Source organism: Bradyrhizobium sp. SYSU BS000235 (assembly GCF_049747295.1).
Taxonomy (GTDB): Bacteria; Pseudomonadota; Alphaproteobacteria; order Rhizobiales; family Xanthobacteraceae; genus Afipia.
In genome coordinates, this window is sequence record NZ_JBMHJM010000001.1 from 3,464,406 (window position 1) to 3,576,289 (window position 111,884).

General features: G+C 58.2%; 112 protein-coding genes and 2 pseudogenes (1 of these 114 only partly in view). 75 read left to right on the forward strand and 39 right to left on the reverse strand.

All coding sequences use genetic code 11. The annotated features are described in order from the left end of the window. The 9 genes and pseudogenes from ACP0KA_RS16115 to ACP0KA_RS16155 all read left to right on the forward strand — a co-directional run. Positions 1 to 83: the 3' end of a CaiB/BaiF CoA transferase family protein gene (locus tag ACP0KA_RS16115; RefSeq protein WP_424631626.1), read on the forward strand. It extends 1,024 nt beyond the left edge of the window; 83 of the gene's 1,107 nt are visible here — the last part of the coding sequence; its start codon lies beyond the left edge, outside the window; the stop codon is at positions 81 to 83. Between the two features lie 166 nt (positions 84 to 249). Further along, complete coding sequence (locus ACP0KA_RS16120) at positions 250 to 705, forward strand: MaoC family dehydratase N-terminal domain-containing protein (protein ID WP_424629747.1); 456 nt, start codon at positions 250 to 252, stop codon at positions 703 to 705. After that, the gene (locus ACP0KA_RS16125) at positions 702 to 1,157 is read left to right on the forward strand and encodes a MaoC/PaaZ C-terminal domain-containing protein (protein ID WP_424629748.1); all 456 of its coding nucleotides are present in this window, start codon (positions 702 to 704) and stop codon (positions 1,155 to 1,157) included. Before ACP0KA_RS16120 ends, ACP0KA_RS16125 begins: the two co-directional genes overlap by 4 nt. Before the next feature lie 106 nt (positions 1,158 to 1,263). Beyond that, a complete protein-coding gene (locus ACP0KA_RS16130; protein WP_424629749.1) occupies positions 1,264 to 1,692 on the forward strand; it encodes a nuclear transport factor 2 family protein in 429 nt (142 codons plus the stop codon). A gap of 153 nt (positions 1,693 to 1,845) precedes the next feature. Then, positions 1,846 to 2,121 carry a hypothetical protein gene (locus tag ACP0KA_RS16135; protein ID WP_424629750.1) on the forward strand — a complete coding sequence of 92 codons (276 nt, stop codon included), beginning with the start codon at positions 1,846 to 1,848 and terminating at the stop codon, positions 2,119 to 2,121. Between the two features lie 12 nt (positions 2,122 to 2,133). Next, on the forward strand, positions 2,134 to 3,315 hold the full coding sequence (locus ACP0KA_RS16140; protein ID WP_424629751.1) for an acyl-CoA dehydrogenase family protein: 1,182 nt from the start codon (positions 2,134 to 2,136) through the stop codon (positions 3,313 to 3,315). 21 nt (positions 3,316 to 3,336) lie between these two features. Then, the gene (locus ACP0KA_RS16145) at positions 3,337 to 4,467 is read left to right on the forward strand and encodes an acyl-CoA dehydrogenase family protein (RefSeq protein ID WP_424629752.1); all 1,131 of its coding nucleotides are present in this window, start codon (positions 3,337 to 3,339) and stop codon (positions 4,465 to 4,467) included. Between the two features lie 51 nt (positions 4,468 to 4,518). Then, positions 4,519 to 4,637: pseudogene (locus ACP0KA_RS16150) on the forward strand (acetyl-CoA acetyltransferase); the annotation flags it as partial. 285 nt (positions 4,638 to 4,922) lie between these two features. Then, on the forward strand, positions 4,923 to 5,930 hold the full coding sequence (locus ACP0KA_RS16155; RefSeq protein WP_424629753.1) for an NAD(P)H-dependent flavin oxidoreductase: 1,008 nt from the start codon (positions 4,923 to 4,925) through the stop codon (positions 5,928 to 5,930). A gap of 218 nt (positions 5,931 to 6,148) precedes the next feature. Here ACP0KA_RS16155 and ACP0KA_RS16160 read toward each other — a convergent pair whose 3' ends face one another. Further along, a complete protein-coding gene (locus ACP0KA_RS16160) occupies positions 6,149 to 6,442 on the reverse strand; it encodes a ParB N-terminal domain-containing protein (RefSeq protein ID WP_424629754.1) in 294 nt (97 codons plus the stop codon). A gap of 383 nt (positions 6,443 to 6,825) precedes the next feature. Then, positions 6,826 to 7,677: a helix-turn-helix transcriptional regulator gene (locus ACP0KA_RS16165; protein ID WP_424629755.1), complete on the reverse strand. Its 852-nt coding sequence runs from the start codon at positions 7,675 to 7,677 to the stop codon at positions 6,826 to 6,828. 95 nt (positions 7,678 to 7,772) lie between these two features. Between ACP0KA_RS16165 and ACP0KA_RS16170 the strand changes: the two genes are divergently transcribed. Beyond that, the gene (locus tag ACP0KA_RS16170; protein WP_424629756.1) at positions 7,773 to 8,672 is read left to right on the forward strand and encodes an SDR family oxidoreductase; all 900 of its coding nucleotides are present in this window, start codon (positions 7,773 to 7,775) and stop codon (positions 8,670 to 8,672) included. A gap of 532 nt (positions 8,673 to 9,204) precedes the next feature. Further along, positions 9,205 to 9,456 carry a hypothetical protein gene (locus ACP0KA_RS16175; protein ID WP_424629757.1) on the forward strand — a complete coding sequence of 84 codons (252 nt, stop codon included), beginning with the start codon at positions 9,205 to 9,207 and terminating at the stop codon, positions 9,454 to 9,456. A gap of 171 nt (positions 9,457 to 9,627) precedes the next feature. Here ACP0KA_RS16175 and ACP0KA_RS16180 read toward each other — a convergent pair whose 3' ends face one another. Continuing rightward, positions 9,628 to 10,986 carry an FAD-binding oxidoreductase gene (locus ACP0KA_RS16180; RefSeq protein ID WP_424629758.1) on the reverse strand — a complete coding sequence of 453 codons (1,359 nt, stop codon included), beginning with the start codon at positions 10,984 to 10,986 and terminating at the stop codon, positions 9,628 to 9,630. A gap of 284 nt (positions 10,987 to 11,270) precedes the next feature. On the opposite strand from ACP0KA_RS16180, the gene ACP0KA_RS16185 reads away from it, so the two are divergent. The 5 genes from ACP0KA_RS16185 to ACP0KA_RS16205 all read left to right on the forward strand — a co-directional run bounded on the left by ACP0KA_RS16185 (position 11,271) and on the right by ACP0KA_RS16205 (position 15,656). Next, a complete protein-coding gene (locus ACP0KA_RS16185; protein WP_424629759.1) occupies positions 11,271 to 11,747 on the forward strand; it encodes a MaoC family dehydratase in 477 nt (158 codons plus the stop codon). Between the two features lie 19 nt (positions 11,748 to 11,766). After that, entirely contained in the window at positions 11,767 to 12,216 is a 450-nt protein-coding gene (locus tag ACP0KA_RS16190; protein WP_424629760.1) for a MaoC family dehydratase, read from the forward strand. 17 nt (positions 12,217 to 12,233) lie between these two features. Continuing rightward, the gene (locus ACP0KA_RS16195) at positions 12,234 to 13,469 is read left to right on the forward strand and encodes an FAD-dependent monooxygenase (protein WP_424629761.1); all 1,236 of its coding nucleotides are present in this window, start codon (positions 12,234 to 12,236) and stop codon (positions 13,467 to 13,469) included. 51 nt (positions 13,470 to 13,520) lie between these two features. After that, positions 13,521 to 14,498 carry a tripartite tricarboxylate transporter substrate binding protein gene (locus ACP0KA_RS16200; protein WP_424629762.1) on the forward strand — a complete coding sequence of 326 codons (978 nt, stop codon included), beginning with the start codon at positions 13,521 to 13,523 and terminating at the stop codon, positions 14,496 to 14,498. A gap of 183 nt (positions 14,499 to 14,681) precedes the next feature. Then, on the forward strand, positions 14,682 to 15,656 hold the full coding sequence (locus ACP0KA_RS16205; protein ID WP_424629763.1) for a tripartite tricarboxylate transporter substrate binding protein: 975 nt from the start codon (positions 14,682 to 14,684) through the stop codon (positions 15,654 to 15,656). Positions 15,657 to 15,717: 61 nt separating this feature from the next. Here ACP0KA_RS16205 and ACP0KA_RS16210 read toward each other — a convergent pair whose 3' ends face one another. Next, complete coding sequence (locus ACP0KA_RS16210; RefSeq protein WP_424629764.1) at positions 15,718 to 16,740, reverse strand: LLM class flavin-dependent oxidoreductase; 1,023 nt, start codon at positions 16,738 to 16,740, stop codon at positions 15,718 to 15,720. A gap of 321 nt (positions 16,741 to 17,061) precedes the next feature. On the opposite strand from ACP0KA_RS16210, the gene pcaH reads away from it, so the two are divergent. The 4 genes from pcaH to ACP0KA_RS16230 all read left to right on the forward strand — a co-directional run bounded on the left by pcaH (position 17,062) and on the right by ACP0KA_RS16230 (position 19,594). Then, positions 17,062 to 17,763 (forward strand): protocatechuate 3,4-dioxygenase subunit beta, encoded by a 702-nt coding sequence (gene pcaH, locus ACP0KA_RS16215; protein ID WP_424629765.1) that lies wholly within the window; start codon positions 17,062 to 17,064, stop codon positions 17,761 to 17,763. Further along, the gene (pcaG, locus tag ACP0KA_RS16220) at positions 17,763 to 18,347 is read left to right on the forward strand and encodes a protocatechuate 3,4-dioxygenase subunit alpha (protein ID WP_424629766.1); all 585 of its coding nucleotides are present in this window, start codon (positions 17,763 to 17,765) and stop codon (positions 18,345 to 18,347) included. The genes pcaH and pcaG overlap by 1 nt, the downstream gene beginning before the upstream one ends. A gap of 54 nt (positions 18,348 to 18,401) precedes the next feature. Continuing rightward, a complete protein-coding gene (locus ACP0KA_RS16225) occupies positions 18,402 to 18,740 on the forward strand; it encodes a 5-carboxymethyl-2-hydroxymuconate Delta-isomerase (RefSeq protein WP_424629767.1) in 339 nt (112 codons plus the stop codon). A gap of 245 nt (positions 18,741 to 18,985) precedes the next feature. Continuing rightward, positions 18,986 to 19,594 carry a MarR family winged helix-turn-helix transcriptional regulator gene (locus tag ACP0KA_RS16230; RefSeq protein ID WP_424629768.1) on the forward strand — a complete coding sequence of 203 codons (609 nt, stop codon included), beginning with the start codon at positions 18,986 to 18,988 and terminating at the stop codon, positions 19,592 to 19,594. A gap of 4 nt (positions 19,595 to 19,598) precedes the next feature. Here ACP0KA_RS16230 and ACP0KA_RS16235 read toward each other — a convergent pair whose 3' ends face one another. The 3 genes from ACP0KA_RS16235 to ACP0KA_RS16245 all read right to left on the reverse strand — a co-directional run bounded on the left by ACP0KA_RS16235 (position 19,599) and on the right by ACP0KA_RS16245 (position 22,249). Continuing rightward, on the reverse strand, positions 19,599 to 20,396 hold the full coding sequence (locus ACP0KA_RS16235; protein WP_424629769.1) for an IclR family transcriptional regulator domain-containing protein: 798 nt from the start codon (positions 20,394 to 20,396) through the stop codon (positions 19,599 to 19,601). A gap of 258 nt (positions 20,397 to 20,654) precedes the next feature. Beyond that, positions 20,655 to 21,929 (reverse strand): NAD(P)/FAD-dependent oxidoreductase, encoded by a 1,275-nt coding sequence (locus ACP0KA_RS16240; RefSeq protein WP_424629770.1) that lies wholly within the window; start codon positions 21,927 to 21,929, stop codon positions 20,655 to 20,657. After that, on the reverse strand, positions 21,926 to 22,249 hold the full coding sequence (locus ACP0KA_RS16245; protein WP_424629771.1) for a 2Fe-2S iron-sulfur cluster-binding protein: 324 nt from the start codon (positions 22,247 to 22,249) through the stop codon (positions 21,926 to 21,928). The genes ACP0KA_RS16240 and ACP0KA_RS16245 overlap by 4 nt, the downstream gene beginning before the upstream one ends. Positions 22,250 to 22,472: 223 nt before the next feature. On the opposite strand from ACP0KA_RS16245, the gene ACP0KA_RS16250 reads away from it, so the two are divergent. From ACP0KA_RS16250 to ACP0KA_RS16290, 9 genes are all read left to right on the forward strand, one after another. Continuing rightward, on the forward strand, positions 22,473 to 24,173 hold the full coding sequence (locus tag ACP0KA_RS16250; protein ID WP_424629772.1) for an amidohydrolase: 1,701 nt from the start codon (positions 22,473 to 22,475) through the stop codon (positions 24,171 to 24,173). A gap of 45 nt (positions 24,174 to 24,218) precedes the next feature. Beyond that, positions 24,219 to 25,577 carry a Rieske 2Fe-2S domain-containing protein gene (locus ACP0KA_RS16255; protein WP_424629773.1) on the forward strand — a complete coding sequence of 453 codons (1,359 nt, stop codon included), beginning with the start codon at positions 24,219 to 24,221 and terminating at the stop codon, positions 25,575 to 25,577. Positions 25,578 to 25,599: 22 nt separating this feature from the next. Then, the gene (locus tag ACP0KA_RS16260; RefSeq protein ID WP_424629774.1) at positions 25,600 to 27,036 is read left to right on the forward strand and encodes a glutamine synthetase family protein; all 1,437 of its coding nucleotides are present in this window, start codon (positions 25,600 to 25,602) and stop codon (positions 27,034 to 27,036) included. Between the two features lie 64 nt (positions 27,037 to 27,100). Continuing rightward, on the forward strand, positions 27,101 to 28,276 hold the full coding sequence (locus ACP0KA_RS16265) for an ABC transporter substrate-binding protein (RefSeq protein ID WP_424629775.1): 1,176 nt from the start codon (positions 27,101 to 27,103) through the stop codon (positions 28,274 to 28,276). A gap of 79 nt (positions 28,277 to 28,355) precedes the next feature. Further along, on the forward strand, positions 28,356 to 29,987 hold the full coding sequence (locus ACP0KA_RS16270; protein WP_424629776.1) for an amidohydrolase: 1,632 nt from the start codon (positions 28,356 to 28,358) through the stop codon (positions 29,985 to 29,987). 8 nt (positions 29,988 to 29,995) lie between these two features. After that, positions 29,996 to 30,862: a branched-chain amino acid ABC transporter permease gene (locus ACP0KA_RS16275; RefSeq protein ID WP_424631627.1), complete on the forward strand. Its 867-nt coding sequence runs from the start codon at positions 29,996 to 29,998 to the stop codon at positions 30,860 to 30,862. Positions 30,863 to 30,889: 27 nt separating this feature from the next. Then, a complete protein-coding gene (locus ACP0KA_RS16280; RefSeq protein WP_424629777.1) occupies positions 30,890 to 31,864 on the forward strand; it encodes a branched-chain amino acid ABC transporter permease in 975 nt (324 codons plus the stop codon). After that, positions 31,861 to 32,625 carry an ABC transporter ATP-binding protein gene (locus tag ACP0KA_RS16285; RefSeq protein ID WP_424629778.1) on the forward strand — a complete coding sequence of 255 codons (765 nt, stop codon included), beginning with the start codon at positions 31,861 to 31,863 and terminating at the stop codon, positions 32,623 to 32,625. Before ACP0KA_RS16280 ends, ACP0KA_RS16285 begins: the two co-directional genes overlap by 4 nt. After that, positions 32,606 to 33,319 (forward strand): ABC transporter ATP-binding protein, encoded by a 714-nt coding sequence (locus ACP0KA_RS16290; RefSeq protein ID WP_424629779.1) that lies wholly within the window; start codon positions 32,606 to 32,608, stop codon positions 33,317 to 33,319. The genes ACP0KA_RS16285 and ACP0KA_RS16290 overlap by 20 nt, the downstream gene beginning before the upstream one ends. 12 nt (positions 33,320 to 33,331) lie before the next feature. Here the strand turns inward: ACP0KA_RS16290 and ACP0KA_RS16295 are convergent, their stop codons facing one another. After that, positions 33,332 to 34,234, reverse strand: a complete 903-nt coding sequence (locus ACP0KA_RS16295; protein WP_424629780.1) for a LysR family transcriptional regulator — start codon at positions 34,232 to 34,234, stop codon at positions 33,332 to 33,334. 163 nt (positions 34,235 to 34,397) lie between these two features. Between ACP0KA_RS16295 and ACP0KA_RS16300 the strand changes: the two genes are divergently transcribed. The 9 genes from ACP0KA_RS16300 to ACP0KA_RS16340 all read left to right on the forward strand — a co-directional run bounded on the left by ACP0KA_RS16300 (position 34,398) and on the right by ACP0KA_RS16340 (position 42,633). Further along, positions 34,398 to 35,609, forward strand: coding sequence for an amino acid ABC transporter substrate-binding protein (locus ACP0KA_RS16300; RefSeq protein ID WP_424629781.1), 1,212 nt, complete (start codon positions 34,398 to 34,400; stop codon positions 35,607 to 35,609). Between the two features lie 33 nt (positions 35,610 to 35,642). Next, the gene (locus tag ACP0KA_RS16305; RefSeq protein ID WP_424629782.1) at positions 35,643 to 36,509 is read left to right on the forward strand and encodes a branched-chain amino acid ABC transporter permease; all 867 of its coding nucleotides are present in this window, start codon (positions 35,643 to 35,645) and stop codon (positions 36,507 to 36,509) included. Beyond that, positions 36,506 to 37,441, forward strand: a complete 936-nt coding sequence (locus tag ACP0KA_RS16310; RefSeq protein ID WP_424629783.1) for a branched-chain amino acid ABC transporter permease — start codon at positions 36,506 to 36,508, stop codon at positions 37,439 to 37,441. Before ACP0KA_RS16305 ends, ACP0KA_RS16310 begins: the two co-directional genes overlap by 4 nt. Continuing rightward, positions 37,434 to 38,183 (forward strand): ABC transporter ATP-binding protein, encoded by a 750-nt coding sequence (locus ACP0KA_RS16315; RefSeq protein ID WP_424629784.1) that lies wholly within the window; start codon positions 37,434 to 37,436, stop codon positions 38,181 to 38,183. The genes ACP0KA_RS16310 and ACP0KA_RS16315 overlap by 8 nt, the downstream gene beginning before the upstream one ends. Further along, entirely contained in the window at positions 38,176 to 38,907 is a 732-nt protein-coding gene (locus ACP0KA_RS16320; protein WP_424629785.1) for an ABC transporter ATP-binding protein, read from the forward strand. Before ACP0KA_RS16315 ends, ACP0KA_RS16320 begins: the two co-directional genes overlap by 8 nt. A gap of 38 nt (positions 38,908 to 38,945) precedes the next feature. Continuing rightward, positions 38,946 to 39,701 carry a 2-amino-5-chloromuconate deaminase CnbZ gene (cnbZ, locus tag ACP0KA_RS16325; protein WP_424629786.1) on the forward strand — a complete coding sequence of 252 codons (756 nt, stop codon included), beginning with the start codon at positions 38,946 to 38,948 and terminating at the stop codon, positions 39,699 to 39,701. 180 nt (positions 39,702 to 39,881) lie between these two features. Beyond that, positions 39,882 to 40,193, forward strand: a complete 312-nt coding sequence (locus ACP0KA_RS16330) for a cupin domain-containing protein (RefSeq protein WP_424629787.1) — start codon at positions 39,882 to 39,884, stop codon at positions 40,191 to 40,193. A 54-nt stretch (positions 40,194 to 40,247) separates the two neighbouring features. After that, positions 40,248 to 41,273, forward strand: coding sequence for a histone deacetylase family protein (locus ACP0KA_RS16335; protein ID WP_424629788.1), 1,026 nt, complete (start codon positions 40,248 to 40,250; stop codon positions 41,271 to 41,273). Between the two features lie 70 nt (positions 41,274 to 41,343). Further along, entirely contained in the window at positions 41,344 to 42,633 is a 1,290-nt protein-coding gene (locus ACP0KA_RS16340; RefSeq protein WP_424629789.1) for an ArgE/DapE family deacylase, read from the forward strand. A gap of 82 nt (positions 42,634 to 42,715) precedes the next feature. On the opposite strand, the gene ACP0KA_RS16345 is transcribed toward ACP0KA_RS16340, so the two are convergent. The 3 genes and pseudogenes from ACP0KA_RS16345 to ACP0KA_RS16355 form a co-directional block, all read right to left on the reverse strand. After that, on the reverse strand, positions 42,716 to 44,149 hold the full coding sequence (locus ACP0KA_RS16345; protein ID WP_424629790.1) for an amidase: 1,434 nt from the start codon (positions 44,147 to 44,149) through the stop codon (positions 42,716 to 42,718). Further along, on the reverse strand, positions 44,146 to 44,346 hold the full coding sequence (locus ACP0KA_RS16350; protein WP_424629791.1) for a hypothetical protein: 201 nt from the start codon (positions 44,344 to 44,346) through the stop codon (positions 44,146 to 44,148). Before ACP0KA_RS16350 ends, ACP0KA_RS16345 begins: the two co-directional genes overlap by 4 nt. After that, positions 44,343 to 44,538 (reverse strand): annotated as a pseudogene (locus ACP0KA_RS16355) (hypothetical protein); the annotation flags it as partial. The pseudogene ACP0KA_RS16355 and the gene ACP0KA_RS16350, both read right to left, overlap by 4 nt. 119 nt (positions 44,539 to 44,657) lie before the next feature. On the opposite strand from ACP0KA_RS16355, the gene hpxZ reads away from it, so the two are divergent. The 6 genes from hpxZ (at position 44,658) to ACP0KA_RS16385 (ending at position 55,440) form a co-directional block, all read left to right on the forward strand. Beyond that, complete coding sequence (gene hpxZ, locus ACP0KA_RS16360; protein ID WP_424629792.1) at positions 44,658 to 45,053, forward strand: oxalurate catabolism protein HpxZ; 396 nt, start codon at positions 44,658 to 44,660, stop codon at positions 45,051 to 45,053. 520 nt (positions 45,054 to 45,573) lie between these two features. Further along, the gene (locus ACP0KA_RS16365; protein WP_424629793.1) at positions 45,574 to 50,511 is read left to right on the forward strand and encodes a DUF4082 domain-containing protein; all 4,938 of its coding nucleotides are present in this window, start codon (positions 45,574 to 45,576) and stop codon (positions 50,509 to 50,511) included. Between the two features lie 39 nt (positions 50,512 to 50,550). Next, the gene (locus ACP0KA_RS16370; RefSeq protein WP_424629794.1) at positions 50,551 to 51,465 is read left to right on the forward strand and encodes a class I SAM-dependent methyltransferase; all 915 of its coding nucleotides are present in this window, start codon (positions 50,551 to 50,553) and stop codon (positions 51,463 to 51,465) included. Positions 51,466 to 51,495: 30 nt separating this feature from the next. Next, on the forward strand, positions 51,496 to 51,834 hold the full coding sequence (locus tag ACP0KA_RS16375; protein WP_424629795.1) for a hypothetical protein: 339 nt from the start codon (positions 51,496 to 51,498) through the stop codon (positions 51,832 to 51,834). Beyond that, on the forward strand, positions 51,812 to 54,022 hold the full coding sequence (locus ACP0KA_RS16380; protein ID WP_424629796.1) for a peptidase domain-containing ABC transporter: 2,211 nt from the start codon (positions 51,812 to 51,814) through the stop codon (positions 54,020 to 54,022). The genes ACP0KA_RS16375 and ACP0KA_RS16380 overlap by 23 nt, the downstream gene beginning before the upstream one ends. A 101-nt stretch (positions 54,023 to 54,123) precedes the next feature. Further along, on the forward strand, positions 54,124 to 55,440 hold the full coding sequence (locus ACP0KA_RS16385; RefSeq protein WP_424629797.1) for an HlyD family type I secretion periplasmic adaptor subunit: 1,317 nt from the start codon (positions 54,124 to 54,126) through the stop codon (positions 55,438 to 55,440). Positions 55,441 to 55,532: 92 nt separating this feature from the next. On the opposite strand, the gene ACP0KA_RS16390 is transcribed toward ACP0KA_RS16385, so the two are convergent. Continuing rightward, complete coding sequence (locus ACP0KA_RS16390) at positions 55,533 to 55,892, reverse strand: hypothetical protein (RefSeq protein ID WP_424629798.1); 360 nt, start codon at positions 55,890 to 55,892, stop codon at positions 55,533 to 55,535. A gap of 272 nt (positions 55,893 to 56,164) precedes the next feature. Then, positions 56,165 to 56,365 carry a hypothetical protein gene (locus ACP0KA_RS16395; RefSeq protein ID WP_424629799.1) on the reverse strand — a complete coding sequence of 67 codons (201 nt, stop codon included), beginning with the start codon at positions 56,363 to 56,365 and terminating at the stop codon, positions 56,165 to 56,167. Between the two features lie 302 nt (positions 56,366 to 56,667). Between ACP0KA_RS16395 and ACP0KA_RS16400 the strand changes: the two genes are divergently transcribed. The 4 genes from ACP0KA_RS16400 (at position 56,668) to ACP0KA_RS16415 (ending at position 61,300) form a co-directional block, all read left to right on the forward strand. Next, positions 56,668 to 57,933, forward strand: a complete 1,266-nt coding sequence (locus tag ACP0KA_RS16400) for an ABC transporter substrate-binding protein (RefSeq protein WP_424629800.1) — start codon at positions 56,668 to 56,670, stop codon at positions 57,931 to 57,933. A gap of 86 nt (positions 57,934 to 58,019) precedes the next feature. After that, positions 58,020 to 58,895, forward strand: a complete 876-nt coding sequence (locus ACP0KA_RS16405) for a branched-chain amino acid ABC transporter permease (RefSeq protein WP_424629801.1) — start codon at positions 58,020 to 58,022, stop codon at positions 58,893 to 58,895. Positions 58,896 to 58,898: 3 nt separating this feature from the next. Continuing rightward, a complete protein-coding gene (locus tag ACP0KA_RS16410; protein ID WP_424629802.1) occupies positions 58,899 to 59,822 on the forward strand; it encodes a branched-chain amino acid ABC transporter permease in 924 nt (307 codons plus the stop codon). Next, positions 59,819 to 61,300 (forward strand): ATP-binding cassette domain-containing protein, encoded by a 1,482-nt coding sequence (locus ACP0KA_RS16415; RefSeq protein WP_424629803.1) that lies wholly within the window; start codon positions 59,819 to 59,821, stop codon positions 61,298 to 61,300. The genes ACP0KA_RS16410 and ACP0KA_RS16415 overlap by 4 nt, the downstream gene beginning before the upstream one ends. 453 nt (positions 61,301 to 61,753) lie before the next feature. On the opposite strand, the gene ACP0KA_RS16420 is transcribed toward ACP0KA_RS16415, so the two are convergent. Further along, on the reverse strand, positions 61,754 to 62,695 hold the full coding sequence (locus ACP0KA_RS16420; RefSeq protein WP_424629804.1) for a LysR substrate-binding domain-containing protein: 942 nt from the start codon (positions 62,693 to 62,695) through the stop codon (positions 61,754 to 61,756). Positions 62,696 to 62,782: 87 nt separating this feature from the next. Between ACP0KA_RS16420 and ACP0KA_RS16425 the strand changes: the two genes are divergently transcribed. Further along, entirely contained in the window at positions 62,783 to 63,841 is a 1,059-nt protein-coding gene (locus tag ACP0KA_RS16425; RefSeq protein ID WP_424629805.1) for a YeiH family protein, read from the forward strand. A 183-nt stretch (positions 63,842 to 64,024) separates the two neighbouring features. Here ACP0KA_RS16425 and ACP0KA_RS16430 read toward each other — a convergent pair whose 3' ends face one another. After that, positions 64,025 to 64,552: a winged helix-turn-helix transcriptional regulator gene (locus ACP0KA_RS16430; RefSeq protein ID WP_424629806.1), complete on the reverse strand. Its 528-nt coding sequence runs from the start codon at positions 64,550 to 64,552 to the stop codon at positions 64,025 to 64,027. 253 nt (positions 64,553 to 64,805) lie between these two features. Here ACP0KA_RS16430 and ACP0KA_RS16435 point away from each other — a divergent pair, with 253 nt between their 5' ends. After that, positions 64,806 to 65,444, forward strand: coding sequence for a 2-hydroxychromene-2-carboxylate isomerase (locus ACP0KA_RS16435; RefSeq protein ID WP_424629807.1), 639 nt, complete (start codon positions 64,806 to 64,808; stop codon positions 65,442 to 65,444). Positions 65,445 to 65,537: 93 nt separating this feature from the next. Further along, positions 65,538 to 66,737, forward strand: a complete 1,200-nt coding sequence (locus ACP0KA_RS16440) for a CaiB/BaiF CoA transferase family protein (RefSeq protein ID WP_424629808.1) — start codon at positions 65,538 to 65,540, stop codon at positions 66,735 to 66,737. Positions 66,738 to 66,766: 29 nt separating this feature from the next. Here ACP0KA_RS16440 and ACP0KA_RS16445 read toward each other — a convergent pair whose 3' ends face one another. The 6 genes from ACP0KA_RS16445 to ACP0KA_RS16470 are packed head-to-tail and all read right to left on the reverse strand — an operon-like array spanning position 66,767 to position 71,649. Continuing rightward, entirely contained in the window at positions 66,767 to 67,786 is a 1,020-nt protein-coding gene (locus ACP0KA_RS16445) for a branched-chain amino acid ABC transporter permease (protein ID WP_424631628.1), read from the reverse strand. 24 nt (positions 67,787 to 67,810) lie between these two features. Next, positions 67,811 to 68,689, reverse strand: coding sequence for a branched-chain amino acid ABC transporter permease (locus ACP0KA_RS16450; RefSeq protein WP_424629809.1), 879 nt, complete (start codon positions 68,687 to 68,689; stop codon positions 67,811 to 67,813). Positions 68,690 to 68,700: 11 nt separating this feature from the next. Further along, positions 68,701 to 69,414 (reverse strand): ABC transporter ATP-binding protein, encoded by a 714-nt coding sequence (locus ACP0KA_RS16455; protein WP_424629810.1) that lies wholly within the window; start codon positions 69,412 to 69,414, stop codon positions 68,701 to 68,703. Beyond that, complete coding sequence (locus tag ACP0KA_RS16460) at positions 69,411 to 70,184, reverse strand: ABC transporter ATP-binding protein (RefSeq protein WP_424629811.1); 774 nt, start codon at positions 70,182 to 70,184, stop codon at positions 69,411 to 69,413. The genes ACP0KA_RS16455 and ACP0KA_RS16460 overlap by 4 nt, the downstream gene beginning before the upstream one ends. Positions 70,185 to 70,228: 44 nt before the next feature. After that, positions 70,229 to 70,906, reverse strand: a complete 678-nt coding sequence (locus tag ACP0KA_RS16465) for a glutathione S-transferase family protein (protein ID WP_424629812.1) — start codon at positions 70,904 to 70,906, stop codon at positions 70,229 to 70,231. Continuing rightward, positions 70,906 to 71,649 (reverse strand): SDR family NAD(P)-dependent oxidoreductase, encoded by a 744-nt coding sequence (locus tag ACP0KA_RS16470; protein ID WP_424629813.1) that lies wholly within the window; start codon positions 71,647 to 71,649, stop codon positions 70,906 to 70,908. Before ACP0KA_RS16470 ends, ACP0KA_RS16465 begins: the two co-directional genes overlap by 1 nt. 221 nt (positions 71,650 to 71,870) lie before the next feature. Between ACP0KA_RS16470 and ACP0KA_RS16475 the strand changes: the two genes are divergently transcribed. The 9 genes from ACP0KA_RS16475 (at position 71,871) to ACP0KA_RS16515 (ending at position 82,311) form a co-directional block, all read left to right on the forward strand. After that, a complete protein-coding gene (locus ACP0KA_RS16475; RefSeq protein WP_424629814.1) occupies positions 71,871 to 73,448 on the forward strand; it encodes a class I adenylate-forming enzyme family protein in 1,578 nt (525 codons plus the stop codon). Between the two features lie 62 nt (positions 73,449 to 73,510). Beyond that, the gene (locus ACP0KA_RS16480) at positions 73,511 to 74,254 is read left to right on the forward strand and encodes an SDR family oxidoreductase (protein ID WP_424629815.1); all 744 of its coding nucleotides are present in this window, start codon (positions 73,511 to 73,513) and stop codon (positions 74,252 to 74,254) included. A gap of 12 nt (positions 74,255 to 74,266) precedes the next feature. Then, positions 74,267 to 75,448, forward strand: coding sequence for an acyl-CoA dehydrogenase family protein (locus ACP0KA_RS16485; protein WP_424629816.1), 1,182 nt, complete (start codon positions 74,267 to 74,269; stop codon positions 75,446 to 75,448). Between the two features lie 20 nt (positions 75,449 to 75,468). Beyond that, positions 75,469 to 76,599: an acyl-CoA dehydrogenase family protein gene (locus ACP0KA_RS16490; protein WP_424629817.1), complete on the forward strand. Its 1,131-nt coding sequence runs from the start codon at positions 75,469 to 75,471 to the stop codon at positions 76,597 to 76,599. A gap of 10 nt (positions 76,600 to 76,609) precedes the next feature. Next, the gene (locus ACP0KA_RS16495; protein ID WP_424629818.1) at positions 76,610 to 77,794 is read left to right on the forward strand and encodes an acetyl-CoA C-acyltransferase; all 1,185 of its coding nucleotides are present in this window, start codon (positions 76,610 to 76,612) and stop codon (positions 77,792 to 77,794) included. A gap of 118 nt (positions 77,795 to 77,912) precedes the next feature. Next, positions 77,913 to 78,041 (forward strand): hypothetical protein, encoded by a 129-nt coding sequence (locus tag ACP0KA_RS16500; protein ID WP_424629819.1) that lies wholly within the window; start codon positions 77,913 to 77,915, stop codon positions 78,039 to 78,041. A 40-nt stretch (positions 78,042 to 78,081) separates the two neighbouring features. Next, positions 78,082 to 79,089, forward strand: a complete 1,008-nt coding sequence (locus ACP0KA_RS16505) for an NAD(P)H-dependent flavin oxidoreductase (RefSeq protein WP_424629820.1) — start codon at positions 78,082 to 78,084, stop codon at positions 79,087 to 79,089. Positions 79,090 to 79,400: 311 nt separating this feature from the next. Further along, on the forward strand, positions 79,401 to 80,600 hold the full coding sequence (locus ACP0KA_RS16510; RefSeq protein WP_424629821.1) for an ABC transporter substrate-binding protein: 1,200 nt from the start codon (positions 79,401 to 79,403) through the stop codon (positions 80,598 to 80,600). Between the two features lie 94 nt (positions 80,601 to 80,694). Beyond that, positions 80,695 to 82,311 carry a long-chain-fatty-acid--CoA ligase gene (locus ACP0KA_RS16515; RefSeq protein ID WP_424631629.1) on the forward strand — a complete coding sequence of 539 codons (1,617 nt, stop codon included), beginning with the start codon at positions 80,695 to 80,697 and terminating at the stop codon, positions 82,309 to 82,311. Positions 82,312 to 82,329: 18 nt separating this feature from the next. On the opposite strand, the gene ACP0KA_RS16520 is transcribed toward ACP0KA_RS16515, so the two are convergent. Next, entirely contained in the window at positions 82,330 to 83,634 is a 1,305-nt protein-coding gene (locus tag ACP0KA_RS16520) for an amidase (protein WP_424629822.1), read from the reverse strand. A 224-nt stretch (positions 83,635 to 83,858) separates the two neighbouring features. Here ACP0KA_RS16520 and ACP0KA_RS16525 point away from each other — a divergent pair, with 224 nt between their 5' ends. After that, a complete protein-coding gene (locus ACP0KA_RS16525; RefSeq protein WP_424629823.1) occupies positions 83,859 to 84,869 on the forward strand; it encodes a M23 family metallopeptidase in 1,011 nt (336 codons plus the stop codon). Positions 84,870 to 84,917: 48 nt separating this feature from the next. Here the strand turns inward: ACP0KA_RS16525 and ACP0KA_RS16530 are convergent, their stop codons facing one another. Continuing rightward, on the reverse strand, positions 84,918 to 85,664 hold the full coding sequence (locus ACP0KA_RS16530) for a LuxR C-terminal-related transcriptional regulator (RefSeq protein ID WP_424629824.1): 747 nt from the start codon (positions 85,662 to 85,664) through the stop codon (positions 84,918 to 84,920). A gap of 518 nt (positions 85,665 to 86,182) precedes the next feature. Then, a complete protein-coding gene (locus tag ACP0KA_RS16535; RefSeq protein WP_424629825.1) occupies positions 86,183 to 86,992 on the reverse strand; it encodes a DUF2189 domain-containing protein in 810 nt (269 codons plus the stop codon). A gap of 464 nt (positions 86,993 to 87,456) precedes the next feature. On the opposite strand from ACP0KA_RS16535, the gene coxB reads away from it, so the two are divergent. The 7 genes from coxB (at position 87,457) to ACP0KA_RS16570 (ending at position 93,253) form a co-directional block, all read left to right on the forward strand. Further along, complete coding sequence (coxB, locus tag ACP0KA_RS16540; protein ID WP_424629826.1) at positions 87,457 to 88,308, forward strand: cytochrome c oxidase subunit II; 852 nt, start codon at positions 87,457 to 87,459, stop codon at positions 88,306 to 88,308. A gap of 59 nt (positions 88,309 to 88,367) precedes the next feature. Then, on the forward strand, positions 88,368 to 90,143 hold the full coding sequence (ctaD, locus tag ACP0KA_RS16545) for a cytochrome c oxidase subunit I (protein ID WP_424629827.1): 1,776 nt from the start codon (positions 88,368 to 88,370) through the stop codon (positions 90,141 to 90,143). Next, on the forward strand, positions 90,140 to 90,841 hold the full coding sequence (locus tag ACP0KA_RS16550) for a cytochrome c oxidase subunit 3 (RefSeq protein WP_424629828.1): 702 nt from the start codon (positions 90,140 to 90,142) through the stop codon (positions 90,839 to 90,841). The genes ctaD and ACP0KA_RS16550 overlap by 4 nt, the downstream gene beginning before the upstream one ends. 13 nt (positions 90,842 to 90,854) lie before the next feature. Continuing rightward, entirely contained in the window at positions 90,855 to 91,571 is a 717-nt protein-coding gene (locus tag ACP0KA_RS16555) for a heme-copper oxidase subunit III family protein (RefSeq protein WP_424629829.1), read from the forward strand. An 8-nt stretch (positions 91,572 to 91,579) separates the two neighbouring features. After that, entirely contained in the window at positions 91,580 to 91,942 is a 363-nt protein-coding gene (locus ACP0KA_RS16560; RefSeq protein ID WP_424629830.1) for a cytochrome C oxidase subunit IV family protein, read from the forward strand. Between the two features lie 45 nt (positions 91,943 to 91,987). Continuing rightward, the gene (locus ACP0KA_RS16565; protein WP_424629831.1) at positions 91,988 to 92,281 is read left to right on the forward strand and encodes a GYD domain-containing protein; all 294 of its coding nucleotides are present in this window, start codon (positions 91,988 to 91,990) and stop codon (positions 92,279 to 92,281) included. 102 nt (positions 92,282 to 92,383) lie between these two features. Beyond that, positions 92,384 to 93,253, forward strand: a complete 870-nt coding sequence (locus tag ACP0KA_RS16570; RefSeq protein WP_424629832.1) for a hypothetical protein — start codon at positions 92,384 to 92,386, stop codon at positions 93,251 to 93,253. Between the two features lie 31 nt (positions 93,254 to 93,284). Here ACP0KA_RS16570 and ACP0KA_RS16575 read toward each other — a convergent pair whose 3' ends face one another. Next, entirely contained in the window at positions 93,285 to 93,836 is a 552-nt protein-coding gene (locus ACP0KA_RS16575) for a hypothetical protein (protein ID WP_424629833.1), read from the reverse strand. A 169-nt stretch (positions 93,837 to 94,005) separates the two neighbouring features. On the opposite strand from ACP0KA_RS16575, the gene ACP0KA_RS16580 reads away from it, so the two are divergent. Further along, positions 94,006 to 94,236: a hypothetical protein gene (locus tag ACP0KA_RS16580; protein ID WP_424629834.1), complete on the forward strand. Its 231-nt coding sequence runs from the start codon at positions 94,006 to 94,008 to the stop codon at positions 94,234 to 94,236. Between the two features lie 16 nt (positions 94,237 to 94,252). On the opposite strand, the gene ACP0KA_RS16585 is transcribed toward ACP0KA_RS16580, so the two are convergent. From ACP0KA_RS16585 to ACP0KA_RS16600, 4 genes are read right to left on the reverse strand one after another with little or no spacing between them, the layout of a single operon-like run. Next, positions 94,253 to 94,597: a hypothetical protein gene (locus ACP0KA_RS16585; protein ID WP_424629835.1), complete on the reverse strand. Its 345-nt coding sequence runs from the start codon at positions 94,595 to 94,597 to the stop codon at positions 94,253 to 94,255. Between the two features lie 60 nt (positions 94,598 to 94,657). Beyond that, a complete protein-coding gene (locus ACP0KA_RS16590; protein WP_424631630.1) occupies positions 94,658 to 95,407 on the reverse strand; it encodes an ABC transporter ATP-binding protein in 750 nt (249 codons plus the stop codon). Next, on the reverse strand, positions 95,376 to 96,113 hold the full coding sequence (locus tag ACP0KA_RS16595; RefSeq protein ID WP_424629836.1) for an ABC transporter permease: 738 nt from the start codon (positions 96,111 to 96,113) through the stop codon (positions 95,376 to 95,378). The genes ACP0KA_RS16590 and ACP0KA_RS16595 overlap by 32 nt, the downstream gene beginning before the upstream one ends. A gap of 2 nt (positions 96,114 to 96,115) precedes the next feature. Next, positions 96,116 to 97,096 carry an ABC transporter substrate-binding protein gene (locus ACP0KA_RS16600; RefSeq protein ID WP_424629837.1) on the reverse strand — a complete coding sequence of 327 codons (981 nt, stop codon included), beginning with the start codon at positions 97,094 to 97,096 and terminating at the stop codon, positions 96,116 to 96,118. 186 nt (positions 97,097 to 97,282) lie between these two features. On the opposite strand from ACP0KA_RS16600, the gene ACP0KA_RS16605 reads away from it, so the two are divergent. Then, a complete protein-coding gene (locus tag ACP0KA_RS16605; protein ID WP_424631631.1) occupies positions 97,283 to 97,576 on the forward strand; it encodes a hypothetical protein in 294 nt (97 codons plus the stop codon). A 23-nt stretch (positions 97,577 to 97,599) separates the two neighbouring features. On the opposite strand, the gene ACP0KA_RS16610 is transcribed toward ACP0KA_RS16605, so the two are convergent. Both ACP0KA_RS16610 and ACP0KA_RS16615 read right to left on the reverse strand, forming a co-directional pair. Then, the gene (locus ACP0KA_RS16610) at positions 97,600 to 98,433 is read right to left on the reverse strand and encodes a quinoprotein dehydrogenase-associated SoxYZ-like carrier (RefSeq protein WP_424629838.1); all 834 of its coding nucleotides are present in this window, start codon (positions 98,431 to 98,433) and stop codon (positions 97,600 to 97,602) included. Positions 98,434 to 98,499: 66 nt separating this feature from the next. Next, positions 98,500 to 99,384, reverse strand: coding sequence for a quinoprotein relay system zinc metallohydrolase 2 (locus ACP0KA_RS16615; RefSeq protein ID WP_424631632.1), 885 nt, complete (start codon positions 99,382 to 99,384; stop codon positions 98,500 to 98,502). Between the two features lie 414 nt (positions 99,385 to 99,798). Between ACP0KA_RS16615 and xoxF5 the strand changes: the two genes are divergently transcribed. The 4 genes from xoxF5 (at position 99,799) to ACP0KA_RS16635 (ending at position 103,733) form a co-directional block, all read left to right on the forward strand. Beyond that, positions 99,799 to 101,616 carry a lanthanide-dependent methanol dehydrogenase XoxF5 gene (gene xoxF5 / locus ACP0KA_RS16620; RefSeq protein WP_424629839.1) on the forward strand — a complete coding sequence of 606 codons (1,818 nt, stop codon included), beginning with the start codon at positions 99,799 to 99,801 and terminating at the stop codon, positions 101,614 to 101,616. 153 nt (positions 101,617 to 101,769) lie between these two features. Then, on the forward strand, positions 101,770 to 102,231 hold the full coding sequence (locus ACP0KA_RS16625) for a c-type cytochrome, methanol metabolism-related (protein WP_424629840.1): 462 nt from the start codon (positions 101,770 to 101,772) through the stop codon (positions 102,229 to 102,231). A 129-nt stretch (positions 102,232 to 102,360) separates the two neighbouring features. Next, on the forward strand, positions 102,361 to 103,170 hold the full coding sequence (locus tag ACP0KA_RS16630; RefSeq protein ID WP_424631633.1) for a substrate-binding domain-containing protein: 810 nt from the start codon (positions 102,361 to 102,363) through the stop codon (positions 103,168 to 103,170). A 14-nt stretch (positions 103,171 to 103,184) separates the two neighbouring features. Continuing rightward, positions 103,185 to 103,733 carry a PQQ-dependent catabolism-associated CXXCW motif protein gene (locus ACP0KA_RS16635; protein WP_424631634.1) on the forward strand — a complete coding sequence of 183 codons (549 nt, stop codon included), beginning with the start codon at positions 103,185 to 103,187 and terminating at the stop codon, positions 103,731 to 103,733. Between the two features lie 6 nt (positions 103,734 to 103,739). On the opposite strand, the gene ACP0KA_RS16640 is transcribed toward ACP0KA_RS16635, so the two are convergent. From ACP0KA_RS16640 to ACP0KA_RS16660, 5 genes are read right to left on the reverse strand one after another with little or no spacing between them, the layout of a single operon-like run. Beyond that, a complete protein-coding gene (locus tag ACP0KA_RS16640; protein WP_424629841.1) occupies positions 103,740 to 104,351 on the reverse strand; it encodes a hypothetical protein in 612 nt (203 codons plus the stop codon). Continuing rightward, complete coding sequence (locus ACP0KA_RS16645) at positions 104,348 to 105,196, reverse strand: ABC transporter permease (protein ID WP_424629842.1); 849 nt, start codon at positions 105,194 to 105,196, stop codon at positions 104,348 to 104,350. Before ACP0KA_RS16645 ends, ACP0KA_RS16640 begins: the two co-directional genes overlap by 4 nt. Beyond that, a complete protein-coding gene (locus tag ACP0KA_RS16650) occupies positions 105,193 to 105,990 on the reverse strand; it encodes an ABC transporter ATP-binding protein (protein ID WP_424629843.1) in 798 nt (265 codons plus the stop codon). The genes ACP0KA_RS16645 and ACP0KA_RS16650 overlap by 4 nt, the downstream gene beginning before the upstream one ends. Before the next feature lie 17 nt (positions 105,991 to 106,007). Next, positions 106,008 to 106,979: a YVTN family beta-propeller repeat protein gene (locus ACP0KA_RS16655; protein WP_424629844.1), complete on the reverse strand. Its 972-nt coding sequence runs from the start codon at positions 106,977 to 106,979 to the stop codon at positions 106,008 to 106,010. Between the two features lie 17 nt (positions 106,980 to 106,996). After that, positions 106,997 to 108,172, reverse strand: coding sequence for an ABC transporter substrate-binding protein (locus ACP0KA_RS16660; RefSeq protein ID WP_424631635.1), 1,176 nt, complete (start codon positions 108,170 to 108,172; stop codon positions 106,997 to 106,999). Positions 108,173 to 108,308: 136 nt separating this feature from the next. On the opposite strand from ACP0KA_RS16660, the gene ACP0KA_RS16665 reads away from it, so the two are divergent. After that, positions 108,309 to 108,824 (forward strand): DUF3280 domain-containing protein, encoded by a 516-nt coding sequence (locus ACP0KA_RS16665; RefSeq protein WP_424629845.1) that lies wholly within the window; start codon positions 108,309 to 108,311, stop codon positions 108,822 to 108,824. 3 nt (positions 108,825 to 108,827) lie between these two features. Here the strand turns inward: ACP0KA_RS16665 and fghA are convergent, their stop codons facing one another. From fghA to ACP0KA_RS16680, 3 genes are all read right to left on the reverse strand, one after another. After that, a complete protein-coding gene (fghA, locus tag ACP0KA_RS16670; RefSeq protein ID WP_424629846.1) occupies positions 108,828 to 109,673 on the reverse strand; it encodes an S-formylglutathione hydrolase in 846 nt (281 codons plus the stop codon). A 90-nt stretch (positions 109,674 to 109,763) separates the two neighbouring features. Continuing rightward, on the reverse strand, positions 109,764 to 110,330 hold the full coding sequence (gene gfa, locus ACP0KA_RS16675) for an S-(hydroxymethyl)glutathione synthase (RefSeq protein WP_424629847.1): 567 nt from the start codon (positions 110,328 to 110,330) through the stop codon (positions 109,764 to 109,766). A gap of 39 nt (positions 110,331 to 110,369) precedes the next feature. Beyond that, entirely contained in the window at positions 110,370 to 111,479 is a 1,110-nt protein-coding gene (locus ACP0KA_RS16680) for an S-(hydroxymethyl)glutathione dehydrogenase/class III alcohol dehydrogenase (protein WP_424629848.1), read from the reverse strand. Positions 111,480 to 111,884 lie beyond the last annotated feature (405 nt).

Genomic DNA, 111,884 nt, shown 5'->3' on the forward strand with positions numbered 1-111,884 from the left:
CGCGAACCGTATCACAGGTACAGTTCAATGCGTCGGCATTGAACAATAAACTTTGCGATTTAACCGAAAGATGGTCTCGGTGAGATGGTCGGCGCAGAACGATTGCTCCGGCGATTGAAGGCATGAACGTTATTCGGCGGCTTGCAATGGCCCTCAGTCGGATCTTTGAGGCTTTCGTTTTTGTCGCACTATCGGCCGCAACGACCTGTTCGAATGCAGGCGAGCGTATCAATCGTACGAGGGCGAGTCTTGGTCGATCAGTCGGACGTAGGTCGTAGTTTTGCACCTGTAATAGCGTATGTTGAGCCTCGTCGGCTTCGCTACTTCCTCGATGCGCTCAACGAGAAAAATCGTATCTATCGCGAAGAAACAGCGGCGTATGACGCCGGCTACTTGGCTGTTCCTGTACCTCCTACTTACTTGTTTTGCCTTCAGATGCTGGACAATGAGTCGCCATATGAATTCCTTGCCAAACTACGGATAGATCCAGTCCGCGTGTTGCACGGCGAACAGAGCTTTAGCTATTACGCGCCCGTCCTGGTCAACGATACGCTAACGATCGAGTCGACCGTTATAGATGTCGCTGCGAAAAGTGCAGGTTCGCTGACTTTAGTTGTGATCGAGAGCAATATCAGAAATCAACATGACGTACTTGTCGCAAGTACGCTTTGTACGATTATCGTGCAAAATGGAGAAGCACTATGAAGTGTTCAAGCGGCGCTGCGTTGATAGGAGAGCGCATTGTTTATAAAGTCTTCCCTCCGATAACGCGGCATAGATTGGCGTTGTACTGTGGTGCCTCCGGCGATCTCAATCCAATCCATGTAGACAGCGATTTCGCAAAGTCAGCTGGCTTTCCCGATGTATTTGCTCATGGGATGCTTGTCATGGCTTTTGCCGGCCAGGCCCTGACGGACGCGTTGCCGCCGCATCGAATCCGCCAATTCTCAAGTCGTTTCACAGCGATTACTGAGGTGGGCTCCTGTCTGACTTGCGAGGGGCATATGCTCGAGTTGTTCGAACAGTCTGGTGACACGCTAATGAAACTTGCACTGCGAATGAAAGACCAGAGAGAGGATATCAAATTGGTCGGCGACGCGGTTGTTTTGATCGATCGACCCAGTCAATGCAATCTTGACCAACTGTCAAACGGCTGATCTTCGTCTCCTGCGTGCTGACCATCAGGCGCGGCATCATCGGCGAAATTACCATTAGTTTAAGCACTCGCTCTGAATTCTGAGAATTACTCTGGGAAGTCAATACATGATTGAGAAGAGACACACTAGCTGCATCGAATCGTCACTGGAAGTTTGGCATCAATTTATCAGAACAAATCTGGCCGATGATCTGCGCCCGTTGCTTTCAGATGAGATCGTATTTCGATCTCCGGTAGCGCATGAACCCTATCCTGGACGGGAGGCTGCAATTCTTGTTCTGACGACTGCGAACTCTGTGTTCCGCGATTTCCGTTATCACCGCGAGTGCGTAAGCGCCGACGGTCTCAACGTCGTTCTTGAGTTTGAAGCGAAGGTGAATGGACGTGAGTTGAAGGGTATCGATTTCATCCGGTTCGATGCGGCGGGTAAAATTACCGAGTTCGAGGTCATGGTAAGACCACTCAGCGGTCTAAAGGAGCTTGCATCCGCGATGAATGAACGACTCGCGTCTAAGAAGAAGTTGTTGTCCGGTTAGGCTCGCTCTTGGGGAAGAGCTTAAAACACAAGCTTGCGGACTCGGTGAACGGCGTCTGACGTTCACGTCGACGTTCCCTCGGCCATTTTTTATCGATGCGATCAAACCTTTGCGCGGAGAGACTCAGTGAAAAAGAGAAATGCGACGGTAGCCGTGATCGGCGCCGGCTTTATTGGAGGCGAAATCGCCAAGAAGTTAGATTCAGAAGGGTTTGATGTGTTTGTCAGGCGGCGACAGGGCGAAAAACTCGCGCCGCTAGTGAAGGAAATCGAAGCGGCGGTCGGTACGTGTTCGGGCGCTCGCTCGATGTCGGCGGGGAGGCTGAAATCGTCTCTTTTCTCGGTGACGCCGACAAACGCGCGCGCTGGGCAGCCGCGCGATGCCTGGACGTTTGAGACTGAAATCCGACCGTTCGGCGAGAAGTGGTAACAGGAGCGGGCGATGGAACTGAGCCTGTCGAAAGAAGATGCGGCATTTCGCGATGAGGTGCGCACCTTCATCACCGAAAGCTACCCGAAGGAGATGCGGGTCCCCAACAACGAGACGGACCTGACCAAGGAGCAGTCGTTGCTCTGGCACAGGATCCTCTATAAGAAGGGCTGGATCGCGCCGCTTTGGCCGAAGGAATACGGCGGGCCCGGTTGGTCGATCACTCAGCGCTTCATCTTCGAACAGGAAACGACCCGCGCCGGCACGCTGCCGCCTTTGGCCTTCAGCGTCACGATGGTCGGTCCTGTCATTTATACGTTCGGCAATGACGCCCAGAAGAAGAAATATCTGCCGCGAATCCTGTCGGGTGAAGACTGGTGGTGTCAGGGTTATTCCGAGCCGGGATCGGGCTCCGATCTCGCCTCAGTGCGGACCAAGGCGGTGCGGGATGGTGACCATTACATCGTCAACGGCCACAAGACCTGGACCACGCTGGCCCAGCACGCCGACTGGATTTTCTGTCTGGTCCGAACCGATCCAACCGCGAAACCTCAGTCAGGAATCTCGTTCCTATTGATCGACATGACGTCGCCGGGCGTCACCGTGCGCCCGATCATTACCATCGACGGTTCGCATGAAGTCAACGACGTGTTTCTCGAGAACGTGCGGGTGCCGGTCGAAAATCTGATCGGCGAGGAAAACAAGGGCTGGACCTACGCCAAGTTTCTGCTGGGCAACGAACGCACCAGCATGGCGAGCATTGGCCGCTCGACGCGTTACCTGAACAAGCTGAAGGACATCGTCAAAGCGGAAATCGCCGAGGACGATCCCGTGTACAACGAATTTGTTACGGACATCGCGCGCGTCGAATTGGATGTTCTTGCCCTCGAGGCCACCGAGCTTCGCGTGGTGGCACAGATGTCCCGGGGCATCGATCCAGGGCCGGCTGCGTCATTGTTCAAGATTCGCGGTACGGAAATCTTCCAGCGCATCACCGAGCTGACTCACCGGGCGATGGGAAACAACGGCCTGGCGCTTCGCGAACATCCGACAAGCGCAAACATCTTCGTTCCGGGCCCGGACTATGGGCACACCGCGTCGGAAAAATATTTCAACGCGCGCAAGCTCAGCATTTACGGCGGATCGAACGAGATCCAGCGCAACATCATCGCCAAAGCCGTGCTCGGTCTTTAGTCCAACCTTACGAGGCATCCCGTGGATATCCAATTGACGGAAGAGCAGGAACTCCTGCGAAGCAGCCTCCAGCGATTGCTGCGTGCTCAGTATGACTTCGAGACGCGGCGCAAGATCGTCGCCACGGAAGAGGGCTGGAGCCGCGCTCATTGGAACAGCTTTGCCGAGATGGGACTGCTCGCAGCGCCATTCTCGGAGACTGTCGGCGGTCTCGGTGGTGGCGCGGTCGCGACCATGATCGTGATGCAGGAGTTCGGGCGAAATCTCGTGGTCGAGCCGTTCCTTGAGACGATCGTGCTGGCCGGTGGCCTGATCGAGGATGTTGGCACGGACGCGCAGCGCGAAGAATACCTTCCGCCGATCATGGCCGGTGAATCCATCTGGGCGCTTGCTTGGACCGAGGGGCATTCGCGCTACGATCTCAACAACGTCGGCACCCGCGCGATAAGCACAGGAGAGGGCTATGTGCTGAACGGTGCCAAGGCCGCCGTGATTGGTGCGCCTTGGGCGGACAAACTGATCGTCTCGGCGCGAACATCTGGCAAGCAGCGCGATCGTGAAGGCATCAGCCTGTTCGTCGTAGACCGCCAATCGGCGGGCGTTCACCTGCAAAGCTTCAAAACCATCGATGGCCGGCGCGCGGCGGAGATCCTGCTCAAGGATGTTCATGTTGCATCCGGCGCGTTGCTCGGCGCGAAGGACGAGGGCCTTGTCGCGCTCGAGGCCTGCCGGGACCGCGCCATTGCAGCGCTGTGCGCCGAGGCCACCGGGGCGATGACGGAGCTGAATGCGTCGACGCTTGAATATTCCAAAACCCGCAAGCAGTTCGGTGTTCCGCTTGGCACGTTCCAGGTGCTGCAGCACCGGATGGTCGACATGTTCATCGCGCTCGAGGAGGCGACATCGCTGATGCAGCATCTCAACCTGACGTTTGCAGGAAACGAGCCGCACAGGTCAAAGCTGGCGTCGGGTGCAAAGTCGAAAATCGGCAACGCCGCAAAGTTCATCGGCGAACAGGCGATCCAGCTCCACGGCGGCATGGGCATGAGCGACGAGCTGAACGTCGGCCATTACTTCAAGCGTATTTCTTCCATCAACATCCAGTTCGGCGACCCGACCTATCACCTCATGCGATATGCGCGGGCGAGCTAAGGAGACCAGCATGAACGAGGCAGTCATTGTATCGACGGCGCGGATCGGGACGCACGCCTTGCAGGACACGTCCTGATCGAAGGTCAGTGCCGCAAGTGAAATATAGCGTGGTCACCATGTGCATCGGTGGCGGCATGGGAGCAGCAGGACTGTTCGAAGTCGTCAACTGAGCCAACATGACCGAGTGTTTCAAATTCGACGTGAGATCGATGTTGCGAGGGGAGGAAACAGGTGTGTGTGCCGGAATATGTTTATGGAATGATCCTGGTCGAAAGTCAGGAGACAAGAATGTCGCGCCAGCAAGGTCATCACGAGTCGCAGTGTTGGAGGTTGGCGAGCGTTTTGGTCAAGTTGCTCGAAATGATCACGGATACGATCGCCTGCTCCTGGATGGTCCAGCGGGAATGCAAGCGTGAACTACATCTTCAACGCTGGACATTGAATTCGGAGGTCACGTGAAAACTGCCATCACAGAATTGTTCGGTATCGAACACCCCATCATTCAGGGTGGAATGCATTATGTCGGGTTCGCTGAACTTGCGGCGGCCGTGTCCAACGCAGGTGGCCTCGGGCTCATTACCGGTCTCACGCAAAAGACGCCGGAGCTGTTGGCCAAGGAGATTGCCCGCTGCAACGACATGACGGATAAGCCGTTCGGCGTGAACCTGACGTTCCTGCCGGCGTTCACATCCCCGCCTTATCCGGAATACATCGCCGCGATCAAGGAAGGCGGTGTCAGGATTGTTGAAACCGCCGGGCGCAATCCCGAGCAATACATGCCGGCCCTCAAGGCAGCCGGGATCAAAGTCATCCATAAATGCACCTCGGTCCGGCACTCGTTGAAGGCTGAGGCGATCGGCTGTGATGCGGTCAGCGTCGATGGATTTGAATGCGGTGGTCATCCCGGTGAGGACGACATGCCGAACATGATTCTGTTGCCCCGCGCCGCCGACGAGTTAAAGATTCCGTTCATTGCATCCGGCGGCATGGCCGATGCGCGCAGCCTCGTGGCTGCGCTTGCGATGGGAGCGCAGGGAATAAATATGGGCACGCGGTTCATCGCGACCAAGGAAGCTCCGGTGCACGAGAACGTCAAGAATGCCATTGTCGCTGCGACAGAGCTCGATACGCGGCTGGTGATGCGCGGTCTTCGCAATACCGAACGCGTCCTGAACAATAAAGGCGTCGAAAAGCTGATCGAGATCGAACGCGAGAAGGGCGGCGAGATCCAGATCGCCGACATCATGGAGCAGGTCGCGGGCGTCTATCCGAAGGTCATGGTGAACGGCGAAATGGATGCCGGCGCCTGGAGCTGCGGCATGGTGGTCGGTCTGATCAACGATATTCCGACGGTGAAGGAGTTGATCGATCGCATCATGTCGGAGGCGGAGCAGATCATTCAGGAACGCCTTGCCGGCTTTCTCAGCGCATCGGCAGGCGCCGCTGCCCGCCAGGTCGCGTGATCGGCCGCTTGACTGAATCGTGAGTTCAGAAAAGAAATAAGATAAGGAGAGGGTCGCCGGCGGCGGCCCTTTTTTCTTTTCGTATGTGGAAGGAGAAATGTGCTTCTAGCGCGGCGCACAGAAAAATAATTGTCACCGAAGAACTGTTCTTTCCGTGTTTCGTTTGACCAGCTCTAGGTAAACCGATCGGCACGCGTCTCTTCAACGGTTTAGACACTTCAGCACATCGTCCCTCTACCATAAGGGTGCCTAACCAGGTCGATGTCGAGAGCGGTTAAGCCCGCAATCACGAAAACAGGAACGGTCTTAAGGTCAAGGTCTACCGCGGCCATCAAGCGAGCATGCCCAGCAATCGCGTTTCCATGCTCATCTGCAAGACGTGGGTGGGTGCATTTCCCCGGACGCAGCATGCGGCCGATTATCTGCCGAATTTGTTTTTTGGAATGCGTCCGCGCATTCTGCTTTGAAGGTTTGAGGCTTGGGGTAGACGGCCAGTTCCAGCTAACGTTCAATAATTCCTACATGATGGTGGATGCTGTCCTTAATGGGTTTGGCATTGCCTATGTGTCAAAGGATATCGTCCGCCGACATATCGATGCTGGACGCCTTACCTTGGTTCTAGATGATTAGTCGCCGTATTTTGATGGCTACTACTTGTTTTATTCGAGCAAAGGCTCACCGGCGTTCAAGATCATCATCGAGGCACTTCGGTATCGCGAATGACTAGCGTTGGTTGCGTCGTTGTTTCGCGCTCAAGCTCAACGTCTTCGGCGCGCTTGTCGTCACGAAGGTCGAGATAGACGCGATGGAGCATTTCGTGGAGCTCGTCCGCTCTGTGAACTTTACCTCCGCGACCAACTGTGGCTTTACCACACGTGGTGACGGCTTCGTCTTTTTACTTTTTTACCGAAGGACGACTTTGCGATTTTGCGGTCAGCGAGCGAAATTGTTCCATCACTTCCGGGTTTGCCGGACTGTAGACCATCATGCTGAGGTCGGACCGGCCTTCAACCGAGAAGGTTGAGAATTCCAAGTCGATCGGTCCGAGGGCAGGATGGTGAAGGCTCTTGATGCCTTCGCGCGTGCTTGTGATCTCATTGTCGTCCCACATCGCTTTGAATTCCGGGCTGCTGGCGGAGAGTTCTTCGACCAACTTTCGGATTTCCACGCCCGCCCCGGCACGCGCGGCGTCAGCCCGGAATGCGCCAACGACATAACGAGCGACGGTGCGCCAGTCGTCCTGCGCAGCGCGCATGCGCTCATCGGAGAAAATCATGCGAAGAATGTTACGGCGCTCCTTCGGCAACTTGGCATAGTCCGTCAGGATCACGGCTGCGGCACTGTTCCACGCCACCACATCCCACGTCGCCGTCCTGATGATGGCAGGGCTGAATGGCATCGAGTCCAGCACGTGCTGCAGCCGAGGCGTGATGCCTTCCTGTTGGCGGTAACGCGGCTCGGGAGGATGGCCGAAGGCGAGAATATGGAGATGATCACGCTCAGGCTCGGTCAGCATCAGGCCCCTTGCGATGCGATCGAGCACATGGGCGGACGGCGCTCCGCCGCGCCCCTGCTCCAACCAAGTGTACCAGGTCGGACTTATATTGGCGCGCTGGGCAACTTCCTCGCGACGCAAGCCCGGCGTGCGGCGCCGTCCGGCCTGAAAGCCGAACGAAGCCGGATCGAGGCGCATGCGCCGGTCGCGTAGGAATGTGCCAAGGGCATTTTCAGGGGCGTTCTCGCTCATGCGAGCCTATTGATATTTATACCATGATAAAGTCATTACTTTAACAGGACAATTTTCCATGAGATCACCCAGCACGTCAATGCAGGAGATTTCATATGCGTGTTTTTCTGACAGGTGCCACCGGGTTCATCGGGTCCCGTGTCCTTCGCGAATTGCTGGACGCTGGCCATGAGGTGATCGGCCTCACTCGTTCCGCCTCTGGAGCGAAAGTACTGGCAGATGCGGGTGCGTCCGCTCACTTCGGAACGCTGGAGGATCCCGCAGGCTTGGCGAAAGGCGCCGAGAATGCGGACGCGGTCATCCATACGGCATTCGACCATGACTTCTCGAATTTCGTGGCCAACTGCGAAAAGGATCGCCGCGTCATTGCCGCGCTCGGGTCCATTCTGAAGGAATCGGACCGGCCGCTGCTCATCACGTCTGGTGTCGGCATCGGCGATCCGGGCAATGGCGAACCCGCGCGCGAGGATGTGTTCGACGCCCATCATTTCAATCCGCGCATAGCCTCGGAACTGGCCGGCCAAGAACAACTCGCGGCGGGCGTCAACCTGGGCGTCGTTCGACTTCCGCAGGTGCACGACACCGTCAGGCAGGGCATGATCTCGCCCTATATCGACATGGCTCGCGAAAAGGGCGTCGTCGCCTATGTGGACCGAGGCGCCAATCGCTGGGCTGCAGGTCACGTGGAGGATGTGGCGAAGCTCTATGTTCTGGCGCTCGATCGCGCCGAGCCTGGCGCCCGCTACCATGCAGTGGCCGAAGAAGGCATTGCCGTGCGCGATATCGCCGAAACGGTTGCCATCGGGCTTGGACTCCCGGCCGTCTCGCTCTCAAAAGAAGAAGCGGAAGGCCATTTCGGCTGGTTCGCCATGTTTGCTACGGCGGACATAAAGGCTTCGAGCGCACTGACCCGGCAGAAACTGAGTTGGCTGCCGACGGGGCCAAGCTTGCTCGGCGACCTGAGAGACAGGGACTATTCGGCGACGCAGGTCTGAAGTCGGGTAATCCAGACTCGGATGGACTGCGTGCGGGCAACCGCGCCCCGAACGTCTCGATCTAGGGTGCCGCGGGCCAACTCTCGCGGCTATTCCAGTTGTTCAAGGAACGCATTGTGCTCGCCGATGGCGCACGCCAGTCCACGCCTTCGATCAGCAGCGACAATTGCGCCGAGGTCACTCACGCCGGCCGCGCCGCGTCATCGAAAAACTGCTGCTGATCTGCTGCGCTGAACCGCCGCGATGATCCTCGCGTGGCCGCGGAACGATTCTGTCGCCGAGGAGGGGGATTAAGCCACGTGACCTAGGGGTGACTTAAGAGAAGGACTAAGGGATGACTTAAGCCTCTACGCCGGTAGAGCAGCCTGTGTTCGGGCTCGCTAAGCTTCTACGCCTCGTGGTGCGCGCGCCGGAAACCTTCGCCCTGACGCGTCCACGCGCCGTTCCCGCCAACCATCTCGCTCTCCTCATTTGTAATCGAGAGCAAGAACAGTTCGTGTTTACGGGAGGCTGCAGGAAAGGTGTGTGAGAAATGGACGGCGACCAAAATGCAGTAAATTTCCCTGCTCCTAAATTTTTGATTCCTGTTCTCTCTAAGGTATTCCCTGTTAAACTGCGTAGGGAATTTGCAGGAAGTGGCTGCGAACAACGGTTTTCCTCTTGGAAAGCAGTATTAAGCAGGCTTGAAATTGCGGATTTCCCTGTAAAATTCCCTGTTAGCGGGGAATTTGATTGGAGCCCGGTGCGATTACCACTGGGTCGCCAGCCATTTAAGCCAACGTAATCAGCGACTTCGCAAACCGATTATTCCATTCCGGTTCTCGGTTCATTCAAACGAACCCGTTGTGAACTCGCTTGCGCGGAGGTGGGCGAAGGAAATGCCTCCGGCGCAGAGAATAAGCGCATCCAGGATTCGCCAGTGCCGGCGTTGACGTGCGGCTGCTCGCAGGTCGTCTCATGCTGGCGGAAGGGAAGGAAGGGGAATAGCGGAATTGAAAACGTTGTCCGGATCGTATTGCCGTTTGGCCTTCATCAGCCGGTCCGCGTTGCGTCCAAAACTCTTGGCGGCACGCTCCTGGTCTGTCCTGGAGAGGAGGTTCGGGTATCCGCCGGGAAGCGCCATCGGAATTAAGCGGCTTAGGGTTGCGTGCGCCCACTGTTGATGTCGCTGCTCTTCAAGCGGGTCGGAAGGATCGGGAAATGCTGCGAGGATCTCGACGAGCACATGGTCATGGCGAAGACGAAACGCCGTGGCGTCCGGCGCTATGCGTGAGGCGGCTCCTTTAAATTCATGAGTGAGAATTGCACATCCCGGAGAGACGGCGTTTGCCATTGCCTGGATCAGAATGTCGATACTATCGCTGCCAAGCGCGGGTAACCAGCACGTCTCGATGAGGACCCGTTGTCCGCCAACGATAAATGGATCGAACAGTTTTAAGCAGGTCGCCAAGGACATCACGTCCACTGTATTGGCGAGGACGTTTCCGATCGTCAGAAGCGATCCGATCTGTGCTTCGCCCTCCGCCGCCGTTCCGCTCCAAGTCGGCGCAACGATGACAACCGGGACGCCGTCCGGACCGACAGCGATTGCGAGTTGAACCGTCAGTTCATCGGGCGCGGATGCGGTGATCTCGGCGTACCCTTCAAGAACGGACTCTGCTTCGGCGAACGGAAAAATCAGCATGCCCGAGCGCACGTTGGCGAGATCGTGCAAGCGATGCTGCATTGACGTGATGACGCCGAAGTTTCCGCCGCCCCCTCGCAAGGCCCAGAAGAGGTCCGGCTCATTGTCGTGCCTGGCAGTCACAATGCGCCCGTCTGCGAGAACCACCTCCGCCGCGAGTAGATTGTCCAGTGCCAGTCCGAAGCGGCCGGTTAATGGGCCATAGCCTCCGCCCACTGTCAGTCCCGCCATACCGACGCCGCCGCAGGCGCCTGTGACTGCGGCGAGACCGAGCAGATCGCTGACAGCCAAGACTTCTGATGCGCAGGCACCTCCCGAAATTTGTGCAGTCCTGAGTTTCGAGTTGGCGATGACTCCATTCATGCTGCGAAGGTCGATCACGAGTCCGCCGCATAAAGCGCGACCTGCCCAGTCGTGTCCCCCGCCGCGCACGGATAGAGGAAAATCGGCGTCGCGTGCGGCACGAATGACGGCTTGCACATCCTTGGATGTCCGGCAGTGGACAATGACCTGGGGCTGAGGACCGATCGACTTCGCCCAAGTTGCGGTGGCTGCATTGTATTCGCTGTCGCCGCGCTGTGAAATTCCGCCGGACAATTGCTGGCGCAGCCGGCTGATTGTTCTTTCCATAAGGTCCATCGTTTCACCCTCGCTTACGAGCAGCGCGAACCTGCGATGAGGCCTAGCCACAGATCCTGTCCGTCGGGATTGCGCGGTGGTGACGATGGGGCGGCGATATAACCGCCGGATTTCACTGACGAAGGATTCCATTACGACTGTAACGCCAAGCCATCGCTCTCCTTCGTCTCGTTCCAGGTTTTCGCGGGCGGCTTGTCAGACAGCGCGAGGCGCGTCATAGTGTTCGTAAGGCGACAATAAAGTTCGTCCAGCGAACAATAGCGAAGAGGATGGAAATGGCGCAAGCGCAAGCCTTTGAGACCGACTTCTGGAAAGACGCGAACTTGCGAAAGGTCTGGGACGAAATCGTCCCCGGCGAACCGCGCAAGACAATCCCGTATGTGTTGACCAAGGAAGCCATTCAACTTTACTGCCGGTCGGTCGGTGAAGACCACCCGCTCTACTTCGACGAGGTTTATGCGAAGAAGACGGTGTATGGCGGTCTGATTGCGCCGCCGTCGATCCACATCCTGCTGATGTTCGCATGCACGCCGACGGACGACTGGATGCGCTCGCCGGGCACGGTGAATGCAGGCCAATCGTGGAGTTACAATATTCCTGCGCGCCCCGGCGATACCATCACGCTGCAGGCCCGGGCGCTCGACAAGTTCATCAAGCGTGATCGCCTGTTCGTGGTCCACGATAACGTCTTCTTCAATCAGCACGGCGAAGTGATCTGCTCCGGCCGTGGCCAGACCATTCGCCCGGCGTGATGCGACAGGAGTTCAGGACATGACCACAACGTTCGACGGCATCACCATCGGCGACACCATCAACGGTCCGACATTCTCGGTTTCGCGCGAATCCATCCGCCTCTTCTGCGACGGCTCGCTCGACTACAATCCGTTGCACCTCGATGATAATTATATGAAGGGCAACTTCGGAAAGACCAACTTCGGCGGGATCATCATGCACGGCATGAACAACTTCGGGCTGATCACCCGGATGCTGACGGATTGGGCCTATCCTGCCGGCGCCATCCATCGCCGCCTGGAGACGCGCTGGCTCAAGCCGGTGAAGCCTGGCGACACCATCAAGCCGACTGGTATCATCAAGGCGAAGCAAGTCACGGCAAAGTCCCGCTGGGTCCTTATCGACGTGATGGTTCTCAACCAAAATGACGAAAAGGTCGCCATGGGCGAAGCGATGGTGGAATTCCCCACCGCCGCCAAGGCTGCCTGATACGCCGGGTGCAGCATATGCGAGTTGTCATCGTCGGAGCGGGAATCGGCGGCTTGACGGCAGCGCTCAGTCTGCACGCCGCCGGCTGCCACGATGTCGTCGTCATCGAAGCTGCACGCGAGATCCGTGATGTTGGTGTCGGAATCAACCTGCCTCCCCACGCAGTTCGCGAACTCACCGAGCTTGGCCTCGGCGATGTGCTCGCCCGTGCGGGCGTCCTGACCAAAGAGCTTGCCTATTACGATCCGGCGGGGCGGCTGATCTGGGCCGAACCGCGTGGTGTCGATGCGGGATATCGCTGGCCGCAATACTCGATCCATCGAGGTCGCTTGCAACAGTTGCTGGCCGACGCTGTTCGCATGCGTCTTGGAGCATCGTCCGTGATCACCGGACAACGCGTCACCGGCGTCGACACGGCGAGCAGCAAGACCTCGGTTACGGCGATCGATCAAGCCAACGACACTACTATGTCGCACGAGGCCGACGTTATTATCGCAGCGGACGGCATCCGTTCGGTGGTGCGAAATGGGCTTTGTGGCAAGACGATCCCGCTCGCGTCGAACGGCTGGGTGATGTACCGCGGTACTGCAAAATCATCGCCGTTCCTGACCGGTCATTCGATGGTGATCATCGGCGATGAGACCCAGCGCATCGTGGTGTACCCGATCGCCGAGGGCGTGCTGAACTGGCTGTTGGTGCGTCCAAAGGACGATGAAAACCAGCAATCGGAGCTTGGCAACTGGAACGCGCGCATGGAGCCGTCCGCGATCGCGCGGTTTGCCGAGGACTATCGCTTCGACTGGCTCGACGTTCATCGGCTCGTCGCATCCGCGTCAGAAGCCTACGAATATCCTATGGCGGATATCGATCCGTTGCCGCAATGGGTGTTTGGGTCCTGCGTGCTGCTCGGGGATGCTGCGCATGCCATGTATCCGTTCGGATCGAACGGTGCATCGCAGGCCATTCTCGATGCCCGTGTGCTCGCCTATCAGCTCGCGACGGCATCTGATATCGATGCGGCGCTCAGCGCATATGAAGCCGATCGCAGACCGGTCACGAGCGAAGTTCAACTCGCCAATCGCCGGCAGGCCGGTGACGTCATGGCGCGCGTCAGCGCGCTGGCGCGACGGGGTGCTCACAGCGATGCCGCGACCGAGCTCAAGGATGTCGAGCGCCGCTACAAGCAACTTGCCGGTTTCGACGTCGATGCTTTGAACACTCGCAAATCGTGGAGCGTATCAACCGCGTCCTAATCGGCAAAAACAGCCGGAGCCAATTCGGCGGCGGGGAGGGAGGAGACGACAATGAACTGGTCGAAGAAAATCATCGCCTGCGCGGGCGTCGTGCTCGGATTAGCAAGCTTTGCATGGCATTCCGCGTTTGCAGAGCCGAACTATCCAGATCGGCCTATCAAGTTGCTGGTCGGATTTTCCGCCGGCGGCGCGACCGACACGACGTTCCGTAAGCTCGGCGAGCTTGCCTCGAAACAGCTTGGCCAACCCATCATTATCGAGAACAAGGCTGGAGCAGGTGCGACGCTAGCTCCCTCGACAATGGCGAAGAACGATGCGCCGGATGGCTATACTATCGCTGCGGCCACGGCAGGTCTTTTGCGCTATCCCTACATGCAGAAGGTCGACTGGGATCCGATGAAGGATTTCACCTGGATCGCCGGGCTTGGCGGCTATTCTTTCGGCCTCGCTGTCAATTCGGATTCGCCTTTCAAGACCATTGGCGATCTGATCGATTATGCGAAGAAGAACCCGGGTCATCTCACGGTAGCGACGGCGGGCGCCGGCACCACCATGCATCTCCTGGCGGAAGCGCTCGCCGGCATGGCGGGCGCCGAGATCACCCACGTTGGATACCGCGGCAGCGCTGAGGCCGGCACCGCCGTGCTGGGTGGGCATGCTATGGCGACGCTAGATGCGGTTGGAACGATCCTGCCGTATTCGGAAGCCGGCAAGATGCGCGTCCTGCTGTCATTCGATGGGCAACCATCGGCGTGGATGCCCGGCGTGCCGACGGCCAAGAGCCTGGGTTACGATCTCGTCTATCCGGCGCCGTACGGATTGGTCGGTCCTAAAGACATGCCGCCGGCTGTGGTGGACAAGCTCTATCAAGCCTTCAAGGCCGCAGCTGACAGCGACGAATACAAGAAATTACTCGAGACGTTAAAACAGACGGAATGGCAGAAAGCGCCGGCCGATTATCAGCAATGGGCGCGCGAGTTTTACGTATCCGAGCGCTCGCTGGTCGAGCGCGCCAAGTTGCTACGCTAGCGTTCCGAATCCGAAGTTCGCCTCACACTGCAGCACATCTCGTAGCGAACTTCGGATTCAGGTGGAGAAGTTCGCTTGCAAGATCTGCTGAGAAAGTGAAACGAATTTCTAAACCACCACACGAGTTGAATTGACACTCATCCACCGGCGCAAATGCCATCGGGCCGTTCGGAGTGGAAGATCATGAAGGTTGTTTTTTCCGCGCTTTTTTCAATAGTGATGCTGATCGCCACCTCGGCGGGTGTACCTGCCGCCGAGAAGTTCCCGATAGAGACGGTGAAAATCGTCGTGCCGTTTCCTGCAGGTGGTACGACCGATATTCTGGCGCGCTTCGTCGCCCAGTATCTCGGCGAAAAGCTGAAGACCACAGTCATGGTCGAGAACCGTCCGGGCGCATCCGGCACCATCGGTTCCGAGATGGTGGCGAAGTCACCCCCAGATGGCAGTGTGCTTTTGCTCACCGCGACGCATCACGTCATCAATCCCAGCCTCTATCGCAAGCTGCCGTACAACACCGAGAAGGATTTTTCCCCCATCGCGGTGGTGGCGAGTGCGCCGAATGCACTGGTGGTGACGAAGGATTTCCCGGCCAAGACTGTCGCTGAATTGATCGCGATCGCCAAGAAAGAGCCGGGCAAACTTTCATTCGGTTCCGCAGGCGTTGGGGGCGCCAATCACCTTTCGGGTGAACTGTTCAAACAGATGGCCGGCATCGACATCGTGCACATCCCCTATAAAGGCGCCGCGCCGGCGATGAACGATCTGATCGGCGGTCATATCCCGATGATGTTCGATACGCTGCCGACGGTGCTGCCGGCAGCGGCTGCGGGCAACATCCGCGTTCTTGCGGTGACGAGCCTGACGCGTGCAGCTTCGCTGCCCGATACGCCGACCCTGAACGAGGCGGGTGTGAAGGGGTTCGAGGCGACAGCCTGGTTTGGACTTTATATGCCAGCCGCCAACGGCAATCCCGCCTACACCGAGCTTGTAGCGGCGATGAAAGAGATACTGACGGCGCCAGAAACGCGTGCAAAGTTTGCGACCCAGGGAGTCGAGCCCGGCAAGTTGGTCGGTGCGGATTTCGGCAAGTTCGTTGATGATGAAATAAAGAAGTGGGCCACGGTAGTGAAGGCAGCAAACGTGCCTCAACAGGACTGAGTAACAAAAGCCGCCGTCGCTCGAGCAACGGCGGCCCTCGCTTTTTGCCGAGCAACACCGGCTACCGCCAGCCGAGCGCTGGGGCGACGTGGGTCAGGATCGATTCGATGATGTGGGCATTGTAGGCAACGCCGAGCTGGTTAGGCACGGTCAGCAATAGTGTATCGGCCTCGGTGATCGCCTCATCCTTCTTGAGCTGCTCGATAAGGATATCCGGCTCGGCGGCGTAGCCACGCCCAAAGATCGCGCGGGTCCTCTCGTCGAGAAATCCGATCTGGTCTTGATCGTCGCCACCTCGTCCGAAGTATGCGCGATCGCGATCATCCATCAGCGCGATGATGCTGCGGCTCACCGAGACCTGTGGCTCGCGTGGGTGGCCTGCTTCCTTCCAGGCGGCGCGATAGGCTCTGATCTGTGCGGCCTGCTGCACATGGAAAGCCTCGCCGGTTTCGTCGTTCTTGAGCGTCGAACTCTGCAGGTTCATGCCGAGCTTGGCTGCCCATATTGCGGTGGCGTTCGAGCCGGCTCCCCACCAGATCCTATCGCGAAGTCCTTCGGAATGCGGTTCAAGCCGCAGCAGTCCCGGTGGATTCGGAAACATGGGGCGTGGATTTGGCTGCGCAAAGCCTTTGCCCTGCAGCACGCTGAGAAATACTTCGGCATGACGCCGCCCCATGTCGGAATCGGTCGCGCCCTCCGCCGGCTGATAACCGAAATGCCGCCATCCATCGATCACCTGTTCGGGCGAGCCTCGGCTGATGCCAAGCTGCAGGCGGCCGCCGGCAATGAGATCGGCTGCGCCGGCGTCTTCGGCCATATAGAGCGGATTCTCATAGCGCATGTCTATGACCGCGGTGCCGATCTCGATGCGGCTCGTTTTCGCGCCGACGGCTGCCAGCAAGGGAAAGGGCGACGCGAGCTGGCGTGCAAAATGATGAACACGGAAGTACGCTCCATCAGCGCCCAGCTCTTCAGCTGCGACGGCGAGGTCGATGGATTGCAGGAGCGCATCTCCCGCCGAGCGGGTCTGCGATTGCGGCGAGGGCGTCCAGTGCCCGAATGATAGAAATCCGATTTTTTTCATACTGACAATCTATCGACGCTGCGGCCGATTTGCGAGCCTCGCTGTGAGCAAAACTATTACTGCCGAGATCAAGCGAATTGCACAATGTTCATTGTCAAGCTGAGCCGGCTTCACCCTGTTGCCATGGCGTGCTCTTATTCAGCCGTGTGCGCTGCAGTCCTTCCGAGGTTGCAAGCCATTCATTCCGATTTTCAACTCAGTTAAGCTGGATTGTGGCTGAGGTTTCGGTTTAAGAGGATGCGCGGTGGTCGCTACTGCTTCGCTAAAGGCGGCTGTTCGCTAATCGAACCGTCTCACTTGATCGTCCTATGAGATTGGCCCATGACCCTCATATACCCACGCGAAAGTAATGCAGCACACGCGCCGCGGCTGTCACCGGAATATAAGAGCTCTGTGAAGCGCTCGCCGACCAAGCCGCTGATCATCATGCCTCATACGTTGTCGGAATTGACCGGCCCCGTTTACGGCCACGAGACCGTGCGGGCGAACGATCACGACCTCACGACCCAGCATCAGGGGGAGCCGCTCGGCGAGCGGATCATCGTGCACGGACATGTCCGTGACGAAGACGGCCGTGGCGTTGCCAATGAACTGGTGGAGGTGTGGCAAGCCAACGCCTGCGGACGCTACGTCCATGTGGTCGACCAGCATCCGGCGCCACTCGACCCGAATTTTACCGGAGCAGGGCGAACCAAGACCGACGCCAGCGGCTATTACAGGTTCATCACCATCAAGCCCGGCGCGTATCCGTGGGGCAATCATCCGAACGCCTGGCGTCCGGCTCACATCCACTTCTCGCTGTTCGGGCATTCGTTCGTTTCGCGCATTGTGACGCAGATGTATTTCCCCGGCGATCCGCTGTTCGCCTACGATCCGATTTTCAATTCGGTCACCGATGAGAAGGCGCGGATGCGGATGGTTTCGAGTTTCGATCTCGAAAACACCAAGCCCGATTGGGCTCTTTGCTATCGCTTCGACATCGTCTTGCGCGGACGCAACGCCACACCTTTGGATGACGACTGATGAGCGGCATTACTCCATCACAGACTGTCGGCCCTTATTTTAAATACGGGCTGACGCCGGGCAACGACTATCAGTGGAACGATGCCTTCGGCAACGATCTGGTGACTCCAGATGTTTCGGGCGAACGCATCCGCATCGTCGGACGCGTGTTCGATGGCGACGGCAAGGAGATCACCGACTCGATGCTGGAGATCTGGCAGGCGGACGGCCAAGGCCGCTTTGCCGATCCTCAGGATGCGCGTTCGCTTCCCAACGCGGCTTTCAGAGGCTTCGGCCGCTGCGGGACGGACAGCAAGGGCGCTTATTCATTTCACACCATCAAGCCAGGGCCGGTTGCGGGGCCTCGCGAGCAACAGGCGCCGCATATTCTGCTCGCGGTTTTTGCCAGAGGCATGACCCGGCAGGCGCAGACCCGGATTTATTTCGAAGACGAGGCTGCGAACGCCAAAGATCCGATCCTTGCGCTTGTTCCTGCGGAACGCCGTACGACATTGATCGCGGTTCGCGAGCCGGGGGACATCGCAACCTATCGGTTCGATGTCCATCTGCAGGGCGATCTGGAGACTGTGTTTTTCGACCTGTGAGCGGTTCACAGCCGCGTCTTTCAGATCTTTGCTCATACTTCGCGATAGTTAAGAATGCCCCATATTGTCTGTCACTATTCAACGGGCCAGGAGATGCCTCCGATCAGCGAGGTGATGATGGCGCTTCATCTCGCTGCCGCTTCCACGGGTGTGGTCAAGGCGGAAGATCTCAAGATCCGCGCTCAAGCCTTTGATGACTATCTGGTCGCTGGGAAGGCTCAATCATTCTTCCACGTGTCGCTTTATCTGCTTGCAGGAAGAACGCCGCAGCAGAAGGAGATGCTGAGCGTCGAGTTGAGAAGTACCTTATCGAAACTGCTCGAGAACACGCACAGCATCAGTATCGACATCCGTGACATGGACCCGGATGCCTACAAGAAGCGTCTGAAATAGCGAGCCTCTAGAAGCTTCTCGCCGGTTTCCGCTTGGTTACTGAAGTCTTCAATGAGGGCAGGCTTTATCCGTAAGCCCGATACTGCCGTCGATATATTACACGATTCACAAGCATTCTTCGGTACGCCCGTTGTTCTGCCTCATTTCCGGGCGGACATCGCGCAAACTTGATGTTAGACGGAAGGCGAAGTTCGGCGTGGGAGTGATGAGTTTTAAGTCGCTCCGATCTTACTCGCAGGTTTCAAATGAAAAAAACAAACGGCAGCCGGGCCGCTTCTGCGGAGCAATCGGCGCGACGACGGGGCAGGGAGAAGATCCATGACGATATTGAGGCAGCCTGGCTGATCGAGCGGCCTGATCTTGATCTCAAGGTCGCCTGTACGCTGCTCCGGATGGCGCGAGCGAATCTGATGCACGAAGCCCGCGTGCAGGCGATTTCGAAAGCGATCGGGCTGGTGACCGGCGATCTTCACGTCTTGCTGGCGTTGCGACGTTGCGGAAAACCTTATGAACTGCGGCCGACTGACCTGTTCCGCACCTTGCTGGTGACCTCGGGCGCGATGACGAAGCGTGTCACGCGACTTCAGGAGGCAAGGCTCATTTCGCGCGTATCGGCGAACGATGATGGACGATCGGAATTGGTGCGTTTGACCGCCAAGGGGCTGAACATCGCTGACCGAGCCATTTCCGACATCGCGCGGACCGTCAGGTGCGTCACGGCTGAGGGCCAGCTTACGGAGCATGAAATAGACGTGATGGATCGCGCTTTCCGAAAGCTTCTGACTGTGAAGGCGATCAGCTTTGAGGAGACGCTGGGCAAGAAGAGCGCTTCCAGGCGACGCGTCAGAGCATAGAACGCTAGACCAGGAGCGGTTTGGCCGCGGCTGCCATTTGCTTCAAGAGCGGCAGGAAGCGATCGATCATTTCGCCGGTCGATATGCGATCGACATGAGCTCCGATATTGGCGGCAGCAATGATGCCGCCGTCATATCTGTGGATCGGAACGGAGATGGAGCGGAAACCTCCCTCGGCCTCAAGGTCCACCAGGGAATAGCCCTTGCTGCGATCTGTGATGATCGTGGCGATGACGAGAGACTTGTCGGTGATCGTCTCAGGTGTCTGGGGCTTCAGCGTCATGCCGTTGATCGCCTCAGTCAGCTCGTCGTTTGAGAGCCGGCCGAGCAGAACACGCCCAACCGACGTGCAGAAAGCCGGAAGTCGGTAGCCGATATCAACCCCCGCAGGGAAAACGCGGGCGGGGCTCGCTCGGGCAACGAACACAACCTCGTCGCCGTCCAGCACGGCCAGCGAGCAAATCTCCTTCGCTTTGGCAGAGACCTCGTCCATGAGAGGCTGCATCACCGTGCTGATCTGGTTGGATGCGAGATATGTCGATGCGAGGGTGAGAATGCGCGGTGTCAGCGTGAAAAGCCGATCGTCCCCGGCTACGAAGCCCGACTTCTGCAGCGTCATGAGAATTCTGCGCACCGTCGCGCGCGGCAGATTGGACGCCTTGGCGATGTCGCTGAGCGTCATAGGCCGATGATCGACCGCGAACGACTGAATAACGCGCAAGCCGCGATCCAGGCTTTCAATGAATTCAGTCCCGTCGGGCCTGCCTTCCTTGTCCTCTGCCGTGCGCTTGAGTTTGGGCATGCCGCCTGTCGGTCCATTGATCGGATTGGCTGATTCACCAAAGGGAATAACGAATCAGCCGATGGTGCACTAGAGTCCTGATTCCGAAGTTCGCATCATTTCGCTGCTCGTTCGTCTGCGAACTTCGGAATCGAAGGACTCTAGCAAGTTATTGTTCTAGTGTGGCTTTGGTTCTGAAGTCCGCATTCCGGACTCGCCGCACGAATAATGCGGACTTCAGAACCGCCACACTAGTGTCCCGATTCCGAAGTCCGCATTCTAGACTGGCCGCTCAAGTGGTTCGGACTTCTGAGCCGCCACACTAGCACTGTCCGCAGCCTTCAGGAGAGATTTGAAGTCGAACGACAGGTCCATAACCTCTTCTGGCGATGGCGAAATTCCGCCGGCGATCAGGCGCCTTGCAGCCATCTGGTCGCCCGCGCGATTGACGCTGTCGACCGCAATCAGCTTTTTCTGCCTGTAATAAAACACCGAGAATTTTCCGTCCTCGATCGATCCGCGGACAGCCTGGGTATCGAAGTTGCGTGAGATTCCGACGATCTGAAGCTTGGCGTCATACTGGTCGGACCAGAACCGGGGCACGCTTTCGTAGGGTCCCGTGTCTCCGGCGATCGCCAGCCCAGCGGCTTTGGCCTGATCCTGAGCATTCTGCACGGATTCAAGGCGAAGCCACTCCTGCGCAAAAATATTGAAATGCGACGTGCAATCGCCCGCCGCAAAGATGTTGGAATCGCTGGTGCGGCCATGATCGTCCACGACGATGCCGTTGGTGCATTTTAAGCCAACGCTCTTGGCCAACTGGTCGTTAGGCAGGCCGCCTACGCCGATCAGGACAAGGTCTGCCGGAATGCGCCTATTGTTTCCGCAGAGCACCGCCGCAACTCGCCCGTGTCGTCCCTCGATCGAAGCGGCTGTTTCCTCAAGCAACACGTCGGCCCCGTGCTGCACATGCGTATCGAGCAGGAATTCGGACACAAGGGGCGATACGGCTCGTTCGAGCAGGCGAGACGCGCTCTCGAGAACAGTGACTTTCTTGCCGAGCTTGGTCGCCGATGCCGCGACTTCCAGGCCGATAAAGCCGCCGCCAATGACGACAATCTCGGACGCATCGTGGAGTCGCGCTTTGAGATCGACGGCATCGTGAAGCGATCTGAGATAGCAGACGCCGTCCAGATCCGCGCCCTGGATCGGCAGCTGTCGCGCATGGGAGCCCGTTGCAATCACGACTTTGTCGAAGGCCAATTCCGAACCGCCGCCGAGCAGGACTTTCCGCGATCGCTTGTCGATTTCGAGCGCGCGAGTCCCAAGCACGAGGTCGATGGCCTTTTTCTCGAAGAACGCGCCGTCGCGCAGGATCAGGCTTTCCTTGCTCTCAAGACCGAGAAGAAAGCCTTTGGAGAGTGGTGGCCGCTGATAGGGCAGGCTGTGCTCATCCGCGACAATGGTGATGCGCTCGGCATAGCCGGAATCCCGCGCAGTCAGGCAGGCCTGGACGCCGGCATATGATGCGCCAATAACGACGAGGCCGCTCATCTCTCGGTCTCCGGTACGTAGACTGTGAGGGGGTCAACGGGGAAGGGGGCTTTCAGCTGGCAGCTCAATCGGCTGTTTGGCTTCCTCGTGGCTGTCACTGCGCCCAGCAATTCAAGCTCGTCTTCCATTGGGGCCGGAAGATGACTCAGTTGCGCCTCGTCGACGTAGACGTGACATGTCGCGCAGTCGAGACAGCCGCCGCACTCGCCGTCGATGCCAGCAATTCCATTGCGGACCGCGGCAAGCATCACGCTCACACCTGAACCGATCTCGACCACGTTCTCAGCGCCATTGCGTTCAACGAACTTGATGTGAGCCACTCGTCACCTCTCATCTTTAACCGTTAAACGAACATAAGTTCGTCTATTGAACGTAGCAAGATCGAATATGGCGGAGCTTCCCAGACCTAAAATCCACAATCGCAGCATTTGTTAGCAGCCGCAGCATGCAAAATAGGCTTGCGGGCGATCAGAATTAGAGGCAATCTAAGAATGTATCGAACTTATGTTCGTCTATTGAACAAAATATAAAAAGGGGGGCGTCATGAGGTGGTCGGCAGGATTGTTGGTGATTGGTGGCATCATCGCAGGGTCCGCTGCTTCTCCTGTGTTCGCGCAACAGCCTGACTTGAATGCGCCTGACCTCATTTTGACGAACGGCAAGATCCTGACCATGGACAGTCAGTCGAGAGTGGTCGACGCGCTGGCGATTCGGGACGGCAAGATCCTCGCGCTCGGAAGCACGGCGGCGATGAAGCCGTTGGCGGGCGCGCAGACCAAGGTGATCGACCTCGGCGGAAAGTCTGTTGTGCCGGGATTGATCGACACCCACGCACACTTCAAGGCCGCGGGGCTCGGCGAGTACGTGGTTAACATGAGTCGGGCGAAGACGGTCGCGGAGGCTCTGGATGCCATCAAGGCATTCGTCGCGAACAAGAAGTCTGGCGAATGGATTATCGGCAGTGCCTGGCATCCCCCGTCACAGCTTGCGGAAAAGCGCTATCTCACCCGGCAGGAAATCGACAGCGTTGCTCCGAACAACCCGGTCTATCTGCGCACTGTTGGGCATTTTTCGATGGCCAACAGTCTCGCTCTGCAGAAGGCCGGCGTCGAGAAGAACACGCCAGATCCGAGCGGGGGATCGTTCGAGAAGGATAAGTCCGGCGAGTTGACGGGCGTTCTGGTTGAGACGGCCATCGATCGCGTCGAGAAGGCGGTGCCTGCCTGGACCGAGCAGGATCAGATCCGACAGTTCAAGATCGCCGAAAATGCCCTGAACAGCTACGGAATTACAAGCGTCGTCGAAGGAGCCACTGAGGCGAAGGACATTGCTACACTTCAGAAGATTTCGCTGTCCGGAGAAGCTACCCTTCGCGTCGGCGTGATGTACCGCCCGGAACCGCCGAAGGAGATGGCGGCTTGGGAAGCCCTCATGAGCGGTAACGGCGCGTCCTCCGGCTTCGGCGATGATTGGCTGAAGTTCGCAGGCATCAAGATTTTCTACGACGGCGGCATGACGCTGAAGACGGCGTTGATGCGTGACGAATATCCCGACTCGCACGACCATTATCATGGCATCACGCAGCAGACGCCGGAGCGGCTGAAGCAACTGATTTCGATTTGCAATCGATACAACTGGCGCGTTGGCGTTCACGTCGTTGGCGATTTGGGCATCGACCAGGTGCTCGATGCATTCGAGGCTGCCGACAAGGAAAAGTCGATCAAGGACCGGCGTTTCGTTCTGATCCATGCGAGCCTGATCACGCCCGAGCAAATGGAGCGGGCTCACCGTCTTGGCGTGCGAGCCGATTTCCAGAACGTCTTCATGTGGGACAAGGCCGCGACTGTTGAGCGCTTCCTCGGCAAGGCTGTTGCGGATCGCGCTGTTCCCACGAAGACGCTGATCAAAATCATGGGGATCGACAATCTCGGTGCAGGCACCGATTTTCCGGTTAATCCCATCAACCCGTTCCTCAACATGTACATCATGGTGACGAGGAAGGACCCCAATGGGCACGTCTATGGTGCTTCAGAAGCGATCAGCCGCGAGGAAGCCTTGCGGCTCTACACCAGTGCTGCATCGCGATACATGTTCGACGAAGGTCGAAAGGGCACTTTGCAGCCTGGAAAGTTGGCCGATCTTGTAGTCCTCTCTGCAGACTTCATGATGGTGCCCGAAGAGGACATCAAGAACATTAAGGCCGACATGACGTTGGTTGGCGGCAAAGTCGTATTTCAGCGTTGAGCCGCAGGGCGACTGACGGCTTCAGATTCGAAGGAGAACCTCATCATGATGAGCCAACAGCAAAACGATCTGATCACCAGGATAGGTCCGAAGGATCCTGCTGGAAAATTGATGCGGATGTATTGGCAGCCCGCTGCGCTCGTCGATGAGCTTGAGGGTGATCGGCCGATCCGAGCCGTGAAACTGCTCGGCGAAAACTTCGTGCTGTTCCGCGACGAAACCGGCCGCTACGGACTGATGGATCGCGACTGCCCGCACCGCGGGGCTGACCTCGCGTTCGGCCGGCTTGAGAATGGCGGCCTGCGTTGCGCTTTCCATGGCTGGCTGTTCGACGTTAACGGTCAGTGTCTTGAGACGCCGGCCGAGCCTGTCGGATCGTCGCTGTGCAAGAATATCAAGCAGCGCGCTTATCCGGTTGTGGAGAAGGGCGGCATATTGTGGGCGTATCTCGGAGAGGGCGAGCCGCCGGCATTCCCCGAGATCGACTGCTTCGCGGCGCCGGATGCCTACACGTTCGCGTTCAAGGGGCTGATCAATTGCAATTGGCTGCAGGCCCTTGAGGTCGGCATCGATCCTGCTCACGCCTCTTTCCTGCATCGTTTCTTCGAAGACGAAGATACGTCGACGGCGTACGGCAAGCAGTTCCGCGGCGCATCCGCCGACAGCGAAATGCCGATGACGAAAATTCTGCGCGAATACGATCGTCCGATCATCAACGTGGAGCAGACCGAATATGGCATGCGTCTGATTGCCTTGCGAGAGATCGATGATCAGCGCACCCATGTTCGCGTGACCAATCAGCTGTTTCCGCATGCCTTCGTGATTCCGATGAGCACGGAGATGACGATTACGCAGTGGCATGTGCCGGTGGACGACGAGAACTGCTATTGGTACGCGATCTTCACCAGCTTCGCGAAGCCGGTCGACAAGAAGAAGATGCGCGAGCAGCGGCTCGAGCTCTATGAGCTTCCCGACTATGTATCGCGCAAGAACAAGTCGAACGATTACGGTTTCGACCCGCATGAGCAGGCGACGTCGACCTACACCGGCATGGGCGTCGACATCAATGTCCACGACCAGTGGGCGGTGGAATCCATGGGCGCGATCCAGGACCGCACCCGTGAGCATCTCGGCCAATCGGATAAAGCCATCATCCAATACCGCCGCCTCCTGCGGCAGGAAATCGAGAAGGTGGCGTCCGGTGGTAAGCCGTTTATGTTCCTCGATGAGGCGCATGCGCGGAGCATTCAGGGGCCAGGGACGATGGACGGCATCGGTCCCACCAAGGGCTGGGAAATTTATTGGATGGAAGTCGACGTGAAACGGCGGCGAGGAGCGCCTTGGGCGGCGCCCGTGCCGGCCGACATTGCACAAAAGGCGCCCCATCTGACGGCTGCCGAGTAAGGCCGTAGCGGAGGGCATCGTTTTGAGTTTCGTCAAGAAGCACGGCCTCTGGTCCGATGAACAACAGGAGGCGGCGACTCGTCTGCGACGCGTCGCCGAGGAAAAGAAGCTGGACACAATCCGGCTGTCGTTTCCGGATCAGCACGGCATTTTGCGTGGGAAGACGCTGATCGCTGGTGAAGCGTTGAAATCGCTCGAAAGCGGCTGCTCGATCACCACGACGATGCTCGCCAAGGATACGTCGCATCGTACGGTGTTCCCGGTGTTCACCGCAGGCGGCGGTTTCGGCATGACCGAGATGCAGGGCGCCAGCGATTGCCTGATGATCCCGGATCCAACAACCTTCAAGGTGTTGCCCTGGGCGCCGACGACGGGCTGGCTGTTGTGCGACGTATATTTCGCGGATGGTCGTCCTGTGCCGTTCGCCACCCGCGGACTTTACAAATCGGTTTTGAACCGGCTGGCCGAGCGTGGCTATGACTTCATGGCGGGGCTCGAGGTCGAATTCCACATCTTCAAAGTCAACGACCCCAAGATGGCGCCGGAGCATGCCGGCCAGCCGGGTGAACCGCCGGACGTCTCGCTTCTGTCCCACGGATATCAATATCTGACCGAGCAGCGTTACGATCAGATCGAACCTGCCCTCGAATTGATCCGGCGAGACGTCATGGCGCTTGGCTTGCCCCTGCGCTCGATGGAAGTCGAGTTCGGACCGAGCCAGGCGGAATTTACGTTTCAGCCGACGGTCGGTCTCGCTCCCGCGGATACCATGGTGCTTTTCCGCAGCGCCGTGAAGCAGATCGCGCATCGTCACGGTTATCATGCGACCTTCATGTGCCGGCCCCGCATCCCCAACGTGGTGTCGTCGGGTTGGCATTTGCACCAATCACTCATATCGCGCGCCAGCGGTGAAAATGCCTTCATGTCGAAGGTTGAGACCGAAGGCATGTCAGAGCTCGCCAAGGGGTATCTCGGCGGATTGCTTGAACATGCGCGGGCGTCGACAGTATTCACCACGCCGACGATCAACGGATATAAGCGTTATCGATCCTATTCCCTCGCGCCTGACCGGGCGATCTGGGGCAGGGATAACCGTGGCGTCATGATCCGCGTGCTGGGCGGCCCGAACGATCCCGCGACGCGCCTGGAGAACCGGGTCGGCGAGCCGGCCGCAAACCCCTATCTTTACATGGCCTCGCAAATCCTGTCGGGCTTGGACGGGGTGGACCGTAAGCTCGATCCAGGCCCCTCGGCCGACACGCCCTATGAGACGAAGGCCAGTCTGCTGCCAAAAACGCTACGCGAGGCGGTATTTGCTCTGCATGATGACCCATTCTTCCGCGACGCGATGGGGAAAGAATTGGTAGACTATTACGTCCACATCAAAAATGCGGAAATCGAGCGCTTCCAAAGTGAAGTGACCGAATGGGAGCAGCGCGAATATTTCGAGATGTTCTGATTGAAATTCAATAAAGTCACCCGCAGCCAGGCGCTGTGTCAGGCGACAGGATAAGGGGAGTGGAATGAGGAATTCAGCGAAGTTGCTTTTGGCGTTGGCTGCTTTGGGTCTGACGAGCGGGGGCGCATCGGCAGATGTCATCAAGGTCGGCGTCATCGGGACAATGTCTGGGCCGTACGCGCTGTTCGGCGCCAATTTCAAGCGGGGGATCGAGGCATGGGTTTCCCAGAACGGAAACAAGGTCGGTAATCACGAGATCCAGTTCATTTATCGTGATGAAGAATCCCCCAATCCTGCGAAATCCAAGGCGCTTGCTCAGGAACTGATCGTCAAAGACAAGGTCCAGTATCTGGCGGGCGTTTATTTCACGCCCGATGCCATGGCGATTGCGCCGCTGCTGGACGAATCGAAGACGCCGCTCGTCGTCATGAATGCTGCAACGTCGGCGATCGTCGAAAAGAGCCCCTATATCGTGCGCACATCCTTCACGATGTGGCAGAACACTGTTCCCGCTGCTCAGGTCGCCAAAAAGAACGGCGCGAAGAAAGTCGCGATCGCAGTGAGTGATTACGGCCCCGGCATCGATGCCGAGGCTGCATTCAAAAAGACGTTCGAGGCAGCCGGCGGTACGGTGACGGAAGCGATCCGCATGCCGCTCAACACCACGGACTTCAGCCCGATCATGCAGCGGATCAAGGACTCCGGTGCCGACACGATCTTCACGTTCCTGCCGGCAGGACCGCCGACTCTTGGCTTCGTCAAGGCCTATATCGACAACGGTCTGAAGGCTGCCGGCGTCAAGCTGATGTCGACCGGTGACGTTGTGACCGAGCCGGATCTGCCGAATATCGGCGACAGCGGCATCGGCATTCTCTCGACCTATCACTATGCCGTCTCGCATAATTCGCCGGAGAACAAGGCTTTCCTCGATCAGATGGTGAAGGATGGCGGCAAGCTCGACGAAGTGACCATGACGTCGGTTGCGGCGTATGACGGTGCGCGTCTGATCTACAAGATGATTGAAGCGACCAACGGTCAGCGTGACCCCGCGAAGGCGATCGCTGCCGTCAAGGGCATGAAATGGGTGAGCCCGCGTGGCCCGGTGTCGATCGATCCGGACACTCGGCACATTCGCCAGAATGTCTATCTCCGCGAGGTCAAAAAGGTCGATGGCAAACTCATCAACCAGGAAATCCAGACGTTCGATGCGCAGCCTGATTGGGCTCTGAGCAAGAACTAAGGTTCACCAGAGGTCTCCGTGGCTGTGCGCTGCGGAGACCTTTTATATTTTTTAGAGCGGCATCGGCAGGGACGACGGGATGACGGAAAGTTCGGCTTCTCTTCGCTTGCTCAATGGACGCATCTATCGCTCGGCTTACGACCAATCTCCTGCCAAGGCGCTTCTGGTTCGAAACGGAAAGGTCGCCTGGGTTGGGGAGGAAGATGATGTTCCCGCAGTGGACGTGACCATCGACTTGAAGGGGACGACTGTCATCCCCGGTCTCACCGATCCGCATATCCACCTCTTTGCGATTGCCAATGCCCGGCTGTTGGTCCCGCTGGGACAGCAGCATGCTTCGTCGGTCGATGATGTCCTGAGGGGGCTAGCGACGCGTGCGCGCACCGAGCAAAAAGGCAGTTGGATTCAGGGCGTGGATTTCGATGAGAACAATCTCACCGAACATCGCTATCCAACGCGCGATGAAATCGACGCTGTTATTCCCGATCACCCCGTGATGATCCGCCGCTTCTGTGGCCACATCGCCATTCTCAACAGCGCGGCATTGCGGCAGCTTGGTTTCGACGAGGGACTGTCGAATCCCGAGGGTGGCGTCTTCGGCCGCTTTGCCGATGGCCGCCTGGACGGCAGTGCGATCGAAAGCGCTGCCGAGATGGCGTTTCGCGCCATGCCGCGAACGGATCGGGCCGTTCTGGCTGAGGCGCTTGGTCTCACCATCGATGACTGCCTGCGGACGGGAATGACGGCTGCCGTGGAAGCTGCGGTGGGATTTACGAGCGGTTTCGATGAGGAGTTCGCGATCTGGAACCTCCTCCGGCGCGATCAGCAACGCCTGCCGATGCGGCTCGGCTTCATGCTTCAGCTTGATCCGGATGAAGCCGTCGAACGGGGACTGATGCCGGGCCTCGATCCCGATTGGCAGTGTGCGACATTGAAATACTTCGCCGATGGCATTGTCGGCGGACGCACGGCGGCCGTGAGCGAAGAGTATTCCGATACGCCGACGCGCGGGTTTTTCATGCGCGACGAGGCGGATCTTGAGCGCGTGATCATCGAGGCGCATCGCCAGGGTTGGCAGGTGGCTGTGCACTCGGTGGGAGATCGGGCTATCTCTCATGTCATCAGCTCTTACGAAAAGGCGCAGCAGGCTGCTCCCCGCCACGACGCTCGCCACCGCATCGAGCATTTCTTTTGCCCGCCGGTTGATGGCTTTGAGCGAATGAAACGGCTCGGCGGCGTCATCGTTATGCAACCGAGCTTTCTGACGCGCATGCGCCGTTCAATTCTCAACGCGTTCGGCGATCGCGCCCATCGCAATTATCCCGGCCGTTCAGCCCTCGATGCCGGTGTGAATTATGCCGGCAGCTCCGATGCCCCCACGGGACTTGTCTCGCCGTGGGCCGGAATCGCGGATGCGGTCGACCGGGGCGCTCCGGGCGGCGATCCGATCGGTCCAAACGAGGCGCTGACCGTGCGGCAGGCGATAGCGAGTTACACCCGAGGCGGTGCCTACGCCATGAAACATGAAGGCTGGCGGGGCGCCCTCGAGCCGGGGATGGCAGCGGACCTGATCGCGCTTGACTGCGATCCATTTACTGCCATCAATCCCGATCTTCGAAACATCAATGTGTTGATGACGATGGTTCGCGGTGAAATCCATCACGATGCGATCGGTCGGACCTCCGCGGCAGCCGCGACGATGTCAGCATAAGGAACGTGATGCAGACAATCCTGAGTATCGCATTCGACGGCATTGCCTACGGAATGGTGCTGTTTATCATTTCGATCGGGCTGTCGATCATGATGGGCCTCATGCGGGTGGTGAATCTCGCGCATGGGGCCTTCGCGATGATCGGCGGCTATCTCGCGTCTTATGCGATGCACGATCTCGGCATGAATTACGCCGTTGCGATCATTGCCGCGGTGGTCGGCACCATCATCATCTCGATTCCGTTTGAGATTCTGCTCTATCGCCGCATTTACCGGAAGTCCGACGCTTTAACGCAGTTGCTGCTGACGATCGGCATCACGTTCTTCATTATTGGAATAGCCAATTTTCTCCTGGGGCCGACGCTGAAGTCGATTCCATTGCCAGCCGCATTGAGTGGACCGATGGACATCGGCTTTCGCATGGTGCCGACACACCGCATCTTCGTGATCATCTGCGGTGTGATCGCGGCGCTCGCACTTTGGCTGCTGATCGACAGAACCGAGTTCGGCGTTCGGCTGCGCGCGTCCGTCGACAACAGCGACATGGCTGATTCTCTCGGCATCCGGACCGAGTGGATTTACGCGACGACTTTTGCACTGGCAGTCGGGCTTGGCGCGTTCGGCGGCGTCCTGGGGGCGGAGTTGATGCCGATCGAGCCGTTTTATGCACTCCGCTACATGGTAACTTTCCTCGTTGTCGTCTCCGTGGGCGGTGCGGGATCAATCACAGGCGCCATTGCGGCATCGTTGTTGCTTGGGTTCGCTGATACGACAGGAAAGTATCTTGCGCCGGAATACGGCGAGTTCTTTTTCTATCTTGTCGTTATCCTCGTCGTTTTTCTATTCCCCCGAGGGCTGTTCGGGCGGGCCCACTAGATGAATGCTTTTTCCAGATCGACAGTGATGCGGCTAGAGTCCTTTTCCTTTACGCAGGAAATGCTGGGTGTGGTGTCCATCGGCCTGCTTGGCCTGGTGGGCTATCTGCTCTTCCCTGATGATCTCGCGTTCCTGACTCGGTTGATCAGCATCACGTTGCTGGTTCTCTCGCTCGATTTGGTGACGGGATACTGCGGGGTCGCCACCCTTGGACAGGCTGTTCTCTACGGCGTGAGCGCGTATGTAGTCGGAAATGCCGCCATTGCGGGTATTGGTGATCCGATCCTGTTGCTCCTTGTCGGTATCGGTGCCGGCGTTCTGATGGGACTTGTTTCGGGACTCCTGATCACGCGGTTTCGCGGTCTCCCGCAGCTTGTGCTGTCAATTGCGTTCGGTCAGCTCGTGGCCGCACTTTGTAACAAGCTCTCGACGCTCACCGGCGGAAGCGATGGTTTGGCGGGCATCACACCGGCTCCGGTGTTTGGTGTCTTTCACTTTGATATGTACAGCCGCACGGCGTTCATCTTCTCTCTGGTCGTTCTCGCGATTGTATTCGTCGTGCTGTTGCGCTTTGTCCGTTCACCATTCGGCTTGTTGTGCCGCGGCATCAGGGATGACGATTTACGGGTGCAGATGATCGGCGCGAAGGTGTATCCACGGCTGATCATCATGTACGGCGTGTCGGGTGCCGTTGCCGGCGTCGGTGGCGCGTTGAATGCGATCACAGCCGGTGTTGTCGGATTGGACAGTGTGGGCTTTGAGCGTTCGGCGGAAGCGCTGGTGATGCTCGTGCTCGGCGGCGCCGGAAATCTGTGGGGCGCGCTGTTCGGTTCGATCATCTTCCAGATCTTCGGACACTATGTGTCATCGACCAATCCGTTCCATTGGATGACATTGGTCGGTTTGCTGTTGATCCTTGTGGTGGTCTTCCTGCCGCGTGGCTTGTCCCACGGCATTGCAGTTCTATGGTCAAGGTTGATCAAGCGGGAGACACGTCCATGACGGATCTTCTCAAGCTCGAGGGATTGTCAAAGTCGTTTGGCGGCCTTCACGTCAGCCGGGACATTTCATTTGGTCTCTCGGCTGGCGATCGCGTCGCATTGATCGGACCGAACGGCGCGGGGAAGACCACGCTTGTCAACGTGATCTCGGGGGACCTTGAACCAACGGAAGGGCGTCTCTTCCTCCAGGGAGAAGACATCACACACCTCGGTATCACCGAACGGGTACAGCGCGGCCTGGTTCGCACATTCCAGGTCACTCGGCTGTTCAACAGCCTCACCGCGGCGGAAAACGTGGCGCTGGCGATCATGCAGCGCAGAGGGCTTACGCGACGCGTGTTCTCAACTGCAGCGAACAGGCCTGACGTCCGCGAAGAATGGGAGCGACTCTTGGGCTCCTTGGGTATTGCCCATCTGGCGAGATTACCTGTGTCGAAGCTCGCTTACGGCCAGCAGCGACTTCTTGAACTCGCGATTGGTCTTGCGCTGAAGCCGAAGGTCTTGCTGCTCGATGAACCGGCGGCCGGTGTGCCTCATGACGAAGCGCCGAAGATTCTAGAGGCCATCGATCGTCTGCCGCCCGACATTGCGGTGCTGATGATCGAACATGATATGGACCTCGTCTTCCGGTTCGCCAAACGCGTTCTTGTTCTCGCCAATGGGCGGCTCATTTTCGAGGGAACACCCGAGGCCGTGACGATCGATGCAGAGGTGCGCCGCGCCTATCTAGGGAGCTACGCCGATGCCCGCCGCACGGCTTGACGTCGAAGGTTTGAGCGCGGGCTATGGGCCAACGCGCATTATTCAGGGCCTCTCTTTTCATGTGGAGGCCGGGGACAGGTTGGCCATCCTCGGCCGCAATGGAATGGGAAAGACGACGCTATTGGCAACGCTGATGGGGCTGTCCACGCGCCATCACGGGACCGTCAAGGTCGGCGACGTCGACGTGACGGCGCGCCGGACATCGGCCCGCGCCCATCTTGGTGTCGGCTATGTGCCGCAAACGCGGGATATCTTCCGTTCGCTGACCGTTGAGGAAAACCTGTCGGCGGGTCTGAAGGGACGGCCGCGCGCCGCGCTGGAAGAGGCCTATGAGATGTTTCCGCGGCTTGGCGAGCGGCGGCGGAATCTTGGCGGCCAATTGTCAGGCGGCGAGCAACAGATGCTGTCAATGGCAAGGACGCTTCTCGGTCGACCGTCGATCTTGCTGCTTGACGAACCGCTGGAAGGCCTCGCCCCGGTGATCTGCGATGAACTCATGACCATGATCTCCGACCTCGCGGCATCAGGGAAGATGACCATTCTTCTGGTGGAGCAACAGATCGAACGCGCTCTGGACTTTGCGAGCCGCGTGATGATTCTGGAGCGTGGACGATTGGCGTGGCAGGGCGCTTCAAGCGAGTTGAAATCGGATCGCGCGCTGGTGGAACGGCTGCTCGGCGTGGGTATCCATTAGACGCAACTGCGCTTAGCTCTTGCGATCCTTCATTCGCTCGATGAGCATCTGCGTCGTCAAGAAGCTTGAGGGAGAGTTGCCCTTGGTGGCCAATTGAACCAATGTCACTTGGGTTGCCTCGAGCCTTTTGTCTCGCAAGGGAATGGCTACCAGCGTTCCCGCAAGCAATTCCGGCATGGCCGCGTCGCGTGGAAGAAATGTGCCGAGTTCGGCTTTCCCGACAATGCTGCGGGCAAAGGCGAGAGAGTTCGTTTCGCCATAGAGTTCGAGTTGTATGTTGGCCTGTGCGCAGGCGCGGTCGATCTCCTGCCGGATGCCGAACGACGGATCGGGTACGATTACCCGCAGGCCAGCCAGATCCTTCGTCGTGCAGACGTCTCGATCGGCCATCGGATGATCCGGCGAGACGATCAGACAAAGCGATTGGCGCATGCGCGCCAGTTCCACGAGATCGCGCCTTGGCGCTCGACCGAAAACAAGCCCGAGGTCGACCTCGTGCCGGCTCACCATTTCGGCGACATCCCGTGAGCCAACCGCCGTAATGGCGATCGAAATACCTGGATACTCTTTGGCCAGATCCGCGACAAAGTCTGACAGGAAGCTCGCGAGCAAGCCCTCGACGGTTGCAATCTTCACGTGACCGCGCTGCAGCGAACCGAATTCCTCGACCTGATCCCGGACGCGTTCAAGCTTTTTCTGGCTCTCGATTGCATAGCGGTAAAGCACCTGGCCCGCGCTTGTCAGAGTCATGCCGCGCGCGCCGCGCTCGAACAGCTTGACCGCCAGTTCTTCTTCCAGGCCCTGCACCTGCCGGCTGATGGCGCTGGGCGCGATATTCAGGGATTCCGCGGCCTGCTTGACCGAGCCACGCAGGGTGACTTCCCGAAAATATCGGATGGCAGTGGATTCAAGCATGTGTTCCGGCTCGGCGGGGAATGCATCAGAACCAGGCGCAAGGCGCCTAGCGTTCGAATTTTGAGACTGCTCGCTTCTAAATTCAATGCTTTTATTCGATCCCTTGTTTTGTCATGCTTTCGTCAAGTTATTCGCTCGGTCTCGGCCCTGATGGAGAAATTAGATGGCTCGTTCTCGGTTCATTGCGCGTTGCCTGAGTTCACTTTTGCTAGCCGCCACTGTGGGATCGTACGCGACCGCGGCCTCTGCTGAGGATGTGATCCGCTTCGGCGCGCCGCTGCCGCTGACGGGGCCCCTGGCGCCCGAAGCCATCAAGCAACAACAGGGCTACGATCTCTGGGCTGAACAGGCCAACAAGGCGGGCGGCATTTCGGTCGGCGGCAAGAAGTACAAGGTTGAGATTGTCTACGCGGACTATCAATCGAATACACCGCGTGCAGTGCAAACATCCGAGCAGATGATCACGCAGAACAACGTCAACTTCCTGTTTGGCGCGTTCGGATCGGGTGCTGCGAAGGCGGCCAGCAGCGTCTCCGAGAAATACAAGGTGCCCACGATTGCTGCGACTGCGTCATCGGCGCAGGTCTACGATCAAGGCTACAAGTATCTGTTCGGCACCTTCACCCCGAACGACACGCTGACCACGCCGCTGACGCAGATCGTGAAGGCGAAGGCTCCGGACGTTAAGAAGGTGGCCATTCTCGCCCGCAACGATCTTTTCCCGCTGGCAATCGCGCAGGAAATGGAGAAGTCAGCCAAGGCGAACGGGATCGAGGTTGTCTACTTCGAGAAGTACGCCATCAACACGCTGGATCATTCGGCGACGCTGTCGCAGATCAAGTCCCTGGCCCCGCAGTGGATCTTCGTCACCGGCTACATCAACGATCTGTTGCTGGTCCGAAAGCAGATGGCTGATCAACAGATCAAGGCGACCGTCGTCTCGATGATCGCCGGTCCGGCTTATCAGGAGTTCATTGACGCCGCGGGGCAGACCGCTGAAAACGTGACCAGCGCGGCGTGGTGGCATCCGGCTGCGCAATATAGCGGCAAGGACATCTTTGGCACGACGGCCAATTATGTGAAGCTGTTCCGCGAGAAGTACAAATCCGATCCGGATTACGCACAGGCATCCGCGTCCGTCTCCGGCGCCCTCTTCCAGATGGCGATTGAGCGGGCAGGATCGATCGATCGGGACAAGGTGCGTGATGAATTGGCCAAGATGAACGAGATGACATTCTGGGGACCCGTCAAGTTTGGTCCAACCGGACAGATCAACTCGCTTGAGCCGCCGGTTTTCCAGATCCAGGGCGGGAAAGCGATCGTTCTGTCCCCACAGATCATCAAGCAGGGCGAATTCAAGCTCGGCGTGAATTGATAGCTTTCAACAGCAGCGCAGGCGGGGAGCGATATGCTGGCAGCTCAGGTTCTGATCAATGCATTGGTGCTGGGCTGCCTCTACGCGTGTATCGCAATTGGCTTCTCGCTGGTGTGGGGCGTTCTCAACGTCATTAATCTGATTCACGGCTCCTTCATCGTTCTTGGAGCCTACCTCGCGTGGGGACTGTATCAGTCGCTCCACCTCTCGCCGTGGTACGCGCTTGTTATTGCAGCCCCGCTGTTCTTCTGTCTCGGGTACATCATTCAAAGAATTGTTCTGAACCGGGTGATCACCGCGCCGGTTCTGGTCACGCTGACGCTGACGTTCGGGCTCGACCTGATCCTGAACAATGCGATGATCTATTTCTTCAAGGCGGATTACCGAAAGCTGACCCTGTCGCCGCCCATGGGCTCGGTCTCCTTGTTCGGGGTGGTCGTTCCGGTCGATCGCCTCCTTGCAACGGCCTTTGCGCTGGCTTTGACCGCAATTTTGTACCTGATCCTGCGCCGCCTGAAGGTAGGGCGCGCCATCGTTGCGGTCAGACTCGATCGTGATGCCGCGGTGTTGATGGGCGTCAACGTCAACTCGATCTACTCCATCGCCTTTGGGCTCGGCACTGCTCTGGCCGGCTGCGCAGGTGTGCTGATGGCGTTGATTTTTCCGATCTCGCCGTTGACCTCCACAGCCTATCTCGGAAAAGCCTTCGTGGTCTGTGTGCTCGGAGGTCTCGGCAGCGTGTCCGGTGCGCTTGCCGGCGGAATTCTGCTTGCCCTCATCGAGGGTGTTGGCTCCGCAACCATTGGACCGGCGCATGCTACGACGTTGTCGTTCGTATTGCTGATCGTCTTCCTGATCCTGAGGCCGCAAGGCTTGCTCGGCCGGAAAGGATTCGAATGACGCGTTCAAACATCATTTTGCTCGCGATCGTCGCGGTCATTGCAGCGCTGCCGCTGTTCGGCGGAGCCTACGCGCTACGACTTGGCACCATGGCCTGCATGTACGCCATTCTTGCGCTGTCCTGGAACGTGGTGGGTGGCCTCGCCGGCTACCCCTCATTCGCCACGGCGGCTTTCTTCGGTTTCGGCGCGTATACCTGCGGTGTCTTGCTCTCGCGCGGTGCATCCATGGCATTTGCTGTGCCTGTTGCGGGAATTGCGTCTTTTGCCGTGGCCGCTTTGCTGGGTGCGGCGCTGCTGCGCCTGCGCGGGCATTACTTCGCTATCGCGAGTCTGTCCCTCATCGAGGTGTTCCGTGAGCTCGTGAACAACGCAACGGACCTGACCGGCGGCGGCATGGGCTTGAATATTCCGTTGGGCGCCGGATCCGGTGTGATGAGCGACGCCACATTCTATTTCTTTTCGATGTGGGGGATACTGCTCGCCACCGCGTTGATGGTCATCATTGTCGGCGGATCGAAGTTAGGATTCGGCCTGGCCTGTATCCGGCAGAACGAGACCGCAGCCAACATGATCGGCCTCAATGCCACTCTTTATAAGAGCGTCGCATTTGGATTGTCGGCTTGTTTCGTTGGCGCCGCCGGAGGCATCTATGCGGCCTGGGTCCACTATATCGATCCGTCCGACGTGTTCGATATCCTCTATTCGGTCAAGCCGATCGTCATGGCCCTGATCGGCGGTCTCGGTTCACCGCTTGGCGTGCTCCTCGGCGCATTCGTCTACCTGGGATTGGAAGAAGTCGTCTGGCGCAACTACATCCAGATCCACAGCGGCGTGCTCGGTGTCCTGATCGTCGTCCTGCTGCTGTTCCTGCCCCATGGCCTGATGTCGTTGCGTTCCCGTCTGCTTGCGTGGAGGCCGAAGCATGTCTGAGATTCTCAGGCTTGAATCGGTCTCGCGCCGTTTCAGCGGTTTGCAGGCGCTGCGCGACGTGTCGCTCAAGGTGAACAGGGGAGAGGTTCTCGGTCTGATCGGGCCGAACGGTGCCGGCAAGACGACCCTCGTCAACGTTGTGACTGGCGTGACGCCCGCAAGTTCCGGAACTGTGACGTTCATGAACCAGGACATCACGCGGGTGAAAACCTATCAATCGGCGCGGCTTGGTCTGTCCCGCACGTTCCAGATCGTTCAGCCGTTCGCCGAATTCACGGCGTTGGACAACGTTGCCGCCGCAGCGCTTTTCTCGCAACCTGGGCAATCGTTGAAGTCTGCCCGGGACGAAGCGCGCGCGCATCTCGCCTTTGTTGGCCTTGAACCGCAGTCGGCGCAATCCGCTGCCACGCTGACGCTGGCGATGCGCAAGCGATTGGAACTCGCCAAGGCGCTGGCGATGCGCCCGAAGCTTTTGTTTCTGGATGAGGTCAATGCCGGCCTGAACAGCGCGGAAGTTGAGCGGGCGACAAAATTGATCCACCAACTTGCAGCGGATGGCATTACGATTGTGATGATCGAGCATCTGATGAAGGTGGTCCTGAACGTCTGCACGAGAATCGTGGTGCTGCATAACGGCAGCTTGATCGCAGACGGTGCGCCGCGGGACGTCATCAAGAATCCTGCGGTCGTGGAGGCCTACCTCGGTCAGCAATACGCACAGAGGACTGCCGCTCATGGCTGATGCCTCCATCCTCGAACTGAAGGGGCTGCGCGCCGGCTATGGCGAGGTGCAGGTGCTGTGGGGGATCGATCTTTCGCTCCGGAAGGGGGAAATCACCGCACTGATCGGCTCAAATGGCGCAGGCAAGACGACGCTGATGCGGGCCGTGTCGGGTCTTATTCCTGTGCAGTCCGGCAGCTATCGGTCCGAGGGTGAAGATCTCAGCCGCGCATCCGCCGCGCATATTCTGTCGCGCGGCATCGTCCATGTTCCGGAAGGCCGGCGGTTGTTCGGCGCGATGAGCATCGAGGACAACCTGCTGATGGGAGCCTATTCGCGAACGATCTCCAGCGCCGAGACCAAGCGCGAGATGGATCGGGTCTACACGACCTTTCCAAAACTTCGCGAGCGCCGTCATCAGGCCGCAGCCACGTTGTCCGGCGGCGAGCAGCAAATGTGCGCCATCGGCCGCGGACTGATGAGTGCGCCGAAGCTTTTGATGATCGATGAACTGTCCCTCGGCTTGTCGCCGTTGCTTGTGGAGCAGCTTGTAGCGGCGCTGCGTTCATTGAACGCGGAGGGAATGTCAATTCTGCTGGTGGAGCAGGATGTCACCATCGCGTTGGATCTCTGTGATTCAGCGTTCGTGATGGACATGGGACGGATCGTGAGGACGGGTTCTGGTCCAGAACTCCTCGCAGATCCGATCATCCGGGACGCCTATCTCGGCGTGCTCGAAGACTGACTTTCAATTCTGTTTCCAACTCAAGAAAAAGAGGCAACATGATCAAGACTGTCGATGCGCCCAATGGTGGCTACAGATTCATGCCCGGCGTCAGTCAGTATTCTGCAGGTGTCGCCGCATTGCCGGGATTTGCTCTGGAGCGTGTCCGTTTTTCGAAACCCGTGCCGTTGCGTCAGGGCTTTGAGCGCATCGCGCAGATTCTGAAGGACGCAGGCCGGCCGCTCACGGCGTTCGCTGCATGCGAATTGCGATCGCCGGCGCCGTTTACGGAAAGCGGATTTGTCAGCTTCAATGAAGAGTATATCGGCTTCCTGAAAGCGTGGGGCCTGATGCCGGATGGTGTCAATCCGGTGGCGCGCAGCAACGTCTGTCCGAAGGTCGATCCGCCGTCAGAGCCGGGCTTTTATGCTTTCTCCTATACGGTTCCTGCGTCCAATGCGCCGGCGTCGTTCGTCATCGCGGGAAGTGGCGAGGCGCCGGAAGGGAAGGCGAATTACCGCGATCATGCCATTCGGCTGGGTGACACGTCACCGGCTGCCATGCAGGAAAAAGCCAAGTTTGTTCTTGGCGAGATGGAGCGGCGCATGAGTGCGTTCGGCGGAGACTGGAGCCAGACCACCGGCGTCCAGCTCTATACCGTCCACGACGTCTATCCCTTCCTGGAAAGCGAGCTCGGCAAGCGCGGCGTGCTGCGGCACGGTCTCACCTGGCACTTTAACCGTCCGCCAGTCGTCGATCTCGAGTACGAGATGGATTGCCGATGCGTGTACACCGAGAGAGTTGTTCAGGCTTGATCATGTCCTGATGGAGCGGGTTCGCACGGCCGAACCCGCTCGCGATAACCTGCGTTCGATCGGAAAAGCTGCGCCGCGTAGGAATACGTGCGGCGCAGGGATGATCATAGTTCGCGCGGGTTGTGTCATCCCGAAAAGTATGTCGTCATTCATGGGAAAATCTTGACCCAGGATGAATCGATGGCTTTTCAGTGCAATACCCCCGCGATCCCCACCGTTCAGGAAGAAAACGATACGCTGCGTATCACACGCTGGGATTTCCAGCCTGGCGCGGTGACGGGATGGCATCGGCATGGATGGCCGTACTTCGTGGTCATGCTGGTCGATGGGACGTTGCGGATCCACAACGGCAAAGACGTCACCGATGTGCCGCTCGTTGCCGGCCAATCCTACATGCGGCAGTCCGGCGTTGAGCACGATGTCATGAACGGCTCGCCGCATCCGATCGCGTTCATTGAGATTGAAGTCAAGCGGCCCGAAGCCCTGGCCTGAAAACAAGCGAAGCGTTCTCGTTTCGCGCAAAAAATTTGACAGGGGAGAGACTTCGTGAAGGCCGTCTATACCGAACGTCACCGCAGCCATGATCCGCAATTCTATCTTGTTCGCGGTGTGGTGAAGCGCACGACCGAACAGCCCGAACGCGCCGACCGATTGCTTAAAGGTTTGGCCGCAGGCAAGCACACGCTGGTTGAGCCGACGGTCTTCGGACAAGGTCCACGTGCTCGCATCCATAGTCCTGAATATCTTCGCTTTCTCGCCGATGCCTGGGAAGAATGGACCGCGATTGGCGACGCCGGTACTGAGATGATCCCTAACATGCATCCAGTGCGGCAAGCAGCGACATACCCGACTCACATTGTCGGCAAGCTCGGATGGCATACGGTCGACACGTCAGCGCCAATTGGACCGGGTACATGGGACGCGGCCTGCGCTGCAACAGATGTGGCTGCTACAGCTGCTCAGCTCGTGATGGATGGCGAAGACACGGCTTACGCGCTTTGTCGCCCGCCGGGACATCACGCCTACCGCGATCAGGCCGGTGGCTTTTGTTTCCTGAACAACAGCGCCATTGCGGCGGCTCATCTTCGCCAGAAACATGAGCGCGTGGCGATTTTGGACGTTGACGTTCATCACGGCAACGGCACGCAGGGCATTTTCTATGAATCCCCAGACGTGCTGACGGTCTCAATTCATGCTGATCCCACGCGGTACTATCCGTTCGTTTGGGGATATGCACACGAACGCGGTGCGGGTCCGGGTTTGGGTACCAATCTCAACATTCCGCTGCCGCTGGGCACCAAGGATGATGGTTATCTCCAGGCACTTGGCATTGCGGAGAAGACCATTGCGGCGTTTGCGCCGACCGCGCTGGTCGTAGCCCTCGGTCTCGATGCCTCGGAGCACGATCCGCTCGCCGGTCTTGCTGTGACGACCGATGGTTTTCGCCGCATCGGGGCAGCCATCGCGAAGATAGGTCTGCCAACCGTCTTCGTTCAGGAGGGCGGATACCTCTCGGATCTGCTTGGCACAAACCTGACGGCCGTTCTCGCAGGCTTCGAAGGGGCACGCTGATCAAACAACGCATGGGCAAATGCCCGTCGTCTCTCTCAGAACTCGCGAAGAAGAAACAAGGATATCATCCATGAGCCTGGATCCCGCCCTCCGTGATCGCATCATTGCGTCTGTCGATCAGGGATTTGATCAGCAGATTGCTCTAAGTCAGGATCTCATCCGGTTTCCCTCAACGCGGGCGCAAGAGCATGCCGTGCAGGATTTCGTCTTTCAGACGCTGCGCAAGCGTGGATATGCCATGGACCGCTTCGAAATGGACCAAAAGGCGCTCGAGCGCCATCCGGGCAGTGGTGCGTTCAGCGAGGAGCATTCGCGTGCGCCGATCGTCGTCGGCATCCACCGTCCTCGCAACGAGACCGGACGGTCCCTCATTCTGCAGGGGCACGTCGATGTGGTGCCGACCGGCCCGACGGAGATGTGGACGCATCCGCCGTTCGAACCCGTGATCGAGGGCGATTGGCTCTACGGCCGCGGTGGTGCGGACATGAAGGTTGGGTTAGCTGCGAATATCTCCGCGCTTGATGCTTTGCGTCGGATCGGTGTGCAGCCGGCGGCGACCATCTATGTGCAGTCGGTGGTCGAGGAGGAGTCGACCGGCAACGGCGCGCTGATGGCGCACCTGCGGGGTTACAAGGCTGATGCCGCCCTGATCTCCGAACCCGAGGCTGAACGGCTCGTGCGCGCCAATGTCGGCGTGCTGTGGTTTCAAATCGAGGTTCGTGGCTTCCCGGTGCATGTGCGACAGATGGGCACCGGCGCCAACGCGATTGACGCGGCTTACCGTGTCATCGGCGAACTGCGGCGCCTTGAAGACGAGTGGAATGCGGAGAAGGTCAAGCACGAGCACTTCAAGGACGAGAACCATCCGATCAACCTGAACATCGGCAAGATCGAGGGTGGGGATTGGGCGTCATCCGTGCCCTGCTGGTGCAAGATCGATTGCCGTGTCTCGGTTTATCCCGGGACGTCGGCAGAAGAGGCGATGCGCAAGATCACCGATCGCATTGCCGCCTTTGCAAGGTCCGATACTTTCCTTGCCAATATGCCGCCGATGACGACCTTCAACGGTTTCCAGGCGGAAGGCTATGTCCTTCAGCCGGGCTCGGAAGCGGAGGCCGTTCTTGGGCGCGCCCACACGGCAGCAACCGGCAAGCCGCTCGGGACCTTCATGACAGCGGCTTATCTCGATGCGCGCGTCTATGCGTTGTACGACAAGATTCCGACGCTGTGTTACGGCGGTCTTGGCGAGAACATTCATGGCTTCGATGAGCGCGCCAGTCTTGCCTCCACCAAGCGCATCACCAAGGCCATCGCCTTGTTCATCGCGGAATGGTGCGGCACCGAACCTGTCAATCCGTGATCAGTTAGAGCGGCGGGATGATTGGATCGGAAGCCAATTATCCCGCTGCAGATATGGTGATCATGAACCTCGACACGATTGATTATGGCATCGCCGGAATCTTGTCGTGGAAGTCGGTTGCCCGCTGGAAGCCGGCGCCGATGCGCAGGATGGTCGCCTCGTCGAACGGCCGGCCCACCAGTTGCAGACCGATCGGCAATCCAGTGCGCGAGAATCCCGAAGGAATCGCGAGTGCGGGCAGGCCAAGATAATTGATCGGGCGCGTGAAACGCGTGAGGTTTTGGATCACGGCCTCGGCTCCTGGCGCGCCACCCACATCGCTCTCCTTAATGGTGGGCGCCGGCACGGGCGCAATCGGTGCGAGCACCGCGTCGACGCCCTTTGTTGCCGCGAGGTGTTCAGCGAGCGCCTGGCCGCGCCAGCGCATCACTTCCAGATAGGTGACGGCAGGGACGGAGAGGCCGTTCTGCAAGCGCATCAACACCTGCGGACTGTAATCCTGTGGCCGTTCGGCCATCCACACGTTGTGGAACGCCGCCGCTTCGACGGCCAACACGAGCTGGCTCGCTGAGGAGAGCTGACGCTGATCCGGCAGATCGACCTCTACAACATGCGCACCTTCTTTTTTGAAGACGGCGAGCGTCTCATCCAAAACGCGCGCGACGTCCGGGTCGAGATCGTCGACATAGAAGGACTTCGGCACGCCGATGGTGATCTTCTTCAGTGAGAGATGTAAGCTTGCGATATAGTTCGGAACATCGCCGCCGATCGCCGTTGGATCGGCTGGATCTGCACCGGCCATCAGGTCAAGCAGAAGTGCGCAATCCTCCGCGGTGCGTGCCAGCGGTCCGACCGTGTCGAGCGACTGTGATAGTGGCATCGCACCGGCACGACTGACGCGGCCCACTGTGGTTTTTAATCCGGTGACGCCGCAGAAATGAGCGGGCATTCGTACCGAGCCGCCGGTATCGGACCCGAGTGCTGCAAAGGTCAGGCGCGCCGCAACGGCTGCGCCGGATCCCGATGACGAGCCGCCGGTGATGTGATCGAAGCTCCATGGATTATGGACGGCGCCATAGTGAGCGTTGTGGCCGGTCGGGCCGTAGGCAAACTCTGCCATGTGCAGGGAGCCGGTGCGGATGGTGCCGGCATCCTTCAGGCGCTGCAATGCGGTGGAGGTTGTTGTGGCGACCCAGTCCTTGCGGATGATCGAGCCGCAGGTGACGACCTTTCCGGCCTCGTAATACATATCCTTGTGCGCCAGCGGCACGCCATGCAACGGACCCGAACTGTTCCCGGCCGCGAAGGCGGCGTCCGCCGCATCGGCAGCTTTCAAAGCTTCCTCGGCCTCGATGGACATGAAGGCATTGAGCCCCGGCTCGTATCGCGCGATGCGATCAAGGCATGATTGCGTGACTTCACGGGATGAAAACTGCTTCTCTGCGATTGCTTTCGCAACTGCGGTCAGTGTCATCAGGGCTGGTTCAGTCGTGGTGCCGGGGGCCTGATCGTTCATTTGCGATCTCCAGCCAGTTGGACAACGACGTATGTCGAAGGCTCAAGGTCAAACGGCAGCGTGCCGGAGATGGGCGCGAAACCTTCAAACGCGGGCCCAATGGAATTGGCAATGCGTGTCGCAATGTCCGCTGTGACGGGAATGCCAGCGACTTTGGCTGTAGCCGTGATGTCTTCGGCGGTGGGTCTTTTGCTCACGAAAATCGTCCTTGGGTTATTGGGGCCTGACTGTGGCCCGGATCCGGTGTCGCTATATAAGGCGGCCCGATGATCTATGTTATCGATCTCTGTCAGCTTTGGTCCCGCTTGGGAGCATAGCGGCTCTGCGAATGGGCAACGTGTATGACGGCGCATCCCGGATGGCGGATCGATGGGGTGGGCCCTTGAGCCGATGCCGATGGAGGTCCAGACTATCGCGGTGCGATAGCGCGAATACATCGCCTTGCGTGTTGCACGCGCTCTCGAACAATCCGGCGCGGTTGTCGCGCCGTGCCCGAAAGGATTCTGAAGTGACAGTTGAAATTGACCAGCCGGATGTCGTTGCCGAGGTCAGCGCAGCCTTTGCGCGGTATGAAAACGCATTGACGACGAACGACATCGCCACGCTCGATGAATTGTTCCGCGATGATCCGAAGACCATCCGCTACGGGATCGGAGAGAACCTTTACGGCTACGATGCGATCGCGGCGTTTCGCTCCGCGCGAAGCCCTGTCGGGCTGATGCGGCAGTTGGCGAAGACTGTGATTACGGCGTATGGTTGGGACACCGCTGTCGCATCGACGCTTTTTCTACGAGAGACAGCGCCCGGCAAGGTGGGACGGCAAATGCAGACCTGGGTGCGCTTCCCGGAAGGATGGCGCATCGTTGCTGCCCATGTGAGCGTCATCGACGAGCCCAAGCATTAAGATGTGACTGTGCTGGCCCGGCGTGCTCCGTTGGATCGCCGGGCCCGATGCGCGCAACGATACCGGCAATGATCCAATGAACGGTTATCCCTGTCGCCTCAGTGCGAGCAGCTAACGGCGTATCGCGCCATCGCCGACCCTGACCTCAACTCGTTACGTCAGTAAACCTGACCTGAAATTTCCTGAGGGATTGCCGACTTCACCCGCTAAAGAAATACGTTTCAGCATCTGGATTTATTGGCTGGGTGATTAATTTCCAAATTTAACTTATGAGCCATTTTCAGCATCATATTTAATTTTAAAATGCGGAATTGACTCGGCTGATAATGTACTTTTAAATCGTTTTAATCTCCGGCTGGGCAGGCTCTCAATAAATTATCACCCCACCCGCTGTTTTGTTTCGCTGATAACCGCAGCGAAAGAGAGGTCTTTTTGGTGGCAAGGCGTATCCGCATTTGGTGTACGCCTGAATATTTCGACTAAAAAATCTTTCCTGCTGGCAAAAATGCGGGAGCGTTAAATGGGTATTGCAACGACGGCTGATACATCAAGCAATTCAAATTCCGCGATCGAAGATTGGGCTGAACAATGGCGTAGCCAAGCCCAAGATACGATCTGCGGCTCCTGCAACGGTGGAGCCTGCTATATCTGTTCAATCCGCGTTGGCGGTGAAGGCAAAGCCGATGGCACGCCCACGGGGTACGTTCCTCGCGCACTGCAACTCTACAAACCAGAAGAGCAATCCGTCAGCTCGACTAATAATTTTGGTACGGCCAGTTTCGCCCTGGACGCCGTCAATCCGGCACTGATCCCTAACGCTGTAACAGGACCTGGCTCATCTTTCGCCGCTGCAGCGGTGCCGAACGCCATTGTTCTGGAGAACATGAAGCAAGGTACGCCCGAGAGCGAGTGGCTCATCGATAAGGGCGATCCAAGTATTGAGGGATATGCGGCGCAGTTTACCATCGACCATGGTCAGCGCGTCGATTTCAAAATCAACACTGATTCCACTCATTACAAGATCGAAATCTATCGCCTGGGTTACTATGGTGGAGATGGCGCGCGCTTAGTTAAAACCATCGAGCAAAACCTTTCGACGGCGCAGGTTCAGCCCGTTCCTCTTTTTGATCCGACTCTGAAACTGGTCGATGCCGGCAACTGGTCGGTGTCGGCGTCATGGGATATCCCCGCCGATGCAGTGTCGGGCGTCTATATCGCCAAGCTGACGCGCCTCGATGGCGGCGGCGATGAGGGCGGCGAGAATATGATTCCCTTCATCGTCCGCGACGATGAAGCGCCGAGCGATATTACGTTCCAGACGTCGGATACGACCTGGCAGGCCTACAATTGGTGGGGTGGTTATAATTTCTACGGTGGTATCGACGACGACAAACGGACTGGTCGTTCGTCAGCCGTCAGCTACAACCGGCCCATCATTACACGTGACGGTGGCTTTGCTGCCGGCCCGCAGGACTTCATTTTCGGTGCCGAGTATCCCGCAATCCGCTGGCTCGAAGAGAATGGCTATGACGTCAATTATATCTCCGGCATTGATACCGCCAGAGATGGGGCGCAACTTCTCAACAGCCAGGTATTTCTGTCCGTCGGTCACGACGAGTATTGGTCGGCCGATCAGCGTGCCAATGTGGAAGCCGCACGCGATGCCGGCGTCAATCTGGCGTTTCTCAGCGGAAACGAGGTTTATTGGCAGACCCGTTGGGAATCGAGCATTGATGGCACCGGCACGCCATACAAGACCCTCGTGTCGTATAAGGAGCGCTGGGACAACGCCAACAGCGATGTGGACGGCACCACGTCCACGTGGCGCGATCCCGAATTTGGATCTGGTCAGCCGGAGAACGCGCTGACGGGTACGATATTCACTGTCGACGGCTATGTCCTCGATACCATCCAGATTCCTTACGACCTTTCGAATTTCCGCTTCTGGAGCAATACGGCTGTCGCCGACATCCAGCCGGGGCAGGTGTATTCGCTCGTACCAAATTTGCTCGGCTATGAATGGGATTCCGATCTGGACAACGGTTCCCGCCCGGACGGGTTAATCGCTTTGTCCTCCACCACGGCGGATGTCAGCACGCTGCTGCTTGACTACGGCAACACAACGGGAAATGGCACGGCAACCCACAGCCTGACGTTGTATCGCGCACCCAGCGGAGCGCTGGTTTTCGGTGCAGGCACCGTCTATTGGGTGTGGGGACTCGACGACCATCACGACAACGAAGTCACGCCCACCGATCCGAACGTTCAGCAGGCGATGGTGAATTTGTTCGCTGAAATGGGCGTGCAACCCCAGACGTTGATGACGAGTCTGCTCGTTGCATCGCAGACGACCGATCATGCCGCGCCGACATCGACCATTACGTCCCCGACATCATCGACCGGAAACCTGACCGCGATGGATCCCATCATCATCAGCGGGACCGCCACCGATGCGGGAGGCGGATTGATCGCGGTGGTCGAGGTCTCGACGGATGGCGGCACGACCTGGCATCGCGCAACCGGGTTCGCAAACTGGACATATACCTGGACGCCGCTTGCGGGCGGCACCTACACAATTTTGTCGCGGGCGGTCGATGACAGTGTCAATCTTGAAACGCCCGGCGTTGGCAGAACGGTCACCGTCGATTCATTGCCGACAGCAAGTCTGTTCTCGTCGTCAGAAACGCCGGCGGTGGGTTCTGTCGTTGACTCGTTCGTCAATGTGGGCGTGAAATTCTCGTCGTCCCAGTCGGGGACAATTCTGGGCATCAAGTTCTACAAAGGGCTCGGTGACGGCGGCACGCACGTTGGTGCCTTGTGGAGCAGCAGCGGCACGTTGCTCGCGAGTGCGACATTCCAGAATGAGACGGACAGCGGCTGGCAGACCGTCACCTTCAGCAATCCGATCTCGATTGCTGCCGGCGTGTCCTATATGGCCAGCTATCGCAGCAGCGGCCATTATGCGACCACTGACGACTATTTCGTCATGGCGAAAACAAATGGACCGCTCACTGCGCCGGCCGACAACGGCTACTACACCTACGGCGTCGATACTCTCTTCCCGACCACCGAATCCAACGGCGCCAATTATTGGGTCGATGTTATTTTCAGCCCGACGAATACGGCCAACGAACAGCCGGTTGCGACCAATGACGACGGTTATATCGCTACCCGAAATACGCCGTTGACGTTCCTGGCATCGACACTTCTTGCCAACGACTCCGATCCAAACGGCGATCTTCTCACGATCACAGGCGTGGGGAGTGCGGTCGGCGGCACGGTCAGTTTCGATGCTCAGACCAATATCGTCACGTTCGTCCCGACGTCGGGATACACCGGCACAGCCAGCTTCGGCTATGCAGTTTCCGACGGACGCGGCGGAATTGGCTCCGCGTTCGTTCACCTGACGGTTGTTCCGCCGTCAACGAGCGTCAGCCTGTTCTCGCTCTCGGACACACCGGAGCAGCCGTCGGTTGTCGACGATCCAGCCAATCTCGGCGTGCGATTTGTGGCGTCTGCGGGCGGCACCATTTCAGGAATCAAATTCTATAAAGCCGCGGGCGAAACCGGCACGCACGTCGGTTCGCTCTGGAGCAGCACCGGTGCGCTGTTGGCAACGGCAACGTTCGCCAATGAATCCGCAAGTGGCTGGCAAACTGTAACGTTCAGCAGCCCGGTCGCGATCACCGCAGGCACGACATACATCGCCAGTTATCACAGCAATGGCCGCTATGCGGTCGATGGGGGCTATTTCAACACCGACCACGTCAGCGGTTCGTTGACCGCGTCGGCGGGGGACAACGGTCTCTATACCTACAGCGCGGGTAATGCTTTTCCCACCAGTTCGTTCGGTGGGTCGAACTACTGGGTCGACGTTCTGTTCAATCCTGTTCTCGGCGCGAACGATGCGCCGGATGCGAACGATGACGGTGATTACAGCGTTACGCGGAACATGGCCCTGATCATCTCGGGATCGACGCTGCTCGCTAACGACACCGATCCGAACAATGACACCCTGACCATCACCGGCGTCAGTAACGCCGTGAACGGCACGGTGAGCTTCAATGCGCAATCCAACTCGATCACCTTCACGCCCAATGCCGGTTATACGGGGACGGCATCTTTCGATTACGCGATCTCGGATGGCCGCGAGGGGACAGCCACCGCAACTGTCGGCTTGATCGTGAGTGCGCCGATCACGAGCGTGGGCCTGTTTTCGAGCCAGGACATCCCCGACAATCCATCGGTCACCGATAGCGCCGTGAATCTTGGTATGCGCTTCGTGTCCTCGGCAGCCGGAACCATTTCCGGTGTCAGGTTCTACAAAGCGGCCGGCGAAACCGGCACGCATACCGGATCGCTCTGGAGCAGCAACGGCACACTGCTTGCGAACGCGACATTCGTGAACGAAACGGCGAGTGGTTGGCAGACTGTCACATTCAGCTCCCCGGTCTCCATCACGGCGGGTACCAGCTACATCGTCAGTTATCACAGCAACGGCCGCTACGCGGCGGACAGCGACTACTTCAGCACGGCGCATGTGAATGGCGCGCTGACTGCGCCTGCCAGCAATAACGGCCTCTATACTTACGGCACCGGCAACGCACTCCCGGCCAGCACATATAGCGGGTCGAATTATTGGGTCGACGTTCTGTTCGATCCGACGGTGGTCACTGACCAGCCGGTTGCCAATAATGACAATGGCTTTGTCGCGACGACCGGAAGTGCGTTCACCATTTCCGCGTCAACGCTCCTCGGTAACGACACCGATCCTCAGAGCGCCGCGTTGTCGATCTCCGGCGTCAGCAATGCGACCAATGGGACGGTCAGCTACAATGCCGGCACCCAGACCGTCACCTATACGCCGAATGCGGGTTACAGCGGAAATGCGACGTTCTCGTATGCGATCAGCAACGGGCAGGGCGGCACGGCTTCGGCCAATGTCGGGCTGCTGGTCAACGATCCGTCGATCGCGAGCTTGTTCGGCCCAAGCTACGTGCCCCCGATGGCGCATGTGGAAGATCCCGATTCCGTTGAGGTCGGCATGAAATTCCAGGCTTCCGCGGACGGAGACGTCCTCGGCGTCAGATTTTACAAGTCCGCGGACAACATGGGTTCTCACGTCGCCAATCTGTGGAGTTCGACGGGAACGTTGCTCGCCACTGCAAATTTCACCAACGAGACCCAAAGCGGCTGGCAGCAAGTGAACTTCGCGAACGCTGTGGCGATCACCGCAGGCGACACCTACACCGTGTCCTATCACACGACGGGAGGTTACGCGGCCGATCCCAACTACTTCACTGATCCGCACAGCAATGGGCCGTTGACCGCGCCGGCGAACAGCAGCGGTGGCAACGGCGTGTTTGCCTACGGCGGATCAAGCCTGTTACCGACCAATAGCTTCGGTTCGACCAACTACGGTGTTGACGTTCTCTTCCGGGCCCAGCTGGCAGCGTAACGTGCAACCACGGCATCTAACTTGAAACAGGGGCGGCTTATGACGACACTTTCAAGAACCATCAAGGCTCCAGCCGCCGTGGCCAGCCGCATCATGCCGACGTCGGTGCGGAATGCTCTCATCGCCGGTTATGACATCGCCTCGTTCAAGGCATCGGGATTGCCGCCGCGGCAATTGCGCGCCTGGATCTCGCCGTTGTGGTTCGATTTCCGGGACACCGGACGCAGTCAACTTGAGTATTTCATCGATGTCGCCGGACTGCAGCCGTCTCATCGGGTGCTGGACATTGCCTGCGGCGTAGGCCGGATTGCCATTCCGCTTTCGACATATTTGAACGACGAAGGCGGCTATGAAGGCTTCGACATCAAGAAAGAGCTGATTGAGTGGTGTCAGAACAACATCTCGGCTCGCAGGAAGAATTTCCAGTTCCGGGTTGCTGATGTTGCGACGACCTGGAATCCGGAAGGACGTTCCTCGGTAGAGGATTATCGCTTTCCTTATCCGGACAGCACTTTCAACCTCGCTTACGCGGGTTCAATCTTCACGCATATTCTGCCCAATGGCGCAAAAAACTATCTGCAGCAAACCGCACGTGTGCTCAAGCCGGGGGCGCCGCTCGCAGCGACATGGCTGGTCTACAACGAGCGGAGTATGCGCCTGACGTCCACAGCCGCAGCTGTGCAACGACACTGGAGCTACGATTGCGGCGATTTCCGCATCAAGTCCAAAGAGCAGCCCGAAGCGTCGGTGGCGCATGAGGAAGCTGCTGTCCGAAAGATGTACAACGACGCCGGGTTCGAGATCCTTGAGCCGTTCCGCGCTGACGCATCCTACAACGCCGGCAGAATTCCGCGGGATCGATCGGCAGGGATGCACCTTCATTACTCATTGAGCATTCTTGCCGTCCGTCGCCAGCCTGCAGATGAGCCGCGGGACGTCGCTAATCCGGACTGAAACGTAACCTTCGTGTCAAGGACCAGGACGATGCATGCAGAAATTTATACGGATGGTGTCGACGAGATCATGGTCAGCGGCACGGTGGTGAGAGTTGATCTGTTCAGCTTGTCGCCGACCGAGCGGGATGCCAACAATTTCCCGAAAAAGGCGTTCCGGCAAAGACTGATTTTCTCCGCGGAGGGATTCGCGAACTCCGTGGAAGTGATGCAGAACGCACTTCAGGGGCTGGTTGACGCCGGCGTCATCAAGCGTAATCAGCCGAGAGGTGCGTCTGGAAATCCCGAAACAGGTTCGGGAGGTGAGCGCGGTAATACGACCACCTCCAGTGCTCAGCGATCGCCAAATGCATCAACAAATTTCCGCTGATTTGGAGCACGGCACCGAAGTCGCCGGAATTGATCAGCAAGAAACCGCTCCACCGATACATACGGCTCTCGAATGCCTGGTGAAAGTCGCCAGACATCACGGCGTTGATCTCTCCGTCGATCGCCTGAGCCACACCCATGCTGTCGGCGATGCTGCGATCTCGCAGACCCAGCTCTTGCGAATAGCAAAGGAAGCTGGGTTTCGTGCGCGCAGGGCTAATCTCTCCTGGGACGAGTTGTTCCAATTGCGCGACGCTTATCCAGCGCTCGTTCAACTCGCAAATCTGAACTGGATCGTTGTGCTGGGAGCAGGTGAGGATTCCAGCGGCGAAGCGCTGCTGATCTTTGATCCGCTGGCGGATCGGCCTGAGCCCTTCCTCGTTGACAAAGAGAGCTTCAGCCAGAACTGGCGGGGCGATACGATTCTGCTCAAGCGGGGCCAAGCCCACTCCTCAGGGCCACGGCCGTTCGGATTCAGGTGGTTCGTTCCGGAATTGATCCGCGAGCGCAGGCTCTTTGCCGATGTCGCGATCGCCGCCATCCTCCTTTACGGCCTCGGCCTGATCACTCCGATCTTCTTTCAGTTGGTGATCGACAAAGTGCTGGTGCACGAAAGCTTCAGCACACTTTATGTATTGGCGGCGGGTGCCATCGTCGCGCTGGTGTTCGACTCGATATTCACCTTCTTGCGGCGATATTTGCTGCTCTATGCCACCAACAAGATCGATATCCGCATTGCGACCAAGACATTCGGCCATCTTTTAGGGCTACCCATCACTTTTTTTGAGCACATATCGGCAGGTGTGCTCGTCAAGCACATGCAGCAGGCAACACGCGTCCGGGAGTTTCTGACCGGCCGGCTCTTTGTTACGGCGCTGGATGCGTTGTCGCTGTTTGTATTCCTGCCCGTTCTCGCTCTTTACAGTGTGAAGCTGACGGGTCTTGTGCTGGCCTTTACCGCCTTGAGCGGCGTGGTGGTTGCCCTGCTGGTGGGGCCGTTCCGGCGCAGGCTGTTCAATCTTTATCAGGCCGAGGGCGAGCGACAGGCCATGCTCGTCGAGACCGTGCATGGCATGCGAACGGTCAAGTCACTGGCCATGGAGCCGCTGCAGAGCAGGGCATGGGATGATCGATGTGCGCAGTCGGTGTCGATGCGGTTCGATGTCGAGAAAATATCGGCTGCCGCGCAATCGGTAACGGGCTTTCTCGAGAAGATGATGACGCTGGGCATCATCTGTCTGGGCGCGCTCGATGTCTTCAGCGGTGCAATGACGATCGGTGCGCTCGTTGCCTTCAACATGCTCGCCGGGCGCGTGTCCGGGCCGCTCGTCCAGATGGTGACGATGGTGCACGAGTATCAGGAGGTCGCCCTGTCGGTGAAAATGCTGGGCGAAGTCATGAACCAGCAGCAGGAGCGTGGCGGCAAGCGCGATGGTCTGCGTCCGGAACTGAACGGGCTGATCGAATTCGAGGGCGTATCATTTCGCTATGGTCCCGATGGTCCGCCTGCACTGGACGATGTGTCCTTCACGATTCCAGCTGGAACGGTGTTCGGCATTGTCGGCAGGAGCGGATCCGGCAAGACGACACTGACGCGGCTGATTTCAGGGCTGTATCCCATTCAGCAGGGGTTATTGCGGATTGACGGTTTTGACGCGCGAGAGCTCGACCTTGTTCATTTGCGCAAGAGCTTGGGCTTCGTGCTGCAGGACAATTTCCTGTTCCGGGGAACCGTCCGGGAGAACATTGCCTGCGTGAAGCGCGGGGCCACTCTTGATGAGGTCGCGCAAGCCGCGAGGCTCGCCGGTGCGGATGAATTCATCGAACGGCTGCCGCGTGGCTTCGACACCATGCTGGAAGAGAACGCCGAAAACCTCTCCGGAGGCCAAAGGCAGCGGCTTGCGATCGCGCGCGCACTGATCACCAATCCGCGCCTTCTCATTCTCGATGAAGCGACGAGCGCTTTGGACTCCGAGAGCGAAATGATCATCCGCCGCAATCTCAAGCGCATCGCCGAAGGACGCACCGTCATTATCGTCTCGCATCGCTTGTCGATGTTGTCGGATGCGGACGCCATTCTTGTGATTGATCGCGGCCGTATTGTCGACATCGGTCGCCATGACAAGCTTTTGACCCAGTGCACGACGTATCGGCATCTCTGGAACCAGCAAACGAAGCAGATCGCATGACCGGCGTGGATCGAAGATCGCCTGACGCGAAGAACGAAAAGCCAGCCAGTCCGCCGACTGCTCGGCGGCGTTCGTCAAAACGCGACACTGCGCGACAGCGGGTGGTTACTGAATTTCAACCCGATGCAGTCGAGATCGAGGAGCGCGCGCCGCCGCGCGTTGCCCGCATCACCCTTTATTGTATCGTTGCGCTGATTGCAGCTGCGATCGCCTGGGCTTCCGTTTCCCGCGTGGATACGATCGTGACCGCGCAGGGCAAGCTCATTGCGACAAGTCCCAATGTCGTGTTGCAGCCGCTCGAAACCTCGGTCGTCCGCCAGATCCACGTCAAGGTTGGCGATCTGGTGCGCCAGGGACAACCGCTCGCGACGCTGGACCCGACATTTTCACAGGCGGATGTTGATCAACTGCGAACGCGGGTGATCGCGCTGGATGCCAATATCAATCGTCTGAACGCAGAGCTGAATGGCGAGGAATTCACCGCGGGGGAATCGACGAACCCGGATGAGATTTTGCAGGCTAAACTCTTCGTGCAGCGCAAGGCCCATTACCAGGCGTCCCTGCGCAACTATGATGCCCAGATTGCCAGCGCACAGGCGAATCTGAAGACCAGTCGGGACGAAGAGGTGATGCTGCGGCAGCGGCTCGAGACGTTGCGGGCGATCGAGACCATGCGCGGAACGTTGATGGATAAGGAAGTCGGCTCCAAGCTCAATTTCCTGCTGTCGCGCGACGCGCGCCTTGATGTGGATGGCAATCTGTCGCGGAATCAAGGTAACCAGGTCGATTTTCAACATCGCATTGAAAAAGCGTGGGCTGAGCAGCAGACATTCATCGAGGATTTTCGCCGCAATGCCTATCAGGATCTGGTCGATACGCTGGCGAAACGAAACAGCGTGAGAGAAGATCTCAAGAAGGCGGAACTCCGCCGGCAACTGATCGTGCTGAGCGCACCGGTCGATGCAGTGGTGCTGGAGATCGCAAGCCGCACAGTGGGATCAGTCGTTCGCGAAGCTGAAACGCTGTTTGTGCTGGTACCGCAGGATGTGAAGCTTCAGGCAGAGGTGAACGTTGACGGCAAGGACATCGGACGGGTGGCCGTGGGTCAATCCGTGCGGATCAAGTTCGACGCGTTCCCGTTCCAGAAGCACGGGACGGGATCGGGCACCGTGCGCATCGTCAGCCGGGACTCGTTTACGCCGGATCCGAAAACCGACCCGATCCAACGGATGTCGGCGCCGTACTATCGGGTCCTCGTCGATATCACCGACGCTCACTTACGCTCACTGCCCGATCAATTCCAGATGACGCCGGGAATGGCGGTGACCACGGAGATGAAAGTCGGGAACCGCAGCGTAATCTCGTATTTCCTCTACCCTCTGCTCAGGGGATTGGACGAGAGCATACGCGAACCATAGCCGCGTCGTTTATCGGGCCTCATTAAAGAACATAGAAAGTCGCAAGGCTGTCCGGCCGTCGCGTTGCTGCGGGTCCAGACAGCCACGGTCGCTCATTCGTGCGGGACGATGGTGTAGGGAGTCTTGTAGGGTTCGATCCGAAGTGATGTGTTGGAGATCAGTCCGATCTTCGCAGTTGGCGCCTGCTGAGGTTCACCGTTCGGGCCACGACGGACGCCGTATTGCCAAACCGTGACGTCACCCTTTTGGGCGAGCGCGTGCGCGACGGCGCCGGCATCGGTGCCGCCGAGCGCTCTCATTTCGACGTCGGAAAACCCGATAACGATTTCGTCCTTGACGGTGATGACCTTGAACAGATTCACTTTGGTCTCCTGTGCCCATGCACCTTGCGCTGCGGCAAGAGCGAGGGCCGTCAGAGCGATACGTGTTGAAAATTTGCGGCGGGAAAGCATTCGGCTGTCCTTAAACTCTGTGATGCGTGAGCGGCCACGGCATGCAGAAGTTCTTTTTCAGAACTGCATGGACCGGAGCCGCACGATGCATCTGTCGCACCGCTTCCCAACAAGGTTCACGACAATCTAAGGACAGTTGACGAGCACTCGTTACAGGGGCCTGAGTGTCGGCTTCAGACCTAGGGGGCGGCCGATGCTCGCGCAGACCGATACATTGGACGGATTCTTCCCTCGTCGGGATGAGACAACGCAAGACGGGAGGGACAGGAGGTTCAGGGCTTCAGGCGTTTGTCTCGCTCCTGCAGCAAAGCATCGAGCTCCTCTGTTTGCTGGGCGATGCGATTTGAATTTCGTTCTTCGTCGGCCGCGCCCGAGGTTGCTGCGGCTTGTTCGGTGAGTTGCCGAATATTATCGCGAAGGACTGCAATCCGATCTTCGATTTCCGGCGTCGAAAGAGCGCTGTAATTGCTCATGACAATTATTCCGTCATTGGATCTCGCTTCAACTCACTATGACACATTTTGCAGCCGCACAAAAATGACAAAGAGTGACACGCAGACAACTGCGCGCCGTGCGGCGATGCACAAAATATTTTCTGTTTGAAACACGTATCGCATGCATCGACGGCGAGGCGCGCGCATGACTATCGTACAACGATAGTATTACTATTTTGTCATGTGGGATTCAGGCCGTTTCACTTGCTGGCGAAATCGCCGTGGGTACAATCCGCTTAAGGCTGATCCATACAGCTTTGCTCGAAGATTGAGGAAAACCCATGTCGATTTTGTCCACCCTGCGTGATTGCAGGCAGTTGAAAGCTGTATCCGGATTGACCGCGTTGTGTCTGCCGATCACGTTGGCGGGACATGCGCTGGCCGCTGATCCGGCTCCGATTAAGATTGGTGTGATTGCAGAGGCACAAGCGATCGCAGGTGCTTCAATTCCGCAGGCCGCACAAATGGCCGCCGATGAAATCAACGCCAAGGGCGGCGTCGATGGGCGCAAGATTCAGATCGTCACCTACGACAACCACAGTTCGTCGGCAGATTCCGTCCGTGCGTTTCAGCGCGCCGTCAACGAAGATAAAGTCAACGCCGTTATCGCGAGCTTTATCAGTGAAGTGGTTCTTGCGCTTGAACCTTGGGCCTCTCGTCTGAAGACGCCGCTGATCACGCCGGGCGCGGCGTCCAACGAGATCAGCAAGAGCGTCCACAAGGATTATGAAAAGAACAAGTATACGTTCCACGGTTATTTGACTTCGGCGGCTTTGGCTTTGTCAGTTTGCGACGCTGCAAAAGAATTGCTTGTCGACGGCAAGAAGATGAAGACCGCGGTGATCATGAGCGAGGACGCCGCCTGGACCAAGCCGCTTGACGTCGGCTATGAGGAATGTCTGCCGAAGATCGGCCTGAAGGTTCTCGATCACATCCGCTTCTCGCCCGACACCACTGACTTCACGCCTATTTTCAACAAGATTGAAGCCGCGAAGCCGGACGTCATTATTACGGGCATTTCGCACGTGGGCGTGCAGCCGACTGTGCAATGGAAGAACCAGCAGGTGCCGATTCCCATGCTCGGGATCAGCTCTCAGGCGACCAACAGCACCTTCGGCAGCGACACCAATAATGCCGCCGATGGCGTGATCTATCAGAGCGTGTCTGGCCCAAATGTTGCCGTGACGCCCAAGTCGGTCCCGTTCACCGACAATTTCAAGAAGAAGTACGGCAACTATCCGGGCTATGCCGGCTATACGGCATATGATGAAGTCTATTTTATCGCGGATGCAGTGAAGCGGGCCGGATCGACCGATGCCGACAAGATGGTCACAGCGCTTGAAAAGACCGATTGGGAAGGCACCATCGGTCGCGTCCAGTTCTACGGTAAGGACGATGAGTTCACCCATTCGATCAAGTACGGCAAAGGCTTGATCACGGGCCTGATCCTGCAGTGGCAGGACGGCAAGCAGGTCAGCGTGTGGCCGAAGGAAGTTGCCAAGGGGCAGCTGAAGTTCCCGGACTTCATCAAAACCACCACGCATTAAGTCGAAGTGAAACGCTCCCGGGTTTCCGGGAGCGTTTTGCATCAGTTGTCCTCGAACGAGACGGCTTCCGCCGTCGCGGAGCCTGAATGCTTGTCCTACAGATTCTGATCGATGGCTTTGCCATCAGTTCGCTTTATGCGCTGGGCGCGACCGGATTTACACTGATCTTCGGCGTCTCCGGCGTTTTGAACCTTTCTCATGGTGCATTGATGGTGACCGCTGCCGTTGCGGCATGGGCAGCGTCCAGCGTTCTGCAGCTCAATACTTACGCCGGGGCGTTGGTTGGGGTTTTTACGGCATTGATTGCTGCACTCGCGACTTACTTTGTCGTGGTGCTGCCGATCCAGCGCTCCCGCAGCATCCCGTCAGAAGAGAAGGAAATCTTCGTTCTGACGGCCACGCTGCTCTGGGGCATCATGCTCCAGGAACTGATCGCCTATCTTTTCACCAATAACGCGAAAACGGTGCTGCCCATTGTGGCGGGTGTCGTCGATATCGTTGGTGTTCGTACACCGCGGAACGAAATCTTCACTGCGATCGTCTGTTGTGTGGTGATCGGGCTTTTGTGGTTGCTTGTGAACCGCACGCGTACCGGCAAGGCCGTGCTGGCCGCTTCGATGAACCCGCGGGGCGTGACACTGCTCGGGCTCGAACTGAACAACATCTACATCGCGGTCTGGGCGATCTACGGAATTCTGGCCGGCATTGCCGGCGTGTTGCTCGGAATGTTCCTCGGCGTCAGCTCCTATAGTGTGGGTCCGTTGACCGCGAGTGCATTTTCGATCGTCGTGCTCGGCGGCCTTGGCAGCGTGTCGGGGTCGTTGATCGCGGCTTTCGTGGTCGGATATCTCGAAACTTTCACCGCCTATGTTGTTTCCCCAGCCTACCGGACGATTCCCGCGCTGCTTCTCCTGGTCGCTGTGATGTACGTCCGCCCGCAGGGCCTTCTGGGGAGGAGATAAGCAATGCGTCTCTTTACTTCGCGTCTCTTCTGGATCGCGGTCGCGGTCATCGTCATCGCGTCCACCCTGCCGCTGTATGTTTCAGGCTACATTCTAGGTTTGCTGACGGTCGCCTATTATTTCGGCGTCTTCGCCATGTCCTGGGATCTGCTGTTCGGGTTTGCCGGCGAGGTGAACTTCGGGCCGACATTCCTGATCGGTGTCGGTGCCTACACGGCGGGTATTCTCAATAACCAATATGGTTGGTCGCCCTACCTCTGCATTGTGCTTGGTGCGGCGGCGTCCGTTCTCGCCGGTCTTGTGCTGGCGTTACCCGCGTTGCGGGTACGCGGACCTTACTTTGGTCTCACCACGCTCGTTGCAGTGCTGATGCTGCAAAACTTCATCGTCGTGTTCGCGGAACTGACCGGCGGTGAGATCGGCCTGACCATTCCGGACGTGATCTCGATCGATGCCAACACGAACTACTGGATCGCGCTCGGATTCATGACGATTAGCGGTGCCATTCTGTTCGGGCTGTCGCGCTCTCCCGTCGGCCTCGTTCTTCAGGCTAGTGGACAGGATCCTGTGCAAGCCGGTGCGCTGGGCTTCAACATCATCAAGCACAAGCTGGCCGCCTTTATCGTCAGCGCATTCTTCTCCGGTCTCTCAGGCGCTCTGCTCGTGTTCTACTTCGGCACGGCGTCTGTCGGCACGGTTGTTGACGTCGGCGTCGGCGTGCAAGTGATCGTGGCAGCAGTGCTGGGCGGCCGGCGAACCGTTCTCGGAGCGGCCCTCGGCGCTGTGTTTCTGATTTGCGCCGGCGAGCTTCTCAGGCCGCTCGGCGAGCTCGCCACGTTCGTCGTATCCGCCGTCGCGCTTGTCGTCATTCTGTTCTTCCCGAATGGATTTTTGGGATCAATTCTGTCTCGGGGAGCACGCGCATGAGCGCCGCGGAGGGCAAAGCACCGATCCTTCAAGTTCGTGGCCTGACGAAACGCTTTGGCGGCCTGACGGCGGTCAAGAATCTCAGTTTCGATCTGAGGGAAGGAGAGATCTTCGGGCTGATCGGTCCGAACGGATCGGGAAAATCGACTGCGATGAAGTCGATCATGGGCATCGAGCGGCCGACCGCCGGCAATGTCCTTTTGGACGGCGAAGATCTTGCAGGCAAGCCGTCGCACGAAATCGCGCGCCGCGGCTTCGGCATGGTCTTCCAGCATTCGCGGCCACTAAACCGGCAGACTGTTCTCGAAAACATCATGGTCGCCCTGCTGCCGGACAGCCTGTTCAAGCTGTTCGCCGACCGTGCGCTGGTCGACCGCGCCCGCTGGATTGCAGAGCGTGTCGGGCTTGAGAAAGTCATCGACCGCAAGCCGCCGACGCTGCCGTTCGCGGATTTGCGCCGTCTCGAGCTTGCCAAAGCCATCGCCCGGGATCCGAAGCTCGTTCTCGTGGACGAACCTTTTGCGGGATTAACGTCGGCAGAGGTCGGGGTCTTCTCGGATCTGATCCGCAGTTTCCGCGACGAAGGCCGCGCGGTGATGCTGGTCGATCACAACGTCAAAAGCGTCGCGGCTCTCGTCGATCGGGTGCTCGCCATGTATCTCGGCGAGGAGATCGTCACGGGGCGCGCCGAAGACGTGATGAAAAATGAAACCGTCCGCCGCGTTTATCTCGGCGGTACGATCCAGACCTCGGCGCGGCCGGAATCAAGCTTTGCCGATAAGCAGCCGCTGCTTCAGGTCGAGAATGTCAGCGTTCACTATGGCAAGGCTCAGGCGCTGGAAAACGTCTCGATCCATGTCCATGAGGGTGAGTTCGTTTCTGTTGTCGGACTTAACGGCGCCGGAAAAACCACCTTGTTCAACACCATTTCCGGGCTGTTGCCGTACACCGGCAGCGTGGTCTGCAGCGGCGAAAACCTGCGGAGCAGGTCGCCGGCGAAGATTGCGCGCGGTGGCGTGGTGCATTGCCCGGAGACGCGGGAGTTGTTCGGAGAGATGACGGTTCGCGAGAATCTCGACCTCGGCGGACAGCACCTGGAGAGGGCGGCACAGGAGAAGCAACTCGCCTGGCTGTTCGATCTGTTCCCGATTTTGAAGCAGCGCCAAGGTCAGATGGCACAGACCTTGAGTGGTGGTGAACAGCAAATGCTCGCCATCGGTCGCGCCTTGATGATGCAGCCAAGAATTCTCATCCTGGATGAACCGACGCTCGGTCTGGCTCCCATTATTCTGGAACAACTTTCCAAAGCACTTGAGAAGTTACGGCAAACCACGCCGATCACGGTGCTGCTCGGCGAGCAGAACGTCACCTTCGCACTTCCTCACGCGGACCGTGTGTATGTCCTTGAACATGCGCGGATCGTCTGGGAAGGCGGTCCGAAGGAGTTTGCTGAAACGGCAGGAGCAAACTTCCTGTAAGCTCGCCTGCAAACTGAAGCGGATCATCTGCATGGATTCATGTGGAACGGTTCTTCTCAGAGCCGTTCCGCATCCATGAGATCGGATGGCAGGTTAGGTCCATGCTCTTCAGTTGAAGGAGAAGACGAGCGGCTTTGGCCCACCAATTCGAAGGTCGGCGCTCAAAATCGCAGCTTGAGTGGAAATTTCTCTCCCCGAGAGTTTCCGGAGGACAAAGGTGTCGACTTGGCCTTAAAGAAGCAATGCCCAAGCCATTGTTATTGAAGGACTTTGAGGGCACATTTTGAGGGTGTCCACACACCCCAGATGCCTCATGCGAGAACAACTTTACGATCCGTTTGGCGACGAAACTATCGAAGCGACAACGCGCGCTCCGATAGCGAATGCACCATCGTATGTCGGCATAGCGACATTCTGGTGCATTGTGATTGCCCTGGTGGTTGTGCGGGTCTTTTATTTCGGCTGATGAGCCGTGGCGAGTTGGCCGTTGGAGCGTCGTGCGCCTTTGGACGGTGGCGAAATCAGATCTTCGAAAGCTGTCGCAGCGGGAATGTGAATTCGGCCGGGGACGCTGAGTTTCCACAATGTGCGCTCGATGCGCAGACCGCGCATCGGCACGATTTTCAAACGATTCAGCGCAAGCTGATCCTTTACGCTGGCACGTGAGACGATTGAGACTCCAAGCCCCGCAGCGACAAGCTGTTTGATGGCCTCGGTGCTGCCGATTTCGAAGCTTTTTGCCGGCTGAATGTTGTGATGGGCGAGAGCCTGCATCACGACTTCACGTGATCCTGAACCTGCTTCGCGAAAAATGAGAACTTCGCCCGCGATGTCCATCGGGTTGATTGGTTCTTTCGCCGACGCAAATGGATGGCCAGGGCCAACGATCAGTTCCATCACGTCGGTCTGCCAAGCCTCTGATTCCAGCCCATCGTCATCGACCGGTCCCTCGACAAGGGCGACTTCGATCTCGTGCCGCAGCATGAGATCCGCGATGTCGCGCGTATTCGCGCTGATGAGCTGAAGGTCGATCCCCGGATAGGCCGTGTGGAACGCGCCCAGGAAATCGGGAAGTAAATACGTCGCGATGGTCGTGCTGGCACCGATCCGCAATGAACCGCTGTCGAGGCTTCTCAGTGCGCGAAGTTCCTCTTCCGCCGATCGCTCGGCCGCAAACAGAATATCGGCGTGGCGCATCAGGGCAGCGCCTTCACGTGTTGGTGTGACGCCCTTGGAGGTGCGGTCAAGCAGGCGGCATCCCAGCTGCAGCTCGAAATCGCGTACGCCTTTCGAGATCGACGGCTGGCTGACGGATAGGGCGTCGGCAGCCCTCGAGAAGCTGCCGGTCCGGACCACGGTCGCAAACAGACGAAAAAGGTGCAGGTTCAGCGGCATAACTTTTCTCTATAGGCCTAAAGAGAAAGGATATTATCCGTCTCGGCGCGATCGATGTACAATTTTCTTCTCTTTTGGAGGGGCAAAGTGCTTCATCGAGTTATCGCCGCCACAGACAAAACGCGAAAAACCCTGATCGAGGCGGGACTCGAGCGGGCGCCGGGCATCATTCTCTGCCTTGGTATCTCGGTGATCGCCCTCGGCATTCAGAGCGTGGAAGCCGCCAAATTCGGTCACCCCTACGTTGAGGGGCTGGTGGTTGCCATTCTTTTGGGGATGATCGTCCGCACTTTCTGGCAGCCTGGCAAACGCTGGCTGGTCGGGATCGCGTTCTGTGCGAAACAGATGCTCGAAGTGGCGGTGGTCCTGCTTGGCGCCTCGCTGAGTTTCGCGGCGATCGGTGCATCCGGTCCGCTGCTGCTGGCGACAGTGGTAATGACCGTCGTGGTCGCATTGGCATTCAGCTTCGGTGTCAGCCGCGTGCTGGGCCTGTCCACCAAAATGTCCATTCTGATCGCCTGCGGAAATTCGATTTGCGGCAACTCCGCAATCGCGGCGGTTGCGCCGGTGATTGGCGCCAACAGCGATGATGTCGGCGCAGCAATCTCGTTCACGGCCATTCTCGGCGTTCTCACCGTGCTCGGTCTGCCGCTGCTCGTGCCGATATTCGGCCTGTCGTCGTCGCAATATGGAATTCTGGCCGGCCTGACGGTGTATGCGGTTCCGCAGGTTCTGGCGGCGACTGTTCCACTCGGCATTGTGAGCACGCAGGTCGGCACCCTCGTCAAGCTGCTGCGCGTGTTGTTGCTTGGGCCTGTGGTGATTGGGCTGTCGTTGCTCTCGCACAAGATTCAGGGAAAAGAAGCCGCAACGGGCGGGAAGCGCGGTCCTATGACATGGGTGCCGTGGTTCATTCCAGGCTTCATTCTGTTCGCGATTTTGCGCTCTTTCGATGTCATCCCGACCATGGCAGTCGGACCGCTGGCCACGATCGCGACCATCCTGACGGTGGTATCGATGGCGGCGTTAGGATTAGGCGTGGACGTGAGGGTGATCGGCCGTGTTGGCGGACGCGTCACCGCCGCCGTGACAATGTCGCTGGTTGTCTTGATCGTGATCAGTCTCGCGTTGATCCGTTTGTTCTGATCCCTCGCAGCATTCAGCAGCACAAAAGAAATGCGCCTGACCGGTGTCGATCAGGCGCATTCGGCTTTCAAAAGCAATCGATGACGAGAGCCTCGTTGTGATCGAATCAGAAACGAGGCTCTAGATCCTCATTTTGACGCGTTTTCTTCACGCGAACCGGTAGCCACTTCGCTCGAAAACGGTCTACGCCGCTTGGCCGCTGGCTTTTTTGGCTGTCCGGGTCTTGGCAACTTTTGCCGGCTTATCGATCTCGGCGACAACTCTCTTGCCAGGACCGTCATGGACGTGCACTTCCTTCGCCAGCAAGGGCTCTCCGCACTCGGAGCAGACCATCACCGGGTTGAAGTGCTTGTGGCACTTCTGATGCTCATGCAGCAGCGGACGGCCACGTTCGTCGACCATGTGGGTGTCGCCCCAATGCACGATCGCCATCATGATCGGGTAGAGATCGAGACCCTTCTGGGTCAGGATGTATTCGAAGCGCTTGGGCGATTCCTGATAAGGAATCCGGCGCAGCACGCCGAGACGTACCAGCTTCTTCAGCCGTTCGGCAAGAAGGTGGCGGGTAATTCCCAGCGCAGACTGAAACGCCTCAAACCGCCGTGTGCGCAGGAAGCATTCCCGCAGGATCAACAACGTCCAGCGATCGCCGATCACACCGATGGTGCGGGCCATCGAACATGGCTCTTCCTCAAGGGCATCCCATCTCATGATAGTCTCCAGTCAGCGTCTGCGGTTTGTCTGGTTCCCGGGCACATTCACCCCGCGATTCTGCATTCTAAATAGGTACTGAGATCGATTAAAGGCCTAAATTGGCAGGCCAAACGGCAGAATTCGCCTCAAAAAATCGTTCCGAATTGACAGTTCAAAAATAGAACTTTAAAACTCCCTTATCGTTCGAGCCGGGGCGGGCCGGCGGCCCTGAATACCCCAAGATGATAACGAGCGCCTGAGGAGAAGTCCGGTGGTAAATCCCTTAAAGGTCGAATTCCAGTTCGATTTTGGCAGTCCCAATGCCTATCTCGCGGAGAAAGCCATCCCAGCGATCGAAAAACGGACTGGGGTCAAGTTCGAGTATGTCCCGGTTCTGCTCGGCGGCATCTACAAGGCGACCAACAATATGTCGCCCTTCGATTCGCTCCGCGGCATCAAGAACAAGCCGGAATATCAGGCGCTTGAGACTGAGCGCTTCATCCGCCGGCATAACATCACGACATTTAAGTCGAACCCGTTTTTCCCGGTCAACACACTGATGCTGATGCGCGGCGCTGTCGCGGCCAAGTTTGAGAACGTCTTCGATGAGTATTTCCGGGCTGCTTACCACCATATGTGGGAAGAGCCGAAGAAGATGGATGATGTCGAGACCTTTCGGACTGCCTTCAAGGCGTCAGGTATCGACGTCGACAAGCTGTTCGTGCGTGCTCAGCAGGACGACGTCAAGAAGAAGCTGATCGATCTCACCACCGACGCTGTCAATCGGGGCGCATTCGGTTCGCCGACGTTCTTTGTCGGCAGCGAGATGTTCTTCGGCAAGGATCAACTCCGCGACGTCGAGGATTCGATTGTCGAGCAGCTCAGCGCCGCCAAGGTCAAAACGGCCTGACCTTGGGAACGCATTACCCGCGGGCGTAAAGGCCCGCGCTCGGTAAGCAATTCGAAATACAAGCAGCCTCGCCAAACAACAGGGAAGAAGCAGATGTCAGGCCCCCTCAAAGGCGTTCGCGTACTGGATCTGACCGGAGTCGTGTCGGGGCCTTTCGCGACGATGTTTCTCGCGGATCAAGGTGCGGATGTGCTCAAGATCGAGCCGATCGGCGGCGATATCACCCGCCGCAGCCGCGCGCCCATCGATAAGGCCGGCGAGTTCTCGGCTTTGTTCATTTCCTCCAACCGCGGCAAGCGGTCTCTGTCGATCGACATGAAGACCGATGCCGGGCGCGAGGTTCTCGCCAAGCTGGTGGCGCAGAGCGACGTGCTGGTGCAGAACTTCCGGCCGGGCACCATGGAGCGTCTCGGTCTCGGCGCGGAAGAGCTGCGAAAGAAGCATCCGCGGCTGATCTATGTATCGATCAGCGGCGTCGGTGACAGCGGGCCTTACGTCAAGAAGCGCGTTTACGACCCGATCGTGCAAGGCTTGTCGGGCTTTGCCGATATCCAGTCCCAGCCGGTGACAAACCGGCCGCAGATGATCCGCACCATCGTGGCTGACAAAACCACGGCGGTGTTCACGGCGCAGGCGGTCGCTGCAGCCCTCTACGCCCGCGAAAAGACCGGGCAGGGCGACCACATTCAGGTCGCGATGCTCGATACGATGATTTCGTATCTGTGGCCTGAAGGCATGATGCAGTACACGGTGGTTGGCGCTGAAGCGAGCACTATGGATCCAAACGATCGGCCCGATCTCGTGTTCAAGACCGTGGACGGCTACATCACCGCCGGAACGATTTCGGATTCGGAGTGGCAGGGATTCTGCAAAGCCACCGGCGATCCCGAACTGGCCAAGGACGAGCGCTTTGCAACGCCGGGTGGCCGCTTCATCAATGCGACTGCCCGCATCAACAAGATGCAGGAGTATATCGGCCAGCGTACCACGGCAGAATGGCTGGAACGGCTCGACGCGGCTGATGTGCCGTGCGCACCGATCCTCCGTCGTGGCGAGATCATCCACAACGAGCAGGTAGTGGCGCGTGGTCTCATCCAGGAGTTTGAGCAGCCGTCAGTCGGCCGTGTACGTCAGCCGAAGCCTGCCGCACGCTTCGCAGTCAATGAGGCGGTGATCGGTGGTCCGGCGCCTCGTGTGGGCGAGCATTCCCGTGCGGTGCTGGAAGAGCTGGGTTACGACACTGCCGCCATCGACAAGATGGTCGCGGACAAGGCCGTGCGGGTGATGAAGTAACTTCCTGAAGCAAACTTAAAAGCGCCGGTTTACGGCGCTTTTTTTGTGCCCGATGTACGCAGCATGGATGAACCAAGGCGTAGAAGTCCTGCGAAGCCGCCCGGCATCACCAGCATGAGAAGGATCAGAATCAGGCCGTAGGTTGCGCCTGACAATCCCTTGGAGAAGTGCTCCGCGACGTTCGGTACAACGAGGATGAAAGCTGCGCCGAACAATGCGCCGGGCAGCCAGCCCACGCCGCCGACCACCAGTCCCACCAGCAATGCGACGGACAGATAGATCGTGAAGCTGTCTGGGGCGACGAACTGCACCACGATCGCACCCAAGGCACCGGCGACACCAGTGTACAGTCCGCTGACGCCGAAGGTCACAGCCTTGTAGATCGGGTTGTTGATGCCCATGGAGCGGGCCGCGAGGGGATTGTCGCGGATCGCCATCATGGCGCGGCCAGTTCGCGTCCGGATCAAATTCTTGGCGAGGAGGTACATCAATCCGGTGACAATGAGCGTGAAGACATACAGCCATTGATCCGATGTCAGCGGTAATCCCGCCGGCGCATTCGGTTTCATGATCACGAGGCCCTGGACGCCGCCGGTCCAATCCTCGAACAGCGAAAACTTCAGGATCTGCGGCGTCGCGACCGAGAGCGCGAATGTCGCAAGTGCCAGGTATATGCCTTCGAGCCGGAGCGCGGGCAGGCCGAACAGGAATCCGAAGATGAAGCAGATGACGGCCGCGACCGGGAGTGTCCAGACATAACTAATGCCGAACTTCTCCATCATGATGGCGGCAGTGTATGCGCCGATCGCATAGAACGCGGCATGTCCGAGCGAGAACTGGCCGTTGAACCCGGTCAGCAGATTGAGGCCCATGATCGCGATGGCGTAGATCAGGATCATCGTCAGCTGGAAGATATAAAACGAGCTCAGCGCGAAGGGCAGCGCGGCAGCGGCTGCAAGAAGGCAGAGACCGGCGACGATGGATATCATCCGTTTGCGATCGACGGCGATGTTGCTCGCGTCGCCAGGGACATCGTTGAAGTTCGAGATCGCTTCGTTCAGATCGGTCATTTGCTAAACTCTCTGCGCGTGGCGGACACCGAAGAGTCCGCTCGGTTTCACCACGAGAACGCTGATTATGATCAGAAGGGCGATGGTCAGCTTCAATTCGCCGCCAACGCCCGGAATGTAGGTCCCTGATAAATTTTCGATGATGCCGACGGCAAAGCCGCCGAATACTGCGCCCACAGGGCTCGACAGCCCGCCGAGGACGGCGGCTGCAAATCCATAGAGCAGGATGCCGAGCATCATGTTTGGCTCGAGGAAGACAACGGGGGCGATCAACAGTCCGGCGATCGCGCCGATCGAGGACGCCAGACCCCAGCCGAGCGCGATCATCCATTCGACCCGGATACCGACAAGCTTGGCGGATGCCGGGTTTTCAGCGGCGGACTGCATCGCAAGCCCGACGCGCGTGTAACGAAAGAAAACATACAATAGCACCAGCAGAAGAAAGCAGATCGCGACCATGGCTGCCTGGTGGGTGCTGACCAGACGCGATCCAAACAGTGGATCGGCGCCGAACGGGGCAGGGAATGGCTTGCTGGTAAAGTCCCAGATGAATCCCGCAGCGCTGTTGAGAACTGCGAGCAGACCGACGAACATGACGATCTGACTCAAGACAGCAGCGGTACGTATGGGTTTGAACACCAGCCGATCAATCAGGACGCCGCCGGCAAAGGAGATGACGACGGCGCCGATGAAGGCGGCCCAATAGGGGAGACCCCATTGCATCAATTGCCATGCGATGAAGGTCGAGAACATCGCCATCTCGCCCTGGGCGAAGTTTACGTGGCCGATGGCCTGATAGATCATCACCAGCGCCAGGGCGACGCAGGCGTAAATAGCGCCGTTGGCGATACCGGCCATGATTTGCTGCCCGAACAGTTCCATGACGTGATCCTTCAATAACCGAGATAGGAGCGGCGGAGCTTTTCGTCGTTCTTGATGTCCTGCGCGCAGCCGGCAAAGACGATGCGGCCGGTTTCGATCAGGTAGGCGTGATCGGCCAGTTCGAGTGCAATCGAGGCGTTTTGCTCGACCAGCAGGATGCTGACTTTCTCGTCCTTGTTCAGCCGCCGGAAGATGTCGAAGATTTCGCGGACGACCAGGGGGGCGAGGCCAAAGGAAGGCTCGTCAAGCAGGAGGAGCTTTGGCCGCAGCATCAGTGCGCGGCCGACCGCGAGCATTTGCTGCTCGCCGCCGGACAAAAGCCCAGCCTGCTGCGTTCTGCGCTTTTTTAGAATTGGAAAGTAACCATAGACCATTTCGATATCGGCGGCGATGCCGGCCTTGTCGCGTCGGGTCATCGCGCCGAGTTGAAGATTGTTCTCGACTGTCTGCTGCATGAACGTGCCCCGGCCGTCCGGCACATGGGCGACACCTTTGCGAACGATGTCTTCGGTGGCGAGCTTCATCAGCGACTGGTCGCAGAGCTTGATGTCGCCCGTGCGTTTGATCATACCGGAGATCGCGCGAAGGGTCGTGCTCTTGCCGGCACCATTGGCGCCCAGCAAGGCGGTGACACTGCCTTCATCGATGTTGAAGTCGATGCCGTGCAGGGCAGCCGTCTTGCCGTAGAACGCGCGCAGATCGTTGACTTCGAGGAGCTTGGTCATGCTGCTTGTGCTCCGAGATACGCCGCGATGACATCGGGATGCTTCTGGATATCGCGCGGACAGCCTTCGCCGATCTTTTTGCCGAAGTTCAGCGCCACGACCTTGTCCGAGATGGACATCACAAGGCTCATGTGGTGCTCGACAAGCAGGATCGAAATTCCGCGCTCATCCCGGATCTGGCGAATAATGCCGCCGAGCTCATCGACCTCCTCATGGTTCAGGCCGCATGCGGGCTCATCGAGCAGGAGAAGTTTAGGATTCGTGGCCAGGGCGCGCGCGAGTTCGACGCGCTTCTGCGTGCCGAAGGGGAGATCGGACACCCTGCTGTTCGCAGCGCCACGCAGGCCAAGATATGCGATCATCTCGTGCGCGGTTTGATCCGCGAACTTCTCGTTGCGATTGGTCCACGGCAGATAAAGCGCGTCGCTGAGATAGTCGCTCCATATTCGCGAGTGCGTCCCGATCCGAACGTTGTCAAGCACGGAGAGGCTTGGGAACAGGGCAAGATTCTGGAATGTCCGCCCGATACCGATCTCCGCAATGCGGTGGGCGGGACGATCCAGAATCGATTGACCGTCAAAGAGGATGTCGCCGCAGTTCGGCGTGTAGAGCCGGCTCAGGCAGTTGAAGAGCGTGGTTTTACCGGCACCGTTCGGGCCGATCAGGCCGAGGATGGTGCGCGGCGACATGTCAAAGTTGATGCCATTCAGCGCGACAATGCCGCCGAATTTGATTCCCACATCGCGAACCGAGAGGATTGAACCTGTCACTGACTGATCTCCCTGTATTGAACGAAGGGAACGGGTCGTGCCGCTTACGCAGGGCGATAGATGGGCTCGCCTGGTTGCGGTGGGACGTTGGCGGCCTGGCCACGCTGATAACCCGGCCGCGTCTTGATGCGTTCGAGATAGGGATGAGCGTTGTCGCAAATGCCGACGCCGTATGCGATCGCCCACTCAAGACAAGTCGTCAGCAGAATATCTGCGCTGGTGAAGCGATCACCCATCAGGAACGTGCGCCCATCAGCCAACGCGACTTCGACATGGCGCAACTGCTCGCGGAAATATTCGCCGGCTTTGGCAACGACTTCCGGCGCGATGCCATAGATCGGGCCGAGCGCGTCGGCGCTGTGCCGTCGCATCACATAGAGGCTGGTCGAGTCCAGTTCCGTGACGATGAAGAAGCACCATTCCAGCCAAGCGGCATAGTCCCGCTGCGCGTCAGGAATCAGGGCTTTGTCGGGCGTGGAATACATCCGGGACACATAGGCGACGATCGCGGCGCTTTCGCCGATGCAGAAATCGCCGTCCTGAAGCAGCGGCACTTTCTGTCGCGGATTAAGCTTGGTGTAATCCTGCGTCTTGGTTTCGCCGGTGCGCGGGCCGATCGCTTGCGTATCGTACTTCAGACCGAGTTCATGCAGTGCCCAATGTGGCCGTACGGTACGACTTGTCCCGACGCCCCAGAGGGTCAATTTCGGGGCCGAGTTCATCACCACTTCTCCACAGAGGGGCGAAGATCCAGTTCGTGGGTCCAGCCGTCCCGGGTTTGCTGGTGAGCGAACCAGTAAGCCTCTGCAATGGACGACGTCTTGGCGAGGCTATCCGGTGCGATGTCAGCAACGTCGATGCCTTTTTGGGCTTTCAAACGCTGATGAATGGCTTCGCTGTCCACGGCGGAGTCGATCAGCAGATGAACCACGTGAATGTTCTTGGGGCCGAGTTCGCGGGCCATCGCCTGAGCAACTGCGCGCAGTCCGAATTTCGCGGACGCGAATGCCGCGAATCCAACGCCGCCGCGGACGCTGGCGGTGGCGCCGGTGAATAGAATCGTACCGCGGCCACGCTCCATCATGTAGCGCGCAGCTTCGCGGCCGACTAAAAAGCCGCCGTAGCAGGCGAGCTCCCAAGCCTTGAAGAACAGCTTTTCTGTTGTGTCCAGCAGCGGCTTATTGACGTTCGAGCCGGCGTTATAGAGGCAGACCTCGATGGGGCCGGCGTCCTTTTCGACTTGCGCGAAGAGGGCCTGCACATCCGATTCCTGCCGCGCGTCGACGCTGAAGGCGCGTACATCGCAGCCTTCGGCTTTCAAGTTGTCGACCACCTGTTGTGATTTCGCAGCGTCGCGTCGCGCGATGCAGACTTTGTAGCCACCCCTTGCGAAACGCTGGGCAACTGCTGCGCCAATGGCATCGCCCGCACCCACGAGCAAAACTACGCCGCTGTTCTGAGCCAACTTGGCCTCCCTCGCTTATAAGTTCTTATTTGGCACTTTGATCATAATCTGACGTCATCGCGATTGTAAATGACCATTCACAGAGAAAACGATTGTTCCGTATTTGCACCTGCGAAGAACGCATCACGCGAGCGCATGATCTTCCCGTTGATGAATGTGATTGACGAGTTCTAAAAAAGAACGTTAACTCGTCACCGAACCAGCCGCCATGGAAGCGGCGGATGAATTTGACGGAGGGAAGTGTGGCGCAGCCGGTGGATGCGACCGAAGTCGCTGAAATTCTTCAAGGCATTCCGCAGCGTCTTCATCAGGTTGTGGATCGTGGCGCGGCGGAGACGCCCGACCATCCGGCGTTGATCGAAGACGGCGTGACGTGGTCTTACCGTCAGCTTTCCGAGTATTTGCCGCAGGTTGCCTCGTCCCTTGAATCGCTCGGCGTTCGCCCCGGCGACCGGTTGATGATCGTCAGCGAGAACTCCATCGCGATGGCGGCACTCTTGCTGGCTGCAAGTCGGATTGGTGCCTGGGCCATTGTCGTCAATCCGAGACTATCTCCGCGCGAACTCGACCAGATTCGCGATCATAGCGGTGCACGCCGGATGTTTTTTACGGCCGGAGTGTCCAAGGAAGCGGCCGCTCATGGATCGCGGGTCAACGCGACCATCCACGAGGTGGGCCCTCTCATGGAGATTGCTGTCAGCCCACTGAATGAATCGGCAAGCGTCGAGCCGCCGGAAGAGAGTTCCGCCAAACAGGTGGCGGTGTTGATCTACACGTCGGGCACAACCGGCACGCCGAAGGGCGTGATGTTGACCCATGAGAATCTGCTCTTCAGCGCCAAGACCACGGCGCGATTCCGTCGGCTGGATCACAACGACAAAGTTTATGTCGTTCTGCCGATCTCACACATCGTCGGCATCTCGCTTCTTCTGATGACCTTGATGTCTGGTGGCACGGTTCAGCTGGTCAGCCGCTACGACCCGGAAAATCTAGCCAGAGCCATGGCGGAGGAGGGGATCACCGTCCTCAACGGCGTGCCGGCCACCTATCAGAGATTGCTGGAGTACAAGGCGACGGCTCGTCTTTCCAAGCTGGATAAGGGCAAGCTGCGCCTGATCGCCGTTGCAGGAGCGCCGCTCGACCTCAGTCTGAAAGCGCGGGTCGAGGAGGAACTTGGGTTGTCGCTTCTGAACGGCTACGGCATCACCGAATGCGCGCCAGGAATCTCCGGCGTGCGCTTTGATGCCCCTCGCAGCGATCAGGCGGTCGGCCGGCTGTTACCGGGCATCGAGGCGCGGATCGTTGGTCGCGACGGCGCTATCGTTACTGAAGGGACGGTGGGCGAGCTCCATGTGCGGGGCCGCAACGTGATGCGGGGCTACTACCGCGCGCCGGATCTGACGGCAAAAGCGATCGATAGTGACGGCTGGTTCAACACCGGCGACCTCGCGCGATTCGAGGGCGATTGTCTGTTCATTGCCGGCCGAACCAAGGAAATGATCATCCGCTCGGGCTTCAATGTCTATCCGGCGGAAGTCGAGGCGGTGCTCAATTCTCATCAGGCGGTAGTTCAGTCCGCCGTTGTTGGTCGCTCGGCCGGCAGCAACGAGGAAGTCGTGGCCTTTGTGCAGTTGCTGAAAGGGGCGTCCGTCACGCCGTCGGAGTTGATGACTTACGCAGGCGGACAGCTCACGTCCTACAAGCGACCATCGCAGATCATCGTGCTGGATGCGCTGCCGGCGACATCTACGGGAAAAATTCTCAAACACAAGCTCGCGGAGTCGGTGAACGGCGTCTGACGTTCCCTTCCCTTGGCTCATTTTTTTAACGACGCGATCAACCCTTTGCTCGGAGAGGACCAATGAAAAAGAGAAACGCGACGGTGGCGGTGATCGGCGCCGGGGACTTCATTGGCGGCGAAATTGCCAAGAAGTTTGCATCCGAGGGGTTTGATGTTTTCGTTGGCCGGCGCCAGGGCGAAAAGCTCGCGCCGCTCGTTAAGGAGATTGAAGATGCCGGCGGCACGGTGTTCGGGCGTGCGCTCGATGCGCGCAAGGAAGAGGAAATCGTCTCCTTCCTGGGCGATGCCGACAAGCACGCGCCGCTGGACCTGTGCGTCTTTAACATCGGCGCCAACGTCAATTTTCCCATTCTCGACACGACGGAGCGGGTGTTCCGCAAGGTCTGGGAGATGGCGTGTTACTCGGGCTTCCTGGCCGGGCGCGAGGCGGCTCGCCTGATGTTGCCGCGAGGCCGCGGGAATATCTTCTTCACGGGAGCTACCGCCAGTCTGCGCGGCGGACCCGGCTTCGCCGCCTTCGCCAGCGCCAAATTCGGACTGCGCGCTGTCGCCCAGTCGATCGCGCGTGAGCTCGGACCGAAGAACATCCACGTCGCGCATCTCATTATCGACTCGAGTGTCGATACCGAATGGGTGCGCCAGCTGATCGCACAGCGTGAGGGGAAGGAGGCGATCGAGAATCTCGATCCCAATCGCTTGATGCGTCCTGCAGCGGTGGCGGAAACCTATTGGCAGCTCTACCAGCAGCCGCGCGATGCCTGGATGTTTGAGACAGAAATCCGTCCGTTCGGCGAGAAGTGGTAACAGGAGCGGTCGATGGAGCTGAGTCTGTCGAAGGAAGATGCGGCATTCCGCGATGAGGTTCGCGCCTTCATCACGGAGAACTATCCGCAGGAGATGCGGGTCCCCAATAACGAGACGGACCTGACCAAGGAGCAGTCACTGCTCTGGCACAAGATCCTCTACAAGAAGGGATGGATCGCGCCGCTTTGGCCGAAGGAATATGGCGGGCCCGGTTGGTCGATCACCCAACGCTTCATCTTCGAGCAGGAAACGACGCGCGCCGGCACGCTGCCGCCGCTGGCCTTCAGCGTGACGATGGTTGGCCCCGTCATTTATACGTTTGGCAATGATGCGCAGAAGAAGACCTTTTTGCCGCGGATTTTGTCAGGCGAGGATTGGTGGTGTCAGGGCTATTCCGAGCCGGGATCGGGGTCGGATCTCGCCTCCGTTCGAACCAAGGCGGTGCGCGACGGTGACCACTACATCGTCAACGGGCACAAGACATGGACTACACTGGCCCAGCACGCCGACTGGATTTTCTGCCTGGTCCGGACCGATCCGACGGCCAAGCCTCAGTCGGGAATCTCATTCCTGCTGATCGATATGAAGTCGCCGGGCGTCACCGTGCGGCCCATCATCACCATCGACGGTTCGCACGAAATCAACGATGTGTTTCTCGAGAACGTGCGGGTGCCGGCCGAAAATCTGATCGGCGAGGAAAACAAGGGCTGGACCTATGCCAAGTTTCTGCTGGGCAACGAACGGACCAGCATGGCGAGCATTGGCCGCTCCACGCGTTACTTGAACAAGCTGAAGGACATCGTCAAAGCGGAAGTCGCCGAAGACGATCCGGTGTACAACGAGTTCATTGCGGACATCGCACGCGTCGAGCTGGATGTTCTCGCGCTCGAGGCCACCGAGCTTCGCGTGGTGGCGCAGATGTCGCGCGGCATCGATCCAGGCCCGGCCGCGTCGCTGTTCAAGATCCGTGGCACGGAAATCTTCCAGCGCATCACCGAGCTGACACATCGAGCGATGGGAAACTATGGTCTTGCGCTTCGCGAGCATCCCACCAGCGCGAACGTCTTCGTGCCGGGTCCGGATTATGGGCACACCGCTTCGGAGAAATACTTCAACTCGCGCAAGCTCAGCATTTACGGCGGATCGAACGAGATCCAACGCAACATCATCGCAAAAGCCGTGCTCGGCCTTTAACCGACCTCACGAGGCATCCCGTGGATATTCAATTGACGGAAGAGCAGGAACTCCTGCGAAGCAGCCTCCAGCGATTGCTGCGTGATCAATACGACTTCGAAGCCCGGCGCAAGATTGTCGCCTCGGAAGAGGGCTGGAGTCGCACCCATTGGAATAGCTTCGCCGAAATGGGGCTGCTCGCTGCGCCATTCTCGGAGGCTGTTGGCGGTCTCGGTGGTGGTGCTGTCGCGACCATGATTGTGATGCAGGAGTTCGGCCGCAACCTCGTGGTCGAGCCCTTTCTTGAAACCGTGGTGCTTGCCGGTGGTCTGATCGAAGACGCCGGATCAGAAGCCCAGCGAGAAGACTACCTGCCGCCGATCATGGCCGGCGAATCGATCTGGGCACTTGCGTGGACCGAAGGACATTCGCGCTACGACCTTAACAACGTCGGAACTACCGCGAAAAATGCAGAGGGCGGTTATGTACTGAACGGCGCCAAAGCGGCCGTGATCGGCGCCCCGTGGGCCGACAAGCTGATCGTCTCGGCGCGGACGTCAGGCCATCAGCGGGATCGTGAAGGCATCAGCCTGTTCGTTGTGGACCGCCAATCGGCAGGGGTTCACCTGCAAAGTTTCCAGACCATCGATGGACGCCGCGCGGCGGAAATTCTGCTCAAGGATGTTCATGTCCTCGCGAGTGCGTTGCTGGGCGAGAGGGGCAAGGGCCTTGCCGCGCTTGAGGCTTGCCGGGATCGCGCCATTGCAGCGCTATGCGCCGAGGCCACCGGCGCCATGACCGAGCTGAACGCGGCGACCCTCGAATACACCAAGACCCGCAAGCAGTTCGGCGTTCCGCTCGGGACGTTCCAGGTGCTGCAGCACCGCATGGTCGACATGTTCATCGCGCTCGAAGAAGCGACATCCCTGATGCAGCACCTCAACCTGACGCTGGCTGCTAACGAGCCGAACGGTTCGAAATTGGCCTCGGGCGCCAAATCGAAAATCGGCAATGCTGCAAAGTTTGTCGGCGAACAGGCGATCCAGCTTCATGGCGGCATGGGTATGAGCGATGAGCTGAATGTCGGCCATTACTTCAAACGAATTTCCTCCATCAACATCCAGTTCGGCGACCCGACCTATCACCTCATGCGATATGCGCGGGCGAGCTAAGGAGACCAACATGAACGAGGCAGTGATCGTATCGACAGCACGTACCGGAATCGGCAAGGCCTATCGTGGCGCTCTGAACACCACCGAGGGGCCGACCATGGCTGGCCACGTCATCGCGGAAGCGGTGAAACGGGCGAAGATCGAGCCGGGTGAAGTCGAAGACGTGGTGATGGGTTGCGCCATGCAACAGGGCACCATGGTCATGAACGTCGCGCGCAAGGGCGCGATCCGGGCCGGACTTCCTGTCACGGTCGCCGGCACAACGATCGATCGCCAATGCGCGTCCGGACTGCAATCGATCGCTGTTGCCGCACGCTCGGTGATGCTCGATGGCGTGGATGTCGCCGTCGCCGGCGGCGTCGAGTCGATCAGCCTCGTTCAGAACGAGCACATGAACAAGTTTCATGCTGTCGATGACGACCTGATGGCGATGAAGCCCGACATGTACATGTCGATGCTGGAAACTGCCGAAGTGGTTGCGGCGCGTTACAAGATTTCGCGCGACCGGCAGGATGAATACAGCCTGGAATGTCAACGCCGCACGGCGGCGGCGCTTCAAGGCGGCCGCTTCAATGACGAGATCGTTCCCTTCAGCACCAAGATGGCCGTGATGGACAAGGAGACCAAGCAGGTTTCCTTCAAGGACGTCACGCTGACGAAAGACGAAGGCCCTCGTCCAGAGACCACGGCGGAAGGGCTCGCCAGCATCAAGCCGGTGTTCGAAGGCAAGACGATCAGCGCCGGTAATGCCAGCCAGTTGTCGGACGGCGCATCCGCCTGCGTCATCATGAGCGACAAAGTTGCCGCAAAGAAAGGCCTGAAGCCGCTCGGCATCTTCCGCGGCTTTGTTGCCGCCGGCGTGGAGCCCGATGAAATGGGTGTCGGCCCTGTCGCCGCCATTCCACGGCTGCTGAAGCGTCACGGCCTCAAGATCGATGACATCGACCTCTGGGAACTGAACGAAGCCTACGCGGTGCAGGTGATCTACTGCCGCGACAAGCTCGGCATCGATCCTGACAAGCTGAACGTCAACGGTGGGTCGATCTCCATGGGACATCCTTACGGCATGACGGGCGCACGTCTCGCTGGACACCTCCTGATCGAAGGGGGGCGCCGGAAAGCGAAATATGGCGTTGTGACGATGTGCATCGGTGGCGGCATGGGAGCAGCAGGACTGTTCGAAATCGTCAACTGAGCGCTGCACGCCCGACCGTTCAAAATCGACATGAGATCGATGTTGCAAAGGGAGAAAACAGGTGTGTGTACCGGACTATGTTTACGGAATGATCGTGGTCGAAAGTTGGGGGCCAAGGATGTCACGCCAGCAAGTCCGCCAGGTGTCGCCTTGGCAGTGGCTGGCTGGTGTTCTGGTCCAGTTGCTCGAAATTGATCACGGATACGATCGCCTGCTCCTGGATGATCCAGCGGGAATGCAAGCGTAAATCACCGAGCCAACGCTGGACGTTAAATTTCGGAGGTCATGTGAAAACAGCCATCACAGAATTGTTCGGCATCGAACATCCCATCATTCAGGGCGGCATGCACTATGTTGGATTCGCGGAGCTCGCTTCGGCAGTCTCAAATGCCGGCGGGCTCGGGGTCATCACGGGGCTCACGCAGAAGACGCCGGAACTCCTCGCCAAGGAGATCGCCCGTTGTAACGACATGACGGACAAGCCGTTCGGCGTGAACCTAACCTTCCTGCCGACATTCACTTCACCTCCATATCCGGAGTACATCGCCGCGATCAAAGAAGGCGGTGTTCGGATTGTCGAAACGGCCGGGCGCAGTCCCGAGCAGTACATGCCGGCGCTCAAGGCTGCCGATATCAAGGTCATCCACAAATGCACCTCGGTCCGGCATTCGCTGAAGGCCGAGGCGATCGGCTGCGATGCTGTCAGCGTCGACGGGTTTGAATGCGGTGGTCATCCCGGCGAGGACGACATGCCGAACATGATCCTGCTGCCGCGCGCCGCCGAGGAGTTGAAGATCCCGTTTGTTGCATCCGGCGGCATGGCTGACGCCCGCAGTCTCGTGGCTGCGCTCGCGATGGGTGCGCAAGGCATGAACATGGGCACGCGGTTCGTCGCGACCAAGGAAGCCCCGGTGCATGACAACGTCAAGAACGCCATCGTCGCGGCAACCGAACTCGACACGCGGCTGGTGATGCGCGGCCTCCGGAACACCGAACGCGTTCTGAATAACAAGGGCGTTGAGAAGCTGATCGAGATCGAGCGCGAGAAGGGCGGGAAGATCCAGATCTCCGACATCATGGAGCAGGTCGCGGGCGTCTATCCGAAGGTGATGGTGAACGGCGAGATGGATGCCGGCGCTTGGAGCTGCGGCATGGTGGTCGGCCTGATCCGCGATATTCCGACGGTGAAGGAGTTGATCGATCGCATCATGTTGGAGGCGGAACAGCTGATTCAGGAACGGCTTGTCGGCTTCCTCGGCGCGTCACGAGATGAGGCTGCCCGCAAGGTGGCCTGATCAGATCCTTAATTGAACAATGGGTTCAGAAAAGGAATTTAATAATCAGGGTCGCCGGTTGGCGGCCCTTTTGTATTTTGGAAGCGATTTTCCTATGCCCTTGAAGCGCGACAAAACAAAATAGTTCTCATCTTCGACCGGTTCCTTCCGCGTTTCGCTTGACCAGTTCAAAAAAAGAACTTTAAATCTCCCGCAACGAAACAAGCTCCTGTCTCAGCGCAACAGCGAATCAACCGCTGGGCTGACACCGCTGCAACAGCAGATGGCCGATTGGGAGCGATATGGATGGAAACGCGGCAGAGGAGGAAACAATGTTCAAAAAGCTGCAGCTGGCGTCGGCACTTGTGTTCGCGCTCTCGACGACAGCATTCGGTGCGGATGCGCCCGGTGTCACCGCAACGGAAATCAAGATCGGCGGCGTGTTTCCGTTCAGCGGACCGGCCTCGTCGATCGGCGTGGTCGGCAAGGGTCTGCTTGCCTACGTTCAAGCTCTCAACGATCGCGGCGGAGTGAACGGCCGCAAGATCAATTATATCGCGTATGACGACGCCTATAGCCCGCCGAAATCGGTGGAGCACGTGCGCAAGTTGATCGAGAGCGACGAAGTCGCATTCATGTTTGGCCAACTTGGCACGCCTGGCGTATCTGCCACTGCGAAACTCTTGATGAGCCGCGGCATTCCCGACCTCGCGGTGATCACCGGCTCGGCCAAGTTCACCGAGGTTGCCAACTATCCTGCGTTGACCACTGGCCTGGTCAGCTACGACGTCGAAGGAAAGATTTACGCCAAGTACCTCAAGAAGGTCCTGCCGAACGCGAAGTACGCAATCCTCTACCAGAACGATGATCTGGGTAAGGATTACGTCAAGGCGTTCAAATCGTATTTCAAGGATGACTTCGACAAGAAGGTGACGGCAGCGGCTTATGAGATCACCGATCCAACGGTTGATTCGCAGGTCGTTAATCTCAAGAGCTCGGGCGCGGAAGCGCTTCTTGTGGCGGGCACGCCGAAGTTTTCGGCCCAGGCGATCCGCAAGGCGGCGGAGATCGGCTGGAAACCCACCTTGATCGTTAACTTCCCCTCAAGTTCGGTGTCGTCGACACTCAAGCCTGCTGGCTTCGACAAATCGGTCGGCGTCATCGTCGGCTCAATTGTGAAGGATCCGACGGATTCGCGCTGGAATGATGATCCGGGGATGAAGGGCTATCGGGCCTTTTTCGAGAAGTACATTCCCGGTGGTGACATTGGCGATACCAACTATCTCACGGGATATCAGCAGGGCCTGGTGCTTGAGCAAATTCTCAAGCAGTGCGGCAGTGATCTGTCGCGTGAGAACATCATCAAGCAGGCCAAGAACCTGAAGAATGTGACCCTCCCGACGTCCATGCCCGGCATCAAGATCAATACCAGCGACAAGGTCAATCAGCTCTGGACGCAGTTGCAGCTTCAGCGCTGGACTGGGGAGAGCTGGGAGCAATTCGGCGACGTGCTCGACGGTTCATCGGACTGACGTTCCGATCGTCGGATTTCCGGCTGGCGCAAGCCGGCCGGAGCCAAGCGTCTAACGGATCGTCCGAAGTAAGGAGAGTCCCGTGAAAGGTCTGATGCAAAATCAGCCATTATTGCTCTCGTCGTTGTTAGCACACGCCGATCGTTTCCATTCTGCGACCGAGATCGTATCGCGTACGGTGGAAGGACCCATCCATCGCCACACCTACAGCGATGCGGCGCGGCGCGCCCGTAAGCTCGCCGATGCGCTGGCCCGACGGGGTATCACGCAGAGCGATCGCGTGGCGACGCTGGCATGGAATAACTTTCGGCACTTCGAGATTGAGCATGCTGTCACCGGCATGGGCGCCGTTTGGCATGCGATCAATCCACGATTAATTCCGGCGCAGATCGCCTACATCGCCAACCACGCCGAAGACCGGGTGTTGTTCCTTGAAAGTTCGTTTCTTCCGCTGGTCGAGAAGCTGGCAGCGGATCTCAAGACCGTCGGCTTGTTCGTCTTGATGGTGGACAAGGCGGCGATGCCATCCAGCGGGCTGCCGAACCTGCAGTGCTATGAGGATTTCATCGAGAGCGGAGACGAGAATTTCGTCTGGCCGGAGTTCGACGAATTATCGGCTTCGTCGCTGTTCTACACGTCCGGGACGACAGGAAATCCCAAGGGGGTGCTGTATTCGCACCGCTCGGACATCCTTTACAGCCTTTCCTTCAGCACCGCGCACTCGGTCGGGTTTTCGGCGCAGGACACGATTCTGCCGATGACGCCGATGTTTCACGCCAATGGTGCCTGGGGGCTGACCTATGTGGCGCCAATGGTCGGCGCCAAGCTCGTATTGCCCGGACCGATGCTCGATCCAGCAAGCGTCACGGCGCTGATTGACGGGGAGGGCGTCACGATAGCGGCCGGTGTGCCAGTTCTCTACGGCAAGCTGTTGCAGTACCTCGAAGAGCGAGGGCGCGGCGCCGGTTCATTGAAACGCATCATCGTGGCAGGGTCTGCGCCCGCGCCAAGCATGATCGAGGGATTTGAACGGTTGGGCGTTTCGGTCAATCACGTCTGGGGAATGACGGAGACGAGTCCCGGCGGGACGTCGCCGCAGCCGCCGCGCAGGTTTGTCCATCTCACCCCAGAGGAACAGCTCCAGCGCAAGACGATGCAGGGACAGCCGACTTACGGAATGGACCTCAAAATCGTTGATGAGACTGGTGCGGAGTTGCCGCGCGATGGGAAAAGCAGCGGCCGCTTCATGGTGCGCGGACCTTGGGTGATTTCCGCGTATTACCGCGATGACAAGCCATTGCTGAACGATGGGTGGTTCGATACCGGCGATCTCGCGGTTTTCGATCAGGACAATTACCTGCAACTGACCGATCGTGCGAAGGACGTCATCAAATCCGGCGGCGAGTGGATCAGTTCGGTGGACGTCGAAAACATCGCCATGGGATGTCCTGGCGTGGCTGAGGCGGCCGTTATCGGTATTCCGCATCCCAAATGGGAAGAGCGGCCCTTGCTGATCGTCGTGCCGTCCGCAGGTGCCCCGGCGAATCCGTCAGCAATTTTGTCCTTTCTCGACGGGAAGATTGCCAAGTGGTGGATGCCGGACGACGTCGTCTTCGTCGAAGCTCTCACCTACGGCGCGACCGGGAAGGTCCAAAAGATGGAGCTACGGCGCCGCTTTGCCGATCATTATTCGGCAAAGCGAATCGCCTGACACGGCCCAAAGGCAACGCTATATCGACGCCTTGAAGGCCAGCGCAGCTTCACACCATTTGGCGACCCTGAGCAGTTTCAGGTTTTCGCCGAATGGAGCGATGAGCTGAATGCCCAAGGGCAATCCGCGCGGACCAATGCCGGCGGGCAGGGCAATCGCCGGCACACCCAGCGTTGTCCATGGCACGCACAAGCCAGGATCGCCGGTCTGAGAGAGTCCTTCCGGTGCTTCACCGGTGGCTGCCGTGGTGAGAACAGCGTCAAATCCCGCGATGGCGTCGGTAAAGGCCGCGCGAAGCGCAAGCTGAGCACTGCGTGCTGCGATGTAGTCCGTTGCCGATATGGCGAGGCCGCTTTCAACAAGCGCTTTCAGACGATCGCTCGTTTTATCCGGAAATCTTGCGACGAGATCGCTGAAGTTCGCTGCGCCTTCTGCACCGTAAAGCGTTGCGGCGATCTCCGGCAGCGCATCGAACTCAGTCGGCAGCACAAACGATTCCACGATCGCGCCCGCTTCGGTGAAGCGCTTCGCTGCGCCCGCGAGCAGAGCGCTTTGGCTCTCCTCCAGGGCTGGCGACGCGGCAGGTTTCAGCCACGCGATGCGCGGCGCAGGGAAGGGCGTAAGACCATCAGAAGCAACTTGAAACGGCGCGTGGCGTGCGGCACCAGGACCGCCCATCAGTAGCGACAAGGCATAGGCGACATCGTCGACGCGGCGTGCGAAGACGCCCAGATGATCGAGCGATTGCGAAAGAGCACGTACGCCTTTCAGGCTGATGGTGCCGAAGCTCGGTTTCAGGCCAACGATTCCGCAGAACGCCGCCGGTCGAAGAATCGACCCGAGCGTCTGGGTGCCAAGCGCGAGTTGGACCGATCCGCTCGCCATAGATGCGGCCGAACCGGACGATGATCCACCCGGCGTGTGGTTGCGATTCCATGGATTGCGCGTCGGACCGGGATGGCGCCAGGCAAATTCGGTCGTTACCGTTTTGCCAAGGATGGTCGCGGAAAGATCCTTGAGGCGAGCGACGATCCAGGCGTCGTCGCTCGGCTGATGGTCGGCATAGATCGGCGAGCCATAGGCTGTCGGCATGTCAGCCGTATCAACGAGATCCTTTGCGGCCACCGCAATGCCCGCGAGGGGACCATATCCCGCGGTGGCTATTGGCGGCTGAGCCGGAAGATAGCTGAAGGCCTGAAGGTTCGGCTCCAGCGCTGCAGCACGCGCGTGACTTTCGTTAATTAAATCCTGGGGCTGTACCGAGCCGGCTTGAACCATGGTGACGGTGTCGAGAAGGCCCCGGCGGGTCTGGGCAGTATTCATGTCTGATGCATCCTTTGCGGAACGTCATACTGAAACACAAATTGCCTCGGGCCAACCCCGAAGCCGTTTGGATTTCTTTTTCATCCATGCGAGCCCGTTCGGGGCGGTGCAACACTCAGGTATCCTCGGGCGGAATCTCTTGTCGCAACAAAGGTCACACGAAGTCAGGAGAATTCGGATAGGGTGCGTATCAGAGCTTGAGAGAATGGATCCTTTATCCTGTCATGATGTGGCGTAATCCGTGGCTGTACACAGCCTCTCTGATCTTTTTCGGCGTTGTGTTGAACCCACGCCTCGGAGCTGCCGAGGAAACCATTCAATTAAAGATGCCGGTTGCCTGTGACATCGGGCGCACCTGCTACATTCAGAATTATGTCGATATCGATCCCGCGCCTTCCGCAAAAGATTACCGGTGCGGCACGCTGAGTTACGACGCCCACAATGGCACTGATTTCCGATTGCCAACGATGAAGGCGCGGCGCGCAGGGGTTGATGTGATTGCCGCGGCTGCCGGCCGGGTTGCGCGTGTCCGGGATGGCGTTCCGGAAGGGGTCTTCCTTAAGTCCGGGCGCGACGCCGTGAAGGACATGGAATGCGGTAACGGCGTGGTCATCGAACATCCCGGTCGTTGGGAGACACAATATTGTCACATGGCCAAGGGGAGTATTCGCGTCAAGCCGGGAGACGATGTCAGTGTCGGTCAGCCGCTTGGCCAGATCGGTCTCTCGGGATTGACCGAATACCCACACCTTCATTTGACGGTCCGCCACGAGAGCAAGATCGTCGATCCGTTCGCATATGGCGCTCCGGAGAATTCATGCAGCGGCGGTAAATCGCTTTGGGACGCGTCACTTCAGGGTCAGCTGACCTATCGGGAGCGCGAAGTCCTGAATGCCGGCTTCTCGACCGGTGCCGTGACGATGGACATGATCGAAAACGGTGAGGCGGAAAAGGACCTGTTCTCTCGTGATGCGCCTGCATTGGTGGTGTTTGTCCGGGCCATTGGCCTGAAGACGGGCGACATTCAGAAGTTGGTATTGCACAGTCCTTCCGGACAAGTCGTCGCGGAAAACCGTGCTGCAGCGCTGGCAACGAATAAAGCGCAAGTGATGCTGTTTGCCGGACGAAAGCGGCTACCAAACGGGTGGGATGCAGGAGTTTATCGCGCGAAGTATACCGTTGAGCGCGATGGGCACGTTGTCCTCGAAAAGGACATCGTTCATACCCTTCCGTGAAGGCTTCCGCCGTGAAGACGCGTCGCCGATAGCTTAGAAACAATATCGCTAGAAGAAGTCCTTGGTGAGGACTGCGACTTCCGTTCTGTTTCTGGCATTCAGCTTCCGCATGATGTGGCGCAGGTGGACCTTCACTGTATGCTCGCTCATGCTGAGCTCGTACGCGATCTGTTTATTCGCCATTCCCTGGCAAAGCGCTTCGACAACCATCAGTTGACGTTGAGTCAGAAGATCATTCGCCCTGGTCGTCGTCGCTCCAAGCTTGTCGCGATTGAGGTCCAGACTTGTGACGGGTACGAATGTGCCGCCTGCCTCCACCAGCCGCACAGCCTCCACGGCCACGTTAAATGGCAGACTCGTCGGGATGTAACCGCGCGCACCGCCTTTAAGTGCACGGGTGACATAGTTCACGTCATCACTGTCCGACATGATCACAACAGGGATGCCGGCAGCGACTGCTTCAAGAGACTGAAGATCGATGCTGCAGGATGGATTATTGCTTTCCGCGAAAAAAACAATGATCGCGGGCTCAACGGCATCCTGATCGCCGGCCTCTTGCCAGGTTGAAATAGTCTCGAACGCGAAAACCTCGTGGGTCTTGTACGAGATCTCGAGACAGCGAACAAAACAATCGCGGAAAAATGCGCGTGGATGAATCACAACGATTGCGGGCCGCTTGATCGTCTGGGACAGATGTGAGTGTCCGTTGGTGCGGCTCGAGTCTTGAACCCTTGATATTTCCGGAATCGCGATGTTCGCGTGTTGAGCATTCGTTTCAGCGTCGCGAGGCTGCATCAAGTGATGCTGAATTTTTGCCGGCAACGATTGCTTCAACGACGATTGCTTCGCGGAAAACCGATGTGTGCCGTCTGCGGAATGAGCGGATCGGGTGAGCACGTTTTGAGAAAATGTCTCAGTCACGTTGTCAGGAGTCCGTCGCTTGCCGCGAAAGGAATTCGAGTGGCCTGTGATACTCATGGAACGCCCCTGGTGAATGATTTTCTGAAATGCTCTTGAAGTGTCTTCCTGCTCCCTGCGAAATAATTTGGAATGATGTAAATCAATAGAGGTAGTGAGATTAGCTGAAAGTTGCCCAAGGCGACAATGTCTTTTTCTTGAACGTCAAACAGCGGTCGCCACAATTGAAGAGCGATTAAGTTCCTTCGTGCGCCTGATGAACGTCCCGTCGTTAAGTATATTTACGGTTGTGCTTTGATGGAGCGACACGGGCTCTGGCGGCTTAATGCTGACAAAGTAAGGCAACGTGTTCGAGTGGTGTCTGAGAAGCGGCTGTAAGCAAGTGTCTGAAAAGATCAGGCGACTACCTTGCGATAGAGGTGCCAGGTCGCGTGACCAAGGACCGGCACAACAACCGCGAGCCCAACAAAAAAAGGCAACGAGCCGATCACCAGGAGAATTGCGACGATGAGACCCCAGACCGTCATAGGGACAGGATTCGTCACGACGGCCTTTAACGACACCCGCATGGCCTGACGTGCAGACCCATGACGATCGAGTATGAACGGAAATGACACCACGCTGATGCAGAGCGCGGCCATGGCAAAAAGAAATCCGATGCCGCATCCGACGATAATCAGGACATAGCCGGCGTGTGTCGTGAGGATGCGAGAGATGAAGTCAGGGATATTTCCCGCGGGCTCATCTCCAAATGTGGCAATGTAGAGTTCGTTCGCAACTGTGACCCAGATGACGAACAGTCCGAGCAAGATTGTCCCAAGTCCCAGCATGGCGCTGAAGGCCGGAGCGCCGAAAACACGAAGGACATGCCACGCCGTGACATCTTCGCCACGCTCACGGATGCGACTCAGTTCATAGAGACCGAGTGCAGCAAAGGGGCCGATGAGTGCGAACCCGGCCGAGAGTGGGAAGAGAAGCGGTAGCACCGAATAGCCAAGGACCATCCTCACCAGGATCAGCCCGACAACAGGGTAGATGACGCATAGGATGATGGCGTGGCTTGGGATTGCGTTGAAATCCTGCCACCCGAGACGCAGCGCCTCGTGCACGTCAGACAAAGTGATGCTTCGAATCTGCGGCGGCTTGGCGATGGGCGGTACGTAGGACCGGATCCGTGTTGCCTTACTGGAATAGGGTGTTGCCATGGCACAGCCTTCCTTGCGATTGCAAAGAGCTGGATACGCCGAACCGGCAGTCACTCTGATCGCGCCCGCGGGGTCAACGCGACAAGACTTCCGTAGGCAAGTAACATGAAGCCGATATCGGCTCGCGGCGGACTTTAACTCTGTTGCGATTGAGAAGCGACCGGACAAATTGTGCATCTGCACAGGATCATTGTGCGCCGCATCGGCACACCCGCGGTGGGCAACCACCTTCCTCTATTGACGATTTCGTCAGTCGGGATCATCTTGAAATGGCAAGATGGCCGTTGGTCAGATAAGACCCGCGGTCGAAGTGACTGTGTCATACCTTTTTTAATGTCGCGGCCGATGAATTGGGCGGGGCAAAGGACACAGCGCTGGCAAACACGAAGCAGGCCAACGCTACATTGTAGAAGCTCTGCCCTTTAAATCGCGTCCGTCGCCTTCGAGGCAAGGACGAACAAGGGATGGCTGTCGCATTTATATTGCTTCTGGTTGCAGTGGCATCGGTGCTCTTCCATTTCATGAGCCCGTGGTGGTGGACGCCCATTGCCTCGAACTGGCATTACATTGACAACACAATCATTATCACGTTCTGGATCACAGGCGTCGTCTTCGTCGCCATCGTTGCATTCATGGCGTACTGCGTGTTTCGATTCCGCCACAAGGAAGGGCAGCGGGCCGCTTACGAACCAGAGAACAGAAAGCTGGAGTGGTGGCTCACCGTCGGGACCGCGGTGGGTGTCGCAGCCATGCTGGCTCCGGGGCTGATCGTCTGGCATCAGTTCGTCACTGTGCCGGCAAATGCGACAGAGGTTGAAGTGATGGGGCAGCAGTGGCGCTGGAGCTATCGCTTGCCCGGCAAGGATGGTCGCCTGGGAACGGTCGATGCCAGATTCATCAGCCCGGATAATCCGCTTGGATTGAATCCGCAGGACCCAAATGGCCAGGACGACGTGATCCTCGAAAATGATGATCTGCATCTGCCGATCGGCAAGCCGGTGAAAGTGCTGCTCCGATCGATCGACGTGCTGCACGATTTCTACGTGCCCGAATTCCGCTCCAAGATGGATATGGTGCCGGGGTCCGTCACCTATTTCTGGTTTACCCCGACACGCACCGGTTCCTTCGAAGTCCTGTGCGCGGAGCTATGCGGCATCGCCCATGCCCAGATGCGCAGCAAGGTCATTGTGCAGGAAGAGCGAGATTACCATGCGTGGCTGGAAACGAAGCAAACGTTCGCCGAACTCGCGAGCAAACGAACTGCGATGAGATCGACGTCCACATCGGACGGCGAGGTGTCGGCGCCCCGGCCATGAACTTTGAGGTGGAAATACCTCGTTGAGTGCCGTGCAGAGGATAGACCAGGAGATGCTCGATGGTCGACGTCCCGTCTGGAACAATCATTGGTGTACCGCCTGCTGAAGTCGGCGATCTCGAACTTTATCATCCGCGAAGCTGGTGGACCAAATACGTCTTCTCGCAAGACGCCAAAGTCATCGCGGTTCAATATTCGGTCACGGCGATGTCGATCGGCATGGTCGCGCTGGTGCTGTCATGGCTGATGCGCCTGCAACTGGGATTCCCGGGCACGTTCTCCTTCATTGATCCAAGCCAGTATCTTCAGTTCATCACCATGCACGGCATGATCATGGTGATCTACCTGCTGACGGCGCTGTTCCTGGGCGGCTTTGGAAATTACCTCATTCCGCTGATGGTGGGGGCGCGGGACATGGTCTTCCCGTACGCCAACATGCTGAGCTACTGGATCTACCTGCTCGCCGTTCTGGTCCTGCTGTCGACCTTTTTTGTACCCGGTGGTCCGACAGGTGCGGGCTGGACGCTCTATCCGCCTCAGGCGATCCTGTCCGGAAGTCCGGGGCAAGAAGTCGGGATCATTTTGATGCTGGTGTCCCTGATCCTGTTCATCATCGGCTTCACCATGGGTGGCCTGAACTACGTGGTGACGGTGCTGCAGGGCCGGACGCGTGGGATGACCTTGATGCGGATGCCCCTGACCGTGTGGGGCATCTTCACCGCGACGGTGATGGCGCTGCTGGCTTTCCCCGCTTTGTTTGTCGCTTCCGTCATGATGCTGCTCGATCGCCTTCTCGGCACCAGCTTCTTCATGCCCTCGCTGGTGGAAATGGGTCAGCACCTGAAATACGGCGGCGGCAGCCCGATCCTGTTTCAGCATCTCTTCTGGTTCTTCGGACACCCCGAAGTTTACATCGTTGCATTGCCGGCGTTCGGCATCGTGTCGGATCTCATCAGCACGCACGCGCGGAAGAACATCTTCGGCTATCGTATGATGGTGTGGGCGATCGTGGGAATCGGCGCCATGAGCTTCGTGGTCTGGGCGCACCACATGTATGTGAGCGGCATGAATCCGCGCTTTGGATTCTTCTTTGCCACCACGACCCTGATCATCGCGGTCCCGACGGCGATCAAGGTCTATAACTGGGTTCTGACGCTGTGGCGCGGCGATATCCATCTCACGGTGCCGATGCTGTTCGCGCTCGGATTCATCGTGACCTTCGTGAACGGTGGATTGACGGGACTGTTCCTCGGGAATGTCGTCGTTGACGTTCCTTTGTCGGATACGATGTTTGTTGTGGCTCATTTCCATATGGTGATGGGCGTTGCGCCGATCATGGTCGTGTTCGGTGCCATCTATCATTGGTATCCGAAAGTCACCGGGCGGATGCTGAATGAGGCGCTCGGGAAATTCCACTTCTGGGTCACATTTCTCGGCGCTTACGCCGTCTTTTTCCCCATGCACTACCTCGGTCTTCTGGGAATGCCGCGCCGCTATCATGATATCGGAGACACGGCCTTTATCCCGGCTTCTGCCCATGATTTGAATATGTTCATGAGCGTCGCCGCACTCATCGTCGGCGCGGCGCAGCTCGTTTTTGTGTTTAATCTGATCTGGAGTCTCTCCAAAGGAAAAGAGGCGGGCGGCAATCCCTGGAATGCGACCACGCTGGAGTGGCAGACACCCGAAACGCCGCCGTCCCATGGCAATTGGGGCAAGGAGCTTCCGGTCGTCTATCGATGGGCTTACGACTACAGCGTCCCGGGTGCAGCGCGTGACTTCATCCCGCAGAACCAGCCGCCATTGGCATCAGCCGCAGCAGGGCATTCACCATGAGTGCAGTTGTCCTGTTCATGGCCGGGGTGGCGCTGATCGCCGGATGGTGGCTCTCGCAGCAGCGCCTCGCGTCGAAGCCGTGGCTGGAAGAAGGCGTGATCGGCGATCTTCCTGACAGGTCCGCCCCGCTGCCGGCAGCCAAGATCGGACTTGGCGTGTTTCTCGCCGTTGTTGGTTCGCTGTTCGCGCTGCTGATCAGTGCCTATGGCATGCGCATGGACCTGATCGACTGGCGGCCGCTGCCGGTCCCGAAGCTGTTGTGGTTCAACACCGGGGTGCTGATCCTGAGCAGCATCGCGCTGCATTGGGCGCTGGTATCGGCGCGACGGGGATTTGACGATAGCACGCTGCTTGGCTTGATCGCTGCGGACATTACGGCGATCGTCTTCCTGATCGGCCAGGCCCTTGTGTGCTGGGAGCTCGTCAAAGCCGGCTATTTCCTCGCGAGCAATCCAGCCAACGCATTCTTTTACCTGATCACGGCAACTCACGGGCTGCATATTCTCGGCGGTCTTCTCGTTTTGAGCAGAACGCTGACAAGGGCTTGGCGCGATGGAGCGACACCGCAATTGTGCCTGAGCATCGAACTGTGCGCGATCTATTGGCACTTCCTGCTGTTGATCTGGCTGGTGCTGCTTGGGCTGCTGACCGGGTGGACTGCCGGCTTCCTCGCAATTTGCCGTCAACTACTAACTTAAGAAGGCGGAGCGAATGGCTGACACCGTATTGGCTGGTCCAAGAACGACATTAAAACCCGGTTTGCGCGGCATCATTGCCGACTGGTCCTCTGACCAGCGCGCATTCAAGAATGTTTCCTGGGGGAAGGCCATGATGTGGATCTTCCTTCTCAGCGACACCTTTATATTTGGCTGTTTCCTGCTCTCGTATATGACCGCCCGGATGTCGACGACGGTGCCTTGGCCGAATCCAAGCGAAGTTTTTGCATTGAATATTGCCGGTCATGATGTCCCGCTCCTGCTAATTGCGATCATGACCTTCGTTCTGATCAGCAGCAGCGGAACCATGGCAATGGCGGTCAATTTTGGTTATCGCCGGGATCGCGTGAAGACCGCAATCCTGATGCTGGTGACAGCGGCGTTCGGCGCCACATTCGTCAGCATGCAGGCCTTCGAATGGACAAAGCTGATCATGGAAGGCGTGCGGCCATGGGGAAATCCTTGGGGCGCGGAGCAGTTTGGCGCGGCGTTTTTCATGATCACGGGATTCCACGGGACACACGTGACGATCGGTGTGATCTTCCTGCTCATCATTGCGCGAAAAGTCTGGCGCGGGGACTTTGACCATGAGCGCCGAGGCTTCTTTACCAGCAGAAAGGGAAACTACGAGGTCGTGGAAATTACCGGCCTGTACTGGCATTTCGTCGATCTCGTATGGGTCTTTATCTTCGCCTTCTTTTATCTGTGGTGAGGTGAAACATGGCTGAAGTCGCATTATCGTCAGTTCAGGCGCCCGCGAAAGCCCATGCTGAAGGACAGCATCACCCGATCAAGCTTTATCTCGTGGTGTGGGGATGGCTCTTCGTTCTCAGCACGGCGTCCTATCTCGTCGATTACTTTCAGGTGCAAGGGCATCTCAGGTGGTTTCTCATCCTGCTGTTCATGATCCTTAAGGCCGGCCTGATTATCGCCGTCTTCATGCATATGGCCTGGGAGCGGCTGGCGCTGGCCTATGCGATCCTTGTCCCACCGGTCTTTGTGGTGGTGTTTGCTGTTCTGATGGTCTTCGAATCCGATTACACGCTGCTTTCGCGGATGATATTTTTTGGAGGCGGGCACTAGTGTCCCGAATCGAAAGTTCACCCTGATGCCAAATGGAGGAGTGTCATGACCACGTATGTGATGCTTGCAAATTGGACCGATCAGGGAATGCGCAGTGTGAAAGATTCCACAAAGCGCCTCGACACGGCGAAAAAGGCACTCAAGGCCATGGATGGAGAGTTCAAGTTCTTCTTCATGACCATGGGCGATTTCGACATGGTCGCCATCTACGAAGCGCCGGACGATGCCGTTGCGGCGCGGTTCAACCTGCAGCTCGGCATGCTTGGAAATATTCGCACGCGCACCCTGAAAGCTTTCCCGGAAGCGGCCTATCGGGAAATCATTTCTTCCCTGGGCTAGCGGTAGCTTGCCCTTGAAGAGCTGCAGATTCTCAGATTTGATTGACGTGAGGGGGATACGTTCGCTGATCGGCGTCCGAGCCCTTCAATCGTCGGAATATGCATGGCTTTCAGGGCAAGGATATTTTCAGTCGTTGTCTTGTGCCTTCCGGGATCGCTTCCCGCCGTGGGATATGCCGCGGAGGTCGACACCGAGCATATGTTCGGATTCATGATAGGATCCGATGTTGGCGATCCCGGCGAACGTGAAGTTCAAAGTAAGACCACAGCGAGACTTTCCAAGAGCGGTGGCACATATCAGGGCATCTCGCAGGCGCTTGAACTGGAGTTCGTGCCGGCGAAAAATTTCCGGGTGGAGTTGGGCGGGACATTGGCCGCTTATAATATCAATAATGTCTCAGGGTTCTCCGACACCCGCCGGTCTGACTTCCAGGGTGGATCGGCCGAATTCCGTTACCGTTTTCTGGATCGAGAGACCGCGCCCTTTGGTCTTACATTCGGCGTCGAGCTTCACGCAGATCGGCTCGACGAAAACACCGCCGCGCGCGTTCGAGCTTATGGCACCGAGTTCGTGCTCGCGGTTGATCGGGAGCTCATTCCGGATCGCGTCGTCGCGGCTTTTAATCTGCTTTATCAGCCGGAATGGACAAGCCTCGCCATCCCCGGCGCTCCAATTCAACGGGAATCGACCATAGGAGCCGCCGCCGCTCTCATGGTTCAGGTGGTCCCTGGGGTTTTCCTCGGTAGCGAGGCCCGCTACCTTCGCCAGTATGATGGTATTGGTCTCGGCGATTTTTCAGGAGACGCCGTGTTCATCGGACCGACGGCGTTCGTGAAATTGTCAGAGCGCTCACGGTTAACTGCGGCCTGGAGCTTTCAGGTGTCTGGAAGCTCCACGGAGGCGGCAGGTCACCTCAACCTTGCCGACTTCGAGCGGCATCAGGCACGGTTGATTTTCGGCGTGAATTTCTGATCCAAACCGCCGGAATGATTGCCTCCGGCCATCATGAGCCGGATAGTCGCTTAGCCTCACCAACGGAATTCATGCAGTCGGCTTCGTTGCCTTGACGGTCGAATTCCCGCGCGCGGTCAAGTGCCAAGCTGGCTTCCGGCATATTGACGGCCGACGTATCGCGTGGCGGCATCTGGCTTTCGGTCGCCGCGCTCATGGCCGCTGTTGCCGGCTGACCGCCGGGGGGCGCGGCCTGGCTTCGCGTGGCCTGATCCATCGCCGCAGTCGGTGGATGTTCCGTTGCGGTTCCTGTCGTCTGTTGCTGAGCGGCGGGGGGCAGTCCTGCTGTCTGACGGCGAACATCTTCGGGCGAGGTTGCAATGCCTTTCGTTTGTTCACTCATCGCAGTTGTCGGTGGATGCTGGCCAGCCTCACCGGTCGCGGTTCGAGCTGAACCGGCGCCTGACGTCGGGCCCGTTCCAGCGTCCTTCGAGGCAAAAAGCTTTGTTAGGCTGCCGATCTGTTCGGAGCAGGGACCTGCCTGAGCGGCACCGTCTAGCGCCAGCACTGCGCAGCCTGCAAAAATGAGAGCTTTTGCGTTCATCTGATTGTCCTCCATCAGAGAAGTGCCATTGCGGCCTGCTGTGGACGCAACTCCAAGCAAGCTGATGGTGTTCCCGGAAAAGAGAACGTGAACGCGGGAACTTTCTGAAACCTGGATACAGGACTATCCGTCTTATGTATGATCGGTTGTTCACGGCGAGGCGACCGAGATGATCGAGCTGATTGTGACTGTCTGTGCTATTGCCTCTCCCTCAATGTGCGAAGAGGCTCACCTTCAATTCGCCTGGAGCGGATCGCCCCAGCAATGCGCGATGGCTGCACCGCCCTATATCGCTCAATGGGTCGGCGAGCATCCAAAGTGGAATGCGGTGAAATGGCGCTGCGAATATCCGGGCAAGAACGACAAGGCGGATGCGACAGCTCCGTCGCGTCCTCTTTGACGCCAAACGCTGACTGTTATCGGTTGCAGTCCTTCAGATCCTTGTCTTCTATTGTGAAGACGGCGTCAGCCTTGATCTCGATGGCGCGAGCGAAGCATACGCGTCCGTTGGGATAGCCGATCTTGGCATCATAGCGTCCAGGCTCCACACCGGTGATGCGCAGCCGTTCGTCGTGGTCCACTTCCTTGTCTTTATCGTTCAAGGTTAGATTCGATCCCCAGGCATCCTTTCCCACCGGCGATAGTTGAAAGCTGCTCACTGTCGCAGTTGTCAGATTCCAGAATCGGACGCCTTTGCCTTGCGCTTTCAGTTCAGCAGAACCCGCCAAGACGAGCGCGATCAGAATGAGCAATCTTTGCATCGATGACGTCTCCCCAACGCAAGACCAGTGTCGAAGCTTAACACTGGAGGCAGGCCTCGCCTATGAACCATCCTGCGGTATGGCGTTTTCTTTCATTCGTTGACCGACCTCGAACTGGATGGCCTCGATATCCCGTTCTGTCCGGACCTTCCGGGGAATCGGGATCGGTATTTGTGCTGCGATGCACATGGGGTGAGCCGAGAGAATGAAGATGCGGTCCCCAAGGCGCGCGGCGTCGCTGATATCGTGGGTGACCAACAGCGTTGTCAGAAGGCGGCTATCGACCAGCGCGATGAGTTCGTTTCGCAGGCGCGCAGCAAGGATCTTGTCCAACGATGCCAGAGGCTCGTCGAGAATGAGGATATCCGGGGCGATGGCAAAAGCGCGCGCAAGTGCAACGCGGCGGGCCAGACCGAGCGAAAGTTCGCCGGGATAGTGGGTTCGATGCTCCGCCAACTCAAGAGCCGAGAACAGGTCTGAGAGCCTTGTCTCGTCGACATCGCGCATGACGAGCCGCACGTTGTCTTCGACGGATCGCCATGGAAGAAGCCGCGGCTCCTCAAAGACCATTCCTAGCCGGATGCCGGAGGGGTGGTTGATGTGTCCGCGATAGTCGCGTTCGAGGCCGGCGATGATCCGCAGCATTGTCGTCTTGCCGCAGCCGGACGGGCCGACAAATGCCGCAACGTCACCCCGCTCAAGCGCGAAGTGCACATCGCGCAAGACTTCCAGCCGTTCGCCAGCGGCTGTGACAAAAAACTTCTGATCGATCTTGACCTCAAGCAGCGCGCTGCCGCCAGCGGGATGCACGTCTTTCAAAGGGTTGCACCAGAAACGTTTCGATCATCATGACAACGGCAGCGAAGGCCAGGGCGTATGCAAGGATATGGGTAATGTCGAACAGTTGAAAGGCTGTGCCGATTTCAAAGCCGACACCGTTTGGGCGCCCCAGCAGTTCGGCAACGAGAACGATCTTCCAGACCAGCGACAGGCCGGACCGGGCCGCAGCCGCAATGTAGGGCGCCAACTGGGGGATCACCACGTGGCGAAACGTCCGCCCACGCGGCATTGCAAAGACCGTCGCCATTTCATCGAGGCGATGATCGAGTGCACGCGTGCCTTCGCGCACCGTCACGACAGCGTTTGGCAGCTTGTTGATGGCAATGGCGGCAATAGCGGCGACTTCGGTCAATCCCGCCCAGATGTAAGCGAGGATGATGACCACCAGCGCCGGCAGATTGAGAAGCAGGATCAGCCAGGGGTCACCGAGGCGATCCGCCGTCCTGACGCGGCCCATGAAATAGCCGATGGCGGTCCCGAGCGTCATGGCGAGGGTAAAGGCCAGCGCAACGCGGGCGAGCGTTGCGCTGAGATGAAACAGCAGTGCGCCGGAGCGGGCTTCCTCGATAATTGCGCCGATGACGGCTGGAGGCGGCGGAAGCATCTGCGGGCCGATTGCCAAGGATGCAATCCACCACGTGCACAGGAAGATCAAAAGGGACAGCAGTCGCGCCATCGTCAGCTGCCCGGGATGGCACGATAGAATGTACCGGGGTCGAGCTCCCGCGCTGGTCCGACCAGATCCGTGCCACCGGTTTCCGCCAGGACCTTATACAGCACGCGGGCATCCTCTTGTTCTTCGGCGATCGACCGGCGCGGAATTCCCTCGCGGTAGCGATCACGATAGGTACGTAATGTTGCCCTATCTGGTGCGGCGGTTATGGGGGCGATCTTCTCCCATTCCTCATCGGAGGTCGCCAGGATCTCCTTTGCCTGGCGCGTCACGGCAATATAACGGGCAATCAGGTCGCGGTTCTTGTCAGCCCAACGCTCATTGAAGACATAACCAATCATGGCTGTCGGTCCTTTGGCACCGAGCTTCGGCAGAATATTTTCTATACCACCGATGCGGCGGAAGCCTTTGGCTTCGAGCGCAGCGGAGAAGTTCCAGTAATTCAGCGCGGCGTCCATTTCGCCGCTGGCGGTTTTCGCGGCCAGCAGGGGCGGGGCGCCAAAGACGACATTCGCTTCAGATTTGATGTCGATGCCATCCAGCTTCATGGCGGCCTGAAGCAGGATCCAGTTCTTGTCGATGGCACCGCCCGCAACAGCGAGTTTGCGGCCTTTTAGGTCATCGAAAGTGCGGATGGACGACGAAGCGGGCACCATTACCGCGCCAAGCGCGCTGGAGTAGGGATAGAATACGAGCTTGGTTCCGAGTTGCCGCTCGCGTGACACCCAGAGCCAATCGGCGATGATGACGTCCGCGGAGCCGCCGCGCAGAGCGATCTTGCCCGCTTCGGGACTGGCAAGCTCGGTCACGGCGATATTTAGGTCAGCCCTCTTGTCCAATCCGTGGGTGCGAATGACGGCGAGCTCCCATGCGACGGTGCCGGTCTTCTGAATCGCGAGACGCACCGTCCCGGTCGCGCGCGCGGGGGAGCTCAGCCAAAGTAACGGCAGGACAATGAGCAAGCAACGCATGAGACTGGAAAGCATGCCTTTCACGCCTAAGCCTTTCGACAGCGAACATCATCATGGGAATGGCAAGCAGACAACGATCTTGACGATTTCCTGTTCAACCATTTCAACTAGCATCAAAGTCAATCTGATGAGTGAGGCCGCGGAATGACGATCGTCAAACAGATATGTGTGCTTGCGGTCGCGCTGCTTGCAACAGCGTCAATGTCGCACGCGGAAGATCTGAACGATTATCCGACATCAGCCCGGGCGGATTATGTCTTTGGTTGCATGAAGGCTAACGGAGAGACGCGGCAGTCGCTCGAACAGTGCTCATGCTCCATTGATGTGGTCGCGAGTCTGTTGCCTTATGACCGCTATATCAGCGCCGAGACCGTGTTGAGCATGGCCCAAGTACCGGGTGAGATGGGGGGGCAGTTCCGATCCACCGAGCAGGCGAAAACCGCGACGAATGATTTGCGGCGGGCGCAGGCCGAAGCGGAAGTGCGCTGCTTCTAGAAACAGTAAAAAGTCATTCAAGCTTACATGGCCGAGGATTCGGCTGGCCATTCTCCTTTAAATACCCGGCCGTCCGTATCCTTTGCCTCGACGCGGAATTGTTGCGCGCCGTTTGAAATGTAGGAGAAGCGGATATTGGGGTCTTCCGAGATCGAGATGCCTCCCTCCATGGCGAGCACAAGCTTGTCGCCCTGCCAAATGCGCAGTTCATTGATGAAGAGGGCAGGAACATAGAGATGCGTCACCTGATCCATCTGCAGTCCCGAGTTGTTGGGATGCCCGATCATCAATTGCGCCTCGCGCGCGCCGCTTGCCGGAGCGTCGGTTGATTTCGCGAATTGCCTGAATCGCATTTGCCCGAGACGCTTTGAGGCCTCATCTGCCGTTTTTGCCGCAGGGGCCGAGCAGCCGCCGGACGCTTTGACATAGGTTTTGACCATCAAAAGTTTGCCGTCATCCAACTCGGCGACTGCATGAACCATCGTGTAATTGTTGACGCGGACGCGCGTCGATATCTCCGATACGCCGGCTGCTTCACCAAGCTTAAATTTCGCCGCCATTGGTGCGGGATTTTCGTCGATCACCAGCGTGATCGACTTCACATGCCGCGTATCGCCGGATGGCAAAGTCGTGCGCAACGTGACAGGCACGATCGCAGCATCCTCGGCGCGTGATGGCATCTCGATCGAAATCACGCCGGTACCATCGTCCATCGTGCGATTGTTAAAAATGTCCTGAACCAGACCGGGCCATGGGTCTGTGCGTTGCGGAGGATCCGCATAGGACAAGGGCGCGGCGAACGTGACGGCGAGAGCAACACCTACCAGGCCAAGAAACTGACTCGTCATTCCGCGCATGATCAGGATCCCTTCTGCGATCAAGCCAGACTTAAGGAGATTACACCCGTTGCTTCGGTATTCCCACTATTCCCACTCAAGCTCTGAAAATGCTGCAGTTGCGTTGCGTGAATTATAGTCATCGAACAACTGCCACCGCGACTTTTCGGAAGTTCCGTTCGTCTTCGCAGCTGACGCCAGCGGAACTCCCTGTTTGATGGATGCCCGAGTATCTGTTGCGAGCTTCTCGAGATAACGCTGTTCGTCAGTAATCGCGTCTGGCCAATCAGCAACGGAGCCATGACCTGGGACGACACGCTTCGCCGCTACGCCGGACATTGTCTTCAGAACATTGAGCCAGCTGATGATGCTGCCATCGAGTACCGGCACGTGGTCGCGGAAAATGAGGTCTCCGGCAAAGAAAGTTCCCGTCTTGCTGTCGAGCAACGTGAGATCGTTGTCGGTATGAGCCGCGGGCCAAGCTTGAAGTGTTAGATTCCTGTTTCCAAGATTGAGCGTGAGTTGATCGTCGACCAGAAGCGTCGGGGAGATAATTCTGACATCGGAAATCAATTCTTCACCCATCAAGCGGCGAAAAGCGTCGATGTAGAATTGACCGTGTGTCGCCAGTGCTCTTGGCAGATTTCGATGACCCACAAAGGTAATTTGATCGTTGGCGAATGCTGCGTTGCCAAAGACATGGTCAGGATGGCCGTGCGTATTGATGACATATCGGATCGGCTTTTGAGTGCGCGTGCGAATTGCTGCGAGGAGGCAGCGTCCTTCCTGAACGCTTCCACCCGTATCGATCACGGCAACGGCGTCATCACCAATGATAAAGCCGACATTGGCTGTCGCGCCTTCATTCCCGCGCGTCATCAGCGAGATTTCGCCAATATGAACGAAGACGCCCGGCGCGATCTCATCTGTTTTTAAAGGGGAGACGGCGGGCTGCGCGCGCGTTGTCGTCATCGTTGTCGCGATCACTATGGTGAAGAATGTCAGTATCGCGATGGCGCGGATCATGAGCTTCATCGTTCTTTGAGCGTTGTCTTGCGGCGGTGCACTCGACTGTTTCACCGAGCAAGCAATGAATGTGTAATGCGAGAGCGCGACAGCGTGACGCTTTGCAGTGTTAATAAGCGCAACGGTACATTTCTGTTGCACGCTCTGAGTGACCAGCATAGCATTTGCCTGTTTCCGACTCTAACTTGACTTCGGTTGACTGGGATCGCCGATGTTTTCATCGGAAGCTGATGCGAGGAGACGAATGTCTCAGGACGCTCGCCTTTGTCGCTGATGCTATGACGCGCTGCCAACCTGACACGCTGCCACGATAACCCCGGTCTACAGGGAAGTTGCAATAAAAACGTGGGAGGATACGTGATGCGCAAGGTCATAACTGCGACCTGTCTTGCGAGTTGTCTTGGCATTGTAGCGGTATGGACCGCAGGTGCCGCGTATGCCAATGACGAATTGATCAAGATGCAGCAGAACCCAAAAGATTGGGTTATGCCAACTGGTAACTACGCCAACCACCGGTACTCTCAACTCAAACAAATCAACGCAGATAACGTCGGAAAGCTGCAAGTCGCTTGGACGTTCTCAACCGGCGTGCTGCGCGGCCATGAAGGTGGACCGCTTGTGATCGGCGACATGATGTATCTTCATACGCCGTTCCCGAACGTCGTTTATGCGATGAACCTGAAGGACGAGAACAAGATCGTCTGGAAGTATGAACCGAAACAAGATCCGAACGTCATTCCCGTGATGTGCTGCGATACAGTCAATCGCGGTGTGTCATATGCGGATGGCAAGATTTTCCTTTATCAGGCTGACACCACACTCGTTGCTCTTGATGCCAAGGACGGAAAAGTCGTCTGGTCGGTGAAGAACGGCGATCCTGGCAAGGGAGAGACGGGCACATCGGCGCCGATGATCGTCAAGGATAAAGTCTATGTCGGCATTTCCGGCGGCGAATTCGGTGTTCGAGGGTCTCTCACCGCCTACAATATTAAAGACGGCAAACAGGCGTGGCGCGGCTATTCGATGGGTCCTGACAGCGACACATTGATGGATCCGGTCAAGACAACACACCTTGGCAAGCCGGTGGGCAAAGACTCCGGCATCAATACCTGGCAAGGCGATCAATGGAAGATCGGCGGAGGAACGACGTGGGGATGGTATGCCTACGATCCCGAATTGAACCTGATCTACTATGGATCGGGCAACCCTTCGACGTGGAATCCAAAGCAGCGGCCCGGTGACAATCGCTGGTCGATGGCGATCTGGGCGCGTGATCCCGATACCGGCATGGCGAAGTGGGTGTATCAGATGACACCTCATGACGAGTGGGATTACGACGGCGTCAACGAAATGATTCTGGCCGACCAGAATATCGGCGGGACCAACCGCAAGACACTGGTGCATTTCGATCGTAACGGCTTTGCTTACACGCTCGATCGCACCAATGGCGAACTGCTTGTTGCTGAAAAGTATGACCCGAAGGTCAATTGGGCCACCAAGGTCGACATGGACAAGAACTCACCGACCTATGGACGTCCGCTCGTGGTCAAGCAGTACTCGACCGACCAGCAGGGTGAGGATGTCAACGTGAAGGGCATCTGTCCGGCAGCTCTTGGTACCAAGGATCAGCAGCCGGCCGCGTTCTCACCCGAAACCGGTTTGTTCTACGTGCCGACCAACCACGTCTGCATGGACTACGAACCGTTCCGCGTGCGTTACACTGCGGGTCAGCCGTATGTCGGCGCGACGCTGTCCATGTATCCACCTCCGGGTGAAAGCCACATGGGCAACTTCATCGCCTGGGATGCCAAGACCGGAAAGATCGTTTGGTCCGATAAGGAGCAATTCTCGGTCTGGTCTGGTGCACTCGCGACAGCCGGTGGCGTGGTGTTCTACGGAACGCTCGAAGGTTACCTGAAGGCTGTAGACGCCAAGACGGGTAAGGAACTTTACAAGTTCAAGAATCCGTCCGGCATCATCGGCAACGTCACCACCTACGAGCAGGGCGGCAAGCAATACATTGCGATCCTGTCCGGTGTCGGTGGATGGGCGGGCATTGGCCTCGCGGCTGGTCTGACCGATCCGACCGCCGGCCTCGGTGCGGTGGGTGGCTACGCTGGCTTGCGCAACTACACGGCGCTTGGCGGCTCGCTCACAGTGTTTGCGTTGCCGAACTAGTCGCAGCGCAGGATGCAATCAACCGGCGCGTGGAACCTTTCCTCGCGCCGGTTCGTTTGACCCATCAACCAGAACAATAATCAAAAATGAGGAAAGCCCGTGCACAACGGTTTTATCGCCGCAGCGTTGTTTGTTGTCCTCTTGGGAGGAGGCGTGGCTCTAGCCGATGGCAGTGGAGACCCGGCTGCTGTCAAAAATGAAAACGGAAAGTACTTCGACAAGGACGGTAATCCGACCTACAAGGTCCAGGCCGACGGAACAGTCGATTGGTACACTTATTCCGGCTATCGTCGCTATCATTCGGAGTGCCACGTTTGCCACGGGCCTGACGGCGAAGGCTCGACCTATGCGCCGGCTCTGAAGAATTCGCTGAAGACTATGAACTACACGGATTTCCTCACAGTGGTCGCGAGCGGGCGAAAAAACGTGACGACATCGCAGGAAAACGTGATGCCGGCGCTCGGCGACAATCCGAACGTCGCTTGTTTCATGGATGATATCTACGTCTATCTCCGGGCGCGTGCGAACGAGGCTGTAGGACGCGTACGACCGGCCAAACACGAGGATAAGCCGGAAGCAGCAAAGCAGGCGGAAGACTCCTGTATTGGAAAGTGACCTTCAACGATTAGCACAGCGTAGAACGAGCAAGTGAAAATCAAAAAGGAGGCCGCGATGGCAAGAGTCGTACCACGCGGGGCGTTTGCGTTTTCCGTAGGTGCCGCATTGGTCGGGCTTTTCCATTGTATGCCTGCATCGGCACAGGCCTTGCCCGAAGGCACCGATCTTTCCATTGAACTCGTCGACCCGAAAGTTCTTCGGGTCTGCGCCGATCCGCACAATCTCCCGTTCTCCAATGAGAAGGGAGAAGGCTTTGAAAACAAGCTTGCCGAGTTCATGGCGCAGAAGCTTGGCAAGAAGCTCGCTTATGCGTTCTTCCCGCAGGCCACGGGCTTTGTGCGGATGACGCTGGGCTCCCATCGCTGCGATGTGATCCTCGGCTTTCCGCAAGGCGACGACCTTGCGCAGGGCACGAACCCTTATTACCGCACGTCCTATGCGCTCATTACCAAAAGTGGTAGCGGGCTCGACGACGTGGCGACGTTGGCTGACGAGCGCCTTAAGGGCAAACGCATCGGCATCGTGGCAGGAACGCCACCGGGCACCGTTATGGCGGCCAACGGCCTTATGACAAGCGCGAAGCCTTATCCGCTGGTCATCGATACCCGTGTCGACTCGTCTGCTGAGGCGATGGTCAAGGATGTCAGCTCCGGCCAGATCGATGCCGGGGTTCTGTGGGGGCCGATGGCAGGCTATTACGCCAGGCAGGCCAACCCGCCGTTGCGCATTATTCCTCTCACCAAGGAGAAGTCGGGACCGCAGCTTGCTTACCGTATTGGCATGGGTGTGCGTCCGGCGGACCAGAACTGGAAGCGACTGCTCAACCGCTTCATCCAGGAGAACCAGCCGGAAATCAATAAAATCCTGCTCGACTTCGGCGTCCCGCTGCTCGATGAAAACGACCGGCCGATCACCGCCGAAGCGCTGACGAAGTAACCCCCGTGCGGTGGTTGCCGCGGGTGATCGCAATCGCGCTCCTGCTGTCATGTTCGTCTGCATTTCCGGAGAACGGTCCACCGGCTGAACCCGAGACTTATCGGACCGACGACTATCGCGCGCCGGTGCCTGCCACACTCAAGGGCGGCCGCGTGCTCACGACCGATGACGCGGAGACCATCTGGCGCAGCGGTTCAGCCGTGTTCATCGACGTCTTGCCGCACCCGCCGCGACCCAATCTCCCTGCCGGTACGGTCTGGCGGGAGACGCCGCGGCATAACATTCCCGGAAGCATCTGGCTGCCTGATACAGGATATGGCGAGCTTGCCGCCAGCACTGAGGATTACCTGCGGCAAGGCCTCAAGCGCGCCACCGACGGAAAGCTGAACAAGCTTCTCGTGTTCTACTGCCAAGCCAATTGCTGGATGTCATGGAACGCGGCGAAGCGGGCTTTGTCCTATGGATACACCAATGTCGCCTGGTATCCCGATGGGACTGATGGCTGGCAGCAATTCGATCTTCCCGTTGAGGATTCAAAGCCGGAGCCTCGTCCCGCGGAATAAGGACCCTCACTCCATTTCCTGCTGGATCGTGCGCCCCAGCGCGAATAGGCGCTGATCGATGATCGTCGGCACCTCGCACGCGAAGCGAATGACCTTGTTGCGGTCTTCAAAAATACGGGTCTCCCAGGTCAGTTGGTTGGAAAGTTGCTCGACCTTGGTCGCATCGGGTGTTGGCGAATCCTGAAGCTCGTGAAGCGCGAGGGTATCGGCCCGAACCTTGTCCGCGGCTGCCCGCTGTTTACGGGTGACGCGCTCAAGGCCGTTCATCACCGAGTTGCGCTGGGCATTGAGCGACTCGAATAGCCCGGCGAACAACATCTTTCCGTTTTGAGCTTTGTCTTTTGAGTTCGACAGGAACTCCGTAATCAGTTTCTCCGCGTCCTCCATTGAGGTGCGGCGCGCAGCAAGCCGGGCGACCAGCGAGTCAACCTTGTCGTCCGCTTTCCATTTGTCTTTAACGTCATCCAGCGAGGGTCCCGCCCACACCGCGGCCAGGGAAATCTCCGGCACCTTTGCCTGCGCGCATGGCCAGTCGGGGTAGCGGGGATCGGCGGCAACTGCTGGAGCCGCCGCCCCAACAAGTAAAAGCGCGATAATGACCAGGGTCCGTGTGCTCATGTTGCCTCACCTCCCGCAGGAGCTCGTCGCAAACCGCGCGAGGGATCATAAGCGATAACAGCGGCAATCATGAAGAGAAGCGTGCACCCGCTGACCACGGCCAAGGATATCCAGTTGACTTGTCCATAGAGCGCGAAGCGGATGAGTTCGACCGCATGGGTGAACGGGTTGAATTGGCAGACGTAATAAAGCATCGGGCTTCCTTCCCGCACACGCCATAGCGGATACAAGGCGGATGACGCGAAGAACATCGGGAAGATCACAAAGTTCATGACGCCGGCGAAGTTCTCCAGCTGCTTGATGCCGGATGAGATCAGCATGCCGAGAGCGCCGAGCATAAGGCCTGAGAGGATCAGCGCAGGAATGACCGTGAAATATCCGATTGTAGGTGGTTCGATTTCCCAGAACCACGCAATTAAAAGGAAGGCATAGACCTGCACGATGGAGACAGCCGTGCCCGCAAGCAGCTTGCAGGTCAGGAGATACCAGCGCGGCAACGGGCTCACGAGCAGCGTTCGCATGTTGCCCATCTCGCGATCGTACACCATGGAGAGCGACGACTGCATGCCGTTGAACAGCTGGATCATCGCCATCAATCCGGGCGTGATATAGACCTCATAGAGAATGTAGGTCTCATAAGGTGGAATGATGGATACCCCGAGCACCTGGCGGAAGCCGGCAGCGAAGATGAACAGCCAGACCAGGGGGCGCACCAGGGCGGAGATGAATCGTTCGCGCTGATGCAGGAAGCGCAATCCCTCGCGCCAGACAATGCCCTTCAGGCACGTCGCATATTGCGAAAAGGAAAGACCGGTCGGTCGTTCGGGAATGGTTGTGACGGTCATGGCGCGCTGCTCACTGTGTCCACGGCCGCTCCGGTAAGCTGCACGAATGCGGAGTGGAGGTTGGGCGCTCCGGCGTCCTTGATCACATGCGAGGCCACGCCATGGGCGCGCACCTTGCCGTGATGCAGGACGACGAGATCATCGTCGGGCGTGATCTCGTCGAACAGATGAGTGGCCCACAGCACGCTGATGCGGTCTTCGCTGACCAGACGCCGTACATAGGTCAGGATATCGAAGCGCGCTTTGACGTCGAGGCCGACGGTGGGCTCGTCGAGCAAGAGCAGGCGCGGCCGGTGCAGCAGCGCGCGGGCGATTTCGAGGCGCCGCATCTGCCCGCCGGAGAGCACGCGAACCTTATCTTTCGAACGGTCAGCGAGACCAAGACGCCGTAGCAGATCGTCCGCCCGCGCAAGTGCCTCGCGTCTACCGATGCCGTGCAAGGCGGCGTGATAGACCAGATTCTGTGTTACCGAGAGATCGAGATCGAGCGTGCGTGGTTGAAAGACGACGCCGAGCATGCGCAGCGCCTCGCTCGGGCGATGCCGGATGTCGTGATTGAATATCTCAATGCTTCCCGACTGCACGCCAAACAGCCGCGTGATCAGAGAGACGAGGGTGCTTTTTCCGGCACCGTTGAGGCCCAGCAGAGCCAGAAACGTCGCCGGTGCGATCGAGAAACTGACATTGTCGAGCGCCCGGCGGCTGCCATAGGAATGGCTGACGCCGGCCACCGAGAGCGCAGCCGCCTGGTTTGACGAGGACGGGGGCTCGTCAGAGACTACTGTTTTGCTCATCGGTACATCTGTCACGGTCATTGCTGCGAAATCGTCACCCCCCACGGCAACTCGCCCACCTGAATGGTCTTAATGACCTTGAGCGCGGCAACATCGATGACGGAGACATCGTTGGAGACGCCATTCGTGGCGAGCAGATATTTTTCATCCGGTGTAAACGCCATGTGCCAGACCCGCTGGCCGACCAGCAGATATTTTGAGACCTGGTGGGTAGTGGCGTCGATAACGGCAATGCGATTGGCTGGACCAAGGGCAACGAAGGCGGTTTTGTTGTCGCGGGTGATTGCCATGCCCACGGGCTGGATCGCCTCGCTGCGCATGCCGGGAATATTGAATGAAATCTTCTTCATGATCGTCTGTTTCGCTGGATCGATGATCGATACCGTGCCGCCGATCTCCGAGGACACCCAGAGTTCCGAGCTGTCGCTCTTGTATTCGGCATAACGCGGCCGCGAGTCGACCAGCACATTCGCGACAATCTCCCGGGTCTGGGTGTCGATAAAATGCGCCATGTTGGTGGTCTCGGATGTGTTGATCAGGATCTTTCCATCCGGACTGAGCGTCATTCCTTCCGGTTCGACACCGACCTGAACGTCACCGACGCGCGCGCGCTTTGCGATGTCGATAATGGTGACGGTGTTGTCATTCTCGTTGGCGACGTAGAGGATTTTGCCGGCGGCATCCTGGGTAAAGAGCTCGGGGTCCGGTCCGGAGGGGAGGCTGTCGACCACCTTTTGCGTCGCGGTGTCGATCATCTCGATCTTGTCGTCATCTCCCACGGCGACCAAGACGAACTTACCGTCCCTGGTGAGTTCGATGCCGCGCGGGCGCTGGCCGACTTTGATGGTGTTGACGACAGCCCATTTCCCGGTATCGATCACGGAGACCGTGTTGCTCTTTTCGTTTGAGATATAAGCAAGGTAGGCATTTGCCGGCGTCGCGGCCGCGAGCAACAGGAGCGCTCCGAGCAGAAGGCAGTGTCGCCGCATGCATTCCCTCCAGTGTGTCACTTCAGTTTGCACTTGGTCTCGGGACGATCGTACCCAAGCGTATCGAGTTCCGACGTCTGATGCAGAAAACCTTCCTGCGGCGAGACGGACACCACCATGCGGCCGTCCGCCAGCAGGATGGGTTGGCGCAACTGCAAATTCCAGTCGCGCAGTGTCAGCCGCTGCCCTTTGAAGGCGGCGAGCGAGAAGTCCTTGCTTTTGAGAAAGTCGGTGACGGTCTTCGGATCGCCGGAGCGGGTCCGCGAGGTGGCTTCGCCGATCATGCGAACGGCCGTCCAGGCCTGCATGTCGAGTGCCGTCATCAGCCTTGAATTGAGCTTGATGAAGCGGTTTTGCATCTGAACGGCGCCCCATTGATCGTGCGACGCATCCCAGCTCTTGGGAACGAGCCCAGCCGATCCGGCCACCGGTCGCGGGTCCCACGTGCGGTAGGGCAGATAAGAAGCGAACACTTCGCTTTCATCCGCGGCAACCAGAACATCATAGGCTGGCGCCTGTTGGGTGAATACCGGCATCTGCCGTTGGATCTGGGTCACGCCACTATCAGTCCGGCGCGCACCGCCGGTATCCTCGAAAACACGCTCCTGGACGATCTTGGCGCCGAAGCGTGTCGCCGCCCGCCGCAGGGCAGCGGCATAGAGCTTGTCTTCGGGATGCGATCCCAGCACGAGAAGCCAGCGTTTCCACTGTTTCCAGACCAGATACTGCGCAAGGCCATCGGCAAGCATCGAGCGGGTCGGCGCGGTGTGGATCACATTGCTGCGGCAATCTTCCTCTCTGAGCCGATCATCGATCGCTCCAGCATTGAAGAGCACGGTTCCGCGATCGCGGACGGCATCGGCGGCTTTCAAAAGAGCGTCGGGCGGAAGATCGGCGACGACAAATGCGACTTGTTGATCGGCGAGCTTGGAGGCTGCGGCGGCGGGATCATCTCCGTCCTTGAGGCGGACTTCCTCCAGCGTAAAGCGCTGGTTCAGGAACTTGCCCGTGGTGTTGTTATCGTCGATCGCAAGGCGGGCTCCAGCCACGCCATCATCCTTTGTCGGCAGATCGATCAGCGAAAGCGTGGGCTTGATCTCGTCACGGGTCAGATAGCCGATTTTGATTGTGGTCGGATCGGCCGCATGCGCAACCGAAACAAAGGCACCGAAGGCAATCAAACTGCACGCCAGTCGATTCAACGCGGTCTCCGTGGTCGAGCCCCCAACAAATGATAAAGCCTTTCTGTCCGGAAGATATGGCTGATCGGCTTGTAGCGGGTATGATATTTTGCCGCCGTGTGCAGTGCAGCTATCGAAAGGACGCCGCATGAAGGTGCTGTCGTTTGCAGGTGCGTTGCTGTCCGTCGCGTTATTTGCAGGGCCCGCTCTTGCCGATCCACCTAAAGCGGCTGTCTTTGATTTCGAGCTTGTCGATACCAGCCTGCAGGGCGAAACCAATGGTGCGCGGGCCGATGAGCAGGCGCGATTGAAGAGCGCCGGCGATCAGCTTCGTAAGGGTCTCGCCGATTCCGCCAAGTTCCAGTTGGTGGATATCGCACCCGTTAGCGCTGCGGCGCACAACAGCAATCTTCAATCGTGCGGCGGATGCGATGTGCAGCTCGCTCAAAAGGTCGGTGCAGATCTTTCCGTCACGGGTGTGGTGCAGAAGGTGTCCAACCTGATCCTGAACATGAACGTCTATATTCGAGACACCCACACCGGGCAGATGGTCGCTGCCGCGAGCGTGGATATGCGCGGCAACACGGATGAATCCTGGTCGCGCGCGGTGAGTTATCTGCTGCGAAACCGGCTGCTCGCTCCGAAGCCTGAGACGCCGAAGTAGATCTCAGGCGGTCATCCGCTTGGCATGCCAGCGCAGGTGATCTTCCATGAAGGTGGAAATGAAATAGTAGCTGTGATCGTAACCGCTTTGGCGGCGCAGGGTGAGGGGAATGCCTGCTTTCGCGCAGGCTTCCTGGAGAAGTTCGGGGCGAAGCTGCTCGTTCAGGAACTGGTCGGCGTCGCCGTAGTCGACGAGAAATTCCGGAAAGCGTGCGCCGTCCTCGATCAGTGCGACGGTATCGTGTTTACGCCACAGCTTGTGATCGTCTCCGAAATAGCCACCCAGAGCCTTTTTGCCCCACGGCACCTGCGATGGCGCAACGATCGGCGCGAAAGCGCTCGCAGCGCGGAAGCGGTTGGGATTGCTCAGCGCAATGGTCAGTGCGCCATGGCCTCCCATCGAGTGGCCCATGATCGATTGGCGATCCATGTCAGTCGGAAATTCGGCTCTAACCAGTTCGGGAAGCTCACGGGTGACGTAATTCAGCATCCGATAATTCTTCGCGAACGGCTCTCTTGTCGCATCGACATAAAAGCCGGCGCCAAGGCCGAAGTCATAGGCGCCCGCGGGATCATCGGGGACACCTTCGCCGCGCGGGCTGGTATCGGGGGCGACAAAGATCAATCCGAGCTCGGCGCACGCTTTTCGATATTCACCCTTTTCCGTGACGTTGGCATGGGTGCAGGTCAGGCCTGACAGGTACCAGACCACGGGCATCTTCACGTCGGATGCTTGCTGCGGAACGAAGACCGAAAAGGTCATGTCCGTTCCGGTCGCTTCGCTCGGATGTTTGTAGACGCCTTGCCATCCACCATGCGATCGATTGAGGGAAACAGTTTCGATCGTCATGTGTCTCTGCCTGGTCAAGAGGTGATCAGTCTAAAATAGTTCAGCCGGTCTGGTGGCTACGCGTGACGTGCCATCAGACCGACGGATAGGTCAAGCCGCCATTCGTGCTTTCGCTGTATGGGCTGCGATCGCGTCCATCAGCGCCGGCGACAGGCAGTCATAGGGTTCGAGCCCGATCTCCTTGAGGCGCGCACGTATGCCGTCCATTTCACCTGGGTCGACACCCGATTCAATGACGGATGACACGAAGGCGGCAAAGCCTGGCGCAGCCGAACCTTGTTCCTCGAATAGTTCGGGATGGATGAAGTCGAGGCCGTAAAACGGATGGTTCTTGTTTTCGATCCGACCATACATGTGCGTGCCGCAGACAGTGCATGCATGTCGCTGAATCGTTGCGGATGCGTCGACCACCTTCAGCTTATCGCCGTTCTCCAGCACAGTCACACTGCTGCTGGGCACAACGGCGACGACCGAGAACGTTGCGCCTTCCGGCTTCCAGCATTTGGTGCATCCACAGGCGTGGTTATGTGCGACATCGCCCTTGATGCCGACTTTGACAGGCCTGTCCTTGCATTTGCAGACAAGAGTGCCTCCGGCGAAGGTGCCGGAGCCTTTGCGGACCCCATTATCGATGGATGGGTGAAGACTGACAGCCATGACTCAACCTCCCTTACATTTGCATTTTGCCTTGTTGATTTAATAGACGACGACCGAGCGGATGGACTTTCCCTCGTGCATGAGATCGAAGCCCTTGTTGATATCCTCCAGTTTCAGCACATGAGTAATCATCGGATCGATTTCGATTTTGCCGGTCATGTACCAGTCGACGATCTTCGGCACGTCGGTGCGGCCGCGGGCGCCCCCGAAAGCCGAGCCTTTCCACACCCGACCGGTCACCAGCTGGAAGGGGCGTGTGGAAATCTCCTTGCCGGCTTCCGCCACGCCGATCACCACGGAGACACCCCAGCCGCGATGGCAGGCCTCTAACGCCTGTCGCATCACATTGGTGTTCCCGGTGCAGTCGAAGGTGTAGTCCGCTCCGCCATCGGTCAGGTTAACGAGGTGTTGGACGATGTCCCCGCTGACTTTCGACGGGTTGACGAAATGGGTCATGCCGAAACGGCGGCCCCATTCCTCTTTCGCGTCATTGAGGTCCACGCCGATGATCTTGTCGGCGCCGATCATCTTGGCGCCCTGGATGACGTTCAATCCGATGCCGCCGAGGCCAAAGACGACAACGTTCGAACCAGGCTCGACCTTCGCGGTATTGACCACGGCACCGACGCCGGTGGTGACGCCGCAGCCGATGTAGCACGTAGACTGGAACGGCGCGTCCTCGCGGATTTTCGCCACTGCGATCTCGGGCAGCACGGTGAAGTTGGAGAAGGTCGAGCACCCCATATAGTGATAGATTGTTTCGCCCTTGTAGCTGAAGCGCGATGTTCCATCGGGCATGACGCCCTTGCCTTGGGTGGCACGGATTTTCGTGCACAAATTGGTCTTACGGCTGAGGCAGCTCTTACATTCACGGCATTCCGGCGTGTACAGCGGGATGACGTGATCGCCGGGTTTGACGGATGTCACGCCGGGGCCGACCTCGCGCACGATCCCTGCGCCTTCGTGTCCGAGGATGGAGGGAAAGATGCCTTCACTGTCGAAGCCATCGAGGGTGTAGGCATCGGTGTGGCAGATGCCCGTCGCCATGATTTCGACGAGTACTTCTCCGGCTTTGGGACCTTCCAGATCAAGTTCGACGATCTCAAGAGGGCGCTTTGCTGCAAAGGCAACAGCGGCGCGTGTCTTCATTGGTTCGGTCTCCTCTCAAACGTTCTTGCCTGAGCCTAGACTTCCAAATTTTTTGACCTGCAGTCCTGTATCGCGCTGAAATAAACGTCGCCGTTCTGATCGTCCTAATCTCGAAAGGTGCGTCAAAATGCCGGATGTCGCCAGTCCGGCATCACTCCTTCAGTGAGTGCTGTTTTTGCACTCAAGCCATCCGCGGAAGAGGAGCGGTGGCCTTTTCGAAAATCCCTTCCGCAACGCAAAAAGCATCGGGAAGTCTTGCTCAGCAGTATGAAGCATTGCATGCCCATACCGAACGTCAAGATATGTGATTGCATAATTTAAAAGGACGCGTGCTCGTTTTGGCACGCCGTGAAATTTCGCGATCATCACCAAATGATGAATCTGGTGACCAGAACTGCCAGCCAA

Excerpts from the sequence above, each read along its gene's own strand:
- ACP0KA_RS16125 (WP_424629748.1), top strand. The coding sequence starts at position 702 with ATGAAGTGTTCAAGCGGCGCTGCGTTGATAGGAGAGCGCATTGTTTAT.
- ACP0KA_RS16130 (WP_424629749.1), top strand. The coding sequence starts at position 1,264 with ATGATTGAGAAGAGACACACTAGCTGCATCGAATCGTCACTGGAAGTT.
- ACP0KA_RS16140 (WP_424629751.1), top strand. The coding sequence starts at position 2,134 with ATGGAACTGAGCCTGTCGAAAGAAGATGCGGCATTTCGCGATGAGGTG.
- ACP0KA_RS16165 (WP_424629755.1), bottom strand. The coding sequence starts at position 7,677 with ATGAGCGAGAACGCCCCTGAAAATGCCCTTGGCACATTCCTACGCGAC.
- ACP0KA_RS16170 (WP_424629756.1), top strand. The coding sequence starts at position 7,773 with ATGCGTGTTTTTCTGACAGGTGCCACCGGGTTCATCGGGTCCCGTGTC.
- ACP0KA_RS16175 (WP_424629757.1), top strand. The coding sequence starts at position 9,205 with ATGGACGGCGACCAAAATGCAGTAAATTTCCCTGCTCCTAAATTTTTG.
- ACP0KA_RS16180 (WP_424629758.1), bottom strand. The coding sequence starts at position 10,986 with ATGGAAAGAACAATCAGCCGGCTGCGCCAGCAATTGTCCGGCGGAATT.
- ACP0KA_RS16185 (WP_424629759.1), top strand. The coding sequence starts at position 11,271 with ATGGCGCAAGCGCAAGCCTTTGAGACCGACTTCTGGAAAGACGCGAAC.
- ACP0KA_RS16190 (WP_424629760.1), top strand. The coding sequence starts at position 11,767 with ATGACCACAACGTTCGACGGCATCACCATCGGCGACACCATCAACGGT.
- ACP0KA_RS16195 (WP_424629761.1), top strand. The coding sequence starts at position 12,234 with ATGCGAGTTGTCATCGTCGGAGCGGGAATCGGCGGCTTGACGGCAGCG.
- ACP0KA_RS16200 (WP_424629762.1), top strand. The coding sequence starts at position 13,521 with ATGAACTGGTCGAAGAAAATCATCGCCTGCGCGGGCGTCGTGCTCGGA.
- ACP0KA_RS16205 (WP_424629763.1), top strand. The coding sequence starts at position 14,682 with ATGAAGGTTGTTTTTTCCGCGCTTTTTTCAATAGTGATGCTGATCGCC.
- ACP0KA_RS16210 (WP_424629764.1), bottom strand. The coding sequence starts at position 16,740 with ATGAAAAAAATCGGATTTCTATCATTCGGGCACTGGACGCCCTCGCCG.
- pcaH (WP_424629765.1), top strand. The coding sequence starts at position 17,062 with ATGACCCTCATATACCCACGCGAAAGTAATGCAGCACACGCGCCGCGG.
- pcaG (WP_424629766.1), top strand. The coding sequence starts at position 17,763 with ATGAGCGGCATTACTCCATCACAGACTGTCGGCCCTTATTTTAAATAC.
- ACP0KA_RS16225 (WP_424629767.1), top strand. The coding sequence starts at position 18,402 with ATGCCCCATATTGTCTGTCACTATTCAACGGGCCAGGAGATGCCTCCG.
- ACP0KA_RS16230 (WP_424629768.1), top strand. The coding sequence starts at position 18,986 with ATGAAAAAAACAAACGGCAGCCGGGCCGCTTCTGCGGAGCAATCGGCG.
- ACP0KA_RS16235 (WP_424629769.1), bottom strand. The coding sequence starts at position 20,396 with ATGCCCAAACTCAAGCGCACGGCAGAGGACAAGGAAGGCAGGCCCGAC.
- ACP0KA_RS16240 (WP_424629770.1), bottom strand. The coding sequence starts at position 21,929 with ATGAGCGGCCTCGTCGTTATTGGCGCATCATATGCCGGCGTCCAGGCC.
- ACP0KA_RS16250 (WP_424629772.1), top strand. The coding sequence starts at position 22,473 with ATGAGGTGGTCGGCAGGATTGTTGGTGATTGGTGGCATCATCGCAGGG.
- ACP0KA_RS16255 (WP_424629773.1), top strand. The coding sequence starts at position 24,219 with ATGATGAGCCAACAGCAAAACGATCTGATCACCAGGATAGGTCCGAAG.
- ACP0KA_RS16265 (WP_424629775.1), top strand. The coding sequence starts at position 27,101 with ATGAGGAATTCAGCGAAGTTGCTTTTGGCGTTGGCTGCTTTGGGTCTG.
- ACP0KA_RS16270 (WP_424629776.1), top strand. The coding sequence starts at position 28,356 with ATGACGGAAAGTTCGGCTTCTCTTCGCTTGCTCAATGGACGCATCTAT.
- ACP0KA_RS16275 (WP_424631627.1), top strand. The coding sequence starts at position 29,996 with ATGCAGACAATCCTGAGTATCGCATTCGACGGCATTGCCTACGGAATG.
- ACP0KA_RS16280 (WP_424629777.1), top strand. The coding sequence starts at position 30,890 with ATGCGGCTAGAGTCCTTTTCCTTTACGCAGGAAATGCTGGGTGTGGTG.
- ACP0KA_RS16285 (WP_424629778.1), top strand. The coding sequence starts at position 31,861 with ATGACGGATCTTCTCAAGCTCGAGGGATTGTCAAAGTCGTTTGGCGGC.
- ACP0KA_RS16290 (WP_424629779.1), top strand. The coding sequence starts at position 32,606 with ATGCCCGCCGCACGGCTTGACGTCGAAGGTTTGAGCGCGGGCTATGGG.
- ACP0KA_RS16295 (WP_424629780.1), bottom strand. The coding sequence starts at position 34,234 with ATGCTTGAATCCACTGCCATCCGATATTTTCGGGAAGTCACCCTGCGT.
- ACP0KA_RS16300 (WP_424629781.1), top strand. The coding sequence starts at position 34,398 with ATGGCTCGTTCTCGGTTCATTGCGCGTTGCCTGAGTTCACTTTTGCTA.
- ACP0KA_RS16305 (WP_424629782.1), top strand. The coding sequence starts at position 35,643 with ATGCTGGCAGCTCAGGTTCTGATCAATGCATTGGTGCTGGGCTGCCTC.
- ACP0KA_RS16310 (WP_424629783.1), top strand. The coding sequence starts at position 36,506 with ATGACGCGTTCAAACATCATTTTGCTCGCGATCGTCGCGGTCATTGCA.
- ACP0KA_RS16315 (WP_424629784.1), top strand. The coding sequence starts at position 37,434 with ATGTCTGAGATTCTCAGGCTTGAATCGGTCTCGCGCCGTTTCAGCGGT.
- ACP0KA_RS16320 (WP_424629785.1), top strand. The coding sequence starts at position 38,176 with ATGGCTGATGCCTCCATCCTCGAACTGAAGGGGCTGCGCGCCGGCTAT.
- cnbZ (WP_424629786.1), top strand. The coding sequence starts at position 38,946 with ATGATCAAGACTGTCGATGCGCCCAATGGTGGCTACAGATTCATGCCC.
- ACP0KA_RS16330 (WP_424629787.1), top strand. The coding sequence starts at position 39,882 with ATGGCTTTTCAGTGCAATACCCCCGCGATCCCCACCGTTCAGGAAGAA.
- ACP0KA_RS16340 (WP_424629789.1), top strand. The coding sequence starts at position 41,344 with ATGAGCCTGGATCCCGCCCTCCGTGATCGCATCATTGCGTCTGTCGAT.
- ACP0KA_RS16345 (WP_424629790.1), bottom strand. The coding sequence starts at position 44,149 with ATGAACGATCAGGCCCCCGGCACCACGACTGAACCAGCCCTGATGACA.
- ACP0KA_RS16365 (WP_424629793.1), top strand. The coding sequence starts at position 45,574 with ATGGGTATTGCAACGACGGCTGATACATCAAGCAATTCAAATTCCGCG.
- ACP0KA_RS16370 (WP_424629794.1), top strand. The coding sequence starts at position 50,551 with ATGACGACACTTTCAAGAACCATCAAGGCTCCAGCCGCCGTGGCCAGC.
- ACP0KA_RS16375 (WP_424629795.1), top strand. The coding sequence starts at position 51,496 with ATGCATGCAGAAATTTATACGGATGGTGTCGACGAGATCATGGTCAGC.
- ACP0KA_RS16380 (WP_424629796.1), top strand. The coding sequence starts at position 51,812 with ATGCATCAACAAATTTCCGCTGATTTGGAGCACGGCACCGAAGTCGCC.
- ACP0KA_RS16390 (WP_424629798.1), bottom strand. The coding sequence starts at position 55,892 with ATGCTTTCCCGCCGCAAATTTTCAACACGTATCGCTCTGACGGCCCTC.
- ACP0KA_RS16395 (WP_424629799.1), bottom strand. The coding sequence starts at position 56,365 with ATGAGCAATTACAGCGCTCTTTCGACGCCGGAAATCGAAGATCGGATT.
- ACP0KA_RS16400 (WP_424629800.1), top strand. The coding sequence starts at position 56,668 with ATGTCGATTTTGTCCACCCTGCGTGATTGCAGGCAGTTGAAAGCTGTA.
- ACP0KA_RS16405 (WP_424629801.1), top strand. The coding sequence starts at position 58,020 with ATGCTTGTCCTACAGATTCTGATCGATGGCTTTGCCATCAGTTCGCTT.
- ACP0KA_RS16410 (WP_424629802.1), top strand. The coding sequence starts at position 58,899 with ATGCGTCTCTTTACTTCGCGTCTCTTCTGGATCGCGGTCGCGGTCATC.
- ACP0KA_RS16415 (WP_424629803.1), top strand. The coding sequence starts at position 59,819 with ATGAGCGCCGCGGAGGGCAAAGCACCGATCCTTCAAGTTCGTGGCCTG.
- ACP0KA_RS16420 (WP_424629804.1), bottom strand. The coding sequence starts at position 62,695 with ATGCCGCTGAACCTGCACCTTTTTCGTCTGTTTGCGACCGTGGTCCGG.
- ACP0KA_RS16430 (WP_424629806.1), bottom strand. The coding sequence starts at position 64,552 with ATGAGATGGGATGCCCTTGAGGAAGAGCCATGTTCGATGGCCCGCACC.
- ACP0KA_RS16440 (WP_424629808.1), top strand. The coding sequence starts at position 65,538 with ATGTCAGGCCCCCTCAAAGGCGTTCGCGTACTGGATCTGACCGGAGTC.
- ACP0KA_RS16450 (WP_424629809.1), bottom strand. The coding sequence starts at position 68,689 with ATGGAACTGTTCGGGCAGCAAATCATGGCCGGTATCGCCAACGGCGCT.
- ACP0KA_RS16455 (WP_424629810.1), bottom strand. The coding sequence starts at position 69,414 with ATGACCAAGCTCCTCGAAGTCAACGATCTGCGCGCGTTCTACGGCAAG.
- ACP0KA_RS16465 (WP_424629812.1), bottom strand. The coding sequence starts at position 70,906 with ATGAACTCGGCCCCGAAATTGACCCTCTGGGGCGTCGGGACAAGTCGT.
- ACP0KA_RS16475 (WP_424629814.1), top strand. The coding sequence starts at position 71,871 with ATGAATTTGACGGAGGGAAGTGTGGCGCAGCCGGTGGATGCGACCGAA.
- ACP0KA_RS16480 (WP_424629815.1), top strand. The coding sequence starts at position 73,511 with ATGAAAAAGAGAAACGCGACGGTGGCGGTGATCGGCGCCGGGGACTTC.
- ACP0KA_RS16485 (WP_424629816.1), top strand. The coding sequence starts at position 74,267 with ATGGAGCTGAGTCTGTCGAAGGAAGATGCGGCATTCCGCGATGAGGTT.
- ACP0KA_RS16495 (WP_424629818.1), top strand. The coding sequence starts at position 76,610 with ATGAACGAGGCAGTGATCGTATCGACAGCACGTACCGGAATCGGCAAG.
- ACP0KA_RS16500 (WP_424629819.1), top strand. The coding sequence starts at position 77,913 with ATGTCACGCCAGCAAGTCCGCCAGGTGTCGCCTTGGCAGTGGCTGGCT.
- ACP0KA_RS16510 (WP_424629821.1), top strand. The coding sequence starts at position 79,401 with ATGTTCAAAAAGCTGCAGCTGGCGTCGGCACTTGTGTTCGCGCTCTCG.
- ACP0KA_RS16515 (WP_424631629.1), top strand. The coding sequence starts at position 80,695 with ATGCAAAATCAGCCATTATTGCTCTCGTCGTTGTTAGCACACGCCGAT.
- ACP0KA_RS16520 (WP_424629822.1), bottom strand. The coding sequence starts at position 83,634 with ATGAATACTGCCCAGACCCGCCGGGGCCTTCTCGACACCGTCACCATG.
- ACP0KA_RS16525 (WP_424629823.1), top strand. The coding sequence starts at position 83,859 with ATGATGTGGCGTAATCCGTGGCTGTACACAGCCTCTCTGATCTTTTTC.
- ACP0KA_RS16530 (WP_424629824.1), bottom strand. The coding sequence starts at position 85,664 with ATGCAGCCTCGCGACGCTGAAACGAATGCTCAACACGCGAACATCGCG.
- ACP0KA_RS16535 (WP_424629825.1), bottom strand. The coding sequence starts at position 86,992 with ATGGCAACACCCTATTCCAGTAAGGCAACACGGATCCGGTCCTACGTA.
- coxB (WP_424629826.1), top strand. The coding sequence starts at position 87,457 with ATGGCTGTCGCATTTATATTGCTTCTGGTTGCAGTGGCATCGGTGCTC.
- ctaD (WP_424629827.1), top strand. The coding sequence starts at position 88,368 with ATGGTCGACGTCCCGTCTGGAACAATCATTGGTGTACCGCCTGCTGAA.
- ACP0KA_RS16550 (WP_424629828.1), top strand. The coding sequence starts at position 90,140 with ATGAGTGCAGTTGTCCTGTTCATGGCCGGGGTGGCGCTGATCGCCGGA.
- ACP0KA_RS16555 (WP_424629829.1), top strand. The coding sequence starts at position 90,855 with ATGGCTGACACCGTATTGGCTGGTCCAAGAACGACATTAAAACCCGGT.
- ACP0KA_RS16560 (WP_424629830.1), top strand. The coding sequence starts at position 91,580 with ATGGCTGAAGTCGCATTATCGTCAGTTCAGGCGCCCGCGAAAGCCCAT.
- ACP0KA_RS16565 (WP_424629831.1), top strand. The coding sequence starts at position 91,988 with ATGACCACGTATGTGATGCTTGCAAATTGGACCGATCAGGGAATGCGC.
- ACP0KA_RS16570 (WP_424629832.1), top strand. The coding sequence starts at position 92,384 with ATGGCTTTCAGGGCAAGGATATTTTCAGTCGTTGTCTTGTGCCTTCCG.
- ACP0KA_RS16575 (WP_424629833.1), bottom strand. The coding sequence starts at position 93,836 with ATGAACGCAAAAGCTCTCATTTTTGCAGGCTGCGCAGTGCTGGCGCTA.
- ACP0KA_RS16580 (WP_424629834.1), top strand. The coding sequence starts at position 94,006 with ATGATCGAGCTGATTGTGACTGTCTGTGCTATTGCCTCTCCCTCAATG.
- ACP0KA_RS16585 (WP_424629835.1), bottom strand. The coding sequence starts at position 94,597 with ATGCAAAGATTGCTCATTCTGATCGCGCTCGTCTTGGCGGGTTCTGCT.
- ACP0KA_RS16595 (WP_424629836.1), bottom strand. The coding sequence starts at position 96,113 with ATGGCGCGACTGCTGTCCCTTTTGATCTTCCTGTGCACGTGGTGGATT.
- ACP0KA_RS16600 (WP_424629837.1), bottom strand. The coding sequence starts at position 97,096 with ATGCTTTCCAGTCTCATGCGTTGCTTGCTCATTGTCCTGCCGTTACTT.
- ACP0KA_RS16605 (WP_424631631.1), top strand. The coding sequence starts at position 97,283 with ATGTCGCACGCGGAAGATCTGAACGATTATCCGACATCAGCCCGGGCG.
- ACP0KA_RS16610 (WP_424629838.1), bottom strand. The coding sequence starts at position 98,433 with ATGCGCGGAATGACGAGTCAGTTTCTTGGCCTGGTAGGTGTTGCTCTC.
- ACP0KA_RS16615 (WP_424631632.1), bottom strand. The coding sequence starts at position 99,384 with ATGACGACAACGCGCGCGCAGCCCGCCGTCTCCCCTTTAAAAACAGAT.
- xoxF5 (WP_424629839.1), top strand. The coding sequence starts at position 99,799 with ATGCGCAAGGTCATAACTGCGACCTGTCTTGCGAGTTGTCTTGGCATT.
- ACP0KA_RS16630 (WP_424631633.1), top strand. The coding sequence starts at position 102,361 with ATGCCTGCATCGGCACAGGCCTTGCCCGAAGGCACCGATCTTTCCATT.
- ACP0KA_RS16640 (WP_424629841.1), bottom strand. The coding sequence starts at position 104,351 with ATGAGCACACGGACCCTGGTCATTATCGCGCTTTTACTTGTTGGGGCG.
- ACP0KA_RS16645 (WP_424629842.1), bottom strand. The coding sequence starts at position 105,196 with ATGACCGTCACAACCATTCCCGAACGACCGACCGGTCTTTCCTTTTCG.
- ACP0KA_RS16650 (WP_424629843.1), bottom strand. The coding sequence starts at position 105,990 with ATGAGCAAAACAGTAGTCTCTGACGAGCCCCCGTCCTCGTCAAACCAG.
- ACP0KA_RS16655 (WP_424629844.1), bottom strand. The coding sequence starts at position 106,979 with ATGCGGCGACACTGCCTTCTGCTCGGAGCGCTCCTGTTGCTCGCGGCC.
- ACP0KA_RS16665 (WP_424629845.1), top strand. The coding sequence starts at position 108,309 with ATGAAGGTGCTGTCGTTTGCAGGTGCGTTGCTGTCCGTCGCGTTATTT.
- fghA (WP_424629846.1), bottom strand. The coding sequence starts at position 109,673 with ATGACGATCGAAACTGTTTCCCTCAATCGATCGCATGGTGGATGGCAA.
- gfa (WP_424629847.1), bottom strand. The coding sequence starts at position 110,330 with ATGGCTGTCAGTCTTCACCCATCCATCGATAATGGGGTCCGCAAAGGC.
- ACP0KA_RS16680 (WP_424629848.1), bottom strand. The coding sequence starts at position 111,479 with ATGAAGACACGCGCCGCTGTTGCCTTTGCAGCAAAGCGCCCTCTTGAG.